At 63.0% G+C, this 112,663-nt stretch carries 98 protein-coding genes and 1 pseudogene (2 of these 99 cut by a window edge); 37 read left to right on the top strand and 62 right to left on the bottom strand.

Features of this window, described 5'->3' with window-relative positions; genetic code table 11:
- The 5 genes from AC3Z8Y_RS09690 to AC3Z8Y_RS09710 form a co-directional block, all read right to left on the bottom strand.
- A protein-coding gene (locus tag AC3Z8Y_RS09690) for a calcium-binding protein (protein WP_490089482.1) crosses the window boundary here: on the bottom strand, positions 1-698 show its 5' end (the start). It extends 1,381 nt beyond the left edge of the window; the window shows 698 of its 2,079 coding nt (coding positions 1-698); its start codon is at positions 696-698; the stop codon falls past the left edge of the window.
- A 115-nt stretch (positions 699-813) separates the two neighbouring features.
- Positions 814-1,584: a 5'/3'-nucleotidase SurE gene (gene surE, locus AC3Z8Y_RS09695; RefSeq protein ID WP_490089483.1), complete on the bottom strand. Its 771-nt coding sequence runs from the start codon at positions 1,582-1,584 to the stop codon at positions 814-816.
- Positions 1,577-2,674 carry an FUSC family protein gene (locus AC3Z8Y_RS09700; RefSeq protein ID WP_490089484.1) on the bottom strand — a complete coding sequence of 366 codons (1,098 nt, stop codon included), beginning with the start codon at positions 2,672-2,674 and terminating at the stop codon, positions 1,577-1,579. The genes surE and AC3Z8Y_RS09700 overlap by 8 nt, the downstream gene beginning before the upstream one ends.
- Positions 2,675-2,918: 244 nt before the next feature.
- Positions 2,919-3,668, bottom strand: a complete 750-nt coding sequence (locus tag AC3Z8Y_RS09705) for a response regulator transcription factor (RefSeq protein WP_490089485.1) — start codon at positions 3,666-3,668, stop codon at positions 2,919-2,921.
- Positions 3,665-4,912, bottom strand: coding sequence for a GAF domain-containing sensor histidine kinase (locus tag AC3Z8Y_RS09710; RefSeq protein ID WP_490089486.1), 1,248 nt, complete (start codon positions 4,910-4,912; stop codon positions 3,665-3,667). The genes AC3Z8Y_RS09705 and AC3Z8Y_RS09710 overlap by 4 nt, the downstream gene beginning before the upstream one ends.
- Positions 4,913-5,196: 284 nt before the next feature.
- Between AC3Z8Y_RS09710 and AC3Z8Y_RS09715 the strand changes: the two genes are divergently transcribed.
- Genes AC3Z8Y_RS09715 through AC3Z8Y_RS09735 form a run of 5 tightly spaced genes read left to right on the top strand, consistent with a single transcriptional unit; the run spans position 5,197 to position 10,583 of the window.
- Complete coding sequence (locus AC3Z8Y_RS09715; RefSeq protein ID WP_490089487.1) at positions 5,197-6,234, top strand: ABC transporter substrate-binding protein; 1,038 nt, start codon at positions 5,197-5,199, stop codon at positions 6,232-6,234.
- 25 nt (positions 6,235-6,259) lie between these two features.
- On the top strand, positions 6,260-7,714 hold the full coding sequence (locus AC3Z8Y_RS09720) for a sugar ABC transporter ATP-binding protein (RefSeq protein WP_490089488.1): 1,455 nt from the start codon (positions 6,260-6,262) through the stop codon (positions 7,712-7,714).
- A complete protein-coding gene (locus AC3Z8Y_RS09725; protein ID WP_490089489.1) occupies positions 7,711-8,694 on the top strand; it encodes an ABC transporter permease in 984 nt (327 codons plus the stop codon). Before AC3Z8Y_RS09720 ends, AC3Z8Y_RS09725 begins: the two co-directional genes overlap by 4 nt.
- On the top strand, positions 8,691-9,656 hold the full coding sequence (locus AC3Z8Y_RS09730; protein WP_490089490.1) for an ABC transporter permease: 966 nt from the start codon (positions 8,691-8,693) through the stop codon (positions 9,654-9,656). The genes AC3Z8Y_RS09725 and AC3Z8Y_RS09730 overlap by 4 nt, the downstream gene beginning before the upstream one ends.
- 9 nt (positions 9,657-9,665) lie before the next feature.
- Entirely contained in the window at positions 9,666-10,583 is a 918-nt protein-coding gene (locus AC3Z8Y_RS09735; protein ID WP_490089491.1) for an SMP-30/gluconolactonase/LRE family protein, read from the top strand.
- A 274-nt stretch (positions 10,584-10,857) separates the two neighbouring features.
- Here AC3Z8Y_RS09735 and AC3Z8Y_RS09740 read toward each other — a convergent pair whose 3' ends face one another.
- Genes AC3Z8Y_RS09740 through AC3Z8Y_RS09760 form a run of 5 tightly spaced genes read right to left on the bottom strand, consistent with a single transcriptional unit; the run spans position 10,858 to position 16,910 of the window.
- Positions 10,858-12,411 carry a UxaA family hydrolase gene (locus tag AC3Z8Y_RS09740; protein WP_490089492.1) on the bottom strand — a complete coding sequence of 518 codons (1,554 nt, stop codon included), beginning with the start codon at positions 12,409-12,411 and terminating at the stop codon, positions 10,858-10,860.
- Complete coding sequence (locus tag AC3Z8Y_RS09745) at positions 12,399-13,373, bottom strand: NAD(P)-dependent oxidoreductase (RefSeq protein ID WP_490089493.1); 975 nt, start codon at positions 13,371-13,373, stop codon at positions 12,399-12,401. Before AC3Z8Y_RS09745 ends, AC3Z8Y_RS09740 begins: the two co-directional genes overlap by 13 nt.
- The gene (locus AC3Z8Y_RS09750; RefSeq protein ID WP_490089494.1) at positions 13,370-14,617 is read right to left on the bottom strand and encodes an alpha-hydroxy acid oxidase; all 1,248 of its coding nucleotides are present in this window, start codon (positions 14,615-14,617) and stop codon (positions 13,370-13,372) included. Before AC3Z8Y_RS09750 ends, AC3Z8Y_RS09745 begins: the two co-directional genes overlap by 4 nt.
- A 10-nt stretch (positions 14,618-14,627) precedes the next feature.
- Positions 14,628-15,923 (bottom strand): MFS transporter, encoded by a 1,296-nt coding sequence (locus AC3Z8Y_RS09755; protein WP_490089495.1) that lies wholly within the window; start codon positions 15,921-15,923, stop codon positions 14,628-14,630.
- 57 nt (positions 15,924-15,980) lie between these two features.
- A complete protein-coding gene (locus AC3Z8Y_RS09760) occupies positions 15,981-16,910 on the bottom strand; it encodes a dihydrodipicolinate synthase family protein (protein ID WP_490089496.1) in 930 nt (309 codons plus the stop codon).
- 158 nt (positions 16,911-17,068) lie between these two features.
- Here AC3Z8Y_RS09760 and AC3Z8Y_RS09765 point away from each other — a divergent pair, with 158 nt between their 5' ends.
- Positions 17,069-17,995, top strand: a complete 927-nt coding sequence (locus tag AC3Z8Y_RS09765) for a LysR family transcriptional regulator (protein WP_490089497.1) — start codon at positions 17,069-17,071, stop codon at positions 17,993-17,995.
- On the opposite strand, the gene AC3Z8Y_RS09770 is transcribed toward AC3Z8Y_RS09765, so the two are convergent.
- From AC3Z8Y_RS09770 to AC3Z8Y_RS09790, 5 genes are all read right to left on the bottom strand, one after another.
- Positions 17,996-19,237, bottom strand: coding sequence for a sugar MFS transporter (locus AC3Z8Y_RS09770; protein ID WP_490089498.1), 1,242 nt, complete (start codon positions 19,235-19,237; stop codon positions 17,996-17,998).
- Positions 19,238-19,318: 81 nt separating this feature from the next.
- Positions 19,319-20,095, bottom strand: a complete 777-nt coding sequence (locus AC3Z8Y_RS09775; protein ID WP_490089499.1) for an L-fucose dehydrogenase — start codon at positions 20,093-20,095, stop codon at positions 19,319-19,321.
- Entirely contained in the window at positions 20,092-21,378 is a 1,287-nt protein-coding gene (locus AC3Z8Y_RS09780; RefSeq protein ID WP_490089500.1) for an L-fuconate dehydratase, read from the bottom strand. The genes AC3Z8Y_RS09775 and AC3Z8Y_RS09780 overlap by 4 nt, the downstream gene beginning before the upstream one ends.
- 67 nt (positions 21,379-21,445) lie before the next feature.
- On the bottom strand, positions 21,446-22,291 hold the full coding sequence (locus AC3Z8Y_RS09785) for a fumarylacetoacetate hydrolase family protein (RefSeq protein ID WP_490089501.1): 846 nt from the start codon (positions 22,289-22,291) through the stop codon (positions 21,446-21,448).
- Positions 22,292-22,365: 74 nt separating this feature from the next.
- Positions 22,366-23,106 (bottom strand): SDR family oxidoreductase, encoded by a 741-nt coding sequence (locus tag AC3Z8Y_RS09790; protein ID WP_490089502.1) that lies wholly within the window; start codon positions 23,104-23,106, stop codon positions 22,366-22,368.
- Between the two features lie 214 nt (positions 23,107-23,320).
- Between AC3Z8Y_RS09790 and AC3Z8Y_RS09795 the strand changes: the two genes are divergently transcribed.
- From AC3Z8Y_RS09795 to AC3Z8Y_RS09810, 4 genes are all read left to right on the top strand, one after another.
- The gene (locus AC3Z8Y_RS09795) at positions 23,321-24,082 is read left to right on the top strand and encodes a FadR/GntR family transcriptional regulator (protein WP_490089503.1); all 762 of its coding nucleotides are present in this window, start codon (positions 23,321-23,323) and stop codon (positions 24,080-24,082) included.
- Positions 24,083-24,305: 223 nt separating this feature from the next.
- Positions 24,306-25,316: a zinc-binding alcohol dehydrogenase family protein gene (locus tag AC3Z8Y_RS09800; RefSeq protein ID WP_490089504.1), complete on the top strand. Its 1,011-nt coding sequence runs from the start codon at positions 24,306-24,308 to the stop codon at positions 25,314-25,316.
- Between the two features lie 9 nt (positions 25,317-25,325).
- Positions 25,326-26,474, top strand: a complete 1,149-nt coding sequence (locus AC3Z8Y_RS09805) for a mannitol dehydrogenase family protein (protein ID WP_490089505.1) — start codon at positions 25,326-25,328, stop codon at positions 26,472-26,474.
- Positions 26,475-26,552: 78 nt separating this feature from the next.
- Complete coding sequence (locus tag AC3Z8Y_RS09810; protein WP_490089506.1) at positions 26,553-27,272, top strand: FadR/GntR family transcriptional regulator; 720 nt, start codon at positions 26,553-26,555, stop codon at positions 27,270-27,272.
- Positions 27,273-27,285: 13 nt separating this feature from the next.
- Here the strand turns inward: AC3Z8Y_RS09810 and uxuA are convergent, their stop codons facing one another.
- A complete protein-coding gene (gene uxuA, locus AC3Z8Y_RS09815) occupies positions 27,286-28,332 on the bottom strand; it encodes a mannonate dehydratase (RefSeq protein WP_490089507.1) in 1,047 nt (348 codons plus the stop codon).
- A gap of 250 nt (positions 28,333-28,582) precedes the next feature.
- Between uxuA and AC3Z8Y_RS09820 the strand changes: the two genes are divergently transcribed.
- Positions 28,583-29,872, top strand: coding sequence for an MFS transporter (locus tag AC3Z8Y_RS09820; protein WP_490089508.1), 1,290 nt, complete (start codon positions 28,583-28,585; stop codon positions 29,870-29,872).
- A gap of 61 nt (positions 29,873-29,933) precedes the next feature.
- On the opposite strand, the gene AC3Z8Y_RS09825 is transcribed toward AC3Z8Y_RS09820, so the two are convergent.
- Positions 29,934-30,191, bottom strand: coding sequence for a DUF1652 domain-containing protein (locus AC3Z8Y_RS09825; RefSeq protein ID WP_490089509.1), 258 nt, complete (start codon positions 30,189-30,191; stop codon positions 29,934-29,936).
- A gap of 252 nt (positions 30,192-30,443) precedes the next feature.
- Between AC3Z8Y_RS09825 and proP the strand changes: the two genes are divergently transcribed.
- Positions 30,444-31,946, top strand: coding sequence for a glycine betaine/L-proline transporter ProP (proP, locus tag AC3Z8Y_RS09830; protein ID WP_490089510.1), 1,503 nt, complete (start codon positions 30,444-30,446; stop codon positions 31,944-31,946).
- A 14-nt stretch (positions 31,947-31,960) separates the two neighbouring features.
- On the opposite strand, the gene AC3Z8Y_RS09835 is transcribed toward proP, so the two are convergent.
- Positions 31,961-33,166, bottom strand: coding sequence for an amino acid deaminase (locus tag AC3Z8Y_RS09835; protein WP_490089511.1), 1,206 nt, complete (start codon positions 33,164-33,166; stop codon positions 31,961-31,963).
- 57 nt (positions 33,167-33,223) lie between these two features.
- Positions 33,224-33,622, bottom strand: coding sequence for a RidA family protein (locus tag AC3Z8Y_RS09840; protein WP_490089512.1), 399 nt, complete (start codon positions 33,620-33,622; stop codon positions 33,224-33,226).
- 178 nt (positions 33,623-33,800) lie between these two features.
- On the opposite strand from AC3Z8Y_RS09840, the gene AC3Z8Y_RS09845 reads away from it, so the two are divergent.
- The 3 genes from AC3Z8Y_RS09845 (at position 33,801) to AC3Z8Y_RS09855 (ending at position 37,291) form a co-directional block, all read left to right on the top strand.
- A complete protein-coding gene (locus AC3Z8Y_RS09845) occupies positions 33,801-34,181 on the top strand; it encodes a RidA family protein (protein WP_490089513.1) in 381 nt (126 codons plus the stop codon).
- 161 nt (positions 34,182-34,342) lie between these two features.
- The gene (locus tag AC3Z8Y_RS09850) at positions 34,343-34,804 is read left to right on the top strand and encodes a PA2169 family four-helix-bundle protein (RefSeq protein WP_490089514.1); all 462 of its coding nucleotides are present in this window, start codon (positions 34,343-34,345) and stop codon (positions 34,802-34,804) included.
- Positions 34,805-35,059: 255 nt separating this feature from the next.
- Entirely contained in the window at positions 35,060-37,291 is a 2,232-nt protein-coding gene (locus tag AC3Z8Y_RS09855; RefSeq protein WP_490089515.1) for a TonB-dependent siderophore receptor, read from the top strand.
- A gap of 120 nt (positions 37,292-37,411) precedes the next feature.
- Here the strand turns inward: AC3Z8Y_RS09855 and AC3Z8Y_RS09860 are convergent, their stop codons facing one another.
- The 5 genes from AC3Z8Y_RS09860 to AC3Z8Y_RS09880 all read right to left on the bottom strand — a co-directional run bounded on the left by AC3Z8Y_RS09860 (position 37,412) and on the right by AC3Z8Y_RS09880 (position 44,230).
- Positions 37,412-39,964 (bottom strand): M10 family metallopeptidase C-terminal domain-containing protein, encoded by a 2,553-nt coding sequence (locus AC3Z8Y_RS09860; RefSeq protein WP_490089516.1) that lies wholly within the window; start codon positions 39,962-39,964, stop codon positions 37,412-37,414.
- Between the two features lie 127 nt (positions 39,965-40,091).
- On the bottom strand, positions 40,092-41,480 hold the full coding sequence (locus AC3Z8Y_RS09865; protein WP_490089517.1) for a tripartite tricarboxylate transporter permease: 1,389 nt from the start codon (positions 41,478-41,480) through the stop codon (positions 40,092-40,094).
- Positions 41,477-41,959, bottom strand: a complete 483-nt coding sequence (locus AC3Z8Y_RS09870; RefSeq protein ID WP_490089518.1) for a hypothetical protein — start codon at positions 41,957-41,959, stop codon at positions 41,477-41,479. The genes AC3Z8Y_RS09865 and AC3Z8Y_RS09870 overlap by 4 nt, the downstream gene beginning before the upstream one ends.
- Positions 41,960-42,017: 58 nt before the next feature.
- Complete coding sequence (locus AC3Z8Y_RS09875) at positions 42,018-42,944, bottom strand: hydroxymethylglutaryl-CoA lyase (protein WP_490089519.1); 927 nt, start codon at positions 42,942-42,944, stop codon at positions 42,018-42,020.
- Positions 42,941-44,230 carry a hydroxymethylglutaryl-CoA reductase, degradative gene (locus AC3Z8Y_RS09880; RefSeq protein ID WP_490089520.1) on the bottom strand — a complete coding sequence of 430 codons (1,290 nt, stop codon included), beginning with the start codon at positions 44,228-44,230 and terminating at the stop codon, positions 42,941-42,943. The genes AC3Z8Y_RS09875 and AC3Z8Y_RS09880 overlap by 4 nt, the downstream gene beginning before the upstream one ends.
- A 131-nt stretch (positions 44,231-44,361) precedes the next feature.
- Between AC3Z8Y_RS09880 and AC3Z8Y_RS09885 the strand changes: the two genes are divergently transcribed.
- Positions 44,362-45,714, top strand: a complete 1,353-nt coding sequence (locus tag AC3Z8Y_RS09885; RefSeq protein ID WP_490089521.1) for an aminotransferase-like domain-containing protein — start codon at positions 44,362-44,364, stop codon at positions 45,712-45,714.
- A gap of 16 nt (positions 45,715-45,730) precedes the next feature.
- Here the strand turns inward: AC3Z8Y_RS09885 and fahA are convergent, their stop codons facing one another.
- Both fahA and hmgA read right to left on the bottom strand, forming a co-directional pair.
- Positions 45,731-47,011: a fumarylacetoacetase gene (gene fahA / locus AC3Z8Y_RS09890; RefSeq protein ID WP_490089522.1), complete on the bottom strand. Its 1,281-nt coding sequence runs from the start codon at positions 47,009-47,011 to the stop codon at positions 45,731-45,733.
- Positions 47,008-48,309, bottom strand: a complete 1,302-nt coding sequence (gene hmgA / locus AC3Z8Y_RS09895; RefSeq protein WP_490089523.1) for a homogentisate 1,2-dioxygenase — start codon at positions 48,307-48,309, stop codon at positions 47,008-47,010. Before hmgA ends, fahA begins: the two co-directional genes overlap by 4 nt.
- A 107-nt stretch (positions 48,310-48,416) precedes the next feature.
- On the opposite strand from hmgA, the gene AC3Z8Y_RS09900 reads away from it, so the two are divergent.
- Positions 48,417-49,226, top strand: a complete 810-nt coding sequence (locus AC3Z8Y_RS09900; RefSeq protein WP_490089524.1) for an IclR family transcriptional regulator — start codon at positions 48,417-48,419, stop codon at positions 49,224-49,226.
- 6 nt (positions 49,227-49,232) lie between these two features.
- Here the strand turns inward: AC3Z8Y_RS09900 and maiA are convergent, their stop codons facing one another.
- Positions 49,233-49,859, bottom strand: coding sequence for a maleylacetoacetate isomerase (maiA, locus tag AC3Z8Y_RS09905; RefSeq protein WP_490089525.1), 627 nt, complete (start codon positions 49,857-49,859; stop codon positions 49,233-49,235).
- A gap of 250 nt (positions 49,860-50,109) precedes the next feature.
- Between maiA and hppD the strand changes: the two genes are divergently transcribed.
- From hppD to AC3Z8Y_RS09925, 4 genes are all read left to right on the top strand, one after another.
- On the top strand, positions 50,110-51,186 hold the full coding sequence (gene hppD, locus AC3Z8Y_RS09910; RefSeq protein ID WP_490089526.1) for a 4-hydroxyphenylpyruvate dioxygenase: 1,077 nt from the start codon (positions 50,110-50,112) through the stop codon (positions 51,184-51,186).
- Positions 51,187-51,503: 317 nt separating this feature from the next.
- Positions 51,504-52,673 carry an AAA family ATPase gene (locus AC3Z8Y_RS09915; protein ID WP_490089527.1) on the top strand — a complete coding sequence of 390 codons (1,170 nt, stop codon included), beginning with the start codon at positions 51,504-51,506 and terminating at the stop codon, positions 52,671-52,673.
- Positions 52,670-53,164 carry a hypothetical protein gene (locus AC3Z8Y_RS09920; protein WP_490089528.1) on the top strand — a complete coding sequence of 165 codons (495 nt, stop codon included), beginning with the start codon at positions 52,670-52,672 and terminating at the stop codon, positions 53,162-53,164. The genes AC3Z8Y_RS09915 and AC3Z8Y_RS09920 overlap by 4 nt, the downstream gene beginning before the upstream one ends.
- Positions 53,165-54,145: 981 nt before the next feature.
- A complete protein-coding gene (locus AC3Z8Y_RS09925; RefSeq protein WP_490089529.1) occupies positions 54,146-56,281 on the top strand; it encodes a right-handed parallel beta-helix repeat-containing protein in 2,136 nt (711 codons plus the stop codon).
- A gap of 12 nt (positions 56,282-56,293) precedes the next feature.
- Here AC3Z8Y_RS09925 and AC3Z8Y_RS09930 read toward each other — a convergent pair whose 3' ends face one another.
- The 3 genes from AC3Z8Y_RS09930 to AC3Z8Y_RS09940 are packed head-to-tail and all read right to left on the bottom strand — an operon-like array spanning position 56,294 to position 58,843.
- Positions 56,294-57,007, bottom strand: coding sequence for an ABC transporter ATP-binding protein (locus AC3Z8Y_RS09930; protein ID WP_490089530.1), 714 nt, complete (start codon positions 57,005-57,007; stop codon positions 56,294-56,296).
- Positions 57,004-57,837: an ABC transporter permease gene (locus AC3Z8Y_RS09935; RefSeq protein ID WP_490089531.1), complete on the bottom strand. Its 834-nt coding sequence runs from the start codon at positions 57,835-57,837 to the stop codon at positions 57,004-57,006. The genes AC3Z8Y_RS09930 and AC3Z8Y_RS09935 overlap by 4 nt, the downstream gene beginning before the upstream one ends.
- 4 nt (positions 57,838-57,841) lie before the next feature.
- Positions 57,842-58,843 (bottom strand): aliphatic sulfonate ABC transporter substrate-binding protein, encoded by a 1,002-nt coding sequence (locus tag AC3Z8Y_RS09940; protein ID WP_490089532.1) that lies wholly within the window; start codon positions 58,841-58,843, stop codon positions 57,842-57,844.
- A gap of 246 nt (positions 58,844-59,089) precedes the next feature.
- Here AC3Z8Y_RS09940 and AC3Z8Y_RS09945 point away from each other — a divergent pair, with 246 nt between their 5' ends.
- Positions 59,090-59,728, top strand: coding sequence for a helix-turn-helix transcriptional regulator (locus tag AC3Z8Y_RS09945; RefSeq protein WP_490089533.1), 639 nt, complete (start codon positions 59,090-59,092; stop codon positions 59,726-59,728).
- Positions 59,729-59,740: 12 nt separating this feature from the next.
- Here AC3Z8Y_RS09945 and AC3Z8Y_RS09950 read toward each other — a convergent pair whose 3' ends face one another.
- Together AC3Z8Y_RS09950 and AC3Z8Y_RS09955 are read right to left on the bottom strand one after the other, a co-directional pair.
- Complete coding sequence (locus AC3Z8Y_RS09950) at positions 59,741-60,691, bottom strand: ornithine cyclodeaminase family protein (protein ID WP_490089534.1); 951 nt, start codon at positions 60,689-60,691, stop codon at positions 59,741-59,743.
- Positions 60,688-61,662, bottom strand: a complete 975-nt coding sequence (locus tag AC3Z8Y_RS09955) for a threonine/serine dehydratase (RefSeq protein ID WP_490089535.1) — start codon at positions 61,660-61,662, stop codon at positions 60,688-60,690. The genes AC3Z8Y_RS09950 and AC3Z8Y_RS09955 overlap by 4 nt, the downstream gene beginning before the upstream one ends.
- A gap of 454 nt (positions 61,663-62,116) precedes the next feature.
- Here AC3Z8Y_RS09955 and AC3Z8Y_RS09960 point away from each other — a divergent pair, with 454 nt between their 5' ends.
- The 5 genes and pseudogenes from AC3Z8Y_RS09960 to AC3Z8Y_RS09980 all read left to right on the top strand — a co-directional run bounded on the left by AC3Z8Y_RS09960 (position 62,117) and on the right by AC3Z8Y_RS09980 (position 67,865).
- Positions 62,117-63,292: a carbohydrate porin gene (locus AC3Z8Y_RS09960; protein ID WP_490089536.1), complete on the top strand. Its 1,176-nt coding sequence runs from the start codon at positions 62,117-62,119 to the stop codon at positions 63,290-63,292.
- A gap of 93 nt (positions 63,293-63,385) precedes the next feature.
- Complete coding sequence (locus AC3Z8Y_RS09965) at positions 63,386-65,809, top strand: glucose/quinate/shikimate family membrane-bound PQQ-dependent dehydrogenase (RefSeq protein WP_490089537.1); 2,424 nt, start codon at positions 63,386-63,388, stop codon at positions 65,807-65,809.
- A 103-nt stretch (positions 65,810-65,912) separates the two neighbouring features.
- Positions 65,913-66,095, top strand: coding sequence for a hypothetical protein (locus AC3Z8Y_RS09970; protein WP_490089538.1), 183 nt, complete (start codon positions 65,913-65,915; stop codon positions 66,093-66,095).
- 150 nt (positions 66,096-66,245) lie between these two features.
- Positions 66,246-66,782: pseudogene (locus AC3Z8Y_RS09975) on the top strand (MCP four helix bundle domain-containing protein); the annotation flags it as partial.
- A gap of 27 nt (positions 66,783-66,809) precedes the next feature.
- Positions 66,810-67,865: a methyl-accepting chemotaxis protein gene (locus AC3Z8Y_RS09980; RefSeq protein ID WP_490089969.1), complete on the top strand. Its 1,056-nt coding sequence runs from the start codon at positions 66,810-66,812 to the stop codon at positions 67,863-67,865.
- On the opposite strand, the gene AC3Z8Y_RS09985 is transcribed toward AC3Z8Y_RS09980, so the two are convergent.
- Both AC3Z8Y_RS09985 and AC3Z8Y_RS09990 read right to left on the bottom strand, forming a co-directional pair.
- Positions 67,862-68,377, bottom strand: a complete 516-nt coding sequence (locus AC3Z8Y_RS09985) for a hypothetical protein (protein ID WP_490089539.1) — start codon at positions 68,375-68,377, stop codon at positions 67,862-67,864. The two genes, AC3Z8Y_RS09980 and AC3Z8Y_RS09985, sit on opposite strands and share 4 nt — an antisense overlap.
- A 66-nt stretch (positions 68,378-68,443) precedes the next feature.
- Positions 68,444-68,872 carry a helix-turn-helix domain-containing protein gene (locus tag AC3Z8Y_RS09990; protein ID WP_490089540.1) on the bottom strand — a complete coding sequence of 143 codons (429 nt, stop codon included), beginning with the start codon at positions 68,870-68,872 and terminating at the stop codon, positions 68,444-68,446.
- Between the two features lie 164 nt (positions 68,873-69,036).
- On the opposite strand from AC3Z8Y_RS09990, the gene AC3Z8Y_RS09995 reads away from it, so the two are divergent.
- Positions 69,037-69,570: a GNAT family N-acetyltransferase gene (locus AC3Z8Y_RS09995; protein ID WP_490089541.1), complete on the top strand. Its 534-nt coding sequence runs from the start codon at positions 69,037-69,039 to the stop codon at positions 69,568-69,570.
- A 277-nt stretch (positions 69,571-69,847) separates the two neighbouring features.
- On the opposite strand, the gene AC3Z8Y_RS10000 is transcribed toward AC3Z8Y_RS09995, so the two are convergent.
- Entirely contained in the window at positions 69,848-70,771 is a 924-nt protein-coding gene (locus AC3Z8Y_RS10000) for a carbohydrate kinase family protein (RefSeq protein WP_490089542.1), read from the bottom strand.
- 12 nt (positions 70,772-70,783) lie between these two features.
- The gene (locus AC3Z8Y_RS10005) at positions 70,784-71,704 is read right to left on the bottom strand and encodes a helix-turn-helix domain-containing protein (protein WP_490089543.1); all 921 of its coding nucleotides are present in this window, start codon (positions 71,702-71,704) and stop codon (positions 70,784-70,786) included.
- 295 nt (positions 71,705-71,999) lie between these two features.
- Between AC3Z8Y_RS10005 and AC3Z8Y_RS10010 the strand changes: the two genes are divergently transcribed.
- From AC3Z8Y_RS10010 to AC3Z8Y_RS10025, 4 genes are all read left to right on the top strand, one after another.
- Complete coding sequence (locus AC3Z8Y_RS10010) at positions 72,000-73,298, top strand: ABC transporter substrate-binding protein (RefSeq protein ID WP_490089970.1); 1,299 nt, start codon at positions 72,000-72,002, stop codon at positions 73,296-73,298.
- Between the two features lie 46 nt (positions 73,299-73,344).
- Positions 73,345-74,118, top strand: a complete 774-nt coding sequence (locus AC3Z8Y_RS10015) for an L-iditol 2-dehydrogenase (RefSeq protein WP_490089544.1) — start codon at positions 73,345-73,347, stop codon at positions 74,116-74,118.
- Between the two features lie 121 nt (positions 74,119-74,239).
- Positions 74,240-75,070, top strand: a complete 831-nt coding sequence (locus AC3Z8Y_RS10020; protein ID WP_490089545.1) for an oxidoreductase — start codon at positions 74,240-74,242, stop codon at positions 75,068-75,070.
- 24 nt (positions 75,071-75,094) lie between these two features.
- Positions 75,095-76,033: an AraC family transcriptional regulator gene (locus AC3Z8Y_RS10025; RefSeq protein ID WP_490089546.1), complete on the top strand. Its 939-nt coding sequence runs from the start codon at positions 75,095-75,097 to the stop codon at positions 76,031-76,033.
- Between the two features lie 15 nt (positions 76,034-76,048).
- On the opposite strand, the gene prpF is transcribed toward AC3Z8Y_RS10025, so the two are convergent.
- The 5 genes from prpF to AC3Z8Y_RS10050 form a co-directional block, all read right to left on the bottom strand.
- The gene (gene prpF, locus AC3Z8Y_RS10030; protein ID WP_490089547.1) at positions 76,049-77,230 is read right to left on the bottom strand and encodes a 2-methylaconitate cis-trans isomerase PrpF; all 1,182 of its coding nucleotides are present in this window, start codon (positions 77,228-77,230) and stop codon (positions 76,049-76,051) included.
- Between the two features lie 24 nt (positions 77,231-77,254).
- Entirely contained in the window at positions 77,255-79,849 is a 2,595-nt protein-coding gene (gene acnD, locus AC3Z8Y_RS10035) for a Fe/S-dependent 2-methylisocitrate dehydratase AcnD (RefSeq protein ID WP_490089548.1), read from the bottom strand.
- A 65-nt stretch (positions 79,850-79,914) separates the two neighbouring features.
- Positions 79,915-81,042, bottom strand: coding sequence for a bifunctional 2-methylcitrate synthase/citrate synthase (prpC, locus tag AC3Z8Y_RS10040; RefSeq protein ID WP_181114118.1), 1,128 nt, complete (start codon positions 81,040-81,042; stop codon positions 79,915-79,917).
- Positions 81,043-81,100: 58 nt separating this feature from the next.
- On the bottom strand, positions 81,101-81,991 hold the full coding sequence (gene prpB, locus AC3Z8Y_RS10045) for a methylisocitrate lyase (RefSeq protein WP_490089549.1): 891 nt from the start codon (positions 81,989-81,991) through the stop codon (positions 81,101-81,103).
- A 21-nt stretch (positions 81,992-82,012) separates the two neighbouring features.
- Positions 82,013-82,708: a GntR family transcriptional regulator gene (locus AC3Z8Y_RS10050; RefSeq protein ID WP_225774339.1), complete on the bottom strand. Its 696-nt coding sequence runs from the start codon at positions 82,706-82,708 to the stop codon at positions 82,013-82,015.
- A 177-nt stretch (positions 82,709-82,885) separates the two neighbouring features.
- Between AC3Z8Y_RS10050 and AC3Z8Y_RS10055 the strand changes: the two genes are divergently transcribed.
- On the top strand, positions 82,886-83,395 hold the full coding sequence (locus AC3Z8Y_RS10055) for a GNAT family N-acetyltransferase (RefSeq protein ID WP_490089550.1): 510 nt from the start codon (positions 82,886-82,888) through the stop codon (positions 83,393-83,395).
- On the opposite strand, the gene AC3Z8Y_RS10060 is transcribed toward AC3Z8Y_RS10055, so the two are convergent.
- Positions 83,392-84,306, bottom strand: coding sequence for a helix-turn-helix domain-containing protein (locus tag AC3Z8Y_RS10060; protein WP_490089551.1), 915 nt, complete (start codon positions 84,304-84,306; stop codon positions 83,392-83,394). The genes AC3Z8Y_RS10055 and AC3Z8Y_RS10060 overlap by 4 nt on opposite strands.
- A 165-nt stretch (positions 84,307-84,471) precedes the next feature.
- On the opposite strand from AC3Z8Y_RS10060, the gene AC3Z8Y_RS10065 reads away from it, so the two are divergent.
- The 3 genes from AC3Z8Y_RS10065 to AC3Z8Y_RS10075 all read left to right on the top strand — a co-directional run bounded on the left by AC3Z8Y_RS10065 (position 84,472) and on the right by AC3Z8Y_RS10075 (position 87,777).
- Entirely contained in the window at positions 84,472-85,224 is a 753-nt protein-coding gene (locus AC3Z8Y_RS10065; protein WP_490089552.1) for a TorF family putative porin, read from the top strand.
- Between the two features lie 83 nt (positions 85,225-85,307).
- Positions 85,308-87,113, top strand: a complete 1,806-nt coding sequence (locus AC3Z8Y_RS10070) for a CocE/NonD family hydrolase (RefSeq protein WP_490089553.1) — start codon at positions 85,308-85,310, stop codon at positions 87,111-87,113.
- 49 nt (positions 87,114-87,162) lie between these two features.
- Entirely contained in the window at positions 87,163-87,777 is a 615-nt protein-coding gene (locus AC3Z8Y_RS10075; RefSeq protein WP_490089554.1) for a DUF3237 domain-containing protein, read from the top strand.
- A 43-nt stretch (positions 87,778-87,820) separates the two neighbouring features.
- Here the strand turns inward: AC3Z8Y_RS10075 and AC3Z8Y_RS10080 are convergent, their stop codons facing one another.
- The 8 genes from AC3Z8Y_RS10080 to AC3Z8Y_RS10115 form a co-directional block, all read right to left on the bottom strand.
- Positions 87,821-88,771, bottom strand: coding sequence for a 2-hydroxyacid dehydrogenase (locus tag AC3Z8Y_RS10080; protein ID WP_490089555.1), 951 nt, complete (start codon positions 88,769-88,771; stop codon positions 87,821-87,823).
- 142 nt (positions 88,772-88,913) lie between these two features.
- Complete coding sequence (locus AC3Z8Y_RS10085; RefSeq protein WP_490089556.1) at positions 88,914-91,061, bottom strand: ATP-binding protein; 2,148 nt, start codon at positions 91,059-91,061, stop codon at positions 88,914-88,916.
- Between the two features lie 139 nt (positions 91,062-91,200).
- Complete coding sequence (locus tag AC3Z8Y_RS10090; protein WP_490089557.1) at positions 91,201-92,841, bottom strand: dipeptide ABC transporter ATP-binding protein; 1,641 nt, start codon at positions 92,839-92,841, stop codon at positions 91,201-91,203.
- Positions 92,838-93,734 carry an ABC transporter permease gene (locus AC3Z8Y_RS10095; protein WP_490089558.1) on the bottom strand — a complete coding sequence of 299 codons (897 nt, stop codon included), beginning with the start codon at positions 93,732-93,734 and terminating at the stop codon, positions 92,838-92,840. The genes AC3Z8Y_RS10090 and AC3Z8Y_RS10095 overlap by 4 nt, the downstream gene beginning before the upstream one ends.
- A 1-nt stretch (position 93,735) precedes the next feature.
- Positions 93,736-94,686, bottom strand: a complete 951-nt coding sequence (locus AC3Z8Y_RS10100) for an ABC transporter permease (RefSeq protein WP_490089559.1) — start codon at positions 94,684-94,686, stop codon at positions 93,736-93,738.
- The gene (locus AC3Z8Y_RS10105; RefSeq protein ID WP_490089560.1) at positions 94,683-96,311 is read right to left on the bottom strand and encodes an ABC transporter substrate-binding protein; all 1,629 of its coding nucleotides are present in this window, start codon (positions 96,309-96,311) and stop codon (positions 94,683-94,685) included. Before AC3Z8Y_RS10105 ends, AC3Z8Y_RS10100 begins: the two co-directional genes overlap by 4 nt.
- 54 nt (positions 96,312-96,365) lie before the next feature.
- The gene (locus AC3Z8Y_RS10110) at positions 96,366-98,786 is read right to left on the bottom strand and encodes a TonB-dependent receptor plug domain-containing protein (protein WP_490089561.1); all 2,421 of its coding nucleotides are present in this window, start codon (positions 98,784-98,786) and stop codon (positions 96,366-96,368) included.
- A 76-nt stretch (positions 98,787-98,862) separates the two neighbouring features.
- The gene (locus AC3Z8Y_RS10115) at positions 98,863-99,660 is read right to left on the bottom strand and encodes a class II aldolase/adducin family protein (RefSeq protein ID WP_490089562.1); all 798 of its coding nucleotides are present in this window, start codon (positions 99,658-99,660) and stop codon (positions 98,863-98,865) included.
- A gap of 222 nt (positions 99,661-99,882) precedes the next feature.
- On the opposite strand from AC3Z8Y_RS10115, the gene AC3Z8Y_RS10120 reads away from it, so the two are divergent.
- Entirely contained in the window at positions 99,883-100,848 is a 966-nt protein-coding gene (locus AC3Z8Y_RS10120; protein WP_490089563.1) for an ABC transporter substrate-binding protein, read from the top strand.
- A gap of 10 nt (positions 100,849-100,858) precedes the next feature.
- Here AC3Z8Y_RS10120 and AC3Z8Y_RS10125 read toward each other — a convergent pair whose 3' ends face one another.
- The 12 genes from AC3Z8Y_RS10125 to AC3Z8Y_RS10180 all read right to left on the bottom strand — a co-directional run.
- Positions 100,859-102,076 carry an acyl-CoA dehydrogenase family protein gene (locus AC3Z8Y_RS10125; RefSeq protein WP_490089564.1) on the bottom strand — a complete coding sequence of 406 codons (1,218 nt, stop codon included), beginning with the start codon at positions 102,074-102,076 and terminating at the stop codon, positions 100,859-100,861.
- Positions 102,073-103,425, bottom strand: a complete 1,353-nt coding sequence (locus AC3Z8Y_RS10130; protein ID WP_490089565.1) for an LLM class flavin-dependent oxidoreductase — start codon at positions 103,423-103,425, stop codon at positions 102,073-102,075. The genes AC3Z8Y_RS10125 and AC3Z8Y_RS10130 overlap by 4 nt, the downstream gene beginning before the upstream one ends.
- A 91-nt stretch (positions 103,426-103,516) precedes the next feature.
- On the bottom strand, positions 103,517-105,100 hold the full coding sequence (locus AC3Z8Y_RS10135) for a rhodanese homology domain-containing protein (protein ID WP_490089566.1): 1,584 nt from the start codon (positions 105,098-105,100) through the stop codon (positions 103,517-103,519).
- The gene (locus tag AC3Z8Y_RS10140; RefSeq protein ID WP_490089567.1) at positions 105,097-105,705 is read right to left on the bottom strand and encodes a cysteine dioxygenase family protein; all 609 of its coding nucleotides are present in this window, start codon (positions 105,703-105,705) and stop codon (positions 105,097-105,099) included. Before AC3Z8Y_RS10140 ends, AC3Z8Y_RS10135 begins: the two co-directional genes overlap by 4 nt.
- A gap of 126 nt (positions 105,706-105,831) precedes the next feature.
- Positions 105,832-106,302 carry an Lrp/AsnC family transcriptional regulator gene (locus AC3Z8Y_RS10145; protein WP_490089568.1) on the bottom strand — a complete coding sequence of 157 codons (471 nt, stop codon included), beginning with the start codon at positions 106,300-106,302 and terminating at the stop codon, positions 105,832-105,834.
- 39 nt (positions 106,303-106,341) lie between these two features.
- The gene (locus tag AC3Z8Y_RS10150) at positions 106,342-107,634 is read right to left on the bottom strand and encodes an NAD(P)/FAD-dependent oxidoreductase (protein ID WP_490089569.1); all 1,293 of its coding nucleotides are present in this window, start codon (positions 107,632-107,634) and stop codon (positions 106,342-106,344) included.
- A gap of 27 nt (positions 107,635-107,661) precedes the next feature.
- On the bottom strand, positions 107,662-108,501 hold the full coding sequence (locus AC3Z8Y_RS10155) for a transporter substrate-binding domain-containing protein (RefSeq protein WP_490089570.1): 840 nt from the start codon (positions 108,499-108,501) through the stop codon (positions 107,662-107,664).
- Between the two features lie 76 nt (positions 108,502-108,577).
- Positions 108,578-109,348 (bottom strand): amino acid ABC transporter ATP-binding protein, encoded by a 771-nt coding sequence (locus tag AC3Z8Y_RS10160; protein WP_490089571.1) that lies wholly within the window; start codon positions 109,346-109,348, stop codon positions 108,578-108,580.
- 9 nt (positions 109,349-109,357) lie between these two features.
- Entirely contained in the window at positions 109,358-110,323 is a 966-nt protein-coding gene (locus AC3Z8Y_RS10165; protein WP_490089572.1) for an amino acid ABC transporter permease, read from the bottom strand.
- 281 nt (positions 110,324-110,604) lie between these two features.
- Positions 110,605-111,420: a phosphate/phosphite/phosphonate ABC transporter substrate-binding protein gene (locus tag AC3Z8Y_RS10170; protein WP_490089573.1), complete on the bottom strand. Its 816-nt coding sequence runs from the start codon at positions 111,418-111,420 to the stop codon at positions 110,605-110,607.
- A complete protein-coding gene (locus tag AC3Z8Y_RS10175; protein ID WP_490089574.1) occupies positions 111,420-112,367 on the bottom strand; it encodes a fatty acid desaturase in 948 nt (315 codons plus the stop codon). Before AC3Z8Y_RS10175 ends, AC3Z8Y_RS10170 begins: the two co-directional genes overlap by 1 nt.
- A gap of 196 nt (positions 112,368-112,563) precedes the next feature.
- Positions 112,564-112,663: the final stretch of an efflux transporter outer membrane subunit gene (locus AC3Z8Y_RS10180; protein WP_490089575.1), read on the bottom strand. 1,343 nt of this gene lie beyond the right edge of the window; the window shows 100 of its 1,443 coding nt (coding positions 1,344-1,443); the start codon falls outside the window, past its right edge; the stop codon is at positions 112,564-112,566.

A 112,663-nucleotide genomic window follows, 5' to 3' on the forward strand; every position in this document is an offset into this window, starting at 1 on the left:
TCACCGCCCACGTACAGCCAGCTACCCAGTACTACGCTGCCGTCGGGCTGCACAAAGGTGGCGATATTGCCGTTCGAATAGTTCCCGGTCGGGTTGAGGACAAGCGTGCCGTTATCACCGAAATCCTGGGCCGCGGTACCGGTGCTGTCCAGTTTGAACACTATCGCTTGCGAGGTGCCGCGCAGGCTGGCATACACCGAGCCATCCGCCGTGGCGTAAATAGCCATACCGTCATAGCCAAAGGGTACGTCCAGGGTGGCGGTGCCGCCGTTGGCGAAGCTGGTATCCACGGTGCCGTCCACATTGAAGCGTTCTACCTTCAAACCGCTCAGGCTCGACTGCGCCGAAAGCACCTTGCCGTCGGCCTGCACCGCCATTACATAGTAGGCGTCATCTTCCGGGTCCAGGCTGGCGGGCACGAGGGCAATTCCATCCTGGCTGAAGCTCTTGTCCAGGCTGCCGTCCGTGTTCAGGCGCACCGCTGTGAAGCTGCCGCGTGTGCCATAGCTTTCATCGCCCGGCGAGCCCGGGTAGCCAATAGCGGTCTGGAAGCTTTCGCCCCCTACAATGATCTTGCCGTCGGGCTGAAGGATAATGCTCCAGTTTGAATCGGCACCTGTGGAAGGGTCGACCTGCACGGTACCCGGGCCGGTTCGCACGGTGTAATGGATGGTGGCCCTGCTATCGGTTGAAGCCATGACATTGTCCTTTAGACATGGAGCTCGAAGGGGCGGGCGAGGGGTACGGCACTGTCCCTCTGGATCCGACCTTGGCAGCGCGCATAAATGCGAACAGAACCACGCCGACCTTTCCCTAACCCCTCAAGCGATCTACCAAGGCTCTGCGCGCCTTCTCTTCCGTGCGCTCGAAGTGCAGCGGCGTCACCGCGATCCCGCCCCGGGCAATCACCGCGGTTTCGCTGTCTTCGGCATCGGGCGTGTCATCCCGCTTGATGTTCAGCCAGTAGTACGCCTGTTCACGCAAATCGGTACGCCCCGTTACCTCCAATCCCCGCATACGCCCACGGTCCTGTCGGGTCACTTGCAGAGGGCCGGCCTGGTCGGCGGGTACGTCGGGGAAGTTCACGTTCAGGCAAGCGCCGGGCGCCCAGCCGGCGGCCCATAGCTGCCGGATAACCCCCGGGGCCAGTTGGCGCGCGGTGTCCCAGCGTACGCCGTCGCGGCGGGTGAACGCTTGGCTCAGGGCAATGGCAGGTAATTCCAGCAGCAGGGCTGCCATGGCTGCGCCCACCGTGCCGGAGAACACCGTTTCGCGCCCGAGGTTCGCGCCTTTGTTTATGCCGCTGAGCACCAGCTGTGGTGGGGTGGGCATCAGCTGGCACACGGCCATGGCCACGCAATCCCCGGGCGTGCCGGAGACGGAGAAACGCCGCTCGCCGCGACTGGTCACCCGAAGCGGCTGATGCAGGCTGAGCGCATGGGAAACGCCACTCTGGTCGTGGTCTGGCGCTACTACCCAAACCTCGACGCCCAACTCGGCGGCCACCGCTTCAAGCGCGGCCAAACCCGGCGCGTCGATGCCGTCATCGTTGGTGAGCAGCACACGTTCAAGGGGTTCAGTCATCGGTATCAGGCTCCTGAGGGGAATGGGCGAAGTTCCAGCGCGGGGCAGTCTTGGCCAGGCGGTGGCGCATATCGTCGATGTTGGCGGCCAGCTCCCGGGTCATGGCCCGGTAGCCGTCCAGCGCGGGGTAGGGCAGTTCTTCTGCGGGTTGACCGGCAGGGCGTTCAGCCCCTCGCAGCAGCTGCTCGCTGTGGCCGTCACGGAGGGCGCGCGCCATCCCCACCAGTTGCCGGCGAATGAAGCGGTGCTCGGCTTCAAGCGATGAGCGCAACGCCGCCATGGCGGCGGCATCCTCTGCAGGCGGGCGGGTATCGGCCAGGATCTCGAGGAAGGAAATGCACAGGCGCAGGTTACGCTGCAGGGCGTCCAGTTCGGTTTGCGAGATCTGTACTTCCTTGGAAACGGACGCCATCAGGCCCCGCAGCTGCACCAGGGAGGCACTGAGGTTGCGCATGCGTTTGAGGTGCGCATCGCTGGTCACGGCTTCGCCGGCAACGATGCGGCCATGCACCGCGGCACACTCGCGCAGGGTGCTGGCCAGGTTGTAGCGCCATGAGTACACCGCGTACAGCGGCAGCGCGAAGGAAAACGCCAGCGCCAGCACGTTGCCGATCAGGATATCGACGGTGCGCCACAGGCCATCGGACATGGGATTGTCCCCGTGGCCCGCGACGATGAAGATCGTGATGGCGGACAGCAGCGCGGTGTAGCCCCCTTTGCCGATGGCGTGGTACGCGAAGAACCCGCAGGCCGAGGACATCAGTACATAGGTGAGCAGCGACCAGCCCAGGTAGCTTTGTTGGGCAACGATGGCCAGGCCGATGGCGGCGCCGATCAATGTGCCATACGCCCGCTCGGTGGCCTTGCGGCGGATGTTGCCATGGTGCTGCAGCCCGCCGATCACGATCAGCATGGTGACCGAGGCCCATTCGCCGTGAGGCAAATGGATGCCCGTAGTCAACAGGATGGTCGCCACCAGCCCGATGGCCACCCGCACGGCATGGATCAAGCGGGCGTGACGAAAGCGGCGGTAAGGGTCGAGCAAGGGGCGGAGCAGTCGACGAAGGAACAAAGGCAGCGAGGCGGTCATCAATGGGCTTCAGGGTCGAGGGTAGGGTGAAGGAGGGCGCGCATGCAGGATAGAGCAGGCGCAGCGGCCTGGTGATGCAGGAAAGGGTAGTAGCTGAGGTGGGGGCGGGCAAGGGCAATGCGCGCCTGGTGCTGATAGGTGGGCGTCTTGACCTGTTGGAGCTGGCGAAGCCTGCGAACCGGCCGCACTTAGTTCTCCAAGGTGCATGTTCCCGAGCTTGGCCGGATGGTCGCCATGCGCTACCTCACGGCAAACTACGCACATAATCACTCATGGGGTTCTTGAGCCACGCCTGAAGTTCGGCTTCAGCCTGTTCCAGCGCATTGGGGTTGAGCAACTTGCGCAGTAGGGCGATGTTTACGGCACGGGCCCGCAAGTTGAAGGCGGTCGCGCGTTCACCGGACTCCCCTGGCTGGTAGATCCCAAGTTTCTCATACAGCTGCTGCAGCCGGTTCTGCACGGTGCGCAGTGAGAGGTTGCGACGGCTGGCGATAGCGCGGTCTGTGAGGCCCAGGGCGATGTCTTGCAATACTTCGTATTCGTTGTCGGTGAGGCCGTTGCGCAGGTCTTGGGTTTTCTGCTGCACACCGCGCACTTCCCGGTCGATCACGCACTGCTGCTCGATGAACAGGCTTCGCAACGCCAAACGCAGGCGTTCTTCGGAAGCGGTCTTGAGGATGTAGCCATAGGCCGCACCCGGCGGCACGATGCGGGCGATGCCACGCACGTAGGCTTCATCGGCGTAGTTGGACCAGAACAGGATGGAGGTGTCGGGGCGGTCCTTCCAGATGGTCTTGGCCGCTTCCACGCCGGTGCGCTGGGGCATTTGCAGGTCCATCACTACGGCGTTTATCTGGTGGGCGTGGGCCAGGTGTACGCCCTCCAGGCCGTTCTGGCCTTCAAGCAGTTGGTCGCACTCGGGCAATGCCGCTTCGATCACTTCCTTCAGGAATGCCCGGTGAACCGGGTCGTCTTCCACCAACAGAATGTTCATGGCTGCTCCAGCGGCGCGCTGCCCAGTGGCATGCGGATTTTCACCCGCGTGCCCTTATTCTCGGGGCCGCGGTCAATGTGCACGTTTGCACCGAGCAAGCGCGCGCGGATCTGCATGTTCCGGATGCCCCCGGTCTTGAGCAGGTCCTTCACGTCCAGCCCAAGGCCGTCGTCGAGGATCGTGAGTTCCAGGTGCTGTTGGCTACCGTGAATCATCACGGCGATGGTGGACGGCGAGGCGTGGGTAATCGCGTTGTTCACCGCTTCCTGAATGATCCGGAACAGGGCTACTTTCTGCGGTTCGGCGAGGCGATTGGCCTGGCCATCGGTGTGGTCGTACAGGTGCGTTTCAATAGCCAGGCCGCTGTTGCGCACGCTACGCAGCAGCAGGTCTTCGAGCCCTTCCTCGAAGCCGAACAGCTGCAATACCGTGGGTTTCACCGCATCGATGATCAGCCGAAGTTCGCGCATGCTGTCGTGCAGCGCCTCGGTGATCAGCGCCAGCTCACCGGCCACGGCGGCGTCGGTGGTTTGCAGCCGCGCCAGGCGCCGGTGCAGGCGGGTCATGTCTGCCAGGGTTTGGTCGTGCAGGTCCATGCCGATGCGCTGCCGCTCGTTTTCCAGTTCTTCAGTGAGCCGAAGCGCGCCCAGGCGAAGGCCTTCCTCGCGGGCGACGATACGTTCCTTGGCGATGGCCAGCTTCTTGGCCTGGTCGGTCTGGCGCAGGGCATAGAGGTAGGACGCCAACAGGTCCGCCACGTGCTGGGTGTATTGCACGTCGCCCAAGGTATAGAAGTTCGCGCTGTGCTTGGAGCAACTGAGCGCGCCGATGATCTCGCCGCAGGCGCGTAGCGGTACATGCAGCCGGCTGCGCAGTTGCGCGTCGAAGATGGGCTGGTTGAACGCACCAGGGAACTGGAAGCGCTCATCGGTCATGGCGTTATCCGTGAGGATGAACGGCTCACTGCCTTGCAGCACGGTGCGGATGGGGCTCAACGCAATCGGTAGCGGGTGGTCGACGAATTCGCTCCAGGCCGTGAGCACGCCGGTTTCATACGCGTGCAGATGGTTTTCCCCATCGAGCAGCAACAGGCTCACGTCGATGTGGTCGTGAGGCAGGATGTAGCGCACCTCATGGGACACGGCGTTGATCATGGATTGGAAATCCAGCAGCCCGGCGAGGGCACGGGATACGCCGAGGAAGTGCTGCAGCACTTTTTCAGGAGGAATGTGTGGACGCTGCACGGTGCCTGGCCTTTATTGTTCTGGGGCATGCCGGTATGGCGATCGCACTATGGCGCATTGGATCGCTACCTGCACAGCCTAGCGCGCCGCGGCGCCATGCGCTTGCGCGGGTGCGCTCGCCGGGTGCGGGATCCCGCAAGCGGTGTGCGTGATCCTGCGTAACGTGTGCGCCGATCGCCGAAGACGCCGCTGGATCCCAGGCGCAGACTCGCCTCGGAACGTCATGAAACCGACCGGCCCTGGCCGGCCGTCACTACCCCACAACAATAACAAGGGTCATGCTGATGAAACGTCCTCCATTGCGGCACGTGCTGTTGTCGAGTGTATTGCTGTTGTCGCCTTTCGCTGTTGCCCACGCCGACACCTCGGATAAAACCATCGCCTTGTCCAATAACTACGCCGGAAACTCGTGGCGGCAGAACATGCTTGCCAGTTGGAAAGAAACCACCGACAAGGCCGTCAAGGATGGCGTGGTCTCCTCCACTGACGCGCTTACCACCGGCGAGAACCAGGCCACCGAGCAGGCGGCGCAAATCCAGAACCTCATCCTCCAGGGCTACAACGCGATTGTGATCAACGCGGCCTCGCCCACGGCGCTCAATGGCACGGTGAAGCAGGCTTGCGACGCCGGGATCATTGTGGTGTCGTTCGACGGCGTGGTGACCGAGCCGTGCGCCTACCGCATTTCCATGGACTTCAAGCAGAGTGGCCTGGACCAGATGGATTACCTGGCCAAGCGCTTCCCCAACGGCGCCAACGTACTGGAAATCCGCGGCCTGGCGGGTGTGTCGGTGGACGAGCAGATCCACAGCGGCATCGTTGCCGGCGCGCAGAAATACCCCAACCTGAAAATCGTAGGCTCGGTGAACGGCAACTGGACCCAGACCGTGGCACAGAAAGCCGTGGCGGGCATCCTGCCCAGCCTGCCCAAGGTGGATGCCGTGGTCACCCAAGGTGACGATGGCTACGGTGCCGCCCAGGCCTTTGCCAACGCCGGCCGGCCGACGCCCACCATCATCTTCGGCAACCGCGAAGAAGAACTGTCATGGTGGAAAAAACAGCGCGATGCCAACGGCTACCAGTCGTTCTCCATCTCCAGCGCGCCGAGCATTTCCAGCCTGGCGTTCTGGGTGGCGCAGCAATTGCTCGATGGCAAGCAGTTGCCCCATGACCTGCTGTCGCCAGCACTCAGCGTAACCCAGGAGAACCTGGACACCGCCCTCAAAGGGGTGGAGAGGGGCGGCATCGTGACCCAGGTGTATACCGTGGATGACGTTGCCAAGCTGCAGGCCAAACCCGCCGCGGCGCTGAGCGCCAACTGACCGACCCTGCCGCCTGGGAGCACACATGAGCACGATCCAGCGAGCGCTGGTGACCTTCAAGGGCACCAGCAAATCGTTCGGCGCGGTGCGCGCGTTGAACAACGTGGACCTGAGTTTCCACGCCGGGGAATGCCTGGGCCTGATCGGCCACAACGGCGCGGGCAAATCGACGTTGATGCAGGTGCTGGCCGGCACCCTGGCGGCCGATACCGGCACCATGCAGGTCGAAGGCCGCGACCTGCGCGCCAGCTATAACGTGCAACTGGCGCGCCAGCACGGCATTCGTTGCGTGTTTCAGGAGCTGTCCCTGTGCCCGAACCTGAGCATTGCCGAGAACACCCGGCTGATGTCGCCCGCCATCCGCGGCTTCGGTTGGCGCCGCGAGGCGAGGGCACGGGTACTGGCCTGCCTGGACGAGATCTTTCCCGGCCATGGCATCGACCCGGACGACACCGTGGCCGACCTGTCCATCGGCAAACGGCAGATGGTGGAAATCGCCCGGGCCTTCGTGCACGTGGACGAGCCGCTGAAACTGGTGATTCTCGACGAACCCACGTCTTCACTGGACGCCCGGGTAGCCGAACAGCTGCTGCGTTTTGTGCGGCGCTTCGTGGCCAAGGGCGGCAGCATCGTGTTGATCAGCCATATCCTGGCCGAGATGCTGGGCACCTGCGATCGCATCGCAGTGATGCGCGACGGCAGTGTGGTAGACATTCGCCCCGCGAAAAACTTCGACCACGCCTCGCTGGTGGAATGCATGGGCAGCGCCGCCAGGGCCACGGCCGAACGCCAGGCGTTTGCCTCCAAGCGCCTGCAAGGTACGCCGGTGATTTCCCAGCAACCTTCACGGCAACGCGATGGCCGCACCGTCGACGCCCACGCCGGGGAAATCGTCGGCCTGGCGGGCCTGGCCGGGCATGGGCAAAGCCAGTGGCTGACCCAGGTGCTGCGCCGGTGCATCGCCAGCGGCCAGGGCGCCGCGCTGGTGGCCGGTGATCGGCAAACCGACGGGGTATTTCCGCTTTGGTCCATCGCCGAGAACATCACCGTGAGCTCCTTGGCGCAACTGCGCCGTGGCGCCCTGATCGACCCTGACGCCGAACGTGCCATGGCCGAGCAATGGCGCGAGCGCATGAACATTCGCACCCCCAACATGGCCAACCCGATCCTGTCGCTGTCTGGCGGCAATCAGCAAAAGGCGCTGTTCGCCCGCGCCTTGGCGTCCAGCAGCAAGGTGATCCTGATGGACGACCCTATGCGCGGCGTGGACGTGAACACCAAGCGGGAGGTGTATTCGATCATTGCCGAGGAAGCCGCCAAGGGCCGCACGTTCATCTGGTACACCACCGAACTGGAAGAGCTGGACCACTGCGACCATGTGTATGTGTTCCGCGACGGCCAGGCGGTGCTGGACCTTCCACGCAACCAGCTCAGCGAGGAGCAGATCCTGCGGTGCTCCTTCGAGGAACAGCTCGTATGAATGCGTCTACACCCCTTCCCTTGAAGGCTCTGGTGGCCAGGCCAGCGCGGCTGAATGTGGCCCGTTTGCTGCGCGGCGCGCTACCGGGCGTGTCGCTGGCGGTGCTGCTGGTGGTGATCTTCGTGATGCAACCCCGGGCCATGAGCTACATGGGCATGAACCTGATGTTCAATCTGGCGGTGCCGATCGCGTTGGCGACCATTGCCCAGATGCTGATCATCACGGTGAACGACCTGGACCTGTCCCTGGGCAGCTTCATCAGTTTCGTGGCGTGCGTGTGCGCGACGGTGCTCAACCAGCACCCGCTGCTCGGCTGCCTGGCGCTGGTGGGTTGCGTGGCCGCGTATGCACTGCTCGGCGCCTTGATACACCTGCGCAAACTGCCTTCTATCGTGGTCACCCTGGGCATGTCGTTCATCTGGATGGGCGGCGCCATTCTGCTGCTGCCGGCCCCGGGCGGTACTGCGCCGCAGTGGTTGCAGGCCGTCGTGCGCTACAAAACGCCGCTGTTACCGTTCGCGATCTTCGTGTGCATCGCGCTGGCACTCGTGGTGCACCTGTTTCTGATGCGTTCCACCTTGGGTGTAGTGCTACGTGGCGCCGGTGGCAACCCCATCGCCGTGGCCAAGGCGGGATGGTCGTTGCTGCGGATCAAGGTCAGCCTGTACGCACTGGCCGGCACCTTCGGCGTACTTGCCGGGCTGTTCCTTGTCGGCCTTACCACCTCTGCGGACGCCAGCATCGCCTTGCGCTACACACTGCTGTCCATTGCCGGGGTAATCCTGGGCGGTGGCGAGTTCGTTGGAGGGCGCGTATCGCCCATCGGCGCGGTGCTGGGGGCGCTCACCCTGGTGCTGGCCGGGTCATTGCTGTCCTTCCTGCACATCTCCCCGGACTGGCAGATCGGCGCCCAGGGCGCGATCCTGATCCTGGTGCTGGCATTGCGCGCGTTCGTGAACCGCCTGGAGGCACACTCATGATGTCCGCCCGTTCCGCGTTTTCGCGCCTCAATAGCAAACCCTGGCTGTGGTCGTTCCTCGCCGCGTTACTCATATGGCTGGCGACCATCCTGTTCACTGGCGGTATGGGCGGCGGTTCGCTGCTGTCCAGTGCGCTGAGTTTTTCGGCGTTCTTCGTGATCGTGGGTATCGGGCAGATGTTCGTGATCACCACGGGCCCCGGCAACATCGACTTGTCCATCCCGGCCAACATCGCCCTTAGCGGCGCGGTGGGCATGAAGCTGATGAACGAACAGGCGGATTTGATCTGGCTCGGGGTAGGGGCGGTGCTGTGCCTGGGCGTGCTGCTGGGCTGCGCCAACTACGCCTTGATCCGCGTGCTGCGGATACCGCCGATCATCGCTACGTTGTCTGCCAGCTTCCTGCTGCAGTCCACGGCGATCGCCTACGGGCGCAGCGTTCGCATTCAACCACCAGAGCTGTTCTACAGCTTCTGCACCGGCAACGTGCTGGGCGTGCCCTACCTGGCGATCAGCGTGGCAGTACTCGCCGTGGTGATGGGCTATGTGTTGGCCCGTACCCGCTATGGCCGCTGGACCGTGGCCATCGGGCAGAACGCCCGCGCCGCCGAACTGGCAGGCGGGCGAGTGGGCCGGGTGCGCTTTGCCACCTACGTGTTGAGTGCTGTGTTCGCCAGCCTGTGCGGGGTGTTGCTGGCGGGCTTTTCCGGTGGCGCCTCGCTGAGCATGGGCGAGGAATACCTGCTGGCTTCCATCGCGGTCGTGGTGATCGGCGGCACTTCGGTAGGCGGTGGATTTTCCAACGTACCTGGCATCTGGGGCGCCGCGTTGTTCCTGTACCTGCTGGTGAGCATGCTCAATACCTTCGGCGCCAGCGCCGGGGTGCGGCTGATCCTCACCGGCTTGATCATTATTGCGGTGATTACCGCTGTGAGCGGGCGCTCGTCCGCCCGCGCTGCTTGAGTGCCAGCCATGTCGATATCCGAACCCGTCTATGAAGTGCTGGACCCGCGCTTTCGGGCGCTGATCCTGCCCAACACCCAGTTGGAATGCCTGTATGACCAATGCCGTTGGGCCGAGGGGCCGGTGTGGTTCAACGACGGCGGTTACCTGCTGTGGAGCGACATCCCCAATGAACGCATCCTGCGCTGGACGCCTGAGCAGGGTGTGTCGGTGTTTCGGCCCCGGTCCAACTTTGCCAATGGGAATACCCGGGACCTGCAGGGGCGCCTGGTCACCTGTGAGCATGGCACCCGACGTGTGACCCGCACCGAGCCCGACGGCTCCATCACCGTGATTGCCGATCGCTTCGAGGGTAAACGCCTGAATTCACCCAACGACGTGGTGGTGCATCGCGATGGCGCCGTGTGGTTCACCGACCCTACCTACGGCATCCTCAGTGACTATGAAGGTTTCAAGGCCGAGCCTGAGCAGGCGGGGCGTAACGTGTATCGGGTAGACCCTGGCACCGGCGAGGTCCGCTGCATGGTAGGGGATTTCGCTCAGCCCAACGGGCTCGCGTTCTCGCCGGATGGCGCCACCCTGTATGTTGCCGATTCAGCGCGTTCCCACCATCCCGATGCGCCCCACCATATTCGCGCCTTCGAGGTGAAGGAGGGGAGTTGGCTGGGCGGTTCGCGCGTGTTCGCGCAGATCGAGCCTGGCATCCCGGATGGCCTGCGGGTGGACGTGGAAGGTAACGTGTGGACCAGCGCCGGCGATGGCATTCAGTGCTTCGCCGCCGATGGCACGCTGCTGGGCAAGATCCTGCTGCCTGAAAAAGTCGCCAACCTCACCTTCGGCGGGCCGCGCCGCAATCGGCTGTTTATCACCGCCAACACCTCGCTGTACATGATCCATGTGGCGGTGGCCGGCGCGCAGCTGCCTTGAAAGAAAGGACCGCAGGCTGGGGGGTGACCCGGTCGCAGGCAAGCCTGGCTGCTACACAATATTCGTCGGGACTGTAGCAGCAGAGCTTGCTCGCGACTCGCCGTGAAACGGCGGTGTGGTCGGCGCGCAGCTGCCTTGAAAGAAAGGACCGCAGGCTTGGGGTGACCCGGTCGCAGGCAAGCCTGGCTGCTACACAATATTCGTCAAGCCTGTAGCAGCAGAGCTTGCTCGCGACCCGCCGTGAAACGGCGGTGTGGCCGGCGCGCCAACGCGATCAGGTAATCGCGCCGATCTGCCAGGGCACGAACTCGTTCTGGCCGTAGCCGTGTTGCTCGCTCTTGCTGCGCTCCCCGGAAGCAATGCGCAGCATCATCCGGAAGATGTGCTCGCCGCGCTCCTCGATGGTCATGCTGCCATCGGCAATGCCGCCACAGTTCACGTCCATGTCGTCTTCCTGGGTTTCCCATAGCCGCGTATTGGTTGCCAGCTTGATCGACGGCGAGGGCGCGCAGCCGTAGGCCGAGCCCCGCCCCGTGGTGAAGGCGATCAGGTTGGCGCCGCCAGCCACCTGGCCCGTGGCCGAGACGGGGTCATACCCGGGCGTATCCATGAACACCAGGCCGTGGGCCCTCACAGGCTGCGCGTACTCGTACACGTCCACCAGGTCGGTGGAGCCGGCCTTGGCCACGGCACCGAGGGATTTTTCCAGGATGGTGGTCAGGCCGCCGGCCTTGTTGCCCGCCGAGGGGTTGTTGTTCAACTCGGCGTTCATGCGCGCGCAGTAGCTTTCCCACCAGTGAATGCGCTCGATCAGCTTTTCTCCTACCGCTTGAGTCACCGCGCGGCGGGTGAGCAGGTGCTCGGCGCCGTACACCTCGGGGGTTTCGGAGAGTATCGCGGTGCCGCCCGCCGCGACCAGGCGGTCCACCGCATTGCCCAGCGCCGGGTTGGCGGTAATGCCGGAGTAGCCATCGGAGCCACCACATTGCAGGCCTACCACCAAGTGGCGAGCGCTTACCGGTTGCCGCTCCACCTGGTTGGCTTCGGCCAGCAATTCTTTCACCTGAGCAATCCCGCTGGCGATGGTTTTGGTGGTGCCGCCTGTGCCTTGGATGGTGAAGGTGCGCAGCGAATGGCTGCTCTCCAGGCCTTGGGCCGCGAGCAGGTCGGGAATCTGGTTGGTTTCGCAGCCCAGGCCGATCATCAGCACCGAGGCGAAATTAGGGTGCACCGCGTAGCCGCCCAAGGTGCGGCGCAACATGGCCAATGCTTCGCCGCCGGAATCCACCGCGCAGCCAACGCCGTGGGTGAGGGCGACCACGCCGTCCACGTTGGGGTACGGCGCCAGCGCCTCGGGGTGGATGTCCCGACGGAAATAGTCCGCAATCGCCCGGGCCACTGTGGCCGAGCAGTTCACCGAGGTCAGAATGCCGATGAAGTTGCGGGTGGCCACCCGGCCATCGGGGCGTACGATGCCCATGAAGGTTTCGTCGGTTGGTGCGGGCGCACCCTTGGCATCCACACCAAAGGCATAGTCCCGTGAAAAATCACCCATGGCCACGTTGTGGGTGTGCACGTGCTGGCCGGCTTCGATGGGCTGGCTGGCGAAGCCGATGATCTGCCCATAGCGGCGCACCGGTTGCCCGGCAGCGATGGCCCTGGCCGCAACCTTGTGGCCTGAAGGGACGGCGTCGAGCACCTCGATGCCTTCAGGGAGGGCCAGGCCTTTTACCAGTGGCTGGCGCGCGATCAGCACGTCGTCCAGCGGGTTGAGGCGTATCACGGCATTGGCGGCGGTTTCGCTGCCTGTTGTTGTTATGAGTTGCATGGTGGTACCTCGGTGTGGTCTTCCTGCTGGGCCAGGGGTAAGCCATTGAGCGCTTTCAGCACGTCGAAGAGGTGAGGGACGTACAGCTCGCCATGACCCAGATTAGTCGCCAGCACGTACACCTGCCGAACCGCTTCAGCGATTGACGCCGACGAAGATTGCTCGGCGGCCAATCGGGAATAGGCGCGCATGTCCTTGGCGGCGTTGCGGATGGCGAATTGTTGGCCGCTATCGTCGCCTTCAAGCAGGTACGGGATGATGCGGTCGAAGGTTTTGCTGTGGGCGCCGCTAAGCCGGCACACCCCGGCGAACTCGCGCAGGTCGAGCCCGGCCTTGGCGGCAGTGCCAAAGGCTTCGGCGAGGATCGCGCCATTGGCCTGGGCGATGAAGTTGTGAATCAGCTTGGCCCGATAGCCCGCGCCGTGGCCACCGAGGTGATGCACGGTTTCAGCATACGCGGCCATCAGCGGGCGCACCCGCTCCAGCACCTGCGCCTCACCGCCCACCAACACATTCAGCCGGCCTTCGCGCGCTTCCCTGGGGGTGCGGTTCACCGGCGCGTCGAGGAACGCCGCGCCCTTGCTCGCCAATGCCGCGGTCAGCTCCTCGGCCAGTTCGGGGTCGGCCGTGCTGCTGTCGATCACGATAAGGCCAGGGTGCGCGCCTTCGAGCAGGCCGCCCGGGCCGAACACAACCTCGCGTACCTGCGGCGTACCGGTCACGCAGAGGATGACTACGTCGGCATGGCGGGCCAGTTCGGCCCCACTGGAAGCCTCTGCGGCGCCCTGTTCAAGCAAGGCATCGATGGCCGTGCGGCCGCGGTGCGCCAGCGCCTGCAATTGAAAGCCTTTTTCAAGCACCCGCGCAGCGATGGCGCTGCCCATCAAGCCCAGGCCCACCATGCCGATGCGCTGGACGCGCTGCCCTGTGGGCTCACTCAGTTCGTTGCCTGTCTGGTTCATTGCGGCGCCTCCGCGCACAGCGTTCGAGGATTGGTAACTGCGGGCGCTTCGCGCCTTGGCGCCAGCTCACGGTCTGGCCATTGCACATGCTGATGGCCTAGGGCGGTGATGTTGTCGCAGCCCAGCAGGCCGATCACGCGGTCCACTTCGTTCATCAGGATCTCGATGGCGCGGTCGGCGCCCGCACGGCCACCGGCGGCCAGGCCCCAGGTGGTGGCACGGCCCACCAGCACCGCATCCGCGCCCAGGGCCATGGCCTTGACGATGTCGCTGCCACGCCTGAAGCCGCCATCCAGCATGACCGCCAGCCGGCCTTTCACGGCTTCCACTACCTCGGGCAGCACGTCCATCGCCGACACCGCGCCATCGAGCTGACGGCCGCCGTGGTTCGACAGCACGATGCCGTCCGCGCCGATGGCCACGGCCTGTGCCGCGTCGTCCGGGTGCAGCAGCCCTTTGATAATCAGCCGGCGCGGCCAGCGATCCCTTAGCCAGCGCAGGTCCTCCCAGGACAACGAAGGGTCCAGTTCCTTGGCCAGTGCCGTGGCCGCGCCGCTCACGCTGTCCTTGCCGGGCGGCAACAGGTCGCCCAGGTTGGCGAAGCGCGGCATGCCATGGGGCCACAGCACCTCGGTCATCCAGCGGGGGTGCGTGATCACATCCAGGGTATTGCGCAGGTTCAGCTTCAGCGGCCGGGCATAGTTGCGCAGGTCCCATTCGCGCTTGCCATAGATCGCGCTGTCGGTGGTCACCACCAGCGCCTCTACACCCGCGCGTTCGGCGCGCTCGGCCAGCTTGGCGACGAAATCGCGGGTGCGGTACATGTACACCTGCATCCACACGCGGCCACCGGCGGCTTCGACCACCCGCTCCAGCGGCACGGTGGACGCATTACTCAGGATGAACGGGATACCCGCCGCGGCGGCCGCGCTTGCCAGCGCAATGTCGCCTTCGTGGGCGAGCAACCCGCTGAAGCCGGTGGGCCCGATCATGAACGGCGCCGCGCTGCGCCGGCCGAACAGGTCGATGCCGATGTCGCGCTTGGACACGTCGATCAACGCCCGGGGCTTGAAGGCGATTTCCGAGAACACCTCCCGGTTGCGGCGCAAGGTGGTTTCTTCCTCGGCGCCGCCCTCGATGTATTCGAAACAGAAGTTCGGCACGCGCCGGGCCGCCATTGCGCGAAGGTCTTCGATGCTGTGCGCGCGGCGGGGGTTGCGGCCTGTATAGAGACGACGTAGCACGGAAGGCCTCCTAAACCGGCAGCTTGCGTTGATAGTCGATGGACAGCACGGCGAGCATCTGCACCACCGCTACGCCCACGAAGAACATCAGGGCCAGGAAGTACGAGCCGGTGTTCTGCACGATGTAGCCGATAAAGATAGGCACGAAAATCCCGGCGATGTTGCCCACGAAGTTCATGATGCCGTTCAGCGCACCGGTACGGGCCCGGGTGGCGAGCATCGCCGGCGTGGCCCAGTTGCAGCCGCCGCACCAGCGCAGGAAGAACAGCGCCACGCACAACAGCCCTACTACCGCGAACGGTGCCCGTACATAGGCCACCCCTAGCATGGACAACCCCACGGCGCCCGCGCCGATCATCATCATGGTGCGGTACACCCGGTTGGCGCTCGCCCCGGCCGATTTCCAGCGGTCCGCCAATTGCCCGGCCACCACTTCGCCGACGAAGCCGAAAAAGAAGATCAGGAAAGTGGCGCCGCCCAGGGACTTGAGGTCGAAGCCGTGGACGTTGAACAGGTAGGTCGGCAGCCAGGTCATCAGGCCAAAGAACACCAGGTTGGTGCAGGTGTGGCTGGCGCACATGCCCCATACCGAACGGAAAGTGAAGAACCTCAGCAGCGAACCGCCTGCGGCCACCTTCGGCTCACGTGCATCTTCTTCGGCATGGGCGTGTTCGATGTAGGCGATTTCAGCATCGTTGATCGACGGATGCTCGCGTGGCGTATTGCGGATGTACCACCAGGCCCAGATACCGCACAGGATGGTGCCCACCCCGGCGACCACGAAGGCCGCGCGCCATGAACCAAGCCAGGCCATCAAGGAGGCGACTACCACGGCGCCTACGCCGGAACCCAGCGCGGAGCCGGCATCCACAAGGGAAGCCCCACGGGTTTTTTCGTTCTGGGTGAGCCACAGCGCGTTGAGTTTGCCGCCCACCGGATAGATCGGCGCTTCGGCGATGCCCAGGCCCATGCGGGTCAGCATCAGGGCGAACCACCCGGTACATGCGGCGCCCAGGGCCTGGAATGCGCCCCAGCTGATGGTGGCGACTGCGATCAAGGTACGAGGTTTCAGGCGGTCGGCGAGCATGCCCGAGGGCACCTGCATGAACAGGTAGGTCCAGAAGAACGAGCTGAGGATCAGCCCCTGGCGCTCCGGGGTGAGGGAAAATTCCTGGGAAATCGCCGGCATGGCCACGGACAACGCCGCACGGTCGATGTAGTTGATGGACACGAGCAGCAGCAATAGAAGAAAGATCTTCCACCGCACAGTCGTCTTCTTGGTGCCTTGCAGGCGGGACATATCCATGCCGAGTCTCCTGTTATTTTTATAAGATCGGGCGGGTGGTAGAAGCTTGTGTGAGGGCTAGCGGCCCCAGCGCAATACGAGCGGATCGAGGCGGCGCGCGACCTCCAGCAGCCCTTCGCGAATCTGCGGATGCACCGGGGCGAGTGGGTGGCGCACGGCATCGGAGTGGATAACGCCGCCTTCTTTCATCAGGATTTTGCAGGCGGCAAGCCCGCATTGGCGGTTCTCGTAGTTGATCAGCGGCAACCACTGCTGGTACAGCGCCGCCGCGCGCTCACGATCCCCGTTCACATGGGCCTCGATGATTTTGCGAATCCCGTCCGGGTAGGCGCCGCCGGTCATTGCGCCGGTGGCGCCGGCGTCCAGGTCCGGCATCAGCGTGATCGCTTCTTCGCCATCCCAGGGTCCTATCACACTGTCGCCACCCAGCGCGATCAGCTCGCGTAGCTTGGCGGCAGCCTGCGCGGTTTCGATCTTGAAGTACGAGACGTTCTCGATCTCCCGCGCCATGCGGGCGAGAAAGGCCGCCGACAAGGGTGTACCGGCCACGGGCGCGTCCTGGATCATGATCGGAATGTTGACCGCGTTCGACACCTGCTCGAAGAACTCATAAATGCCGTGCTCGGTCACCCGGATCGTTGCGCCGTGGTAGGGCGGCATCACCATCACCATGGCGGCCCCGGCGGCTTGCGCGGCCTGGCTGCGGCGTGCGCACACCTGGCTGCTGAAGTGCGTGGTGGTCACGATCACAGGTACCCGGCCGGCCACATGGTCCAGCACCACATTCATCACGGTGTCGCGCTCATCGTCGGCGAGGGCGAACTGCTCCGAGAAATTGGCGAGTATGCACAGGCCATCGGAGCCGGCATCGATCATGAAGTCGATACAGCGCTTCTGGCCGTCGAGGTCGAGCTGCCCGTGTTCATCGAAAATCGTGGGGGCGACAGGGAACACTCCGCTATAGCGGTTTTTGTTGTGGGTATTCATATCGTGCTGTGCTCGTGACTGCGGGGTAGGGGACAACCGCTGCGCTCAGGCGCGTATTCACAGGGTGCGGTGACTGCTGATGGCCCGACTATACCCACGCGTTTTCCGGCCTGTATATTGAGTCCTTTCCATCCCCTGATGAGTTTTTCGACTCACCCATGAATACCCTCAACCTGCTGCTCTCCAGGCTGCGCCTCAAACAGCTGCAACTGGTGACCGCGCTGGACCAGCACAAGTCGCTGCACAAGGCCGCCGCCGTGCTGTCGATCACACAGTCGGCCGCCAGCAAGGCCTTGCATGAGCTTGAGGTAATGTTCGAGGCGCCGCTGTTCGAGCGCTCGGCGAGCGGGATGATCCCCAACGCGTGCGGCCAACGCGTGATCGAATATGCCCGTTTGCTGACCACAGACCTTGCGCTGCTGTGTGATGACATGGCCGATATCAGGGCGGGGCGCACAGGCCGGCTGGCCATTGGCGCGATCATGGGGGCTATCCCGACCTATGTGATCCCTGCGCTGGATGCCCTTCATGCGCAGATGCCGGCCGTAACCGTCGAGATTGTGGAGGACACCAGCGCGCGCATGCTCGCGCAGCTGGACGACGGCCGCCTGGACCTGGTCATCGGCCGGTCTGCCGTGAGCGCGCACCCCAATCGCTACCGTTACCTCAAGCTCGCCGACGAGCCGCTGTCAGTAGTGGCCGGGTATGACCATTCGACCAAAACCCAGGGCGAGCTGTGCATGCGTGACCTTGCGCAGTATCGATGGGTGACCTACCCCAGCAAGATGCCGCTGCGTGACCTGCTCGAACGCGAGCTGGACCTGGCCGGTATCGACAAGCCCGTGGACACCGTGTCCACGGCTTCTACCTTCGTCACCGTCGCGCTGCTCAACCAGGGCCGGGACCTTGTTTCGCTGTTGCCCACCGACATCGCCCAGCTGTTCGAGCGGCACAAGATGCTGCGCATCCTGCCCGTGGCCCTGCGCTCGCCCTCGCAGCCCTTCGGCATCGTCACCCGGCGCAGCAGCGTGCTGTCACCTGCGGCGGAGCGCTTGATCGAACTGCTGCGTCAATCGGCGCGGTGATCACACTGTGGGACCAGGCATAGCTTGGGAACCTGCACGCCCATACACCGCCACCACCACAAAGCACCCCAGCGGCAGCAGATACGCCAAAGCGGTAGAGGCATGATCCGCTACCAGCCCCATGAAGTAGGGCATCAGGGCGCCGCCGACGATGGCCATGATCAGGAACGAGCTGCCGCGCTTGGTGTGCGCGCCCAGGTCCTTCACACCCATGGCGAAGATGGTGGGGAACATGATCGACATGAAGAAAAAGATCGCGACCAGCGCAATCACCGAGAGGCTTTGCACCCCGCTCACCACTACGGCGCACAGGGCGACGTTGATGCAGGCGTACACCGTGAGCAGGCGTTGCGGCGCAATCCGCCCCATCAGCCAGGTGCTGAAAAACCGCCCGCACATGAAGCAGATCATCGCCACCGACAGCAGGTAGGCCGCGGTCTGGCTGCTCATGTTGGCCCAGTGTTCGGTCACGTAGTTGATGAAAAATGCCCCCACGCCCACCTGCGCCGCTACATAAAAGAACTGCGCGATTACCCCACCAACGAAGCCGCGGTGTTGCCAGAGGCCTTTGTCGGTGATGCCTTGTGCGTGACTGGTGCGCTCGCGTGCATCGGGCATGGGGGTACGGGCGAACATGGCCGCGACCACCAGCACAACCGCCGCGATCACCACATAGGTGGTTTGCAGGGAGGTACTGTCACCGTCATTGCTGGCCCCGCCGAAGAACAGCATGCCGCCCAGCAACGGCCCCACGAATTGCCCCAGCCCATTGAAGGACTGCGCCAGGTTGAGCCTGCGCTCCGCGCCGCCGGGCTCGCCGAGCACCGTGGCATAGGGGTTGGCGGCGGTTTCCAGGCAGCCCAGCCCCAGCGCGATCACGAACAGGGCGAACAGGAAGAACGGGAAGCTGGCCGCATTGGCCGCCGGCATGAACAACAGCGCGCCAGCGGCGTACAGGCAAAGCCCCAGCAGGATGCCCGCCTTGTAGCCGAAGCGGTCCATCAGAAAGCCTGCCGGCAAGGCGATGATGAAATAGGCGCCAAAATAGGCCGCTTGCAGCAGGCCGGACTGCGCCTTGCTCACATGCAAGGTTTCCTGAAAATGCTTGTTGAGCACGTCCAGCAGGCCATACGACAGGCCCCACAGAAAGAACAGGCTGGTCACCAGCATCAGCGCCAGCCGCACCGACGGTTCGGCGCGGGTGTACACAGGGGTTTCGATCTTGCCCAGTTTGGCCGACATAACGCTCTCCTCTTGTTGTTGTAGGTGTGAAGCGTGTGTACGAACAGCGGTGCGCGGTGAACCTCCGGCGGGGTTACAACGCTAAGTGAGCGCCCGATCCAGGTGGGTGTAGCCACCGTCGACCACCACCCATTGCCCCGTGGTGTGTGAGGCGCGAGGGGACAGCAGGAACAGCACGCTGTCGGCAATTTCCTCCGGGGTGGTCATGCGCTGGCCTAGCGGGATTTTCCCGACGATCTTCGCCAGGCGGGCTTGAGGGTCGTCGAAGCTGGCGATCCAGCGCTCGTACAAGGGCGTCATCACCTCTGCGGGAATTACCGCGTTCACCCGTACACCATCGTGCAGCAGCGAGGCGGCCCACTCCCTTGTGAGTGACAGCTGCGCGCCCTTGGACGCGGTGTAGCCGCTGGTGCCACCCTGGCCGGTGAGCGCGGTCTTTGAACCGATATTCACGATCGCCCCCTGGCTGGCCTTGAGTGCGTCCACGCACAGGTGGGCCATCAGGTAGTAATGGATGAGGTTTTTCTCCAGCGACTCCATGAACGCCGCGCGGCCGGCCTCCAGCCCCACGCTGTCGTTCACCCCTGCGTTGTTCACCAACCCATCGATACGGCCCAAGCGCGCTAGCACCTGTGCCACCGCTGCGGCGCACTGGGCCTCGTCGCGCAGCTCCACCTGGAAGAACAGCGTTTGCGGTTGGCGCCGGTCCAGCTCGGCGCTGAACGCGGCAGGAAGCGGCTGGTTGGCGAAGATCACCGGGATGGCGCCTTCCTCGGCCAGCCCGAGGGAAATCGCGGCACCGATGCCCGAGCCGCCGCCGGTGACGACGACCACTTTGTCCATGAGATGCAGGTTCATGAGCGGTAGCCCTTGAACGCGAATTGCTGCCTGGACGCTGCCTTCATCTGGATGGAGAACCCGGGGGCAGAAGGGGGCATGTAGGCGGCGCCCTTGACCACGCAAGGGTCTTCAAAGTGCTCATGAAGGTGATCGACGTACTCCACCACCCGGCCTTCATGGGTGCCGGCGATGCACAGGTAGTCGATCATCGACAGGTGTTGCACGTATTCGCACAGGCCTACGCCGCCAGCATGGGGGCATACCGGCAATTGGTATTTGGCCGCCATCAGCATCACTGCCAGCACTTCGTTCACACCGCCCAGGCGGCACGCGTCTATCTGCACCACGTCGATGGCTTCACGCATGATCAGCTGCTTGAACACGATTCGGTTCTGGCACATTTCGCCCGTGGCCACTTTCACGGGCGACACGCCCAGGCGAATGCGCCGATGACCTTCCACGTCGTCCGGGCTGGTGGGCTCTTCGATAAACCAAGGGCGGGCAAACGCCAGTTCCCGCACCCAGTCGATGGCGGCATCCACCTCCCATACCTGATTGGCGTCGATCATCAGTTGCCGATCGGGGCCCAGCACTTCGCGGGCGATGCGCACGCGGCGGATGTCGTCCTGCAGGTCGCGGCCCACCTTGAGCTTGATATGGGAAAAGCCACCGTCGATCGCGGCCTGGCACAGGCGGCGCAGTTTGTCGTCCGGGTAGCCCAGCCAGCCCGCGGACGTGGTGTAGCAGGGGTAGCCATCGGCCTGGAGTGCCGCCAGCCGCTCGGCTTTACCGGTGGCGCGTTCGCTGAGCAACGCCAGGGCTTCGGCCGGGGTGATGCAATCAGTGATGTAGCGGAAGTCGATGCACCGCACCAGTTGTTCGGGCGTCATCTCGGCCACCAGTTTCCACACCGGTTTGCCTTCGGCCTTGGCCCACAGGTCCCAGGCGGCATTCACCACCGCGCCGGTGGCCAGGTGTATCGCGCCCTTGTCGGGGCCGATCCAGCGCAATTGGCTGTCACTGGTGATGTGGCGCCAGAAGCGCCCCATGTCCTCGGCGATCCACTCCAGCTTCAGGCCGATTACCAACCCGGCCAGCGCGTTGATCGCCGCGCAGCAGATTTCATTGCCCCGGCCGATGGTGAACGTCAGGCCATGGCCTTGCAGGGTAGGGTGGTCCGTTTCGAGGATTACATAGGCCGCCGAGTAATCGGGGTCGGGGTTCATGGCGTCGGAGCCATCGAGGGACTGGGACGTAGGAAAGCGGATGTCTTCCACGCGCACGGCGGTGATGGTGGTCATGGCGGTTCCCATTGGCGTTATTGTTGGAACGAACCGACCTGCCGCGTACGGCAGGTCATGCGCAATGTCAGGCGTCGACGGTGAGTTGCTCCTGTTCGCCCAGGCCCTCGATACCCAGGCGCATGCGCTGCCCCGCGCGCAGGAACACAGGTTCGGGCTTGCAACCCAGGCCCACCCCCGGCGGCGTGCCGGTGGAAATCACATCGCCGGGTTGCAGGCTCATGAACTGGCTGAGGTAGCTCACCAACTTGGGGATCTGGAAGATCATCGTGCGGGTGTTGCCGTTCTGGTAGCGCTTGCCATCCACTTCCAGCCACAGGTTGAGCTGGTGCGGGTCGGGTATTTCGTCACGCGTTACCAGCCAGGGGCCCATGGGGCCGAAGGTGTCGCAGCCCTTGCCCTTGTCCCAGGTGCCGCCGCGCTCGATCTGGAATTCCCGTTCCGACACGTCGTTGATCACGCAGTAGCCGGCCACGTGGTCCAGCGCGCTGGCCTCGTCGATGTAGCGCCCACCCTTGCCGATCACCACGCCCAGCTCCACTTCCCAGTCGGTCTTTTTCGAGTTGCGAGGGATTTCCACGTTGTCGTTCGGGCCAACGATGGCGCTTGTCCACTTGTTGAAGATGATGGGCTCGGCGGGAATGTCAGCGCCGGTTTCCGCAGCATGGTCGGCGTAGTTCAGGCCGATGCAGATGAACTTGCCCACATTGCCCACGCAAGGGCCGATACGCGGGTTCCCGTGCACCAGGGGCAGGGTCGAGTGGTCCAGCGCTTGAAGCCTGGCGATGCTCTCGGGGCTCAGGGCCTGGCCTGACACGTCGTCAATGAAGTCGCGAAGGTCGCGCAGCTTGCCATCGTTGTCCAGCAGGGCGGGGTGTTCGTGGCCTGGTTCACCGTAACGCAGCAGTTTCATGGGGTTTCCTTGTTCGAGGTAAAGGGTGTGGCGCACTTGGCGCTGTATCGAGAAGGGGGTAGTCGCTCAGGGCTTCAGTTGCTCCAGCCGCCGTCGATCACCTGCGCGGTGCCGGTGGTGAAGCCGCTGCGGGGCGAGCCCAGGTACAGCGCCAGCTGGGCGATTTCCTGGGGCGTGCCGAGGCGGCCCATGGGCTGGCGGGCCTCGAACGCGGCGTACACCTCTTCCTCGCTGCGCTGTTCCCGCGCCGCTTGCTCGGCCACGCGCTGGCGCAGGGAGGGAGATTCCACGGTGCCCGGGCAGATGCAATTGCAACGGATGTTCTGGCCTACGAAGTCGGCGGCCACGGAGCGGGTGATGCCGATGACCGCAGCCTTGCTCGCGCAGTAAGCGAAGCGATTGGGTACACCTTTGATAGCCGATGCCACCGACGACATATTGATGATCGAGCCCCCACCGTTGGCCAACATGCCCGGCAGAAACGCCTGGATCATCTTGTACATGGCGGTAACGTTGAGGTCGAAAGCGAAGCGCCAGTCTTCGTCGGAGCATTCGAGGATGGTGCCGCTGTGCACCACGCCCGCGCAGTTGAACAGCACGTCCAGCGGGCCGGTGTGCGCGGCCAGGCGCTGGATCGCGGCGGTGTCGGTGACGTCCAGCACATGTTTGTGCACGCCTTCGAGGGGGTCCAGCGCGGCACCGTTAATGTCGATGGCGAAGACTTCAGCGCCTGCTTCCAGGAACGCCTCTACGCTGGCGCGGCCGATACCCTGGGCTGCCGCGGTGATGAGCACGCGCTTGCCGATGAGGTCCATGTTCGATCCCTTGTTTTTATGTGATGGGCCTGTGATCCGAGATTCGGTGGCCGCCCTCATAAACGAGCACGTTGCGCTGGAACCCTTGCTATGATCCAGCCAACCGTAGCTGCTCCAATGGTCAGGCCACTGGACCTATGTGTAGCACCAGGTTGCCGATGCAACAAGGTGATGCCGCTGTTAAATCGCATAGCACAGGCTGAGTCGACGTCAGATGCCCATTCAAGTCATTGATAACCCCCGGCTTTATCGCCAGATCGCCGATCAGTTGCGTGCACTGATCAGCAGCGGCGAATACCCGCCCGGCAGTCGCCTGCCCGCCGAGCGGGAGCTGGCCAAGCTTTTAGGCGTTAGCCGCGCTTCGGTACGCGAGGCGATGATCGCGCTCGAAGTGGTGGGGCTGGTTGAAGTGCGTGTGGGCAATGGCGTGCTGGTGTGTGAGCCGCCGGCGCGACAGCTCTCGGACGAGCCGGTGATGACCCAAGCCACGCGGGATCAATGGAACGACATCGACCCGGAGCTGGGCATCGAGGTGGATTTCAGCGCCGAAATCCCGCCGTTTGCACTATTGCAAGCGCGGCGCCTGATCGAGCCCGAAGCCGCGGCGCTTGCGGCAGCTAACGCCAGTGAGCAGGAGCTGCACGGGATTCGCCTGGCGTTCGAACGCAATACCTCGGATAACCGGGAGAGCTCCCACACCCATCCGGGCGACCGGCTGTTCCACATCCGCATTGCCCAGGCGTCGGGCAACCCGGCCTACGCGCTGATGATCCAGCACCTGCTCGGGCATCGCTACGGCAGTATGTTCCAGCGTTTGCAGGCCCACTATACGAGCGAGGACATGCCGTTCAGGTCCGAGCACGAGCATCGGCAAGTGCTCGAAGCACTCGAGTGCCGCGACGGGGCGGCCGCGCGCGACGCCATGGCAGCGCACCTTGACGAGGTGATCCGTATTTTCAGCCGTGGCACGGCCTGAAGCGGCTTTCAGTAGGGATCGGGAGCTGCATTTTGGTAAGGCCAGTTAATTTATAAATCGAATTGGTCTTGCCAGTTACAGGGTCCGTGTGTAGTTTTCTCCCAGAGAGCGATTCGTCCCCTATGGCGGGTCTGCCTTCCCCTCGACAACAATAAAAGCGCCCGCACGGGCCGCTGGCGGGCATTGCCCGCAGCGTGTCGGCGTGCTCGGCCTGGAGAACGCCATGCTCACCGTCGTTTGCGACAAGCCCGGAACACTTCTCGCCCAGGATCGACCCAGGCCGCTGCGGGCGCCGGGCGAAACCCTCGTCCGGATCAAGCGTGTGGGTGTGTGCGGCACCGACCTGCACATCTTCAACGGCAACCAACCTTTCCTCGACTACCCGCGTGTGATGGGGCATGAGTTTTCCGGCCTGGTGGAACAAAGCGAGGAGGGCAGCGGCCTTGAGCCGGGCGACCTGGTGTATGTAATGCCCTACCTCTCCTGTGGCGAGTGCATCGCCTGCCGACAGGGCAAAACCAACTGTTGCGTGCGTATTCAGGTGTTGGGCGTGCACCGGGACGGCGCGTTTACCGAATACCTGAGCCTGCCCCATGCGTTCGTGCTCAAGGCCGAGGGGGTGACGCTGGACCAGGCTGCCATGATCGAATTCCTGTCCATCGGCGCCCATGCGGTACGCCGCTCGGACATCCAGCCCGGGCAGCGCGCTCTGGTGGTGGGCACCGGCCCGATCGGCATGGCGGTGGCGATCTTTGCTCGCCTGCGTGGGGCAAAAGTCACTGTGCTGGACACCCGCCAGGATCGCCTGGCGTTCTGTACCCAGCACCTGCACGTGGACAGCGCCGTGTTGATCGGCGACGCCGACAAGGCACAGTTGGAGGCGATCACAGGGGGCGAGTTTTTCGACGTGGTGTTCGACGCCACCGGTAACCCCGGCGCCATGGAGCGCGGCTTCGAATTCATCGCCCACGGTGGCAAATACGTATTGGTGTCCATCGTGCGCGGCAACATCAGTTTTTCCGACCCCGAGTTCCACAAGCGCGAGGCGACCCTCATGGGCAGCCGCAACGCGACGGTCGAGGACTTCCGCTACGTGGAGCAATGCCTGCGTGATGGCTTGATTCCGGACGCGGCGCTCAATACCCATCGCATGGCCTTGAGTGAGGTCAGTGCCCGCTTTACCGAGCTGCTGGACCCGAGCCAAGGCGTGGTCAAAGCCATCGTTGAATGCTGAGGGTGAGCCATGAGCACAACAACCGATACATCAGCGGGAACGCCCATTCTGCAATTCGGCACCAGCCGGTTCTTGCAGGCACATGCCGACCTGTTCATTTCCGAGGCACTGGCGCAAGGCAAGGCAGTGGGAAGGGTTACTGTGGTGCAGACCACCGATAACCCCGGCAGCAGCGTGCGGGTGAAGGCATTGGCTACCGGCGCGGCCTATCCGGTACACATCCAGGGTATCGATAACGGGCAGGTGGTCGACGAAGTGCGTTGGTCGTCCTCTGTCAGCGGCGCTCTGCGCGCCACCGAAGACTGGCCGCTGATCAGGCAGCGCTTCGTGTGGGACGCGCAGGTGGTGATCTCCAACACTGCGGACACCGGCTATGTGGTAAGCCACCTGGATACGCCCCAGGCATTGAAAGCGAGCGCGGCGGCGCCAGCGAGTTTTCCCGCCAAGCTGCTGGTGCTGCTGCATGACCGCTGGCAGGCCAACCCCGCCGCGCCGCTGTCGTTGTTCCCCTGCGAGTTGGTGTCACGAAATGGCGAGGTGCTACGCGAGCTAGTTGTGGGTATCGCTGAGCAGTGGGCGCTTTCCCCGTCGTTCATCGCTTACCTTCGAACCACCTGCCGCTGGGCCAATTCACTGGTGGACCGGATCGTCCCTCAGCCCCTGGAGCCCGTGGGCGCGGTGGCCGAGCCCTACGCCCTTTGGGCCATCGAGCGGCAGGAGGGGCTGGTGCTGCCCTGCGAACATCCCGCCATCGTGGTAACCGACACGCTGGACCATTACGAACACTTCAAGCTGTTCATGCTCAACCTGGGGCATACCTGGCTGGCCGAGCGCTGGAAAGTGGATGGGCGCGATCCCGAGGAAACCGTTCATCACGCCATGAACGACCCCGCCCTGCGCCAAAGCCTTGAGCACCTGTGGGAAGAGGAAGTACTGCCAGTGTTCGCCGCACAAGGTTGCCTGGCGGAGGCCCGCGACTACCTGGCCTCGGTACGCGACCGGTTTCTCAATCCCTATTTGCAGCATCACTTGGCGGACATCGCGCGCAACCATGAGGAAAAGAAACGTCGGCGCTTCTTGCCCATTGTAGAGATGGCGCGGCAAGCGCTACCGGGCCTTGCGCAGCCGCATTTGACTGCGGCACTGGCTGTGCAATAAAAATCTGAGGAACGGGCGCCAGGCGGCGCCCTTGAGCTGCTGTGATATGCTCCGCCGCAGCCAGACGGAAGCTGATCGATGACCCCGCTAAACCCGCCCGCCGAACGCCGCCTCTACCAAGTTATCGCCGACCGGCTGCGTGAGCACATCCGCAAGCACGGCATTGCCGCCGGTACCCGGCTGGCCCCCGAACGGGACCTGGCGCAGATGCTCGGTGTGTCCCGGCCCTCCCTGCGTGAAGCCTTGATCGCGCTGGAAATCGAAGGCAGCGTCGAAATTCGCATGGGCTCCGGCATCTATGTGTGCGAGCACCTGCTCGGCATCAAGGGGCGCACCAAAACCCTGGGCGAGAGCCCTTCGGAGTTGATGCAGGCGCGGGCACTGATCGAAGGCGAGTGCGTGATGCAGGCCTGCCTCAATGGCACCAAAGCCGATTACCGATACCTGCAAACCTGCATCGACAAGATGCGCGAAGGCGTGGAGAAGGGCATTCCGGCCCTGGATGACGACCGCCGTTTCCACCAGCGCCTGGCGAAGATGAGCGGCAACTCGACCCTGGTGCGGATCATCACTTCGCTGTTCGAAGAGCGTTACAGCCCGCTTTCCGCGCACATCAGCGAACACTCCGAGAATCGCGACACCTGGGCCACGGCGGTGGCAGAGCACGAGACCATCCTGCAAGCGGTGGTAACCCGTGACCTGATCGGTGCGCAAACCGCCATGCGCCAGCACCTGCGGTGTTCCGAGGCGCGCTGGCTGAAGGGCATGGACACCGAGGTCAACGGCAGCAGCGAGTAGCCTGATGGCAGGTTCAGGCCGTGATGGTTTTGCGAATGCCTTCCCATAGCCCATTCAGGTAAACGGCGCCCAGTGCCCGATCATACAGGCCGTACCCGGGGCGGCCGGTTTCGCCCCAGATCATGCGGCCGTGATCCGGCCGGTAATAGCCTTCGAACCCTGTCTCCACATAAGCCCTGACAATCTCGGCCATGTCCAGCGAGCCGTCTTCGGAGCGGTGCGCGGTTTCGAAGAAGTCACCCGCTTCGTTGACTTTCACATTACGCAAATGCGCAAAATGGATGCGCCCCTGGCCACCGAATTCGCGCACCAACGCCGGGATATCATTACCCAGGTCCGCGCCCAGCGAGCCTGAACACAGCGTAAGGCCGTTGGCCGGGTTGTCGACCATGGCCAATATGCAGGCAAGGTCCTCGCGGTTCTTCACCACCCGCGGCAGGCCGAAGATGGAGCGGGGCGGGTCGTCCGGGTGCAAGGCCATCTTGATGCCGGCCTCGCTGGCCGCCGGGATCACCCGCTCGAGGAAATACGCCAGCCGCTGGCGCAGGGTGGCTTCATCGACTTCGGCGTATTCGGCCAGTAGTGCCTTCAGTGCGGCAGGCTCGTAACTCACGTCCCAGCCGGGCAGCGTAAGGCCCTTCTCCAGGCTTGCCTGCTCGATCACCGCCGTTTCGAATGCCAGGGTAGTGGAGCCATCGGGCAGTAGCATCTCGAGGGTGGAGCGGGTCCAGTCGAACACCGGCATGAAGTTGTAGCACACCACCTTGATCCCACACGCGGCGAGGTTGCGCAGGGTCTGGCAGTAATTGTCGATCAAGCGATCGCGGCTGGGCAGGCCGCGCTTGATGTCCTCATGTACGGGCACGCTTTCGATCACCTCCAGCGCCAGCCCATGGGCGTTGACGGCGGCCTTCAGGGCCTGAATCCGCTCCAGCGGCCATACCTCGCCCACGGGAATGTCGTAGATGGCACTGACCACGCCGGTCATGCCGGGGATCTGCCGGATATAGGGCAGCGTGACCGGGTCGGTGTCGCCGTACCAACGGAATGTCATCTTCATGGGGCATGTCCTTTCTTGTTCTGCTGCCACTGGGGTGGGAGGAGTATAGATTGGTCAGGCCAAAATGCTGAAGGGCGGATTGCGAGTACTCCAATTCCGCCAGGATTCCGCGATTTTCTCCTCGCCGTTTTCAATTGACGTCTAGTATCTCTGGTTGTCGGCTGATTTGGTCAGGCCAATCAAGGCGTGGCCACCTCCGGCTGAAGCACGCAGCAGTCTTGCTCATAACAATAATTACGGAGGACTCGCCATGCAGAAAGGGCGCTGGTTAGTGATATTCCTGTGCTTCCTCGCGGTTGCGATCAACTACATAGACAGGGCCAACCTCGCGGTGGCCGCCCCCTATATCCAGAAAGAGCTGGGCCTGGGCTCCGGGCAGATGGGCTTGTTGCTCAGCGGTTTTTTCTGGACATACGCCCTGATGCAGATGCCTTTCGGCTGGTTCGTGGACAAGGTCGGTGCGAAGATCGCGCTGCCGCTGGCCGTGGCCTGGTGGTCGCTGTTCACCGCAGCCACGGCCGCCGCCGGTAGCCTGGCAGCGATGTTCGGTTGCCGCTTGTTGCTGGGGGTAGGTGAAGCGGGCGCGTACCCATCCTGTGCAAAAATCGTCAGCCAGTGGTTCGAGGTGAAGGAGCGCGGCTTTGCCACCAGCATCTTCGACAGCGGCTCGCGGGTGGGCTCGGCGCTGTCCATCCCCGTGGTAGCGCTGATCATCGAGCTGTGGGGCTGGCGCGCTTCGTTCGTAATCACCGGCGCGGTGGGGTTCGTGTGGGTAGTGGGCTGGTTCCTGATCTACCGGGAGCCCGCAGCCGTTGCCGCCATTGAGCGCAATGACGCGACCAAGGCGGCCACTCTGGCCGCGCAGCCTAAGGTTCGCTGGGCTTCGTTGTTCCGCCACCGCACCCTGTGGGGGATGATGCTGGGCTTTTTCTGCCTGAACTTCGTGATCTACTTCTTTATTACCTGGTTCCCCACCTACCTGATTCAGGACCGCGGCTTTTCGCTCAAATCCCTGGGCACCCTCGGCACCATCCCGGCGGTGGCCTCCATCGTTGGCGGCTGGATAGGCGGGCTTACTTCGGACGCGCTGTATCGCCGCGGCTGGAGCCTCACGGCCGCGCGCAAAACCTGCATCGTGGGTGGGATGTTGATGTCCTCGAGCATTTCGCTGTCGGTGTTTACCGAAAATACCTACGCGATGCTTGCCTTCTTCAGCCTGGCCTATGCCAGCCTGGCGTTTGCGGGTGCCAGCATCTGGTGCCTGCCAGCGGACGTGGCGCCCACGCCATCCCATGTGGCATCCATCGGCGGCATTCAGAACTTCGCTTCCAATACAGCCGGTATTTTCATTACCACCTTCACAGGTTTCATGCTGGTGATTGGCAATGGCTCGTTTACCGCGCCCCTGATGACCGCAGGAGGGTTCGCCATACTGGGCGCGTTCAGTTACCTGTTCATCGTGGGCAGGATCGAACCGCTGCCGGCTTTGCCAGGGGACAGGAAAGGCGGAGAGGGCGCTCCGCTCGCGCAACGGGGGTAAGCCTCGGTCAGGCCCCGCGGTAACCAGGGCGGGGCTGCCTTGATGGCCCTTGGAGGCGGCGTCAGCGCCGATGACGTCGCCGTTCCGGGTTCACAACCTCGATCGTCGCCAGCTTCGCCTTGAGCTGCGCCACGAACGCTGCGATATCCCGGGCCGAGGACAGGTCCGATGTCTTGATCTCTCGCTCTTCCAGAATCACTTCGTTAGTGCGGGCATTGATCAACTTGAGGGTCATTATCCCGGTGTCGATTTCACACTTGCAGACAGTAGGCAGGAACGCGTTTTCCAGGATATGTCGAAGCTCTAGAGGAGATAGCATGGCTCACCCTTGTTTTCTTATATAAAGCTAAGTCCCTTTGAGCATAGCCCACAGGGTGTGTTTTTTCGCACACTCACCGACTGGGGGTATCGCGTTAGAGCCCGCCGCTGCGATTGCCGCGCTGTGCCAAGCACCCCTCAAAACCTCCCACCACTGAATTATTCGGCCTGCTTTGCCTCTGACGTTCATTCACGGCGCGCGCCCGCAAGGGCCCTGCCGTGTGAACATGACTGTCAGGTTCAGGTAACCCGTATGAAATCACTAAAAAAAGCCATTAAACCGTTTGGCTTGAAAGACATCACCATTGTTGACGACGCCAAGATGCGCAAGGCGATCACCGCCGCGGCGCTGGGCAATGCCATGGAGTGGTTCGACTTTGGCGTATACGGTTTCGTCGCCTATGTGTTGGGCAAAGTGTTTTTCCCTAGCGCCGACCCCAGTGTGCAGATGATCGCCGCCCTGGCGACCTTCTCCGTGCCCTTCCTTATTCGCCCCCTCGGCGGGTTGTTCTTCGGTGCCATAGGCGACCGCTACGGCCGGCAGAAGGTATTGGCTGCCACCATCGTGATCATGTCGCTAAGCACGTTCGCCATCGGTTTGATCCCGTCCTACGCCGCTATCGGCATCTGGGCGCCGATCCTGCTGCTGCTGGCAAAAATGGCCCAAGGCTTTTCGGTGGGCGGTGAATACACCGGCGCTTCGATCTTCGTGGCCGAGTATGCGCCCGACCGCAAGCGCGGCTTCCTGGGAAGCTGGCTGGACTTCGGTTCTATTGCCGGCTTTGTGCTCGGCGCCGGGCTGGTAGTGGCCATTTCATCGGTGGTAGGCGAGGACAGCTTCCAGGCGTGGGGTTGGCGCTTGCCGTTCTTCCTCGCGCTGCCGCTCGGGTTGCTGGGCCTGTACTTGCGCCATGCGCTGGAAGAAACGCCGGCGTTCCAGCAGCACGTCGAAAAGCTGGAGCAGGGCGACCGGGAAGGCCTGGCCACCGGCCCGCAGGTGTCGTTCAAGGAAGTGGCCACCAAATACTGGCGCAGCCTGATTACCTGCGTGGGCGTGGTGGTGGCGACCAACGTCACCTATTACATGCTGCTTACGTACATGCCCAGCTACCTCTCCCACAACCTGCATTACAGCGAAAGCCGCGGCGTGCTCATCATCATCGCCATCATGGTAGGCATGCTGTTCGTGCAGCCCTTCATCGGGCGCCTGAGCGACCGCTTCGGCCGCAGGCCGTTTATCATCTGCGGCAGCGTGGGGCTGTTCTTCCTGGCCATTCCAGCGTTCATGCTGATCACCAGCGGTACGGTGGGTCTGATCTTCTGCGGCCTGCTCATCCTCGCGGTGCTGCTCAACTTCTTCATTGGCGTAATGGCCTCCACGCTGCCCGCCATGTTCCCTACGCATATCCGCTACAGCGCCCTGGCCAGTGCGTTCAATATCTCGGTATTGATCGCCGGGCTTACCCCCACCCTCGCGGCCTGGCTGGTGGAAAGCACCCAGGACCTTTACATGCCGGCCTACTACCTGATGATCATCGCCGTTATTGGCCTGGCCACCGGCCTGACCATGAAGGAAACCGCCAACAAGCCCCTGCGCGGCGCGGCGCCCACGGCATCGGACCTGGAAGAAGCCAAGGAGCTGCTGCAGGAACACCACGACACCATCGAACAGAAGGTCGAAGACATCGACGCCGAGATCGCCCGCTTGCAGGCCAAACGCGAGGAGTTGGCGCAGCAGCATCCGCGGATTGATTGATCCGGGGTGCCATTTCAGAAACAGGTGTACATCGCCTCCACCACCCTAAGCTGCGCGTCCACCAGGCAGCCGCTTCGCCATTTATCGAAGGTAAGGCAGGGGTGGGAGGTACCAAACGCGATGATGTCGCCCACGCGCAGTGCGCAGCCCGGCGCTATTTGCATGAAGGCATGCTGGTCCATGATCGCCGTCACGGTGCAGGCGCTGACATCGTCGGCGTTATCGGCGGTGCCGCCGGCCGCATAGCGCCGCAAAGGGTTGGGCAGGCCTGCGTCATGGGCGACATCCCGCTTGCCCAGCGCGATGATCGCCAAGCCTGGTTCGGGTAACGATTGTACGTGCGCGAACACCTCCAGCGCTGGCTGCAGGCCTTCGTGCAGATCGTGCCGGCGGCGCAGCACGCCGCACTGGGCGTCCTTGTAGATGCCATGGTCGTGGGCCACGTAGCTTCCGGGGCGCAGCACTGAGAGGAAGCTGTCGCGCACGGCTTGCCGGTCGAACTCTTCCGCGATGAGATCATACCAGGCCGAACCCGATGCCGTGACGATCGGCCGGGCAAGGGCGAAGCGCTGGTTGTTCTGCAAGGTGATCGCCAGCCCTACCAGCGAGGCGGCGAAGGCACGGATATCCGTAACGGCTTCGGTGCCGTGGATAACGCCTTCGTATCCTTCGATACCGGTAAGCGCCAGCGCGGGCTGGTTGGCGATGGTATCGGCAAGGTCTAGCACTTGCTGCTCGGTGCGGCAGCCGCAGCGGCCGCCCATCACGCCGTACTCAATCATCACATTCAGCCGCAGCCCGCGGGCCGCGAAGAACGCCCCCAACGTCTGAACATTGTCAGGGTGGTCCACAAGGCAGTGAAATTCAAAGGCCGGGTCTGTGAGCAGCTCGGCAATCAAGGCCATGTTGGCCGAGCCCACCAACTGGTTGGCCAGCAACACCCGGCGCACACCATGGGCGTAAGCCGCGCGGGTTTGCGAGGCGGTCGCCAGTGTGATGCCCCACGCGCCATGGGCCAACTGGCGGCGGAACAGGGCAGGGGTCATGCTGGTTTTCCCGTGTGGGGCCAACTCGGCGCCAGCCTGGCGGACGAAGGCCTGCATCCAGCGCAGGTTATGCTCCACCGCTTCTTCGTGGAGCACCAGAGCGGGTAGGGGAACATCGTGCAGCAGACGGTAACCGGGTTGCGCACTGCCTTTTTCTACGGGGGTAAGGTCCATGGTCGCTCCGTGATCGGATTTTGATTCATTGGAAGGGCGTTCGCATAAGCGGCACAGTCATGCCGCCGGGGCTTTGCGGCGATAGGCGATGCAGTCGATCTCGACCTTGCAGTCCACCATCATGCTGGTCTGTACACAGGCGCGGGCCGGGGCGTGCTCCGGGCTGAAATACTGCGCGAACACTTTGTTGAAACTGGTGAAGTCCCGAGGGTCATCCAGCCATACGCCTACCCGCACCACGTCCTCCAGCCCGTAACCGGCCTCGGCCAGAATGGCGACCAGGTTTTTCATCGCCTGGTGGGTTTGCTCGACGATGCCGCCGGGCACGATTTCTCCTTCCAGTGCCGGCACCTGGCCGGACACATGCAGCCAGCCATCGGCCTCCACGGCGCGCGCAAACGGCCGCGGCGTGCCCCCGGCGGCCGTGCTGCCGCTGCCATAGCGGGTAATCGTCATGTCATGCTCCCTGAGCTAAAAGTGATGTTCTTGAGGAACCACGCAAGCGCGGACTCCAGCGGTTCGTGCAGGGCGTCGCGCACTGCCCGGACAGGATAGCGGTATCATCGCACCCGGATCGAAACGCTTCGCCTGCCGTACCGGGCATGGCGGTAACCACTACAAGGCCTGATAGCTTATGACCGAGCACACTATTGAATTCCTTCCCGATGCCGACCCGGAGTCCATTTCCTCCGACGTAGCTGCGTTCAACGGGATGCTGGTGACGACACAGATCCCCGCGCGACCCGACGGCAGCCTCGAACTGGGTGACATCGAAGCGCAGAGCGTCTGCACCCTGGAGGCCCTGAAGGCGGCATTGGAGCGCGCCGGCAGCGGCCTGGATCGGGTGATGCACCTCACCATCTACCTCACCGATATCAGCGAACGGCCTCGATTCAACGAGGTGTACCAGCGCTACTTCAGCCGCCCATGGCCGGTTCGTGCCGCCGTGGGCGTCGCCTCGCTGGCGGTGGAAGGCATGCGCGTGGAAGTGACAGCGATCGCTGCTCGCGGCTAGCCCTTCGCGCCTGGCGCCCGTGTATCTCCTATCCGGCCCTGGTTGGCAAAAAAACTGAACCATAAGCCCAACGGCACGCCCTAACTCAGTGAACGCAGTACAAGCGCTTACACATGGCTGCCTCTAGGGCCCATCAGGGCCGTCCACTTGGGAGATCTGAAATGACCGACGTCAATAAAGAAAACATCAGCGTACTGAACGACCTGATCGAAACTTCGAAAGACGGCGAAGCGGGCTTCAAGGACCTCGCCGAAAACACCAAAAACCCTGAGCTGAAGGCGATCTTCGCTAGCGCCGCCGTCGATACCGCCAGCGCTGCCGTCGAGCTGCAAGGCCTGGTCCGCCAGCTGGGCGGCGACCCCGAAACCTCCACCAGCGTGGCCGGCGACCTGCACCGCCGCTGGGTCGACCTGAAGTCCGCCGTTACCGGCAAGGACGACGTTGCGCTGCTGAACGAAGCCGAGCGCGGCGAAGACGTGGCCAAGAAGAGCTACAAGAAGGCGTTGGAAAACACCGATGTCACCGCTGACGTTCGCGCTGTGATCCAGAAGCAGTTCGACGGCGTAATGCGCAATCACGACAAGATCAAGGCGCTGCGCGACCAAGCTCGCGCCCAGAAGTAAGTACGCCTTCGGAGCGGCGCCCATGCGCCGCTCCACCCCTATTCGCAAGCTTCGCTGTATAGCCGCCCCCGCCCCCTGTATTTAAACCCCCGTACGCCATCGCTCCTATTATTTCCCCCATCGTGCATACCCCTTGGGTAAACGCTGCGCGAATGGATCACACCTAGATAGTAATGAGAATGCTTCCCTGTTACATTTCCGTACTTTCTGACACATTTCGTCAGACTCCGGGGTAGTAGCCCCGTAACGGCAAGGATGGGGGAAGCTGGGATGGCGCGCGGTAATTATTCGTTTCAACGAACAGCGGTAGCGGCATTGGTAGCTAGCGCCGCGTGGTCGGGTATGGCGCCGGCAGAGGAGGGAGCGCCCGCGGCAGGTCAAGCCTCTGCGGTGCAGCTTCAGAACATCCAGGTATCGGCGCAGGCCCCGGAGGAAGACCCCCAGGCCCAGGCCTACCGGGCCAGAAGCAGCACGGCCGGAACCAAAACCAGTACCCCGCTGGCGGAAACGCCGCGCTCCGTTTCGGTAGTCACTCAGCAGCGCATTCGCGACCAGGGTGCGCAAACCCTCACCGATGTGCTGGGTTATGTGCCGGGGATCTTCGCGCCGCCGTTTGCCGTGGGCGACGGCCTGGCTGGGGACTTGTTTTCGATCCGCGGTTACAACGCCACAGACTACGGCTATGGCCTGTTGAAGGATGGCCTGCGCTTGCAGGGCAACCGCTACGACACCACCACCGAGCCTTACGGCCTGGAGCGTACGGAAGTGTTCCGGGGGCCAAGCTCCATCTTGTATGGCGAAAACGCCCCGGGTGGCCTGGTGAACCTGGTGAGCAAGAAACCGACCGAGAACGCACAGGGCGAAGCCCGGCTTACGTATGGCAGCAACAACCGTCGCCAACTGGCGCTGGATGTGAGCGGGCCGCTGAGCGAGGGCGACAGCGTGCTGGGGCGTATCGTAATGCTGGGGCGCAACGCCGACACCCAGGTGGATACGGTGCCAGATGACCGGATCTATCTGGCCCCCTCGATGACCTTTAATTTCAGCGAAGACACCGCCCTCACGTTGCTGTCCAGCTACCAGCGCGACCGTACCAAGCTGCTGCTGGGCTATCCGGCGGCTGGCACGCTGTTGGACAACCCCAACGGCAAGGTCGGCAAGGATCAGTTCAATGGCAACCCGAACTGGGATGACTTTGAACGCGAAACCTGGACCTTGGGGTATGAGTTCAGCCATCAGCTCAACGACACCTGGCAGTTCCGGCAAAATTCGCGCTACCTGCAATCACGGGTCAACCGGCACGAGACCTGGCCGAACAACCTGGGCAATGGCGGCTTCGGCGCCACCTTGAGCAGCACCGCGTACGACCGTGACAACAAGTCCCTGACGTATTCGGTGGACAACCAGTTCGAGGGGCACTTCAACACCGGTGCGCTGGAACACACCGTGTTGCTGGGCGCCAGCTACGACCGCACCTCGTACAACCAGGATTGGGACGCCGGGTTAGGTGGCACCTACAACGTGTTCAACCCTGTGTTCTCCCCCGTGCAGCCCAACACCACCCAGTACGTGCAGAACTCCCAGCTCGACCAGCACATGTACGGCGCCTACGGCCAGCTGCAGAGCAAGTATGACCACTGGATATTCCTGCTGGGCGGCCGGCAGGACTGGGTGCACAGCGAGTACCGCAATCGCGCCAGCGCCGCCCGGCCCGGCAGCGCGGCGGTGGCCGGTACCGACCTGGACGGTTGGGACCATCGCTTCAGCTGGCAGACCGGCGTGATGTACCAGTTCGAAAATGGACTGTCGCCATACCTGAGCTACTCCACGGCGTTTACGCCCGTGCAGCAATCGTCCCAGCCGGGCGGCGGTTTGTTCGACCCGATCCTCAGCGAGCAATACGAAATCGGGCTCAAGTACGAGCCGGTGGGCTGGCACACCACGTTCAGCGCGGCGGTGTTCGACCTCACCAAGACCGACGACGTGGTGTCGGGCTCGAACGGCTTCAGCCGCCAGGTGGGCAAGAGCGAATCCCAGGGCGTAGAGCTTGAGGTGAACAGCGACCTGACCCGTAACCTCAGCCTGACCGCGGCCTACACCTATACCGATGCCCGGGTGAAGAAGGATGGGCCCGGCTCGTTGGTAGAGGATCACCAGCTTACTGGCATCCCGCGCAACCAGGCTTCGACCTGGGCGACCTACCGCTTCCTCGATGGCCCGCTGCGCGGCCTGCGGCTAGGCGGTGGCGTGCGCTACTTCGATAACACCTTCGCTTACACGTCCCCGGCCTTGTACGGAAAACTCAAGACTGGCGACGTTACCTTGGTGGACGCGTTGGTGGGCTACGACATCGACGAACACTGGTCGGTGGACGTGAACGCCAAGAACCTGTTCGACAAGGAATACGTAAGCGGCTGCAACAACGCTGGCCGTTGCTACTGGGGCGAGGAGCGCACCGTGCTCGGCACCGTGGCGCTGCGCTGGTAAACATCGTGCATTGAGGAGGGTGGCCAGGATAACCTCCCGCTCAAACAACCCAACGGCGTATCGCGCAGCTGACAGCGCTCGCGATACGCGGTGGGTGAGCGTTGTAATCCAGACGCCCCGTCAGGCGGCAGTAGCACCTGCATCACTATGGCCCAGTAGCTCTACCGTTACCTCGCTATGAGGATAGGCAAAGATAAAGCGCGATTCATCAAGGGCTGCGACCTGATTACCGCTGAGGGTGACCTGGAATGAGCGCCCTTGGTCGTCAGTGGTGAGATCGCGCACGTAAGTGCGGTCAACGCTGGCGTTATAACTCACCTTCAGCGTACCGCCGGTACCATCACCGAGCGCGGTGTACCCCAGGTCCCTTACATCCAGCGTGTCCCACCCTTGGCTGAAGTCTGTGATCAGGTCCGAATGGCTGGCGGTGGCGGTGCGATAACTGTCTTCGAGGCTATGGAACACGAACACATCCCCGCTGCTACCTCCGGTCAGCGTGTCAGCGCCGGCGCCCCCTGTCAGCCAGTCTTCGTTGACGCCACCATTGATACGGTCGTTACCGGCGCCGCCATCGATAATATCCGCATTATTACCGCCGGTTAGCACGTCATTGCCCTCGGTGCCGGTTATGAAATTGCGATAAGGAGGCAAGCTGGTGACCACCTTGTCGCCCTCGCTCAAGGTGAAGTCGATACCCCCCAATTGCAGGCCGGCTACTTGGTCACCCCGCAGGGCCACTTCGAAATGCCCGCCCTGGCTGTCGAGTGCTTTGGAGTACAGGCGCGTGAGGTCGCTGGCACTGTCATATACCAGAGCCAGGGAGGTTCCAGTGCCGTCGCCAAGGTTGGTGAAGCCCAGCGCGCTGACGTCGATGCGATCAAAGGCGTTAATGTCAAAGTCTGTGATCAGGTCCCGGCCCTGGGTGCTGCCGGCAGCGGTGACGGTACTGTCTGCCAGTGCGCTGAAAAGGAAGGTGTCCGCGCCTGTTCCGCCGCTCAGGCGATCACCGCCGGCGCCACCGTCGAGGCGGTCATCGCTGCCCAGGCCCGAGAGGGTGTCCCGCCCGGTACCGCCCACCAGGGTTTCTTCACCGTGGGTAGTGCCTTTGAGGCTATCCGCCCCCTCTGTACCGGAAATCAACGTCTGGAAGTTGGCAGCGGTAAGGAGGTCGCGGTAGTCACCCTTCAGGCCCACTTCAAAACGGTTGCCCTGGTCATCGGCATCGTAGCTCTTGAGGTAAGTGACGTCCTTGGCGGCGTTGTACACCAGCGCCAGGGTGCCGTCGTGGCCATTACCCAGCCCGCTGAAGCCGAGGCTGGCGACATCAAGCTTGTCCGTGGCCGCGTTGAAGCCACGGATCTGATCGGCATGGCTGCTGGTGGCATCACGGTAGCTGTCTTCCACCGAGTCGTAACGGAAGGTTGCACTGGAGCGCTGGAAGTATGTCGCGGTACCTACCAGCACATCCACGCCGCTACCGCCTACCAGTATCGCATTGCCGGCCCCGGCCGCTATCACGTCGTTGCCGGCTCCTCCTTGGATCACGCGATCATCGAAGCTGAAGTTATTGTTATAGCTAATGTCGTCGTTGCCAGCGGTGCCGGCGGTGTAGATCGTCGACGTATTAGCCAGCAGGGTGCTGTCGGGGCCTACCAGCAGTGGCGCGGTAAGGCTTGCGCCGATGTAGTTCGCCTCGATCTTGTTGGCATCGCTCTGGCCGGTTTCCAGGATGGTCGGTGCCAATGTGGTGAAATCGTTGCTGCGCTGATCCTGGAAAATGTTGCCGCGCACCAGTGAGCCGGTGCTGTCTTGCAAGGCAACCTCGGACAGCTCTCCCTCACGGCCATTGGACAGGAAGGTGTTGTCGATGATCTGTGTACCCGTGGCATCCACTGCCTGTACCGCAGCGCCACCTATATGGGTACTGAACAGCAGTTGCTCCACGCGCGCATCGGTGGTGCCTTCCAGGCGGATGGCATTCAGGCCATTGCTATCTACCTGGCCCGAGATCAATGTGGCGGCGGTGCCGTCGGCATCGCCCACAACCAGCACGCCGTGGCCCTGGTTAGCGGTGCTGAGGGTGTCCAGCACCGTCAACGGGCCGGTCACCGTCAGGCCGTTTCCGCCGTTATCCCGGGTATAGGTGTCGCTGAGCTGACTGTTCACCAGGCCCGAGGCGATGATTCCATCCAGGCCATTGGCGTCGGTGGTGGCAGCGCGTACCTGCACCTGGCTGTTATCGCCGCGCAGGTCCAGGCCGTAGCCGGACGCCTGGGTGACCCGCACGTGGTCCAGTGTCACGTCGGTACTGTCACCATTGACCCAACCGCTGGTTTCTCCAGTGGTATGGGTACGGTTGCCATCGAGTGTAAGGAACCGCGCGCCGGTGTGGTCGCCCACGCTTTCTATCAGCGCGTCAGTGGAAGACGCGCCATTGGCGAGTTTCAAGGTGGCGGGCGTTTCATACCCCCCTGGGCCCTCGAGAACAACCCCGGCCTTGAGCAACAGCGCCGCCCCTCCTTGCTCGGCGCTGATCACGTAGGTGCCGCCTGAAAGACGTACGGTGCCTCCCCCCGCCGCCGCTGCGGCATCAATTGCCGCCTGCAGTGCCTGGGTGTCATTGCTGCGGCCATCGCCTAGCGCGCCGAAGTCACTTGCGTTGAAATCAGTCATTGAGAAATCTTCCAGAAGGTCAGAGCACGGGCGTGCCTGCTATAGAGCCTTGAGGTGCCCAAAGGATCCACATTTGTGCGCCGCTTATCATTCCGTGACCCTTGCGTTGTTGTTATGGATGGGGCGTTCAGGCGGCCAGCAATGCCGCCAGCGCCGGCACCGTGAGCACTGCCGTGTAATAACCCATGAACTGCACGCCGATGTTGAAGCCCACGAAGCGCGACAACAGCCCGCCGAGCAGGCCGACGGTAACAATGACCAGCAGGCCCAGCGCGCCGCCTTCCCAGATGCCGATTACCAGAATCAATCCCACAAAGGTGGAAATCACCGCTTCATGGCTGATCTTGCGCGACACGAACGAGGCAGCCCGGTGGGCGTAGTTCATGGTGAAGGGGTAGGCGACCAGCACCGCGATGATCACCGCCGCCATGCCGTAACCGAGAAATTCCCAGGTGCTGAGCAGGTTGTGCAGGTTGTTCACCTGGCCGCTGGCGGCGTCCACCGTAAAGCGCGGCGGAGCATTGAACAGTGGCGCGGCGGGCCCCGCAGCCACGGGGCTCAGGGGCAAGCCGAAGGCAATCAGCGGGATCAGCGCCTCGGCGATGTAGGTGGCCTCGGTCACGCCGTTACGGGCGGCGATCACCGTGGTGAGGCGGTGATATACGTGCTTCACCCGGGCGCCCACTACCTCGCCCATGATCACGGTCATGGCCACCGGGCTGAACACGAACGTGGCGCTGGAAACCACCGCCGTGGCACCCGTCCACAAGGCCTGCTTGCGGTCCAGTACACGCAAGGGATTGGGGAAATAACCGCCCCAGCCTTTGACGTCCGGGGAAAGTGAAAACGTACGCGCGTGCGCTCGGCTCATGGCTTGGCGTTCGTTGGGGGCCAGCAGTGAGAACAGCGCCGCGATCAACGGCCCGATGGCGATCCCCAGGAAGTAACTCACACTGAGCTTCACCCCGTATTGCGCGGTCACCGCCTGCAGCCCCACGATCACCAGCACAAAGGGAATCAACGCCAACACCGCGGCCAGCCGACCCTTGGAGAACCACGCGATGGCGACGGCGGCTGCCAGGAACACCCATGGCGCTGCCCGTTTGATGGGGTCGCCGAACGGCCCGAGCATGACCGCGAACAGCACGGCCAGGGGCACGGCAATCAGTGCGGCGATTACCGCGCCGGAGATCATCTTGCGCAGGGCAATGTGCGGCACGCCGAGGTTGCGCAGCAGGTTGGCTTCGCGCATCAGTGGTGTGGCCATGGTGTCGCCGGGAATACCCAGCAGCGCCGTGGGTACCGCGTGGGTCATGTGCTTGGCGACCGCGCCGGCCAGGAAGAAAGTAAGCACGCCAGGCGCGGGCACGCCCAGCAGCACCACCAGCAAGGTGAGCGGCGCGAGGGTGGTAGTTTCGTCGCTGCCGGAAATCAGGCCGATGCCGGCGAAAATCACCGCGCCCAGCACACCCATCCCCAGAGCTATCAACAGTTGGTCGAGAACCAGGCCAGTCATGGGCGGCCTCCTTTTACAGCGAGCGCGGCGGGCGGCACTGCCACGGTATTCGCACGCGGTGCCTCGGCCCGCACCGAAGACGCAGCACGCTCCTCGGCCGCGAACAGTTCATACAGGTCCATTTCCTTCAGTTCCGCCACCGTGGACGCAGGAAGGTCGGCCAGCCGACCCAGGTCACCGAATTCTTCCTTCAGCTCTTGCAGAAGCTGGGCGCGCTGGGCGGGATCGGCCTGATGTTCGACCACGATGCGTTTGGGCTTGAACAGGCAGGCGCTGATGGCACCGGCGCTCAGGCAACCGAGAATGCCCACCAGCATGGCGTAGGCGCGGGCCATTTGCGCCGAAGCTACCCAAGCGAGAAGGAAATGCTGCGCGATGAAAAACGCGCCGAGGCTGACCACCGCCCCAATCAGAATCGAATATCCCAGGTGACGGCTGTCTACCGTGTCACCCCACACTTCGTAGAGTTGCTGCTTCACAGGTTTCTCCCAGTGCCCTTCGGGCTTTTATTGTTATGGACAGGGTAGGGCAGGCGGCTCAGCCCGGCACCGCCCGTTGGCGCTTGGCGCGCACTGCCCGGGCCACCCGCGAGGCTGACTCGCGGCCCAGCGCGGCATCGATGAAGGTGCCTGCGTCCACCACGGCGTTCAGGTTCACACCATGGCGCAGGCCAAGGCCATCGAGCAGGTAGAGCAGGTCTTCGGTGGCCACGTTGCCCGTGGCGCCGGGCGAGTAAGGGCAGCCACCCAGCCCGGATACGGCGCTGTCGAACACCCGCACGCCCAGCTCCAGCGCGGTATGGATATTGGCGATAGCCATGCCGTAGGTGTCGTGGAAGTGCCCGGCGAGGGCAGTGACGGGCACATCCTCGGCGCAGGCCTGAATCAACGCACGGGTACTGGCAGGGGTGCCAGCGCCGATGGTGTCGCCCAGGCTGACTTCGTAACAGCCCATGCGGTAAAGCGCCGTGCTCACCGCCGCCACCTCGCCTGGCGCCACGGCCCCGGTGAAGGGGCAGCCCATTGCGCAGGACACATAGCCGCGCACGCGAATCCCGCTGGCCTTGGCCCGGGCCAGCACTGGCTCGAAACGCGCCAGGCTGTCTTCGATAGAGCAATTGATGTTCTTGCGGGAAAAGGCCTCGGAAGCGGCGGCGAACACGGCCACTTCAACGCAGCCCGCGGCCAGCGCCGCATCCAAGCCCTGTTCATTGGGTACCAATGCTGTCCATGTCACGCCCGGGCGTTGGGGTAAGGCCTTGAACACCTCATCGGTACCGGCCATTTGCGGTACCCATCGCGGCGATACGAAAGCGCCCGCTTCAAGGGTAGTGAGGCCGGCGTCGGCAAGCCGCGTCAGCAGCTCCACCCGAACGGCCGCAGGCAGGGTGCGTGCCTCGTTCTGCAGCCCGTCGCGGGCGCCGACCTCCACTACCCGCACGGCATCATTGCTGGCCAGGCTCATGGCTGTGCCCGTTTTTCTTGCAACAGTGCCGCGGCGCGGTCGGCGCGCACATCGTGGGTTGCCACCATCTGCTTCACCAGCCAATCCACTTCCTCACCGCGGGCGCCGGCAGACAACGCGACGTTTCGCGCATGCAATGCCATGTGCCCCCGCTGGATACCCTCGGTGGCCAAGGCACGCAGCGCACCGAGGTTTTGCGCCAGCCCCACCGCAACAGCGATTTCGGCCAGCTCCTGAGCGCTTTTCACGCCCAGAATGCGCAACGACAGCTGGGCCAGCGGGTGCGTCTTCGTGGCACCGCCCACCAGGCCCACCGGCATGGGCATTTCCAGCGTGCCTACCAAGTAGCCCTGGGCATCTTTTTCCCAGGTGGTCAGGGAGCCGTAATGACCTTCGCGGCATGCATAGGCATGGGCGCCGGCTTCCACCGCGCGCCAGTCGTTGCCGGTGGCGACGATCACCGGGTCGATGCCGTTCATGATGCCTTTGTTATGGGTCGCGGCCCGGTAGGGGTCCACGGCGGCGAAGTTGTAGGCGTCAAGGATGCCCTCGATCACGTCTTCGCCACTGAACGCTGTGGTGGTCAGGGTTTCCGCGGATAGCCGGACCTGGGCGCGGGCCAGGCGCAGGTCTGCCAGGTTGGAGAGGATGCGCAACCGCACTTTGCCGCCGGTGATTTCTTCGATCAGCGGTGCCACGGCTTCGGCCATGGTGTTCACCGTGTTGGCGCCCATGGCATCGCGCACATCCACGATCAGATGGGCCACCAACAGCGGGCCGCGCGGAGTGCTGGGGAAGGTGTGCACTTCCAGGTCCCGGCAGCCGCCACCCAGTTGGTTGAGCAGCTGATCCTTGCGGTTGGCCAGCTCGATGATGTCCTGTTTGCGCGCCAGCAGGCTCAAGCGGGCGTTGTAGGGGTCGGCGATGCCTACCACCTGTACCTGGGCGCGCATCAGCGGCAGGGTACTGGAGGTTTTGAAACCCCCGGCCTCCCGGGCCAGCTTGGCCATGAAGGAGGCGGCGGCGATCACCGAAGGTTCTTCCACCACCAGCGGCACCAGCACATCCCGGCCGTTGATGGTGAAATTGCTGGCGATCCCGTAAGGCAGCTCGAAGGTGCCCACTACGTTCTCGATCATGCCGTCGGCGATGGCCAAGGGGAGCGCACCCGCCTCGCTGAGCAAGGCCACGTCGGCGTCGGAAAGCGAAAGCCGCTCGCGCAGCTGGCCGAGACGGTCAGCCGGGGCCATGGCGCGGAAGTCAGGGAGGCGGGAGTCGAGGCTCATGGAAGGGTCCTGTACGGTTCTTATGGTCATTGGCCCTTACCCTAGCCCGGCACGTTGGCACAACAAAGGTACAGTTTGGACAAACAGTACCCAGGCTGTACCCTCGGCCGAGGCGAGCAAAGGGCACGGCCATGGTTCATCAAACACTGGCGCAACAGCTGGCAGCGACATTCACCGAACAGATCGGCAACGGTACGTACCAGGCAGGGGACCGATTGCCGTCCCTGCGCGAATGCGTGCGGGTGTTCGGGCACTCCAAGAACACCGTGATCACGGCGTATGAGCAGCTTGCTTCCCAAGGCTTGGTGGAAGCGCGGCACGGCCAGGGGTTTTTCGTCAGGCCGGGAGCAAGCCATAGCCAGGAAGCGGAGGAGCCCGCACCTTACGCCCGGGCCATGGACACCATCTGGCTGATGCGCCAGCAGTTCGTGCGCGAACCTGGGCAGGCCCCGCTCGGCGAAGGGTTCCCGCCCACGGACTGGCTGATGGACATGCGCCTGGACCGGTTCACCCGGCAGATCATGCGCACCGGCGTGACCACGTTGTTCCGCTATGGCAACCGCCTCGGTAACCCGGCACTGCGCCATCACCTGGTTCGCAAGCTCGGGAGCTATGCCATCAGCGCCACGCCCCGGCAAATCGTCACCACCCACGGCGCCAATCACGCGCTGGACCTGATCATTCGCCGCTTCCTCGCCCCGGGCGATCACGTACTGGTAGAAGACCCGGGCTACTACCCGCTGTTCGGCAAGCTCAAGCTTCACGGTGCCAATATGCTCGCGGTGCCGCGGCTACCTGACGGGCCCGACATCGACGCGTTGCGCCAACACTTGCGCAGCCACAAGCCCAAGCTGTTTTTCATTCAGTCGGCAGGCCACAACCCCACAGGCTCGGACATTTCACCCAGCAAGGCCCATCAATTGGTGCAACTGGCCGAACAGCATGATTTTTACCTGGTGGACGACGACGCCCTCGCAGACTTCAAGCCTGCCACCACGATCAAGGTGTCCGCCCTGGACCAACTGAAGCGGTCGCTCTATGTGGGCAGTTTCTCCAAATCGGTATCCGCCGCGCTGCGGGTGGGCTTTATTGCTGGCAGCAGGGAGGTGATCGACGAACTCGGCGACCTGAAAATGCTGTTGCACACCAGTTCGTCCGAGTTCTGTGAGCGCACGGTGGATGTGATCCTGGACGAAGGGCATTTCGTGCGCCACTGCCTGCGCCTGCAAGACAGGGTCAGGGAAGCGACCGCGCAAGGGCTGGAGACCTTGGCCGAGCTGGGCGCTCAGGTGTTCTGCGCACCCCAGGCCAGCCTTTACCTGTGGGCGCGCTTTCCTGATGTGAGCGACGCCAAAGACCTTACTCGCATATGGCAGCCCAGGGGTTGCATGGTAGCGCCTGGGCATATCTTTTCGCCCGACCAGCATCGCACCGTGCCCTGGACGCGCTTGAACGTGGCCTATATCGACCGTTTGCGAGGCTGAGCGCGCCCGCGGGTGTTCAACAGATCCTCGCGCGGCATTCGCCAAAGCCGATTGGCGCCACGCCGTCGCGGTGGCAGCGCGCCCTCAGGATGATTTCATCCCCGTCGAGCAGAAAGCGGCGTTCCTCTCCGTTAGCCAGGATAAGGGACTGTGTGCCGCCCTCGGTGATTTCCAGAAGGCTGCCGTGCTGCCCGGGCTCAGGGCCAGAGAGGGTGCCGGTGCCCATCAGGTCGCCCGGCCGCAGCTGGCAGCCATTGACGGCGTGATGGGTGACCATCTGCGCCATGGTCCAGTACATATGCTGCGTGTTGCTCAGCCCGATACGCTGCGGGGCCAGGCCAGCGTCGCGCATGAGGGGAGTGAGCAGCAGCACCTGCAGTTCGATGTCCAGCGCGCCCTGCTGTTGGTCGTTGGCATCGAGCAGGTAGGCCAGCGGTTGTGGGTCACCTTCGGGGCGGGGCGCCTGGGCGCAGCGGAACGGCGCCAGCGCTTCGGCGGTGATCACCCAGGGCGACAAGGTAGTGGCGAAGCTTTTGGAGAGGAACGGCCCCAGTGGCTGGTATTCCCAGGCCTGAATATCCCGGGCGGACCAGTCGTTGAGCAGGCACAGGCCGGCGATGTGTTCGGGTGCATCGGCGATGGCAATAGGCTCGCCCTGGGCATTGCCGGGGCCGATCCATACGCCCATTTCAAGTTCGTAGTCCAGCCGCTGGCAAGGCCCGAACACGGGCACGCTTGCTCCGGCTGGCAGGGTTTGGCCGTGAGGGCGTTTCACGTCGGTGCCGCTGACGTTCAGGGTAGAGGCCCGGCCGTGATAGCCGATGGGCACGTATTTGTAGTTGGGCAGTAGCGGGTTGTCGGGGCGGAACAACTTGCCCACGTTGGTGGCGTGGTGAATGCCCACGTAAAAGTCGGTGTAGTCGCCCACCTCGGCGGGCAGGTGCATCTGGCAATCCGCCTGCGGGTACAGCGCAGGCGCCAGCCGGGCTTGATGGCTGCTGTGCTCGCCCAACAGGTCCAGCAACGCCGAGCGTAGCGCGCGGCGAGGGCCACCACCCAATCCGAAGAAGCCATTGAGCGTGCTGGCGCTGGCGCACTCTGCCGCGGCCAATGCGCTGCCGGTGAACACTCCGGCGGCCACAGCTGCGCGAAGGTCCAGCACCTGATCGCCGATGGCAACGCCGCCGCGTGGCGTTCCCCCAAACCGGCTGAAGATGCCCACTGGCAGGTTGTGCAAGGGGAAGTCGGCGTGGCCGTTGGCGCTGGTGACCCAGCTGCGCAAAGCGGAGGTGCTCATGAATGGCCTCGGGAAAAGTGGCTGGAAAGGCCCGCCCAGCAGGCGTCGTAATCGCTTTGAAGGTGTTCGCTGTCCAGTGCCGCCTGGCTGGGCCTGAGCACCTGCGAGGTCTCGAACATGAACGCCATGGTGTTATCCACCTTCTGCGGCTGCAGGTCTGCCGCCATTGCCTTGCGCGCCGTGGCGTCGTCCGGCCCATGGGCGCTCATGCAGCTGTGCAGGGAAGCCCCGCCCGGGCTGAAGCCTTCGGCCTTGGCATCGTAGGCCCCGGTGATCAGGCCCATGAATTCATTCATCACGTTGCGGTGGAACCATGGCGGGCGGAAGGTGTTTTCCGCCACCAGCCAGCGGGGCGGGAAGATCACGAAGTCTACATTGGCGACACCGTCGGCCGTGCCGGGCGAGGTGAGCACGGTAAAGATCGAAGGGTCCGGATGATCGAAGCTGATCGAGCCCAGGGTATTGAACCGCCGCAGGTCGTACTTGCAGGGCACGTTGTTGCCGTGCCACGCCACCACGTCGAAAGGCGAGTGATCGAGCTCAGTGGAAAACAGCTCGCCAAGAAATTTCTGCACCAGGGTGCAGGGCGTGGCGCTTTCTTCGAACGCTGCAACCGGAGCAAGGAAGTCCCGCGGGTTGGCCAGGCCGTTACTGCCGATGGGGCCCAGGTCTGGCAGGCGCAGCGGGCGACCATGGTTTTCACAGATGTAGCCCCTGGCCAAGGCATCGAGCAGTTCCACCCGGAACTTCAGCCCGCGCGGCAGCAGGGCGATTTCCTGCGGTTCAACCTCCAGCACACCCAACTCAGTGACAATTCGCAGCCGCCCGGCCTGGGGCACCAGCAACCACTCGCCGTCGGCCGTGAAGAAGGCGCGTTGCATGGAAGCATTGGCGCTGTACAGGTACACGCTCACGCCGCTCGCCTGCTCGCTGCCGTGCGTGGCCGCCAGGTTCAACAGCCCATCGATCAAGTCGGTGGGCGTGGAAGGGTAGGCCATGGGGTTCCAGCGCAACCGATTGGGCGTGATCGGGCCGGCATGCCTTCCAGGGATCTGCCTTTCGAGCCGCTCGAAGCGCGGGTGGGCTGCGGAGGGTTTGATTCGGTACAGCCACGTACGGCGCGCCTCGCTGCGGGGCACGGTGAACGCAGTACCTGAAAATTGTTCGGCATAAAGGCCGTACTCTGGCCGTTGCGGCGAGTTCTGGCCTTGGGGCAGGGCGCCGGGCAGCGCCTCGCTGCTGAACTGGTTGCCAAAGCCGCTGATGTAAGTAAGTGGGTGCCCAGCTGAGGAGTGCATGGCGACCTCTTGTTGTTTTTTGTAATTGAATTACGATTAACGTAATTTGAGTTCGCTGGCGGGTCAAGCTATAAACCCGCACTTCTTTGCAAAGGCACTTACCCCTTATGGCCAGCGACATCCCCCAGCCGGAAGCCAGCCCCGCCACCCCTGGACGGCAGCAAAAGGTACAGGCTGCCGAAGTGGGTACGGGCATCCTCAAAGGGCTGGCGCAGCTGGCGCCCAGCACGTCGTTGTCCCGGCTGGCCGAACATGTGGGCATGCCCGCCGCCAAGGTCCATCGCTACCTGCAAGCATTGATCGCCAGCGGGTTCGCCGAGCAGGACCCGGCCACCAACCATTACGGCCTGGGCCGCGAGGCGCTGCTGGTCGGCTTGGCGGCGCTGGGCAGGCTGGATGTGCTGAAAATCGCCAGCCCTCACTTGCAGGGCCTGCGCGATGAGCTCAACGAAACCTGCTTCCTGGCCGTATGGGGCAACAAAGGCCCGACCGTGGTGCATGTGGAACAGTCCATCGGCGCGGTCACGCTGGTGACCCGTGTGGGGTCGGTGCTGCCGTTGCTCAGCTCGTCCACGGGCATGGTGTTCAACAGTTACTTGCCAGCCGCCGAAACCGCCGCACTCCTGCACGAAGAAAGCGCAGGCCAGGGCACGGCCTTTGTGAAGGACATCGAGCAGCGTGTGGCGCACATCCGGGCCACCGGCCTGAACCAGGTGCACGGGTTGTTGATGCCAGGGGTGAATGCCGTGTCCGCGCCGTTGTTCGCCACGGGCCACGTCCTGGCTGGGGTTATCACCGTAGTGGGCGCCGCTTCGGTGTTCACGCCGCCCAACCAGGCAACCGCCGCCGAGCGGCTGCAGCAGGCCGCTCAGGCTATTACCGACCGCATGGGCGGGGCCCGGCCGCTGGACGTTTAACGCAGGTCAGGCCGGGGTGTCTGGCTGCCGGTCAGGGTGCGCGCCGAGGAACGCCGGGTGCGCCTTTGCCAGGGCTTCCACCCGGGCAATACGTGGCCAGCCCTCAAGGCCCACGGCAAAGCGCCGGGCGGCATACACCTGTGGCAGCAGGTAAACATCCGCCATCCCCGGCTCGCCGAAGCACCAGCCCTGCTCACCGATCAGCGCCTCCACCGCGCCGAGGCCTTCGCGAACCCAGTGGTCGATCCAGGCGCTTACCTGAGGTTCCTCGATACCCAGCTCGCGCAGGCGCTGGAGCACCGCCACATTGTGCAGTGGATGAATATCGCAGCCGATGATCGCCGCCACGCTGCGATGGCGTGCCCGGGCCAGCGCATCTACCGGCAACAGGGGCGGGGCAGGGTAGCGCTCCTCCAGGTACTCGAGGATGGCGGGTGACTGGACGAGTATGTCCCCACCATCGGAGCGCAGCGCAGGCACGCGACATTGGGGATTCACCGCTTGATAGGCGGGCTGCAGATGCTCGCGCTCGAGCAGGTTCACCGGCAGGGCGCTGTAACTCAAGCCCTTGAAGGCCAGCGCGATGCGAACCCGATAAGAGGACGTGGAACGGTAATAGGTATAAAGGTCCACGGCTTGCTCCTGTGCCTTGTTGTTATGGGCGCGCGCCTGCAATTGACAGCTCCGGCGAATTGGCGGAGATTACGTTTTGCGTAACCATATTACGAATAACAAAGGAGCGCACCGTGTGAGGGTTCTTGGGTTGCAGTTGCTTCTCGGCGATTTTCTCGCCCGCAGCGTACGAGGAATATCCTGCGCGCCGCCGGCCCGGTAGTGGAAACAGCACATTTGCCTGCTCCCTACTGACCAACCGGATACCGCCATGACTGACCTCTACGACAACCCCATGGGCCTGATGGGCTTCGAATTCATCGAGTTTGCCTCGCCCACGCCGGGCATTCTCGAGCCTGTGTTCGAAATGATGGGCTTCACCAAGGTTGCCCATCACCGCTCCAAGCAAGTAGTGCTGTACCGCCAAGGTGGCATCAACCTGGTGCTCAACAACGAGCCGGGCAGCCTTGCGGCTTACTTTGCGGCGGAGCATGGGCCTTCCGTGTGCGGCATGGCTTTCAGGGTGAGGAACTCCCACCAGGCCTACAAGCGGGCCCTGGAACTCGGCGCGCAGCCGGTTGAAATTCCCACCGGGCCCATGGAATTGCGCCTGCCCGCCATCAAGGGTATCGGGGGCGCGCCGTTGTACCTGATCGACCGCTTTGGCGATGGCACCTCTATCTACGACATCGACTTCGAGTTCATCGAAGGGGTCGACCGCCACCCGGAAGGCGCCGGCCTGAAGCTGATCGACCACCTTACCCACAACGTGTACCGGGGCCGCATGGCCTATTGGGCGAACTTCTACGAAACCCTGTTCAATTTCCGCGAGCTTCGTTATTTCGATATCAAGGGCGAGTACACCGGCCTGACCTCCAAGGCCATGTCGGCACCCGATGGCATGATCCGCATTCCCTTGAACGAAGAGTCCTCCAAGGGCGCGGGGCAGATCGAAGAATTCCTGATGCAGTTCAACGGCGAGGGCATCCAGCACGTGGCCTTTATCACCGACGACCTGATCCAGACCTGGGACAAGCTCAAGGCCCTGGGCATGAACTTCATGACCGCACCGCCGGCCACTTACTACGAAATGCTGCAGGGCCGCTTGCCTGACCACGGCGAGCCGGAAGACGCCCTGCAAGCCAGGGGCATTCTGCTCGACGGCACGTCCGAGGGCGGCAACCGGCGGCTGCTGTTGCAGATATTCTCGGCAACCTTGCTGGGCCCGGTGTTCTTCGAGTTCATCCAGCGCAAGGGTGACGACGGGTTCGGCGAGGGCAACTTCAAGGCGCTGTTCGAATCCATCGAGCGCGACCAGGTGCGCCGAGGGGTGCTGTCCACGTCTTGAGTGGCGGTGCCTCCGCCAGCCACATGGAGTTCATTGTCTTCCCTGAGTCGGCCTAAAGACTGACCACCAAGTCGCCCGCAGCCAACTGGGATCACCGATCAGAGCAGCGGTTTCAAAAGTAAGCACGTTACGCAGGCTCTAAGCGGTCAGGCCCCTCCTATGCCCTGCCAACGGCCCTCGCGAGGAGGTTAGGCTTGGGTTGGGAAGTATTTGCGTAGCGATCTGCAGTGCGCGGCATGAAAGCGAATATAGCTTTCCATGTCCCCATGCCTTATGCTGACTTCATGTCATATTTGACGCGAAGAAGGTCTAAGGTCATGATTTATTCGTTTGGTGCTCGTAATTATTTTTCATTTAAAGACGGTTTCACGGTTTCTTTTGAGCTCAATTCAAAAGTACCCAAATCTGTAACTTTCTCACGAAAGGTAACGACAGTCTTGGGTATAAAAGGTGGAAATGCTTCTGGCAAGTCAAATATATTAAAAGCATTAAGATTTATTTCTGGCTTTGTAACGGATTCTTTTACTGAAGATGAGGGTGATGAGATCCGTATTAAAAGTTTCTTTAAAAGTCCGGAGTCGTCTGAGTTTTATATAGATTTCTCAAGCGCGGGTATCCGATATATGTACGAGCTTACTGCCTCTGAACAAGGAGTGGTAAGAGAGGCTATATATAAAAAAGTAGCTAGAAAAACACTAATTCTGGAAAGAAGGGGGAATTCTATAAAATATAGGACCGCTGAGCTTTCCCCACTTGATCTGATTATATTAAAGAATAATTCGTCGATTGTGGATACAGCAAGGCATTATCAAATAAAGGATCTGGGCGATGACTTAAAGAATGTATGGAATTTTCTGTGTAAGGTTAGAGGTAATACCGGCGCGCTCGGTATGATCGATGATAAGGAGATATATGATCATGCGGCTGCGGCGAAATTCTATTTTAATAACCCAGATGCGTTGGAATTCACAAAAAATATCATAAAAAATGCCGATTTGGGTATCAATGACATTGTTATACATGAGTCCATTGTTGAGTCGGGGGAAAAAAGATATTTTCCGATATTTCACCATGAGCACAATGTGGGCGACGGTGTAGAGTCTAATTGGCTAACCTATTGGCACGAGTCTGACGGCACCACGGCCCTATTTCGCAGGCTTTATCAATACTATATAGCGCTAAAGGTGGGTGGTACCCTGGTGCTGGATGAACTTGATACAAACTATCACCCAGCTCTTCTTCCCTACTTGCTGAATATTTTTATAGAGCAATCTACAAATCCATTAGATGCACAGATAATTTTCACCTCTCATAACCTCGAGATTATGGACTATTTGGGGAAATATAGAACCTATTTAGTCGCCAAGGAAAACGGTGAAAGCTTTTGCTATCGACTCGACGAAATTCCAGGTGATATTATAAGGAATGATCGACCTATTTCAGGGCTTTATAGAGAAGGTAAGTTGGGGGGCGTGCCTAGGATATGAAAAAGTTTGAGAAGAATTCTAAGAAAGCAAAATTTCTTGATAGCTTCCCTGTTAACAGTATTGAGAATTCTGATATAGAAAAAAGATTTAAATTTAACTTTTCATTTTTTGATGATACGCAGGAATACGGCAGTTCTTTTTCTTCGCTACATCCGGGAGCTCTAGCAGAAATGCTGGAGAAAATGAAAGATTTTACGAGGCAGGACTTGGGGTACTGGCGTAACCGCCGCTGTGGTGCTGGCGGTCTTAAGGTGCTGGCAGATTACGGCGCCTTCCCATTAAGAAGTAACTTTATCCATCCGAAGTTTGTCCCGCATGACGTGAACTGGTGTAGATTCAGATTAGATAATTCTGCCAGGTTTATAGGGTTTACGATTCCTGGAGGTCACCCAGAGAAGCAATTGCTAGGGTCTGTTCCCTATGATCGAAACGCGTTTTATCTTGTATTTATTGACCTAAATCACAATTTTTACCTGCTCGAAGAAAGGTAGAGCACTGCAAATTGCGGAGCGCCGTGCTTTGCGCCATTAATCGTCGGCAAAGCATAGATTCCGTTGCGGTGAAATAAGACGTAGGGGCTAAGTCTGGAAAATAGCGCCTCTCAGCATGTGGTGAGGTTATATCACGGAACGGCAGCGGAGACGGTTTGGAACGGCTAATAGCAGAGCTGGCCGTTCGGTGTAGGCTCGCTCCAGGCACAGCCGTTATTGCTGCGGCTATATACCATCGATTTAGTGCTTAAATCTAGTCTGGATCGCGGACCTAAAAGCTTAGGTCGAATGCTTGGAAGGGTAAGCCGACTGATCGATACCACTCACTATCATTTATCTTTGGTAATCGGAGGCTGGGTAAGCGCATGCCAGCGCCGTAGCGGGATTACTTCGAAAGTATAGCTCAGGGTAGCGGCATCGCTAGCTTAAAGCAGGTAAGTCTAAGTCATGGCTTTCCATTGAATCATCGGATATTAATACTATCTCCAACCTGCCTCTGGTATCGCTGAGTGTCGCGGCCACAAAGATGTTCTGTGTGGCTGCCGATATAAGTGGTACTTCGGCTATCGGGTCCTACGCAGGAGTTACTGTCGACTGTTGGGGCATCCGCTCTAGCTGGGAATGGATGCGAGTGATATCTTTCAGGTCCTCGGGATGGGTCAGGTCATATGCATTGTGCAAGTAACAGCTTTTGAATGAATTATTAGGCTACACGGCGGCAGCCATTGGGGCCCTCGTGCGCGGACTTGATCAGAACTGAAGGACAGTACCGGTACCGGGTAGTTTGGGTCTTTGTTTTACCTCGCAGTGCTCCATAATGAGCGGTGTTTGTGGTGTACGCTGTAGTCGCCATAACACTTGGGCCCGGTCTCTGTGCAGTTGCCACGGCAAGAATCTGGTCTAAAGTTTCAGGGCCCGTGTTGCGTTCTTCACTGCCTTTTCCATTCACCTTGAGCGCGCCGCGGCAGGGAGAACAGGACAATGGCCAGCGAATTCAACGTGAAGGATTACGGCGCCAAGGGCGACGGTGTAACAGACGACACTCAGGCAATCCAAGCCGCCATCGACGCAGCAGCGGCGGCGGGCGGCGGGCAGGTGACCATAGGCGCCGGCACCTTTCGGCTCAGCCCTGGCGAGGACGCAGATGGCGGGTGCCTGTTGGTCAAGGCCGGTGTGTCCCTTCAAGGCCTCAGCACTGAGGCCACTATCCTCAAGCTGGCCAGCGGTGTCACGTCAGCCGCCGGCATTCTGCGGGCCGAAGGCACCGGGGTACAACTCAAGCACTTGAGTATCGACGGCACCAGTACCGTGGCGGATATCGGGCCTGTGGACGGTGTAGCCGTCAGTCAGGCAAGCGGGCTGGTGATCGACGATGTGGACGTGCACAACGTCAGCGGCAACGGTTTCGACCTTCGCAGCCTTGGCAGTACGGTGACCCTGCGAAACAGCACCGCCCACGACAATGGCAAGGACGGTGTGATCGCCGACGGCTTGCGCAACAGCGTGTTCGAACACAACACGTCCTACGCCAACGTGGGCGATGGCTATCAACTGGGCGGTACCCTGCGCATGCTCGACAGCGATGGCTACGGCAATGCAGGTGATGGGGTGCGCCTGGTGGAAGGCACCGCATCGAACACCACGAGGGATGACCAGGTGGGCAACATTGTGGTGAGTGGCGGGCATTTCACCGAGAACCGTGAAACGGGCATTCATATCGAGAATGTCGCGGGCTACCGAGTAACCGGTGTAGAAGCCACGCTGAATTTATCGTACGGCATACACAGTGATGCCAGCCGGCTGGGCGAGATCACGTTCAACAACATCCATGAGAATAACCAGCGGATCGAAGGCGCGGAAATACTGCTGACCGGCGTCGTTTATGTGCCCTCACTGAGCGCCCAGTTCATCGACGTCCACGGCAACGTCGTCAGCGGGGGCTATTGGCCCAATTCCACGTACGGCATCGCTGAAGCGAGTGGGCTGGGCGGAAACAATCGAATCACCGACAACGTGATCAGCCAGGTCGACTACGCCACACGGCAAGGTACCCTCAGCAGTGTCATCCGCGACAACCAGATGTTCATTCACCAGTTCGGCACGGCAGCGGCCGACACCCTGTCCGGCTCCCTGGCGCGAGAGCTGTTAGTGGGCGGCGCGGGCGACGACCGCATCGATGGCGGTGAGAATAACGATATTCTCGTGGGCGGGGCCGGCCGTGACCGCTTGCATGGCGGTTGGGACGACTGGACCGGCGGGGATACGTTCCTCTACACCGCCATGACGGACAGCTACCGCGCCGGTGATGTCTCCCATGCCGACGTGATTGACGACTTCGATTCCGAAGACCAGCTCGACCTCACCCAGCTCGGCTTCACTGGCCTGGGGGATGGCCACGGCAGCACCCTAAAGCTCGTCGAACACAGGGGCAGCGGCCTGATCTACCTCCAAAGCTTCGATGCTGACGCCAACGGCAACCGTTTCGAACTGATATTGAAAGGCGAATGGACGCCCAACCTGCAACCGAGCAACTTCCGCGCCCTGGTGCAAGGCGACACTGCGGCGAATACCTTGAACGGCGGCACCTCGGGCGAAACCTTGATCGGGGCCAATGGGGCGGATGTGATCTCGGGTGGAAGGGGGGAAGACCGCTTGATCGGAGGCGAGGGGGCCGATCGGCTGAGCGGGGGCGCTGACAGCGACACCTTCGTATACACCTCGCTCAAGGACAGCTGGCGTGCAGACGACGACGTATTGTTGCACCGGGACACCGTGATGGATTTCGACCTGGAGGGCAACGACAGCATCGACGTGAGTGCGCTGGGGTTCACCGGCCTGGGTAATGGTTACAACCACACGCTGCTGCTGGAGTGGGTTGCCGCCCGGGGTGAAGGGGTGCTGAAGTCACTGGAAACCGATGCCTTGGGTCGGCATTTCGAAGTGGCGTTCTTCCCTATCAACATGACCGCGCTGCAATCGGACACCGCGATCATCTTCGCCCACCCCGAGGGCTACAACAGCCAGCCCTTGCCAGCAGGGGCCTGGGGCGTGCCTGAAACCGAGACACCGTTGACACTGCTGGGCGAGGCTGCCCCGCAGGTAGAGGCAGCGGCTTGACCTCGCGGGCATTCAGATGACGTGTGCCGAATGCAATTCCGTCAAGGCTTGCGCCTTGAGTTCGGCGAGCAGGGGGTGGCGCCGGTCGCGCGGCTGCGGCAAGGGCACCTCGAGGGATTGCCGGACAGTACTGGGGCGGTTGCCCATGATCAACACGCGGTCGCTGAGGTACAGCGCTTCGTCGATGTCATGGGTAACCAGCAGCAACGCGATGTTGTGCCGTTGCGCCAACTGCAACAGCAGATCCTGAAGTTTCATCCGGGTGAAGGCATCGACCGCGCTGAAGGGTTCGTCCAGCAGCAACACCCCCGGCCGGGAGTACAGCCCACGCGCGATGGCGACGCGCTGGGCCATCCCTCCAGACAATGCCTTGGGCAATGCCGTGCCGAAGCCCTCAAGGCCGACTTCCTTAAGCAACTGGTTAACCCAGGCCCGATCGAAATGCGCATCGTCGTGGAAGCCGATGTTGCGTTCCACGCTCAGCCACGGCATCAGGCGAGGTTCCTGGAACACAAAGGCGGTGTGTTCGGTGCTTTGCCGAAGCTCGCCCGTGTAATCGCGCTCCAGCCCCGCGATGATCCGCAACAGTGTGCTTTTGCCGCACCCGCTGGGGCCCAGCAGGCTGACGATTTCGCCGCGGTGCAACGTCACCCTTGTGTTGTTCAGTACCAGCGCCTGGCCGAAGGCTTTTCGGCGCACGTGAACATTCAGCAGTACCTCACTCATGGGGTGCCTCCCTGCCCGGTGTAGGTGTCCCGCCAACGCAACCAGCGGCGCTCGACGCTGGCGAATACGCCGTCGCTGATCTTGCCGAGCACGGCAAGGGTAATGATCGCCGCCAGCACGATGTCTGGCCGTGACGTTTCGCGACCATCGCTGAGCAGGTAACCCAGCCCTTTGGTAGCCGCGATCAGCTCGGCGGCGACCACGAACATCCACGCCATGCTGAGCCCGCTTCGCAGGCCGGTGAACAAACCCGGCATGGCGGCTGGCAACAGGATCCGCCACACCAGCCGGCGCCGGCCGAACCCATACATCTGGCCGACTTCCACCAACCGCCGATCAATGTTGCGTATGGCTGCCACGCCATTTACGTACACCGGGAAGAACGCCCCGATGGCGATCAGAATGATCTTGGAGCTTTCGTCGATACCCAGCCATAACAGCAGCAATGGTACCCAGGCCAGGCTAGGTATGGCGCGCAAGCCAGCGAACGTGGGCTCAAGGTAAGCCTCGGCCTCGCGGCTCAGGCCCACCCAGGCCGCGAACACCAACGCCAGTGATGCGCCGATGAAGAAGCCGATCAGGACCCGCAAAAGGCTGGCGCCGATGTGCTTGCCCAGCGGGCCCTGGGCAAGGTCCAGCAGCGTAACGGCGACGTCGCTGGGCGCGGGCATCTGGTAGGCCGGTACCCAGCCCAGCCTTACCACCGCTTCCAGCACCGCAATGATCGCCACCGGCAGCACACAGCCCTTGAGCGGCGTGCGCCAACGCGAGCGGCCCGGCCCCTGGGATCGCGCCTGTGCGTTGCCCAGGCTTTTACTCGGCACAGCCATGGGCTTAGTTTTTCCCGATGACGGTGGCACTGAAGTGAGGATCGAACAGCTGATCCACCACCGCGTTCACGTCGGTACCCTTACGCACCAGCCCCTCGGCCAGCAGGATCGGCGCGGCGGCTTTCAAGGCGGCGATATGCTCAGGCCCGGGTTGGGCGTTGCTGAAGTCGGTGCGAGAAATCTGCAGCTTGGCCACCTCCAGCGGCAAGCCGGATTCCTGCGCCAAGAGTGCCGCCAGCTCATCGGGGTGCTGGCTGGCCCAGGCGCGGGCTTTCTCGTAGGCCTGCAGCACGGTCTCGATGGTGTGGGGCTGGGCATTGGCATAGGCTTCGGTCACGCTGATCACCCCATAGCTGTTGAAATCCACGTTGCGATACAGCAAGCGCGAGCCGGCCTGAAGCTGGCTTGCGGCAAGCAGAGGGTCCAACCCCGCCCAGGCGTCCACTTCACCTTTTTCCAGGGCCACGCGGCCATCGGGATGTTGCAGGTGCACCAGTTCCACGTCGTCTTTGCTCAGGCCGGCTTGCTGCAGGGCACGGAGGGTGAACAGGTAGGGGTCGGTGCCTTTGGTGGCGGCGATTTTCTTCCCTTTCAGGTCGGCCACTGTCTTGATGGGGGAATCCTTGCGCACGGCGAGGGCGGTCCACTCCGGCCGGCTGGCGATATAAACGGTTTTCAAGGGGCTACCGTTGGCGCGGCTCAACACCGCGGCAAGGCCTGCGGTGGAGGCGAAGTCGATGCTGCCGCTGTTGATGTATTCCAGCGAACGGTTACTGCCCTGGCTCAACACCCAGCTCACTTTAGTGCCAGGCAGCGCTTGTTCCAGCCAACCGAAATGCTTGAGCACCAGGCTGGTAGGCGAGTAATAGGCATAGTCCAGGTGTACCTCGGCCGGTGGCGTATCGGCCGCCTGGGCGATGCCGGCCCAACTTGCCGATAGGGCAGCGGCCGCGAGCAGGGGCAGGGCCCACCGAAACAAGGGGTGTCTCAACAAGGGTGTAAGCATCGGGGGCGTCCTGGCAGGGCTGGCTTGAGAGCTGAAGGCAGAGCGCGTTAGGTGGCGCATATGCCTGGATGGTGCTAACCCTAAATGATCTAAGTGGTGCCAAATAAATAACATTTCGGTATTTGGCTAGATCATTTTCACTTGTTGAATCCCCGGTATTTGCTGGCCTGCAATCTCCCTCAGCGCCTCTGTCTGAGGCCTGCTGATCGTTTATCATCAGCACGCCCTTTATTCCCTGGAATCCACATGAGCGCTGCGCCCGGCACCTCCACCACCAGCCGCCTTACCAACTACAAAACCTTGGCCGACAGCATGGCCCAGTTGCTGTTTCCCCACGCCGAAGTGGTGCTGCATGACCTGGCCACGCAAACGGTGGTGCACATCGCCAACAACCTGTCCCGGCGCAAGTTGGGGGACGATTCGGCGCTTGAAGAGCTCTCAGGCGATGTGAACACCCAGCGCAGCTTCGGCCCCTACGAAAAACTCAACTGGGATGGGCGGCGTATCCGTTCGATCACCAGCGTGCTGCATAACGAGGGGGGAAGGCCGGAGTTCGCGCTGTGTATCAACCTGGACTATTCCGTGCTCGAACAGGCGCGCGACGCCTTGAACCTGTTCTTCCAGGCCAGCCGGATGGTGGCGCAGCCCCAGGCCTTGTTCCGGGATGACTGGCAAGAGCGCATCAATACCTTCCTGCACGGCTGGCTGCAGGAACGGCACCTGGCGATCAGTGGGTTGAGCCGCGATCAGAAGCGCGAGCTGGTCGAAGCGTTGTATCGGGAAGGCGCGTTCGACGGCCGCAGCGCCCATGACTACGTGGCCAACGTGCTGAACATGGGACGGGCTACCGTTTATAAATACGTGAAGGCGTGCCGGGCCGTTTGAGGGCCCGCCCGGTTACAGCCCAGCGCAGGCCTGGAACGCACAGCGTGCTATTACTGCGTCCTGAACCGCCACGCCCGTCAAGTCCGCCAGGGTAATCTGCCCATTATCGCGGCGCCCCTCAGCGTTGCCGGCCAGCAGATGGCCCAGCTCCACAAGCCGCGCTGCCGGCAGTAGCCCAGCCTTGATCGCATGGGACAGTTCGCCGAATGCACTGCACTGCACAATCGAGTCAGCCACCACCACATCAGCAGCGGCCACCAGCTCAGGTTCCAGTTCCTGTTTGCCGTTGGCATCCGCGCCCACTGCGGTGATGTGCGTACCGGGGCGTACCCATTCGCGCCTGAGCAACGCCTCCCGTGAAGGCGTGGTAGTCACGATCAGGTTGGCGGCACGGGCAACCTGCTCGGCGCTCAGCGTGGTGGTGACGGTGAAGCCCAGCCCTTGCGCGAATTGCCGATAGTCCGCCAGCGCTTGGGCCGTGCGCCCCCATACCGTGACCTGGCGGCAGGGTGTGACAGGCATCAGGTGCTCCAATTGCAGGCGGGCCTGGCTACCAGTGCCGAGGATGCCGATCCCTTGCACCAAAGACGGTGCCAACGCGCGGGCGGCGAGCTGGCCGGCAAGGGCGGTACGCAATGAAGTGAGCCAGCCTTCATCCTGCAGCAGGGCCAACGGCTGGCCGGTGTTGGCGCACAACACCATCATCAGCCCGCTGTTGCTGGGCAAGCCCTTGGCCGGGTTGGAATAGAAGCCGGTAGAGACTTTCACCGTAAACGTATCGCAGCCTTCGACCCAAGCGGACTTCACACAGCAATCGCCGTTGGCCTGTTCAAACGCGAAATGCTGGACCGGGGGCACTTTCACGTTGCCTTGGGAGTACGCGATAAACCCTTCACGCAAGGCCTGCGCAGAAAGCTCGACAGTGATCGAAGCGGCTATCTGCTGCTGGGAAAACACTTTCATTGGATGGCCTCCATGAATTTCTCCAGCAGTATGTTGCGGCCGCAAATCACTACCGCCACGTGCTTGCCCTGATAGTCGGCTGCCAGCTTCAGGGCGCCCGCCAGCGCCACGCCGGCCGCGCCTTCGATCATCCAGCGCTCGAACCGCGCAACGGCTTTCATCGCTGCGCGGATTTCGTCTTCGCTCACTAATACCGTGCGGTCGATCACGCGCTGACACAGGGGGAACGTGATGCTGCCCGGCTCGATACCGCCGGCCGTGCCGTCGGAGAGGGTGTCCGCTTCTTCCATTTCTATGATGTGCCCCGCCGCCAGCGAGCGCTCCAGCGTCGGCGCATTGGCCGGCCAGCAGCCGATGACGTGCGCGTTTGGCTTGAGCTGCTTGATGGCCGTACCAATCCCGGAGACCATTCCACCGCCACCTACCGCTACGAACACAGCATCCACCTGCGGCAACTGCTCGGCGATTTCCATACCGATGGTGCCTTGGCCAGCGATAACCTGGGCATCGTTGTACGGCGAAACGAACAGCTTGCCCTGCCGGCGTGCCTCGGCGGCCGCCTCCAGCTCAACGGCCAGCGGATCGGTGTCTAGGGTAATAACCTCGGCACCCAGGGCGCGGATGGCATCGAGCTTCAGCGCCGAGGCTGTGGTGGTGGCGTACACCGTGACCGGAACGCCCGCTTCATGGCCGGCCAGCGCCACCCCAAGCCCGTGATTGCCCGAGGAAGCAGTGATGACGCCGCTGTGACGTTGGGCCTCGGTGAGCAAACGGACCTTGTTGCTCGCGCCACGAAACTTGAACGAGCCCGTGCGCTGCAGGTGCTCACACTTGAGGTGCACCTGGCAGCCAGTGAGCGCGGACAGCTGTGAGCTGTAGGTGAGAGGCGTTTCAAGCACTGTAGGGCGAAGGGCTTGGTGCGCTTTTTGGATAGCATCGAAAAGGGCGGGTTGGGGCTGATTGTCGGGCATTGGGGGCCTGGTTCGAGAGGTTTGGCGAAAGGGTTCGCCGGCTGCGCCGGCTCCCACACTATGGTTGTGGAATATAAGTCCACACAAGATAAAAAGTCTACACATAAGCAAATTGCTATCCAATTCGATGATTCAGCCAATCCACACAATCGATACCGTTCATCGGCCTTCGCTGTGATAACGTGCGCCCGCTTCGTAACAGGGCGTGACTCCGCTCTGCATCGAGCCTTCTATAAGCAGCGATGGCCCGCTGCCGCCTGCACTGAATAACCTGTCTTGACCGTCCGATGGAATGTCGGATGCCGTCGCAGTTGATGGAATCCTCGTTTTGCTTACCTCGATTATTGCTTTCAGACGGCCCCTGCGCCGCCTCGCCTGTATTGCGCTTGGCTGCGCGGGGGCGATAGCGCCCTGGGCTGCCCCCCACGCCGAGGGCTGGCAAAGCCGGGCCACCATGACCGGCGACTGGGGCGGTGAACGTTCCAGGCTGGTGGATGAAGGCATCCGGTTTACCGGCGACTACAGTGGAGAAACGGTCTACAACGCCCACGGTGGCAAGCAGCGGGGCACGCGGTATTCGCAGAACGTGAAGCTCGGTGTTCGCTTTGAGCTGGACAAGCTGCTGGGCCTGGAGCACGGCGGGAAGGTCCAGGTAACCATTAATGACCGGCGTGGCAACAGCGGCTCAGACGACCTGATCGGCAACCGGCTGCCCGTGCAGGAGAACTACGGTGGCTTGTACACGCGCCTCACTGAGCTGAGCTACGAAAACACGCTGTTTACGCCGGACCTGGACGTGAAGCTTGGCTTCATGGCGATGGGCAACGATATCGGCGGGCTGAGCACTGGCATTCTCTGCAACTTCATGAACGCGGGCTTCTGCGGCCATGCGCTGTCCATGTCGGGCGGCAGTGGCTGGAGCAACTACCCCAACGGCCATCTCGGCGCTATCGCCCGTTACCGGTTCAACCCCGAATTCGCGCTTCAGGTCGCGGCGTTCAAGGTTGATGCCGCAAGCAATGGCGATTCGAGCCGCGCCTGGCATGTGACCCCCAAGGACAGCACCGGCAATGTGTTGCCCGTGGAGTTGATCTATACGCCGCACGGAGCACTGCCGGGCGAGTACCGGCTGGGTTACTACTACGACACTTCCGACGCCCCCCGCATCGGCAGCGACAACACCATCGCCGGCCGCGATGGCGCCTATTTCCTCATGGACCAGGCCGTGTGGGCTTCGGCTGCCGACCCGGCCCGCAACCTTCATATCTTTGGCCAGATTGCCGATGCCAGCGCCGCCGCATCGCCGTTCCGACGCTGGTACTCCGCTGGTTTGGCGCTGAAGAAGCCGTTTGACAGCCGCCCGAACGATACCTTCGCCGTGGGCTATGGCCGTGCCGTGTTCAATTCCCGCAGCCGCGACGTGCAAGAACAGGCCGCGATTGCCAATGGGCAGGATTTTCCCGACCTGAGCAGCGGGGAAGGGCTGGTCGAGATGACCTATGGCGCTCAACTCTCGCCTTGGCTGCTGGTGCGCCCTTCGCTTCAATACATCATCGAGCCGGGGGCCTTCTATGGCACCGAAACGGCCAATGCGCTGGTGTTCGGCGTACAGGTAAAAGCAGCTTTATGAGTTCTGAACGCAGTGAACACTGCGTATGTCCACAATCTACCTACCTTCATTGGTATTTGCCTCCACAGGCTCAAGCGTTAGAAGGAGCACACAATGTCTAACCCCCAACACACGGCGGCCGGCGGTCGCTGGCTTGTCTGGATAGCCGCCCTCGGCACACTCGTGTTCGGCCTGTTGTTTACGGCGGGGGGCGGTTACCTCGCCTCGCTGGGCGGCAGCTGGTACTTCCTGCTCGCGGGCATCGGCATGATTGTGTCCGCCATTCTGCTGTTCAAGCGTCGCCTGTGGGGCGCCTGGCTGTTTGCGGTCGTGATGGTGCTGTCTATCGTGTGGGCAGTGGTGGACGCGGGGCTGAACTTCTGGCCCCTGGTTTCGCGGCTGTTCGCGCTGGGCGTGCTCAGCCTGGTGGTAGCGCTGGTTTACCCTTCGCTGCGCAAATCCAATGGGTTGGTTGGCGGGCGCCTGGGTTATGGCCTCAGCGCCGTGCTGGCCATCGCACTGGCGGCGGGCTTCTGGGGCATGTTCCTGCCGCACAACCCGGTATCGCCCAGCGGTGACGGCCCGGGCCTGACCAAGGTTGACCCGGCCAAGGCGCAGAAAAACTGGGACAACTACGGTAACGATGCAGGCGGTAGCCGCTTCGCTGCGCTGGACCAGATCAACCGCGATAACGTATCCAAGCTGATCCCGGCCTGGACCTACCACACCGGTGACGTGGCCATCAGCGACGGCAACGGCGCGGAAGATCAGCTCACCCCTCTGCAGGTGGGCGACAAGGTGTTTATCTGCACCCCGCACAACAACGTGATTGCGCTGGATGCCGATACCGGCAAGGAACTGTGGAAGCGGCAGATCAATGCCAAATCCGCCGTGTGGCAGCGTTGCCGCGGGCTGGCCTATTTCGATGCCACCGCCGCCGTGGCCAAGCCTGCCGATTCCAGCACGCCAGCTACCCCGGTCTCGATCCCGGCGGGCGCCAACTGCCAGCGCCGCCTGTTCACCAACACCATCGATGCGCGGCTGATCGCTGTGGATGCCGACACCGGTGAGTTCTGCCAGGGCTTTGGTGACAACGGGCAGGTAGACCTCAAGGCCGGCCTGGGTAGCGTACCGGACTCCTACTACCAACTGTCTTCGCCGCCACTGATGGCCGGCACCACCGTAGTGGTGGGTGGCCGCGTGGCTGACAACGTACAGGCTGATATGCCTGGCGGTGTGATCCGTGGTTTTGACGTGGTCACCGGCGCCATGCGCTGGGCCTTCGACCCGGGCAACCCGCAAGACAAACAAGCGCCGGCCAACGACAGCACCTACGTGCGCAGTACGCCCAACAGCTGGGCGCCGATGTCGTACGACCCGGCCACCAACACCGTGTTCCTGCCGATGGGCAGCCCGTCCACCGACATCTATGGTGTGAAGCGGACCGAGCTCAACCACAAGTACGGTGCGTCGGTGCTGGCGCTGAACGCTACGACCGGCGACGAGAAGTGGGTGTTCCAGACCGTGCATAACGACCTCTGGGACTTCGACCTGCCGATGCAGCCGACCCTGACCGACTTCCCTCAGGCCGACGGCAGCACGGTGCCCGCTGTGGTGATCGGTACCAAGGCAGGGCAGATCTATGTGCTGGACCGCGCCACTGGCAAGCCGCTGACCGACGTGCAGGAAGTGCCGGTCAAGGCTGCGGACATTCCGAACGAACCTTATTCGCTTACCCAGCCGCGTTCGGTTGGCATGCCGCAGATCGGTGCGCAGCACTTGACCGAGTCGGACATGTGGGGCGCCACCCCGTTCGACCAGATGTTGTGCCGTATCTCGTTCAAGAAAATGCGTTATGACGGCCTGTACACGGCACCGGGCACTGATGTGTCCCTGAGCTTCCCGGGTTCGCTGGGCGGCATGAACTGGGGCGGCGTTTCTACCGACCCGGTGCACGGCTTCATCTTTGTCAACGACATGCGCCTGGGCCTGTGGATTCAGATGGTGCCCGCCGAGCGTGAGGCCCGGGCCTCGTCCGGTGGCGAAGCGATCAACACCGGCATGGGCGCGGTACCACTCAAAGGCACGCCTTACGCCGTGAACAAGAACCGCTTCCTGTCCCTGGCCGGCATTCCATGCCAGGCGCCGCCGTTTGGCACGCTCAGCGCGGTGGACCTGAAAACTCGCAAGATCGCCTGGCAGGTGCCGGTAGGTACCGTTCAGGACACCGGCCCGCTGGGCATCAAGATGGGGCTGCCGTTGCCCATCGGCATGCCTACCCTGGGCGGTACCTTGTCCACCCAGGGTGGCCTGGTGTTTATCGCCGGTACCCAGGATTACTACCTGCGTGCGTTCAACTCGGCTACCGGGGAAGAAGCCTGGAAAGCCCGCCTGCCCGTAGGTAGCCAGGGCGGCCCGATGACCTTTGTGTCGCCGAAGACCGGCAAGCAGTACGTGGTGATCACCGCAGGCGGGGCGCGGCAATCGCCTGACCGTGGCGATTATGTGATTGCCTACGCGCTGCCGGAGAAGAACTGACCACAGCGGATGTGCCGCTGGTCCAGCGGGAGGCACTAGTGGCCTCCCGCTGCGCTCTCAATCTTGAGCGCGGATCTTCTGCGCTGTGCACAGGAGAGTGATCATGGTTAATGACGACAATGGCACAGCAAGCCCGTATCCGGGGCCCGCAGGTGCAGACAGCGACGACGAGCTGCTCGATGAAGAGGGCGGGTCGTCGGATGTCGAGCAGAGCGATGGCAACGAAGCGCCGGTGGCTCCACCGGTGGACGATGATGAAGAGCCATCGCCGGGCAATGCCGTCTGAGTACGCTTGATAGCCTCGGCCTCGCTTGTTGCGGGGCCGAGCCGCTTTACCTTCCATCCATCCGCGCCTTCCCCGTCTCAACTTTCCCCTGCCTCTGCCGCTAACCGTGCATACCCGGCGTGCTTCGCCGCTTGAGCCACGGAACCTCTCATGAACCTGCGATCCCTGAAAATCGCCAAGCGCAGCGTTGTCTGCTTTGGCCTCATTGCCTTCGTATTGGCCGCCCTCGGCCTGTTCGGCCTGTATCAGATGGCGGGCATTCGCGCACAAGCCAAACTGGTTTCGGAGGAGAACGTTCCTGGCATCATTACCAGCGACGCCATCGCGCTGCAGTTGGCGCGAGTGCGTATTCAGGTGCTGCGCATCGTTGCCGTTCCTGCCACGGCGGGCGAAACCCTGCAAGGGCTGCACAAGATCGGCAGCACCCTCGATGAGCTGTTCAAGGCCTACCGGCCAATGATCGGCAGCCAGATCGAGCAGTCCAGCTACGACCAATTGCTCACGCTATACACCGCCTACATGCAGCAGGCTGACCATGTGGCTGCCTTGGTGAGTGCCGGTGATGTCGACGCTGCGCGTGACTATTTCACTCACACCATGACAGACGCCGGCACCCGGATGAACGACCTGTCTGCGGCGCTTCAACAGGAAAACATCGACGAGTCCCGCGAGCACAACCACACCGGCGACGCCTTGTACGGTGAGTCCCGCTCGGTGACCCTGGCGGCTATCGTACTGGCGCTGGCGTTGACGGTTCTGCTGTCGTGGCGCCTCACCCGCAGCCTGATCCGGCCGATCGAAAGCGCTGTTGCAGCCGCGCAGACCATCGCCGCCGGCGACCTGACCGCGCGGCTCGACACCCGTGGCACCGACGAAGCGGCATTGCTGCTTCAGGCCATGGCGTCGATGCAGGGTACGCTGAGGGACACGTTGGAGCGGATCATGTTGTCGGCCCAGCAACTGGCCTCGTCCACGGAGGAGATGAGCGCAGTGATGAGCGAAAGCGCGACCGGGCTGGCCCAGCAGAACGATGAAATCGAGATGGCCGCCACCGCCGTGACCGAGATGAGCCAGGCGGTGGACGAAGTTGCCTCCAACGCTACCTCTGCCTCGTCGCAAACCCGAACGGCGAGCGAAACGGCGCGCCGCGGCCAGGGCCAGTTGGGCGATACCCTCTCGGCCATTGGTTCGCTTACCGACAACGTACTGGGCGCGTCCGAACACGCCCGTAACCTGGCCGAGCAGGCCCACGGCATCACCAAGGTGCTGGACGTGATCCGCGCCGTGGCCGAGCAAACCAACCTGCTGGCGCTCAACGCCGCCATTGAGGCTGCCCGCGCGGGCGAAGCGGGGCGTGGGTTTGCGGTGGTGGCCGATGAAGTGCGCTCGTTGGCCAGCCGTACGGGCGAGTCCACCCGGGAAATCGAGTCGATGATCTCCAGCATCCGTGCCGGCACCACCCAGACGGTCGATGCCTTGTTGACCAGTGCCGACCAGGCCCGGGTTACCCAGGAGCAGGCCCATGCGGCCAAGGATGCCTTGAGCAGTATTTCTGTTGCCGTGTCGGCGATCGACGAACGCAACGTGGTGATCGCCAGTGCCGCCGAGGAACAGGCTCAAGTGGCCAGAGAGGTTGACCGTAACCTGGTGCGTATCCGTGACCTGTCGATCAGAACCTCGGCGGGCGCCGAGCAAACCCATGCGGCCAGCCAGGAGCTGTCCCGGTTGGCCTCCGACCTCAGTGGGTTGGCACAGCGGTTCAAGGTTTAAAACACATTCACTTCAAAGGGCGCCATCTGCGCCCGGAAGCGCTCACCGGCGAAGGTTTTTGTGATGGTTTGTTGCTGCGCTTGTTGCCATAGCTCAAGCGCCGCCTGCCTCGCCAGCTCCGAACGTTCCATGGTCGGCTGCACGGTGCGCATGGCGGCATAGGTGGCGCACAGCATCACGGTGAGGTGTGCGGGGTCCTTGGTGTCCGCCGCGAACCGGGCATTGGCCAGCTTTCCCGATTTGGCGATATCGAACGTCATGTCGATTTCGGCGCCGTCACGCTCCAGTTTCTGCTTGATCACCGCACCGTTCTTGAAGGTTCGCGGCTTCTGGAAGGTGACGGTTCGGCAGTCCTGCTCTTCGGGCAGGTGCTGCTTGATCCCGGCCAACAGTGCCGGGGCCGTGAGCTCAAGGCCCTCACCGGGCGCAGTTTTCGCCGGGGCTTTGGTGGCTGCTTGGGTAGAAAGCACGGCTAGCGAAACGAGACAGGTCAGTAGCAGGCGGGCGAGCATTCGGTAATTCCTTCAGATAAGAAAAACCCGCCGAAGCGGGTTCCAATAGCCTTGGCTGGAGCTTTATCAGGCGGCGATGGCCTCGATCCATTCTTCACCCTGCAGGGTAAAGGTTGCCGTTTCGCGGGGGATCGTCGTTTTGGGGGCCTGATACGGCCCGTATTGAATATGGCAGTACGCTGAATAGAGGCCCCGCATCGCAATGTCCGCCGGCCCGGGGACCTCTTGAGACCCTCGTTTTTCCCAATTGGCTACGGTTTGGACGTCCACGCGCAGGATTGCTGCGAGTTCTGCCTGTACCAGGTCCTGCTCCTTGCGCAAAAACCGGAACTGATGCCCAGTCATTGGGGACCCTTGCGTGACAATTTCTGCGGCAATGGCGCGGTGCAAGCCTTGGACATTCTCGATCCGAACGCCTTGGCCATAACGCGTCTGGAGAATTTCATAGCCATTCTTCAGGTAGATCCCTTCGAGGCCGCTACCTTTGTATTCCAATTGCTGTCTCGTCCATAGCGACGTTTTCAATATCGACTGCCTATGATTTTTATAGGTTCAGCCATGGTAAGCCGCTTACCCGGGAAGTCAATCAGTCACCAGGCCGACGGGCTAAAGACGGTTCGTCCTCTATTTACTTCCTGTTTACAGCCAGGCCCAGCACCATGCCCAAATCCCATACCCGCCTGACCTACCGCCAGCCAACCACCGCTGACCTTCCGCGCCTGTTCGCGATCTACAGCGACCCGCGTACCCAGGTCTTCAACCCTGCGGGCGCGTTCACTGATCCCGGCCAGGCCGAGCAGCTGCTGAGTACCTGGCTGGCGCATTGGGCCGCCAATGGCTTTGGCTGGTGGGCGGTGGCGGAGCAGGGCGCGCCGGAGGAGATTATTGGCTTTGGCGGCGTGGCCTGGCACAGCTACCTGGGCGAGCAACGGCTGAACCTGGGTTACCGCTTTGCCGTGGAGGCGTGGGGCCGGGGTTATGCCACGGAGCTGGCGCAAGCGGCGCTGCGCCATGCCCTCGGCCCTTTGGGCTTCCCGCAGGTATGGGCATTTGTGCGGCCGGATAACGCGGCCTCGATCAAGGTGCTCGAGAAGATCGGCATGCAACCGTGCGGCGTTCTCGACGACGTGCCAAGGCAGCCACCGAGCCGGCTGTTCCGCGCGCCTGCCCGGGATGAGTCAGGGACGCCGTGAGGTTGGCCGTTCAGTATCAAAAGTCGGGTATACGTTAGATCGACCAGGATTTGTCACGTATACCAAACATGGACCATGCCCTGACATCCCATTCGCGAGCTCCGCCTGCGGCTCCGCCCGTCTCCCACAAGGTCCGGCGCCCGGCGGATGTACGTACTTGAGCTGGTGGGAAGCGGCGGGGCCGACCATCCGGCGCCAGCTCGCGCATAGTGGAGGGCCCAGGCTTATGCATCGCCATGCGCCGATTCTCTTAATCACCACCATCCGCAGTTGCGCTTTATCGCCCCCCGGGCAATCCATCTGCATGCGACGCAATCAACGCCTCTACCTCGGCAACCGTGGGCGAGTAGGCGCCGGCGTGGCTGCAGGACACCGACGCACAGGCGGCGGCGAATACCAGCCGTTGCTGCAGGTCGGTGATGCCCAGCAGCCCCGAGCCCAGCCAGCCAGCCATGCTGGCATCGCCCGCGCCCACGGTATCGGCTACGGTTACCTTCAACGCGGGTTGCTCGTAGGTGCCTTCGGCAGTGTATAGCGTCAGCCCGCGTTCGCCCCGGGTAAACAGTACCTGCGCCTCGGGGTTGAGTTCGCGCAGGGCCTGCAGCGCCTGGGCTTCTTCGTAGTCGGGGTACAGGTTTTTCAGGTCTTCATCCGACAGTTTGACGGTACTCGCCAGCCTCGCCAGGGTAGGGAAGGTCTCTTCGCGGTACCGCGCCGTCATCAGGTTGCGCCAGTTCGGGTCGTAGCTGATGACTTTGCCAGCGGCTTTCGCCTGTTCGGCGGTGCGTATCAGCAAGCTGGCGAGGGGCTCACGGGCCAGGCTGATACAGCTGAAATGGCAGATTTCCACTTCATCCAACCAACCCTCGGGCAGCGCGTCGAGGCTGAAGCGCAGGTCGGCTTCACCGGCGAAGAAGTACGTGGGTGGGGCGCTGGAAGGCACGACGGCAACCAGTGGATCTGCCTTTACCCGCTGGATGAAGCGCATGTCCAGCCCGGCGGCTACCGACTGCTCGGCGATCTCTTCGCCCAATGAATCCTCACTGATGGCCCCGCCGAACCCGGTAGCGATGCCTAGCTTGCTGAGGGTACGGGCTACGTTCCAGGGCGCGCCGCCTGGGTAGCCGCGCCAGTGGCCAGGGGTGGTTTGCACGATGTCGGTAAGCGCTTCGCCGAATACCACGACACGGGGGAGGGACATGCGAGGAGTTCCTTATTGTAGGGAATGCAATGGCGAACCGGCGCTGGCCTGGCGCCGGTATTCGCTGGGGGTTTGCGCCATTTCATGGCGGAAGTGACGATTGAAATTGGACAGGTTGGCATAGCCCACGTCGAAACAGATATCGGCTACCGAACGGTCGGTTTGCATCAACAACCTGCACGCCCGTTGCACCCGTAATTTACGCATGAGGTCTACGAAGCCGTGGCCGGTCACCCGCTTGAAAAAGCGCGAGAATCCCGCTTCGCTCATGCCGACGCGCTCGGCCGCCACACTCAAGCGGATGTCCCCGGTCAACTCGGCCAGCAGGTACTCGAACGCCTGGGTGATCCGTTCGGCGCTGCGGTCATCCAGCACGGGCGAGTAGCAGGGGCTTGCCAGCGGGCGACGGTCCGCCAGTGGTGCCTTGGCCAGGGTGTCGCATAGCTGGAGAAAGCGGGTCAGGCGCTCCAGCCCTCGGGCCAGGCCTACCGCCTCGATCATCATCGCGGCCCGCACGGCGGTTTGCCCGGTAAATTCCAGGCCCCGGTGCGCACTGCTGAACAGGCCCTTCAGCTCGGCCAGTTCCGGTAAGGCGCTGGCCAGCCCCAGCAAGGCCTCGCCGTCAAACTGAAGCACTACGTCACGGCCTGGAAGGTGCTCGCCCGGTGTGAGATCACCGATCCAGTCGTGGGGCAGGTGGGGGCCAATCAGCGCCACATGGCCCGGGCTGAAAGGGCCGATGTAGTCGCCCGCCAGCAACTTGCCGTGACCGTGACGTATCAGATGGAGCTCGAACTCAGGGTGGTGGTGCCAGCGGGCGAGGGGGTAAGGGTAGTCATGCTCGAACCAGCGAAAGCCGTTCCCGGGCTCAGGGAGGATCACTTCCAGCTCGGCGGGCGGATGATCCAGCAGGTTGGCGTGAGTGGCCCGCATACCGGGTACCTGTGTTTTATTGTCGATGTGGCTCGAGCATACCCATGGCCACCTTCACTGACCAGCACGCCAGCTACGTGCGGTTGATACTTTCTTGCCTTTTTCAGCCCAAGCCCTGGTGGGCAAAAAAAGTATCAGTGCAGCGTTCGTGGATCGTTTGTGGGCGGCTGGAGTGAGTGCTGTAATCGAGCCGCGCCCGCCATCGGATGTGCCCTCGCTGTGGCGGATACAAAAACAAGAACGCTCGTGCCGGCCAGGCATAGAGTGGGAGAACGCCATGAACGCCATCAAACCCATGCAAGCGCTTGCACTGTGTGCCGGGCTGTCGGTCACGCTCATCAGCCATGCGGCGGATACCGTCACCATTGCCACGGTGAACAACAGCGACATGATCCGTATGCAGCGGTTGAGCAAAGTATTTGAAGAACAGCACCCTGACATCACGCTCAATTGGGTGGTGCTTGAAGAGAACGTGCTGCGCCAGCGGCTCACCACCGACATTGCTACTCAGGGCGGGCAGTTCGACGTGCTCACCATTGGCACTTATGAAACGCCCTTGTGGGGCGCAAAGAAGTGGCTCGAACCGTTGCAGGGCCTGCCAGCCAGCTACGACGTCGAGGATATTTTCCCCGCCGTGCGCCAGGGGCTTTCAGTCAATGACGTGATGTACGCACTTCCGTTCTACGGCGAAAGCACGCTCACCTATTACCGCACAGACCTGTTCAAGCAAGCCGGCCTCACCATGCCGGAACACCCCACCTGGACCCAGTTGGGGGAATTTGCCAGCAAACTGCATGACCCTGCCAAGGGCCAGTACGGCATGTGCCTGCGCGGCAAGGCTGGGTGGGGCGAGAACATGGCCCTGCTGAGCACCATGGCCAACGCCTTTGGCGCGCGCTGGTTCGATGAGCAGTGGAAGCCGCAACTCACCAGCCCCGAATGGACCGCCGCAGCCAACTTCTATGTCGATACCTTGAAAAAGTACGGCCCGCCTGGCGTGTCCAGCAACGGCTTCAACGAAACCCTGGCCCTGTTCAACAGTGGCAAATGCGCCTTGTGGGTGGACGCCAGCGTAGCGGGGTCCTTCACCACGGACAAAACCCAGAGCAAGGTGGTCGATCAGGTAGGGTTCGTGGCCGCGCCCGTGGAAGTGACGGACAAGGGGTCGTCCTGGCTGTACGCCTGGTCGCTCGCCATTCCTGCAAGCTCCAAACACAAGGACGCGGCGAAGGCGTTCATCACCTGGGCCACCTCGAAGGAGTACGTGAAGCTTGTCGCCGACAAGGACGGCATCGCTAACGTGCCGCCGGGCACCCGCCAGTCCACGTACAACGACGCTTACCTGCACGCCGCACCGTTCGCCAAGGTGACCCTGGCGATGATGCAGCATGCAGACCCCTCACACCCCTCGGCCCAGCCAGTGCCGTACCAGGGCATCCAGTACGTGGTGATCCCTGAGTTTCAATCCATTGGCACTTCGGTCGGCAAGCTGTTTTCCGCTGCGTTGACCGGGCAGACGAGCGTTGATCAGGCCCTGGCCGCAGCGCAGGCCAGCACGGAACGGGAAATGAAGCGCGCGGGTTATCCCAAGTGACCGTGCCTGCTCGCTGGCAACTTAACTCTTTCGCAGGAACGCAGGTATGAAACGACTGAACGGTAAAAGTGCATTGATCACGGGCTCGGCGCGGGGTATCGGCCGCACCTTCGCACAGGCTTATATAAGGGAAGGTGCAATGGTGGCCATTGCCGACATCAACCTTGAACGCGCCGAAGCAACCGCCCGTGAGCTCGGCCCGGGCGCCTACGCCGTGCGCATGGACGTGACTGACCAAGGCTCCATAGACGCGGCAATCGCGGCGGTGGTGGCCAAGGTGGGCAAGCTGGATATTCTGGTAAACAACGCGGCGCTGTTTGACCTGGCGCCGATTGTGGAGATCAGCCGCGAAAGTTATGACCGGCTGTTTTCGATCAATGTGGCGGGCACCCTGTTCACCCTTCAAGCGGCCGCCCGGCAGATGATCGCCCAGGGCCATGGCGGCAAAATCATCAACATGGCCAGCCAAGCCGGGCGGCGAGGGGAGCCACTGGTGGCGGTCTATTGCGCTACCAAGGCCGCCGTAATCAGCCTCACGCAATCGGCGGGGCTGAACCTGATCAAGCAGGGCATCAACGTGAACGCCATCGCACCGGGGGTGGTGGACGGGGAGCACTGGGACGGCGTGGACGCCTTGTTCGCCCAGTATGAAAACCGCCCCCTTGGCGAGAAAAAACGCCTGGTAAGCCAGGAGGTACCCTTCGGCCGCATGGCCACCGCCGAGGACCTTGTAGGCATGGCAGTGTTTCTCGCGTCGGCCGAGAGCGATTACGTGGTGGCGCAAACCTTTAACGTGGATGGCGGGAACTGGATGAGCTGAGGGCTGCTTCGCGGTCGTCCCTCGTGTGGTCCATAGGAATAGGCAATACCTGTGTAAGCATGGGCAATGGCGCTTCGGTTGGGGCTGGTTACGCTAACGGTCCCCTTACTGAGACACGGCCATGGCGACTTCAAAAACCCTTCTCATCACCGGTATCAGCAGCGGCTTTGGCCAGGCGCTGGCCAACGAAGCCCTCGCGGCCGGCCATCGAGTGATTGGTACGGTGCGCAACCAGGCCGCGCTCGAAGCTTTCGAAGCCAATGGGCCGAACGCCCACGCAGTGCTCCTGGACGTTACAAACTTCGAACAGGTGGCCGCTGTGGTGGCCGATGCCCAGCAGCGCTTTGGCCCGGTAGATGTGCTGGTCAACAATGCCGGCTACGGGCATGAAGGCTTGTTCGAAGAGTCTTCGCTGGAGGAGTTGCGTCAGCAATTCGATGTGAACGTGTTCGGCGCGGTGGCGGTCACCAAGGCATTCGTACCAACCATGCGTGGGCGGCGCTGTGGGCACATCATCAACATCACCTCCATGGGCGGCAGCATCACGATGCCCGGCATCGCCTGGTATTGCGGCAGCAAGTTTGCGCTGGAGGGTATCTCCGATGCGCTAGGCAAGGAGCTCGCGCCCTTCAATGTGTACGTGACGGCGGTAGCGCCGGGCTCGTTCCGCACCGACTGGGCGGGCAGGTCCATGCAGCGCACGCCCAGGCGTATCGCTGATTACGATGCCAGCTTCAACCCAGTGCGCCAGGCGCGCCATGAGAAAAGCGGCAAGCAGCTGGGCGACCCGCACAAGGCCGCGCGGGCTATTCTGCAGCTTATCGACAACCCACGGCCGCCGGCGCACCTTTTGCTGGGCAGCGATGCTTTGGCGCTGGTGCGCGATCACCATGCGGCCAGGTTGCAGGAAATCGAGCAATGGGCAACGCTCACGCGCTCGACCGACGGTTAAAGCTGCCAGGAAAGGGCCACTTCGATGGAACATCGCTGGGCACGCACCGCGCGCATGGTGCAGTTGATGGAGGTGCTCGCCCCGGTAGAGGGTTACAACCTCAGCGCCCTGGACGACGTGCGCTTTTTGCGCTCCAACCAACCGCTGCGGCGTACCCCGGTGCTGTACGACCCCGGCATTGTGATCCTCTGCCAGGGCCGCAAGCGGGGGTACCTGGGCGAGGACGTGTATGTCTACGACGCCCAGCATTATCTCGTGGTGTCCGTGCCTGTGCCCTTCACCATGGAAACCGACGCCAGCCCAGGCGAGCCCATGCTGGCGGTGTACATGCGGCTGGACTTTCGGCTGGCCAGCGAGCTGCTGATGGAGGTCGATAGCGCAATCGGGCCCACCCGATTGCCCCCCAAGGGCATGTACTCATCGCCGATGGACGATCGCTTGGCAGACTCTACGTTACGGTTTCTCGAAGCCATGAACGATCCGGATGACGCGGTGATCCTTGGCCCGTCGCTGGTAAGGGAGCTCTACTACCGGATTCTCGCTGGGGAGCAGGGGGGCTCGTTGCGGGCGGCGCTCAATCAACAGGGCCACTTCGCCAGGGTTACCCGTGCCATCCGCAAGATCCATAGCCATTACCAGGAGGGTTTGAGCGTAGAAGCGCTGGCACGGGAAGCGACCATGAGCGTGCCCAGCTTCCACCTTCATTTTCGCCGGGTGACCGATTCCACGCCCATGCAATACCTGAAATCCACGCGGTTGCATCAGGCCAGGCTGCTGATGTTGCGCAGCGACATGTCCGCCGCTGCGGCGGCCTTCGCGGTGGGCTACGAAAGCCCGTCGCAGTTCAGCCGGGAGTTCAAGCGGTTCTTCGGCCGGACGCCGTTGGCCGAGGTGCAGTGGATGAAGGCCACCTATGCCTTGCCCGCGCCCGCCAGCCCGTCGGTGTTTGTGTCGTCCCATTGATGGCAGGCTGCCTTGCTACCCCGGCACCCGGACCCAGCCTTCCATAAGCACCCGCGCGCTGCGGCTCATGATCGCTTTGGTGACCTGCCACTGGCCATCTACCTGCTTCGCCTCGGCGCCTACCCGCAGGGTGCCGGAGGGATGGCCGAAGCGGACGGACGTGCGCTCGCCGCTACCTGCCGCCAGGTTCACCAAGGTGCCCGGGATCGCCGCCGCTGTGCCGATGGCGACGGCGGCGGTACCCATCATGGCGTGGTGCAGCTTGCCCATGGACAGCGCGCGCACCAGCAGGTCGACGTCATCCGCCGCGACGACCTTGCCGCTGGAGGCGGTGTAGCCGGCTGGCGGTGCCACAAAGGCCACTTTTGGCGTGTGCTGCCGCGTGAGCGCTTCATCCAGTTGAGTGATCAAACCCATGCGCAGGGCGCCGTACGCCCGGATGGTTTCGAACCGTGTGAGGGCCTCGACGTCGCCATTGATCGCGCCTTGCAGCTCCGTACCTGTGTAGCCCAGCGCCTCGGCGTTCAAAAAGATGGTGGGGATGCCGGCGTTGATCAGCGTGGCGCGGAAGGTGCCCACGCCAGGCACCTCAAGTTCATCCACCAGGTTCCCGGTGGGGAACATCGCGCCGCCGCCCTCTGCGTCATCGGCAGCGGGATCGAGGAATTCCAGTTGCACTTGCGCAGCGGGGAAGGTCACGCCGTCCAGCTCGAAATCACCGGTCTCCTGTACCTGGCCATCGGTGATGGGTACGTGAGCGATGATCGTCTTGGCAATGTTCACCTGCCAGATGCGCACCGTGGCAATGCCATTGCGCGGTACCCGCGACGGATCGACCAGGCCTTGGCTGATCGCGAACGGCCCCACGGCGGCGGAAAGGTTGCCGCAATTGCCGCTCCAGTCCACGAACGCGGCGTCGATGGACACCTGGCCGAACTGGTAGTCCACATCATGATCAGCCCGTTGGCTGCGCGAAATGATGACCGTTTTGCTGGTGCTGGACGTGGCGCCGCCCATGCCGTCGATCTGCTTGCCGTACGGATCGGGGCTGCCGATCACGCGCAGCAATAAAGCATCCCTGGCCACACCGGGCGCTTGCGCAGCCGGGGGGAGGTCATCGAGCGCAAAGAAAACGCCTTTGCTGGTACCGCCACGCATGTAGGTGGCGGGGATTTTTATTTGTGGGGCATGGGGCATCACAGGCCGCTCCAGGTAAGGTATTCAGGCTGCCGACGAGGATTCGAGGAAGTCTTGGGCAAAGCGCTGCAGCACGCCGCCGGCCTCATAGATCGACACCTCTTCGGCGGTGTCCAGGCGGCAGGTCACCGGCACCTCCAGGCGCTCGCCGTCGCGTCGGTGGATCACCAGGGTAAGCAGCGCGCGTGGCGTACGCTGGCCGACCACGTCGTAGGTTTCCGTGCCGTCGATCGCCAGTGTGTGGCGGTTGGTGCCCGGCAGGAACTCCAGCGGCAACACGCCCATGCCCACCAGGTTGGTGCGGTGGATGCGTTCGAAGCCTTCGGCTGCGATGGCCTCCACGCCCGCCAGGCGAACCCCCTTGGCGGCCCAGTCCCGCGATGAGCCTTGGCCGTAGTCGGCACCGGCAATGATGATCAGCGGCTGCTTGCGTTCCATGTAGGTTTCAATGGCCTCCCACATGCGCATCACCTCGCCTTCGGGCTCCACCCGCGCCAGCGAGCCCTGCTTCACCTTTCCATCCTCCAGCACCATTTCATTGAACAGCTTGGGGTTGGCGAAGGTCGCGCGCTGGGCGGTGAGGTGGTCGCCGCGGTGAGTGGCATAGGAGTTGAAGTCTTCTTCCGGCACGCCCATCTTCGCCAGGTATTCACCGGCGGCGCTGTCCAGCAGGATGGCATTGGACGGGGAGAGGTGGTCGGTGGTGATGTTGTCGCCCAGCACCGCCAGCGGGCGCATGCCCTTCAGCGGCCGCGCGCCGGCCAGCGCGCCCTCCCAGTAGGGTGGGCGGCGAATGTAAGTGCTCATCGGGCGCCAGTCGTAGAGCGGCGCCACCTTCGGCCCGGTGTCTTCGTGCACCGCGAACATGGGGATGTACACCTGGCGGAACTGCTCGGGCTTGACCGAGGATTTCACCACCGCGTCCACTTCTTCATCGCTCGGCCAGAGGTCCTTCAGGCGGATCTCCTCGCCATTGGCACCAATGCCCAGTACGTCCTTTTCGATGTCGAAGCGGATGGTGCCGGCGATGGCGTAGGCCACCACCAAAGGCGGCGAGGCGAGGAAGGCCTGCTTGGCATAGGGGTGAATGCGCCCGTCGAAGTTGCGGTTACCCGACAACACGGCCGTGGCGTACAAATCACGGTCGATGATTTCCTGCTGGATAGCCGGGTCCAGTGCCCCGGACATGCCATTGCAGGTGGTGCAGGCAAAGGCCACCACGCCGAAACCCAATTGCTCAAGCTCGTGGGTAAGGCCGGCCTCGTCCAGGTACAGCGCCACGGTTTTCGAGCCCGGCGCCAGGGAGGATTTCACCCACGGCTTGCGGGCCAGGCCCAGGCGGTTGGCGTTGCGCGCCAGCAGGCCGGCGGCAATCACGTTGCGCGGGTTGCTGGTGTTGGTGCAGCTGGTGATCGCGGCAATAATCACCGCGCCGTCAGGCATCTGGCCAGGGATGTCTTCCCACGGGCCGGCAATGCCTTTGGCCGCCAGGTCGGCGGTGGCGAGGCGGGCGTGCGGGTTGCTCGGCCCGGCCATGTTGCGCACCACCGAAGACAAGTCAAAGGCCAGGTTGCGTTCATACACCGCTTCGCTGAGGTCGCTCGCCCACAGCCCGATCACTTTGGCGTAGTCCTCCACCAGCCGCACTTGCTGATCTTCGCGGCCGGTGAGGCGCAGGTAGTCGATGGTTTGCGCGTCGATGGGGAACATCGCCGCCGTAGCGCCGTATTCAGGCGCCATGTTGGAAATGGTTGCGCGGTCGCCTAGGGTCAGCGCCGCGGCGCCTTCGCCGAAGAACTCCAGCCAGGCGCCCACCACCTTCTGTTGGCGCAGGAACTGGGTAAGCGCCAGCACCATGTCGGTGGCGGTGATGCCGGGCTGCAGCTTGCCGGTCAGCTCTACACCGACAATTTCCGGCAGGCGCATCCACGACGCGCGGCCGAGCATCACGCTTTCCGCTTCAAGGCCGCCCACGCCGATGGCGATCACCCCCAGCGCATCCACGTGTGGCGTGTGGCTGTCGGTGCCCACACAGGTGTCGGGGAAGGCCACGCCTTCGCGCACCTGGATCACCGGGGACATCTTCTCCAGGTTGATCTGGTGCATGATGCCGTTGCCCGGCGGGATCACGTCCACGTTGCGGAAGGCTTTCTTGGTCCAGTCGATAAAGTGAAAACGGTCTTCGTTGCGGCGGTCTTCGATGGCGCGGTTTTTCTCGAACGCTTGCGGATCGAAGCCGCCGCATTCCACCGCCAACGAATGGTCGACAATCAGTTGAGTAGGCACCACCGGGTTCACCTGAGCCGGGTCGCCGCCCTGGCGCGCAATGGCATCGCGCAGGCCAGCCAGGTCCACCAGGGCGGTTTGCCCGAGAATGTCGTGACACACCACGCGGGCCGGGAACCAGGGGAAGTCCAGGTCGCGCTTGCGCTCGATCAGCTGCAACAGCGAAGCGTCCAGCGTGGCCGGGTCGCAGCGGCGTACCAGGTTCTCCGCCAGCACGCGGGAAGTGTACGGCAGCGTCGCGTAGGCCCCGGGCTGCAGGGCGTCAACCGCTGCGCGGGCGTCGTAGTAGTCCAGCGGGCTACCGGGCAGGGTGTTGCGGTACTTGGTATTCATGGCTAGCGGCTCGGTCACGGGGCACGGTAAAGGGCAGGGCGCGCGTGGCGACGCGCCCGGCCGGGTCAGCGTTGTTCGATTGGCACGAACTTGCGCTGGTCGACGCCGGTGTATTCGGCGCTGGGGCGGATGATGCGATTGTTGGCGCGCTGCTCGAACACGTGGGCAGCCCAACCGGTGACGCGGGAACACACGAATATGGGGGTGAACAGCGGCGTGGGAATGCCCATGAAGTGGTAAGCCGAGGCGTGGTAGAAGTCGGCATTGGGGAACAGCTTTTTCTGTTCCCACATGGTCTTGTCGATGGCCTCGGACACCGGGTACAGCACGGTGTCGCCCACTTCGTCGGCGAGCTTTTTCGACCAGCCCTTGATCACCTCGTTGCGCGGGTCGCTGTCCTTGTACACGGCATGGCCGAAGCCCATGATCTTGTCCTTGCGCGCCAGCATCGCCAAGGTACCTTGCACCGCTTCCTCGGCCGAGCCGAACTTCTCGATCATCGCCATGGCCGCCTCGTTGGCGCCGCCATGCAGCGGCCCGCGCAGGGTGCCGATGGCGCCGGTGATGCAGGAATGCAGGTCCGAGAGGGTAGAAGCGCACACCCGGGCGGCGAAGGTGGAGGCGTTGAATTCGTGCTCGGCGTACAGGATCAGCGACACGTCCATTACCTTGCGGTGCAGCTCGACCGGGGTTTTACCGTGCAGCAGGTGCAAGAAGTGGCCGCCCAGAGAGCGTTCGTCGCTGGTGCATTCGATGCGTTTGCCGTGGTGGCTGAACTGGTACCAGTAGCACATCACCGCCGGGAACACTGCGAGCAGGCGGTCGGTGGCGTCACGTTGCTGCTCGAAGGAGGTTTCCGGCTCCAGGTTGCCCAGGAACGAGGCGCCGGTGCGCATCACGTCCATCGGGTGAGCGCTGGCCGGGATGCGTTCCAGCACCTCTTTCAGGGCCTGCGGCAGGTCACGCAAACCTTGCAGTTTGTCCAGGTACGCATCGAGCTGAGCCTGGGTGGGCAGGTCGCCGTACAGCAGCAGGTAGGCCACTTCTTCGAAGCGGGCATGTTCGGCCAGCTCTTTCACGTCATAGCCACGATACGTCAGCCCGGCACCCGCCTGGCCTACCGTGGACAGCGCGGTTTGCCCTGCCACCTGGCCACGCAGGCCAGCCCCACTCAATACTTTTGCTTCGGCCATTTGCAGTCTCCACGCTTGGATTTTTTATAAGAATTGGCAATGCATCACGGCGCCAGGCTTAGCGCTTGTTCTGGGCAAACAGGGCGTCGAGCTTCTGCTCGAAAACGTGATAGTCGATGGCGTCGTACAGCTCCATGCGGGTTTGCATGGTGTCGACCACGTTCTTCTGCGTGCCGTCGCGGCGGATGGCCCCATACACGTTTTCTGCGGCCTTGTTCATGGCGCGAAAGGCCGACAGTGGGTACAGCACCAGCGACACCTCGGCGCTGCGCAGCTCGTCGGTGGTGAATAGCGGCGTGGCGCCGAACTCGGTGATGTTCGCCAGGATCGGCGCCTTCACCCGCTGGGCGAACAGCTTGTACATCTCAAGCTCGGTGATCGCTTCCGGGAACACCATGTCGGCGCCGGCTTCGATACAGGCCGCGGCACGGTCCAGGGCAGCGTCCAAACCCTCGACGGCCAGGGCGTCGGTGCGCGCCATGATCACGAAAGCGTCGTCGGTGCGCGCGTCCACGGCGGCCTTGATGCGGTCGACCATTTCCTGCTGGGAAACGATCTCTTTATTAGGCCGGTGGCCGCAGCGCTTGGCGCCCACCTGGTCCTCGATGTGGATGGACGCGGCACCGAACTTGATCATCGAGCGCACGGTGCGTGCCACGTTGAACGCCGAGGAGCCAAAACCTGTGTCCACGTCAACCAGCAAGGGCAGGTCGCACACATCCGTGATACGCCGTACATCGATCAGCACGTCGTCCAGGCCGGTAATGCCCAGGTCCGGCAAGCCCAGCGAGCCGGCCGCTACGCCCCCGCCAGACAGGTAGATCGCCTTGAACCCGGCCCGCTTGGCGAGCAGGGCATGGTTGGCGTTGATGGCGCCAACCACTTGCAACGGTTGCTCACTGGCGACCGCGTCGCGAAAACGCTGGCCGGGGCTGCTTGGCTGACTCATGAATCACCTCAGAGGCTGTTGTTATTGGGCGGCGTCCTGATAATGACGCTCGACATTGCGCTTGGACCCCGCGATATGCCGACGCATCAGCAGTTCGGCCAGCTCGCCATCGCGGTCGGCAATGGCATCGAGAATGCGATGGTGCTCGGCAAAGGCCTGGCGGGGCCGGTTGGGCGTGGCGGAAAAGTGGATGCGGTACATGCGCACCAGCTGATACAGCTCGCCACAGAGCATTTGGGTAAGGGTGCGGTTGCCGCTGCCCTGGATGATCCGGTAGTGGAAGTCGAAGTCGCCTTCCTGCTGGTAGTAGCCCACGCCCGCCTGAAACGCGGCGTCCTGTTCATGGGTGTGAAGCACTGCGCGCAACTCGTCGATCTGTGCGTCGGTCATGCGTTCGGCCGCCAGGCGGCAGGCCATGCCTTCGAGGGATTCGCGAATTTCGTACAGCTCGATCAGTTCGGCGCGATTGAGCGACACCACCCGCGCGCCCACATGCGGCACCCGCACTAGCAAGCGCTGGCCTTCCAACCGATGGATCGCCTCACGCAGCGGCCCACGGCTGATGCCGTATACCCGCGCCAGTTCCGGCTCGGAGATCTTGCTGCCCGGGGCGATTTCGCCGCCCACGATAGCCGCCTGGATTCGCCGGAACACGTTCTCCGAGAGGGTGGCGGAATCGGGCGCGAGCGCTTCCGGAGCGTCTTGGGGGGTGGGCATTGTCGACACATCCAAGATTGGTGAGCGGAATCTACTCCCGCGAATAGCGATAAGTCAATGCGGTGTCGACAATCCTCTGGGTTCCCTACCCGCACGATACCCCCTGCCGCGAAGGCCCGCTGGACCCGTTTCCCCGTGCGCGGCACACTGGCCGCCGGATATGCGGAGTAGAAAGCAATGGCTGACGGCACGTGGGTGATCGAAAGGGCGACTGTCGACAGTATCCCGAAGGTACTGCCGTTCGTACTCGCCGCTCGCGCACAAATGTTCCCCAAGCTCGAAGGCACCGCAATGCCGGCCGATCTGGCGGCTTTCGAAGCTACCTACATCAACGGCCCCGGCCGCTTTTTGCTGGCGCTGGATGAGGGCGAGGTAGTGGGCGTGATCGGTTACGTGCCTTACGACCGGCGCTTTCTGGCGTTGCCTTACCCTGGCCTGAACGTGGTGGAGGTGGTGCGCTTGTTCGTGCTGCCCGCCTATCGGGGCGCCGGATTGGCAAGTGCGTTGTATCAGGCGCTGCAACAGCAGGCAGAAGAAGAAGGGGTTGAGGTGATGTATCTGCACACCCACCCGTTCCTGCCTGGCGCGCAGGCATTCTGGGAACGGCAGGGCTTTGAGCTGATCGCTCAGGACCCGGACCCGCTATGGCGTACGCTTCATATGCAACGGCCATTGCAGCGCGGCTAGCCAGAGGGGTTACGGGCCACTGTCTGGCTGGGCAATTCCTGGAACAGTTGTCGATATTCCCGCGAAAACCGTCCCAAGTGCCAGAAGCCCCAGCGCATGGCTACTTCAGCCACAGTGATGCCGGGATGGGCGCTTGCCAGGTCTCGGCGGGCAGCGTTCAACCGGCGCAGTTTCAGCCAGGCACTGGGCGTAACGCCGGTGAAGTCTAGAAAAGCCTTTTGTAATTGCCGCACCGAGACGCTGGCAGCCGTCGCCAGTTGAAGCGAGTTGAACACTTCCTCCGGATGGGCATTTACCAACTCGACAGCGCAGCGAACGATGCGGCGGCCAATGGGTGCGCGTTTTCGAGGGGTGCCTTCGAGACGGGCCGCAGCGCTCTCGGCGACGAAAAGGCAGTCTTCGAGCAACTGGTTGGCGAGGTTGTCGTGGGGTCCATCGCCCTGGGTGCTTAACAGGCTCGACAGCAACCCTCCCAGCCAACGCTCGAACAGCGGGCAATGGGATGAGCGCAGCGGTGTCATGAACAGGCCGTCCAGTGCCTGGATATTCATGGCACCGGCCCGGGCCAGGAACCCACCGGAGAATACCAGCCCGGTTTCAGCGTAATCCCGGGGCGTGATCCACGTGTTTTCGCTTTCTCCGTTAAGTACGTACAACGCCTGTTCGCAATGATCGAAGCAGAAGCTAAGTGCGTCGGCAGGGGCATGAAAATACTGCTCCACCCGCGTATTGATACGTTCCTGGAACACTTGCACGCCGTCGAGTTCGAGCTGGACGACCCGGTTGTGGAATACACCGCACGACATTTGCTGGTAATGCTCGCGCCAACCGCCGAAGGCTTTTTCCTGCTGCTCGATGTGCAAGATGTCATACGCCCGAATCCCCATTTCCCGCCCCCTCGCAACGTTCATGTCGCATCAGGATAACCGTTATTTTTATTAATGGTTATGCACCATAACGGTGCCTTACATGTGTGCGCAAGATGGATAGATGGCGCGGGCTGCGCTCCCTAACATCGCTCACGCCATCGAGGCAACACAACGCTGCCGTTCAACAACAAGCACAAAAGGCGGACGATGAAAGCGAACATGCACTATCAGGCAATGGCGGTTGTGACGGCCATTACAACGGCTGCAGCCGCAGGCATCGCGATGCCGGCGTGGGGCATGCCCTTGACCGAAGACATGGAGGCGAGCCTGGTGATCGGCGCCTTGAGCGACTACCGCACAGGCGGGATCTCGCAAACCCTGGGCGACCCGGCCTTGCAGTTCGATGCAAGCCTGACCCACAGCAGCGGCTTCTATGCGGGGGTGTTTACCTCCAATGTGGACTTCGGCACCGCTACCCACCGTGAATACGACTACTACGTAGGTTATTCGACCCGCTTCAACGAAATGGCCGGGATGTCCCTGACCTATTTCGAGTACGACTACCCCAAAAACAGCGAATACAACTATGGCGAATGGGTCGGGACCGTCGACGCCTACGGGGTGGAGCTGGGCATGAAGTACACGTCCGAGGTGAAGCCTTTCGACGATGACCATGCAGTGTATTGGGCCAAATACACCTTCGAACTGCCCCAAGGCTTCAGCCTCGATGCTCGCTACGGCTACAGCGACGCCAAGGATGACATCTGGGTGTCCGGCAGTGGCGCCACCCGCAGCGCCTACCGCGATTGGGAAGTGGGCATCAACCGTGAAGCCCTCGGCGTTGAGTGGCGCCTGGGCTATATCGACACCGATTTGTCCCGCGCCGAATGCGCTTCGGTGAACACATACAAGGACGTGTGCTCGGCCACTTTGGTTGCCAGCGCCACCAAAACCTTTTGACCCGCATAGGTACCCACGTGATCAGCCATTCCATATTTTGCTACGCAAGCAGGAAAGTGGCCTTCTGGGGCAGCTGCGCACTGGTGGCACTGTTGCCTGTCTGCACCAATGCCCAGGACGTGCCCGATCAGGCAGCCTCCAATACCCCAGCGCGAAGCTGGGAGCCATTCTGGGGAAAACGCATCACGGGCTACCTGAAAGCGGCCGACGGCACCTCGTTAAGGTATTCAGTACTGTTGCCGAAGGGGCAGGGCAAGCACCCGGTCATTCTCAAATACAGCGGATACGATTCAGGCAGTATCGGCGGCTCGGCCTATCTGGCCGACGACGAAACGTTTTCCGTAGGCTTGGACAAAGCCCTGCTCGAACATGGCTATGCCGTGATGGGCGTAAGCGCCCGGGGCACGGGCTGTTCCCAGGGGCAGTTTGATTTTCTGGGCAAGGCCTATGGCACTGACGGCCGAGATGCAGTCGAGTTCGCGGCTGCGCAGCCGTGGTCCACCGGTGCAATCGGCATGGCCAACTGGTCATGGGCCGGGATGTCCCAACTCAAGACTGCCGCCGAGCGGCCACCGCACCTCAAGGCCATTGCGCCCGGCATGGCGCTGGGCGAGCCGCGTGGCGACAGCTGGGCGCCGGGGGCGGTCCCCGCACCTGAGTTCGTGACAGGCTGGCACTGGTACCTGGACCAACGCTGGAAGGCGGTACGGGCAAGCGCCGAGACTGAAAAAGACGCCCGCTGCCTGGCGCAGTTGGACCGCAACGACGTAAACGTTCGCAAGGTTTCGCTGATGGTGCAACTGGCGACCCACCCGTTGCGTGACGCGTGGATAGAATCGCGCAGCATTCGCGCCCATACCGATCAGATCCAGGTGCCCATTCTTTCCATGGAAGCGTGGCAGGACGAAGCGGTGATGGCCAGGGAAGGCTATTACCACGAAACAGTGGACCCCAAGCGGTTGTACATCGTGCAAACCAACGGCCAGCACGACCTCTACGAATCCCTTCACTTTCGCGACAAGCTCATTCGTTTCTTCGATCGTTTCGTAAAGGGCGAGCAGAACGGTTTCGATAAACAACCGCGGGTGGAGATCTGGCAGGAAACCACCGCCGCCAGCCACGACGAGCACGCGATCAATGAACAGGCGACACCGGGCTGGACTATCCAGCGGGGCAGCTTTCCGGTGGCGGTTACCCCGGCGGCGTTTGTGCTGGGTGAAGGCCATCGGCTGGTCCGCGATGGCGCGCCCGGCGGCGAGCCGGATGAATACCGCTACCCTGTTGCGGGGCCGGATGTGAACACCTACGAGGTCGACAATGCCTGGGGCGATCAGAAGCCCGGCTGGAAAGAAGGCAGCGTCGCCTACACCAGCCCACCGCTGGCGGACGACATGGTCGTTTATGGCCCCGCCAGCGCGGACCTATGGCTGTCCACCAGCCTGGGGCCGGATGCCGATGTGCAGGTGACCGTAACTCAGGTGCTCGCAGACGGGCAGGAGGTGTATGTGCAGCGCGGCTGGTTGCGGCTATCCGCGCGCCAACTCGATGCCTCGCGGTCGACCGCGTTGCGCCCCTGGCTGCTGGACACGCCGGAAAGCATCCAGCCGCTATACCCGGACGAACCCGTACTTGGGCGGGTAGAGCTCTCGCCGTTTTCCCATGTGTTCCGCAAAGGCAGCCAGGTGCGGATCTGGATCGATGCGCCGGGGCGTACCGGCGGTTATGGTTTTGACAGCTTCTCGCTGCCGGCGGTGAACAAAGTGCTCCATGACGGGCAGCATCCGTCGCGGCTGATGCTGGGGGTGCTCGGCGGGGTCACAGTGCCCACCACGCAGCCTTCCTGTGGCTCGCTCCTTAAACAACCCTGCCGGCCCGACCCGTTGAAATGAACCCCTTACCACCCGTGCTCGCCGCCAATGGGCGGCTCAGGAGAACACCATGAGCGAATATGACGCCACGGGCTTCAATCGCAGGCACCTATTGCGCACCGCGCCCATTGCCTTGGGTGCGCTGTCACTCGCAGCGGCGGGGCAACTCAGAGCTGCCACTACGCCCGGGGACAAGCGCTCGGGCGTTAACGACACGGCCGGTCGCATCAGCACTGAATGCGTGCTGCAGATCAATGTAAAGCTGGGCCCGGAAGAGGACATGGGCAAAGGCGCCGACGGGCACCGAATCAACTACCCCATCGTAGGTGGCCATTTCGCCGGGCAGGGGCTTGCCGGCACGGTAATCCCGGGCGGCGCGGACATGTCGGTAGAGCGCGACGACGGCGTGACCCTGATCGAGGCCTTGTACCGGCTGAAAACCGACGACGGCCAGGTGCTGATCATTCACAACCCTGGCATCTGGCGGCCCAACGAAGCGGGGAAGGCGAAACTTGCCAAGGGGCAGACGCCCGCCGCAGCCGATTACTACTGCCGTACCACCCCTTCGTTCAAGACGCCCCCCGGCCGCTACGCGTGGCTGAGCGACTTCGTGTTCGTAGGCACCATCGACGATGTGGCGGACGACGAAGTGTTGATCGGCTGCTATCGGGTAGACGGCGTTTAAACAAGGCAAGGTCGCGGCCCGGATAATCAGGCCGCGCAAGGGCTTATTCCACTGGCGTGATCAGGGTGCCGTCGGCCATGAACTGCTGAAGGTTGGCGAACACCAGGTCGGCCATGGCCTGGCGGGTTTCGTGGGTGCCGCTGCCAATGTGCGGGGCCAGCACCACGTTGTCCATGCTCATCAGCTCGCTGGGCACGTGGGGCTCGTTTTCAAACACGTCCAGGGCCGCGCCGGCAATCTCCTTGGCCTGAAGCGCGGCAATCAGCGCCTGCTCGTCCACCACCGAGCCACGGGCCACGTTGATCAGGAAGCCGTCCAGGCCGAGGGCCTGGAGCACTTCCCGGTTGATCAAGTGCTGGGTACCTGCACCGCCGGGCACGATCACGATCAAGTAATCGGCTGCCCGGGCCAGCTCGGCCAGGTCGTTGTAATGGGTGTAGTCGATCCCGGCATACGGCTCGCCCCGGCGGTAGTAGGCGATGTTCATCTCGAACGCGGCGGCGCGCAAAGCGATGGTTTTACCGATCTTGCCCAGCCCGACGATGCCGCAGGTTTTGCCGGTGAGCTGGCGGCCCAGAGGGAACTTGCCGGTAGGCCAGGCCCCCGCCCGCACGAAACGCTCGGCCTCGCTGATGCGCCGGGTGAGGCACAGGGTGAGCGCCATGGCGGTTTCGGCCACGGCGTTGTTGAGTACATCCGGGGTATTGCTTACTGGAACGCCGCGGTCAGCCAGGTAGGCGATGTCGATGGCGTCGTAGCCCACGCCAAAGCTGCACACCACCTTGAGGTTGGGCAGGCGCTCCAGCACGTCGATCTCGGTACCGAACACACCACTGGTGATTACCGCAGTGATCTTCGCGCCATGGGTGTCGCCCCAGGCCTGGAGGTCAGTGATCTCGGCGCGGTTATGCACCTGGTAATGCTGTTGCAGGTTGGCCATCAGGCTCGGGTTCAACGCGCCCCATACCAGTACGTCCACAGTGTTGTCAGTCATGCAGTGCTCCGCAGGAACGGCCCGCTACCGGGCCGTGGTCATGGAATCAGGCTCAGCGGGTGGAACGGCTGAGGGTTGGATCATCAGGTTCGCGCTTGGGTTTTCCTGGCATTGCAGGGCCTGTCGCCGCTGCGTCAGGTGATCAGCGTAGCGGAATCTTCACGGTGAACGTAACTTCGCCGTCAGCCTGCTCGGCAGCAATGGCCCCGCCATGGGCCCGCGCAATGGCGTCGGAAATGTAAAGCCCCAACCCCAGGCCATCGCGGTTGGCCTGGGGGTTGGTGGTGCCTTTGAGCGGCGTAAACAAGTGGTTGAGCCGCTCTTCGCTCATGGGGGCCGCCGGGTTGCTCACGGTTACACGCAAGGCTTCAGTGTCGGCGCTCAGGCCCAGGCGCGCGCGGTTGCTCTCCCCGTGCTGGCTGGCATTGCCTACCAGGTTGATCACCACCTGTGCGAGGCGGTCCGGGTCCAGGTTGGCGTGCAAACCGGCCTGAATCTCGCGCTCCAGGTGAAGCCCCGGATAAGCCAGTTCTGCCTCGTCGGCGAGTGCTTCGAGCAGCGCGGAAACGTCGGTGGGCACGCGAGTGAGCGCCATGCCCAGGCCTGCCTGCAACCGGCTCAGCTCCATCACATGGCTTACCAGGCGGCTCATCCGCCCCGAGGAGGTGGCGATACTCTGGCGCAGGCGCGCGGTGCGCTGTTCGTTATCGTTGAGCATCGACGCCGCCATGGTGATCGACTGCAGCGGCGTACGCAGGTCGTGGCCCAAGGCTGCAATCAGCATCTGGCGCATGACGTTGGTGTGGCTCAAGCGGGTGAACACCACGTTGGCGAGGGCCTGGCGCAGCTGTTCGGCCACCGTACGGTCGATACGCGACCAGGGCACCGATTGCCCGCGCACCACTTCTTCCCAGGCCTCGAACGATCCGCGTGGCGTAAGCCTGGGGCCCAGCGGGCCGATATCGATGATTTTTTCCGGCTTGCCACCCCAGCGCACGTTTTCCACCTGCTCAGGGCGGAACCACATGATCCAGCCGTTTTCCCGGCGGTCAAAGCGCACCGCCAGCACTCCGCACAGGCCGTTGATCGGCCCCGGCCCCGGCCAGCGCTCGAGTGCATACAGGTTGGCGTCGCTCAAGGCGGCCAGGTAGCCGTTCATTTGCCGTGCGGCTTCGTCGGCCACGCCGTGAAGGGTTTGTACCCGGCCCTTCAGGCACACGGCTACGTCCATGCAGTCCATCAGGCTGTCCAGGCCGGGGTTGGCCTGGCAAAGGGCCGCGATCAGATCGCCAGCGTCGTGCAGGCCTTCTTCCATCGCATGGATACGGGTTTGCGCCAGGTTGATCGCTTCCCCCTCGCGGATCTGCTCCAGCCGCTCCACCAGCGCCGCGCAGATTTGCGACACCATCTGAAAGGACAGCCGCACGGAATACGCCAACGTCTTGGCCGCGTGGTGATGGCAGGAGAAAAGCCCCCACAGCTTGCCCGCTACCACGATCGACACGCTCATGGAGGCGTGCACACCCATGTTGCCCAGGTACTCGCAGTGAATCGGCGACACACTGCGAAGCTCGCAATGGCTCAGGTCGAAAGGCTGGCCCGTCGAGGGATGCCGCTGGGGCGCCAGCAGGGAAGGGCTGTAGGTTACGTCGGCGATGAGCCGGGTGGGGTTCTGGATATACAGCCGGCGGGCTTGTCTTGGAATATCCGACGCCGGGTAGCGCTGGCCCAGATAGGACACCAGGCCCGGGCGATGAGCCTCGGCCACGACTTCGCCGGAATCGTCCGGGCGAAAGCGGTAGGCCATTACCCGGTCGTAGCCGGTGAGGTCGCGGATATCCAGGGTAACCCGGCGCAGAAGCACGTCGGCGTCCCGGGCATGGCGAATGCGCGCAATGATCCGTTGAGCATGGGCGGCGAGGTGATAAAAGGCGTTCTGGGCCAGCGGTTGTGCCTCGAACTCCAGGTAGATCACGTTCTGATAGCGGTGCGCGATCACATCGAAACCGCTATCGCCCGCCGTATAACGGCTGCTGTCGGTCCAGCCTTCCTCGGCCATCAGCCCAGCCTCCACGAGTTCGGCGAGCTGGCTGAGCAGTACCTCAGGTAGCGGCTGGCCAGGCGACGCATCGGTGCCCAGGTGGCCAGCGAAATTCAGGCTGCGCGTCAGCACCAGGCCATCCGGCGCCAGCGCCACCAGTGCCCCATGCGGCTGGATCGAGCCCGGGGTGTGGATGGGCTCGTTCTCGCAGTTGTCCAAGGTGATCTGGGCGGGTGACACAACAGACATGGCAGGCCTATATCGCGCGAACGTTCAGGGTAAGGCTGGGGGTGGTTCAGCTATGACAACGCGCCGGGGCAGAGTGCCCACCATGATAGCAAAAAGGTGCAAGGCGCCCGAAGGGAAGGCAAGGGCGGCGCCCCTGGTCCTAAAAAATCTGGGCTTCCCGCGAGGGCACGGGGCTGTATAGGCCGCGCCCTGGCACTGCGGCCAGCAATTCCCGGGTATAGGCCTGGCTCGGCCGTTCCAGCACCTGCTGGGCCGGGCCTTGTTCAATCACTTCGCCATGGCGCAGCACCAGCACCTGGTGGGCGAGGCTCTTGACCACAGCGAGGTCGTGGCTCACCAGCACATAGCCGACGCCCAGTTCGGCCTGAAGGGTACGCAGTAGGTCCAGGATCTGGGCCTGCACTGACACGTCCAGCGCCGATACCGGTTCGTCCAGCAACAGCAGCTCCGGCCCCAGGCTCAGCGCCCGGGCAATGGCTACGCGCTGGCGCTGGCCGCCGGAGAGTTCCCGCGGCAGGCGGTCAAGAAAGCTGACGGGCAGCCCCACCTGGTCCATCAACGTGCGGGCCGCCTGTTCGAGGGCCTTGCCCTTAAGCCGGCCGAAAGATACCAGCGGCTCGACCACGCTCTGGAACACGCTGAAGCGCGGGTCCAGCGCGGCGAAGGGGTTTTGCTGCACCAGCTGCATGCGCTGGCGCACCGGCCGAAAGGCTTTCCAGCCAAGCCCGGTGAGGTCCTGGCCGGCGAACAGCACGCGGCCTTCGCTGGCCGCTTCCAAGCCCAGGGCGATACGCAGGGTGGTGCTTTTGCCCGAGCCGGATTCGCCCACGATGGCCAGTGTCTGGCCGGCATACACTTCGCAGCTCAGCTGATCGAGTGCCTGCAGCGGCGCGCCATGCCCTGGCAGCGGATAACGTTTCCCTACGCCTTCAAACTTGAGCAGCGGCCGGGTACCCGGGGCCGGCGCTGGCAACGGAACAGGGCCCGGGCCATCGCTGAAGCCGGGCGCGGCGGCCAGCAACGCACGGGTATAGGGGTGTGCTGGGGCACCGAGCACCTGCCGCGCGGGGCCATCTTCCACGCGCTCGCCTTTGGTCATCACCAGCACCCGGTCGGCCCGGTCTGCCGCCACGCCCAGGTCATGGGTGATGATCAGCAGGGCGATACCGCGGGCCTTCACCAGTTGCTCCAGGTGATCGAGGATGCGCCGCTGCACAGTCACATCCAGCGCGCTGGTGGGCTCGTCGGCGATGATCACCCGTGGCTCGCCCGCCAGAGCGATGGCGATCAGCACCCGTTGGCGCATGCCACCGGACAGCTCATGCGGGTATTGGCGGGCGCGCAGCTCGGGGTTGTCGAGCCCTACCTGCGCCAGTAACGCAATCACGTCCACATCGAGCGCGGGGTAGCGGCCGCCGTGGCGCAGCACCAGGCTTTCGCCGATCTGGCGGCCAATGCTCAGCGTGGGGTTGAGGCTTACCATCGGGTCTTGCGGCACCAGCCCGATGATTCCACCGCGCAGTTGGCGCTTCACTCGCTCGCTGGCGTGGGTCACGTCTTCGCCGTTCACCTTCAGCACACCCTGGGTGATCCGTGCGCTGGCAGGCAGCAGACCGAGCAGGGCGCTCGCTACCGTGGTTTTTCCAGAGCCCGACTCGCCTACGATAGCCAGCGTTTCCCCCTCACGCAGCTCGAAACTCAAACCCCGCACGGCCTCTGTCACACCTGCGCTGCCATGGTAGTTCACGCGCAGGTCGCGTACCTCGATCAGTGCGCTCATGGATGCAGCTCCTCGAAGGTGCGGGCCATGTGGTTGAGGCTGAACACCACCAGCACCACGAACAGCCCCGGCAGTAAGGACACCCAAGGCGCGGTGATCAGAAAGTGCCGGCCGTTGGCGATCAGCGTGCCCCATTCTGCTGCCGGTGGCTCTGCACCAAAGCCAAGAAAACTCAGCCCGGCCGTGGCCAGGATGGCCGCGCCCACGTCCAGCGTGGCCAGTACCGCCACCGGCCCCCAGGCGTTGGGCAGCACATGCCGCAGCAGGGTGCGCGCCCAGCTGGCGCCGCCCAGCCGCGCGGCCTCCACATAGGGCAGGGTTTTGATCCGCAGCACTTCGGCGCGGGTGGTGCGGGCAAAGCCGGGGATGATGCCCACGCCAACCGCCACGGCCACGGGCAAGGTGCCGAAACCGATAGCGGTGACGATGGCCAAGGCCAACAGCAGGCCCGGCAAGGCCAGCAGCACATCCACCACGCGCATGATCAGCGCGTCGATACGGCCACCGATAAAGCCCGCCAGAATGCCCAGCCCAAGGCCGCAGCCAAGCGCCAGGCCTACCGCCAGCAGCGCAGCTTCCAATGACAGGCGCGCGCCGTACAGCATGCGTGTGTACAGGTCGCGGCCCAGCTCATCGGTGCCGAACCAATGCTCCTGGCCAGGCGGCAGCAGTTTGGCTGCGGGTGCAGTGGCATACGGGTCCAGGCCGCTGAACAGCCAGGGCGCTGCTGCGGCGATCAATGTGAACACCACCAGCGCCGTGGCCAGTAAAAACCCCGGCCGGCGCGCCAACGGCTCGGCCACCGCCAGCCAGCGTTCAAGCCGGCGACGGGGCCGCCAGGCCAGCGGTTCGGCAGTGAAGGAAGGGGCAATCAAGCGGTTGGTACCAGTCATGTCAGGCCACCTTTGGCGAATGGGTGATACGGGGATCGAGCACGGGGTAGAGCAGGTCCACCAGCAGGTTCACCAGCACAAAAGCCGCAGCCGACACGCTGACGATCGCCAGCACCAGCGGAATGTCCTGGCGCAGTACCGCTTCCTGCACCAAGCGGCCCACGCCGTTGCGGGCGAAGATGGTTTCCACCAGTACCGCGCCGGAAACGGTGTTGCCCACTTGCAGGCCGATCAACGTGAGCAAGGGCAGGGCGGCGTTGCGCAGGCTGTGGCGTGCCTGCACCTGGCCACGGCTCAGGCCCTTGGCATAGGCCGTGACGATATAGGGTTCGCGGGCTACGTCCCGGAAGCCCCGTTGCAACACCTGCGCATACACCGCCGCGCTGGGGATCGACAGCGTGATCGCCGGCAGCACCAGGCTGGCCAGGCCATTACTGCCGGTGGCGGGAAACCAGCCCAGGCTGAACGCGAACACCTGGATCAACAGCAGGCCCATCCAGAACACCGGCACCGAAAAGCCCAGCGCCGGCACCCTCGACAGGGCAGTTTTGAGCGGTGCCCAGCGCACATAAGCCGCCAGGTAGGCCAGGCCCACACCGCCCACCAGGGACAGCACGATCGCGCTGCCGGCCAGCGCCAGGGTTTGCGGCAGCCGCTCGGCCAATACCGCGGTCACTGGCCGGTTGAGGGTCAGGGATTGGCCAAAATCGCCATGCAGCACGCCCCACAGCAGGTGCACGTAGCGCTCCAGTACGCCTTGGTCCAGCCCGTAATAGGTACGCGCCTTGGCCAGTTGCTCGGGCGACAGCGCGTCGATTTCCATGCCCGAAGCGCTGAGCATGATGGACAGTGGGTCCCCCGGAAGCAGGTACAAGATGAAGTAGGTAATGCTGTAGGCACCCCACAACACCAGCAGCGCCTGGGCCATCCGCCCGAGCAGATAGCGGCTCATGGCTTCACCTCGATGTCGTTGAGGAAGGCAAAGCCTTCGGCGCTCCAGCGGAAGTTCTGCACGCGCGGCGCGGTCGCTGCCTGCCATACCCGCTCATACACCGGGATCGCCGAGCCTTGGTCGATCAGCAGCGCTTGCAGGTCGCCATAGGCCTGGGCGCGCTGATCCGCGCTGGTAGCGGTAAGGCCGCTGTCGAACAGGGCTTGCGCCTGGTTGAGCGTCGCCGGGGGGTACACGTTGGTGGCCAGTGTGGAGCTGTTGGCACTGCGTGGGTCGAGGATGGTCTGCAACACGATGGGGTCGGCGCGGGTCATGTAGGTGTAAGTGAGGTCGTAGTTGCCCGCGGCGTTGGCGGCGGCCCACTCGGCCTTGGTCTGCACCCGCAGCTTGAGGTCGATGCCTACTTTTTTCAGCTGGTCCTGGATCAGCACATCCCCGGCGGTTTCCTTGCCGGCCAGGTTGTAAACGAGGGTCAGGCGCTTGCTGTCCTTGTAGCGGTAGCCGTCGGGGCCTGGTTGCCAGCCGGCCTGCGCCAGCAAGTGGCTGGCACCTTGCGGGTCGAACGCCAGCTTGGCGCCTTGACTGCGGAAGTACGGCGTGGTCACGTCGAACACGCCGTCCACCACCGGGAACTTCGGGTTGTACACCGTGGCCGCGTAGGTCTTGCGGTCGATGGCCTTTTGCACGGCCAGGCGTACGTTCTGATCCGCCAGGATGCGGTCGCCGCGGGTATTGGGGTAGAGGTTCCACGCCGGGCCCGGCAGCGAGCGGCTCTGGATCGTCGCCTTCCTGCTTTGCAGCAGCTGCAGGTCTACGTCGGAAAACGGATCGCGCGGCCACAGGATGTCCACCTGGCCCTGGAGAAATTGCCCGTTGCGCACGCTGTCTTCCGGCACATAGCTTACGTCGACGGCCGCCAGGTGCGACTCACCCTTGTTCTGCACATTCGCCGAGGGCCACGCGTAGCCTTGGCGCTTTACCAGGCGCAGGCCGCTTTCCGGCGTGTAATGCTCCAGCACGAACGGGCCGGTGCCGATGATGGCGCCTTTCGAGCGCTCCTGCGCCGTTTTGCGGTACGACTCCGGCGCGAGAATCGCCAGGTTGGTGGTCGAGGTCGCCTGCAAGAAGCCCGCGTTGGGCCGCGACAACACCAGCTTCACCGTATGGGCATCGACCACCTCGGCATGATCGTAACCAGCCAGGTACGTGGCGCCGAAGGTGCTGGGCAATTGCGCCGCGAAGGCCTTGTCGGTGTCGAAGGCAGTTTTCACGGCTTGGGCATCGAAGGGCTCGCCATTGCTGAACGTCACGCCCTTGCGCAAGTAGAAGGTGTAGGCGCGGGCGTCGGGGCTCACTTCCCACCGTTCGGCCAGCCAAGGGATGATTTCGCCGGTTTTCGGGTCCTGGTCGGTGAGGGATTCGGCCACGTTGCGCAGCACCACGCGATGCTCCAGCCAGTACACCTGGAAAGGGTCCAGGCTCACCAGCTGGGTGTTGTCGCTGAAGAAGGCAATCTTCAGCGTGGTCGCGGCCTGTGCGTCGGCAGGGGACGGTGAACAACCTGGCAAGGCCAGGGCGATGGCGGCCAGCAGGGCTGCGCTGGCCAGGGAACGATCAAGTGTCATAAGCGCATCCTCGGTCAAGGCCGCGCCGCCCTCCGGCAGCGGGCCGGATAGGTTTCAGAAGTCGTAAGCGAGCTTGGTGTACCAGTAACCGCCGCCCGGGTAGAACGGCGGGTTGCCATAGGGCGCCAGGCCCAGGCTGCTGTACACCGCATTGCGGCTGGGGCGTACGTCGAAGATGTTGGTGCCGCCCACGCTCACGGTGAGCTGGTCGAAGAAGGTGTAACTCACGTCCAGGTCGGTGATCCACCGCGCATTGAAGCTGCGATCACCGCTGGGGTTCACCGCCAGGGTTTTCACCGCGCCATAGCGGGTGGTTTGCAGGTTTACCGCCAGGTCGTCCAGCTTCCAGTTGGCGCCCAGTATCCATTTGGTCTTGGGCGTTGCTTCGGTCAGGTCGCCTTCACGGTCCCGGCCCACCAGGGTCACACCCGAGTTGGCCAGCGAAGCGGGGGTGTCGCGCAGGTCCTCGATGGTGGTCTTGTTCCAGTTGAACGCCAGGCTCCAGCGCACCTCGCCCCAACCGGCCAATGGCGTGGTGTGGTCACCCACGATGTCCAGTCCGCGGGTGCGGGTGTCGAACGCATTGGTGTAGTAGTTCACCCAGGTGCCAGTGGCCACGCCTTGAGCGGCGAGGATGCTGTTGACCACACCGTTGCCCTGGTCGTAGATGTTGCTGGTCAGGGTGATGCGGTCGTCGATGTCGATCAGGTAGGCGTCGGCGGTCACGCTGGTACGCGGCGCCGGTTGCCAGGTCAGGCCCAGGCCTAGGTTGCGGGACTTCTCCGGCTTGAGGTCATCGCCACCCAGCGCCTTGGCCAGGTTGCTGTCCGAGGGCGTGAGCCGGGTGACTGCCGGTACCACGTTGCCGTTCACGTCGGTGGCCACGCGGTTATCGGCCACGGTGTAGCCGATCTGGGTCAACGAGGGCGCGCGAAAGCCCGTGCCCACAGTGCCACGCACCGCCACGGTGTCGGTGAGCTCGTAGCGGGAATTCACCTTCAGCCCGAAGGTATTGCCCGAGTCATCGTCGTAATGTTCCACCCGCCCGGCCACGTCTACGAACCAGCGGTCGGTGAGGTCGAAGCCCAAGTCCAGGTACCCGGCGTAGTTGTTGCGGATCAGGCTCACTTCGTCTTCGGGGCGGATGGTCACCGCCGCCTGGGCGCCGGAGGCTGCCGGATAGGTGCCGGTGATATAGGCCTCCGGGTCTCCGGCGAAGGTGCTGAAGCGCTCCCAGCGGTGTTCCAGCCCGGCCGACACCTGCACCGGCGGCGTGAGCTGGAACAGGCTGTCGTAGTGGCGGGTGACGTCCAGGTTGTTCACCCACTGCTCGAAGCGGAAAGTGGCCAGGTTGTCGAATTTCGTGGGCGAGGCGGTACCCAGCGATGGGTTGATGTTGAAGTCGCTGGAGTGGTGCACGTTGTTGCGCCCGTAGCTGGTGCTCAGGTCCCAGTTCCATGCGGCCAGCTCGCCCTTGCCGCCGAACAGGAACTGGTAGTCCCGGTCCTTGATGTTGTTGAGCGGGTAGTAGCCGTCGGGGAACAGCTCGGGCACGGCGGCGGTGCCGGTGGGTAACCGGTAATAGTTGTACGCCTCGGCGTCGCGCTCACCGTAGGTGGAAAAGGAATAGAGCGTGACCTGGTCCAGCGGCAACTCGGCGTTGTAGGCAAGGTTGAAGGCCTTGAGGTCCGGGTCGCCATTGCGAATGGCTACGCGATCCCAGGCGGCTTCTTTCACAGGGTCTGTGTAGGCGTGCACGCTGCTGTCGGCCTTGCCGTTCCAGGAAGCGTCGCCGCGTTTATGGGCGTCTGCCGAGAGGTGAAAAAAACCGCCATTGCCCAGTTCGAAGCCTTCGTCACCGGCGAACTTGAGGGTTTCCCCTTCGCCGGAGTACAGCTTGCCGTAGCTGGTTTCCACGTGGCCGCCGGTATTGCCGCGCTTGAGGATGATATTGATCACCCCGGCCACCGCATCCGAGCCGTACTGCGCGGCGGCGCTGTCCTTGAGCACTTCGATATGGTCCACGGCGCTGACCGGGATCACGTCGATGTCAACGGCATTGGCGCCGCTGTTATCAATGGAACCGCGCTGGCCCACCGCACCGTTGTGCCGGCGTTTGCCGTTCACCAGCACCAGGGTGTAGGCCGGGCCCAGGCTACGGTTGCTCAGTGGCCGGGTGACCGAGTTGTAGCCGGCGATATTGGTGCCGAAGTTGAACGAGGGCAGCAGTTTGGAAATGGCTTCGGACAGCTCCGCCCGCCCGGTTTTCAGCAACTGATCGCTGTTGATCACATCGATAGGGGCAGGGCTGTCGGCCACGGTGCGTTGTTGCCCGCGCACCCCGGTGGAGATCACTGTGACGGTACTGAGGGTGGGGTCACTGTCGGCCGCCTCTGCCATGGGCGCGGTGGCCATGAACAAGCCAGGCAGAACAGAAGCGGTAACGGCTGACAGGCGCAAATACGGGTAGGGCATCGAGGGCGTCTTCCTTGAATCGAGTGTCACTGGCCCTTGGTGCGGGTGCAGCTGTGGCGGCTGGGTAAAAGCAGGGTTATTCCTTGTAATCCTGGCCTTCGCGGTCCAGCTGGCGGATAAGCGCATCCCAGTGGCGCTGCAGGCCCGGGCTGCTGCCGTCGAGCAGGCCAGCCGTTTGCTGACGTACCTTCTCGATGGCCGCGTCGGGCGCGAACAGCAGGTCTACGTTGCCGCCTGCCTGCGCGGCGATCTGGATATTGCAGGCGCGCTCCAGCCCGTGCAGTTCACGGAAGGCATGCTCGATGCTCACCCCACCCGTGAGCAGGCCGTGGTTGCGCAGGATGAAGATATTGCTGTCGCCCAGGTTGGCCACCAGCCGTTCCTGTTCGTCCAGGTCAAGCGCCACGCCTTCGTAGGTGTGGTATTTCACCCGGCTGTAATACGCCAGCGCGTGCTGGGACAGCGGCAGCAGGCCATTACGCTGGGCCGATACCGCCGCGCCGTCGCGGGTGTGAGTGTGCAGCACCGCCTTGAGGTCGGGTCGGGCGCGGTGGATGGCGCTGTGAATCACATAGCCGGCCTGGTTGATGCCGAGGCCCAGTGGGTCGTCGATCAGCGTGCCGTCTACGTCTACTTTTACCAGGTTGGAGGCGGTGATCTCGTCGAACAGCAGGCCGAAGGCGTTGATCAGAAAGTGCTCTTCCGGGCCCGGCACGCGGGCGGAAAAGTGCGTGTAGATGTGGTCCGTCCAGCGGAACAGCGCAGCCAGCCGGTAGGCTGCGGCCAACTTTACCCGCACCTCCCATTCTTCCGGGGTTACCCGCTGGCGAACGGTGAGGGCAGGGGTGTCAGGCAGTACGGACAAAGCGGTCATCAAGGGGCGCTCCTGTGTCAGGGCTTATGACGGTAGGGCGCAATATTTCCGCTGTAAAATTCTTTTTTGGTCTAAGCACAGACAGGAAATGTTTTTGGAAATGCATATTAAGTTATTCTAAAAATGCATTTCAGGAATATAAAAGGTGCGGGTAGAGTTCGTCCGGTCTTCTCTCTCAAGCCGCGTGCGGTAAGCACCACGGCACGCTCAAGGAACCTGCCCATGCCTCCCTTTGCTCGAATCCTGGCCTTCGGTGCCGCCCTGCTGCTTGCTGGCCATGCGGTGGCCGCTGACCGTATCGAACTGCGCATCGGCGACCAGAAAGGCAACATGCGCGCCCAGCTGGAGGCCGCTGACGCCCTGCGGGACCTGCCTTACGACCTGCGCTGGTCCGAATTCCCGGCGGCGGCGCCTTTGGCCGAAGCATTGAACGCCGACGCGGTGGATGCCGGCATCATCGGCGACGCGCCGCTGCTGTTCGCACTCGCCTCGGGCGCTCAGGTGAAGGCCATTGCCGTGGACAAATCCGACGCCTACGGCACGGCCGTGCTGGTCAACCCTGATGCACCCCTGCATTCGGCGGCCGACCTCAAGGGCAAGCGCATCGCCACCGGGCGCGGTTCGATCGGGCACTACATTGCGCTTCGGGCACTGGCCAGCGTGGGGCTGACCGAGAAAGACGTGGAGTTTCGCTTCCTGGGCCCGGTGGATGCCAAGATGGCGCTGGCCAACGGTTCGGTAGACGCCTGGGCCACATGGGAACCCTACACGGCGCTGTCCGAACTGAGCGGTCAGGCCCGGGTGCTGGTCAATGGCCGCGGGCTGTCCAGCGGCAACAGCTTCCTGGCCGCCACCGACAAGGCGCTGGCTGACCCCGCCCACCGCGCCGCCTTGCAGGATTACCTCGCGCGCCTGGCCAAGGCGCAGGTGTGGGCCTACCAGAACCTGGACAGCTACTCCCGCACGCTGGCGGCGATTATCGGCTTCCCTGAAAACGCCGCGCGCTTGCAGTTCGAACGGCGGCAACTGCGCTGGCAGGCGGTAGATGCCAATACCATCGTGCAACAGCAGGAAACGGCCGATTTTTACCAGGCCCATGGGCTGATCAATGGCCACCTGGACGTGGCCCCTACTTTTGCCAAGGGTTTTGATGTGCCCGTGAATGAGCAGGTGGCGAAGCAGCCGTGAGGGCCTCAGATCAATCTGTGGGACCAGGGGGCCGGCCATCCGGCGCCAGACTGGGGATTGCCGCAAACGCAGCCTTTCCCACCCCAGCCAACACCGCGTCGTTCTGCGGCGTATGCACCCGCCCGCAGACCACGTTGCGGTAGTGCCGTTGCAACGGGTTTGTGCGGGAGAGGCCAGGATTGCCGGCGGCTTCGATGGCCAGTTCCACTGCGCGGATGGCGTTGCCGGTGACCAGGTATTTGATCTGCCCCGCGTGCGCTGGGGCGGTCAGGCCCTGGGCGGCTGCGTCAAGCAGGGAGCGGTTGGCGAACAGCAAGGTATCGATCTGCCCGACCACTTCCTGGAACCGCGGCAGTGTGGACAGCGGCGCGCCCAGGTTGCTCGGCGCGCGGTCTTGCAGAAACGCCACCAGCCAGTCCCGCGCTGCCTGCGCGATGGCGTCGTAGACGGAGGACAACAGCACCGCCATCCATAGTAGGCCAGTGGCATCCAGCTCCGATTGCGGCGCGCTCCATGGGCTTACACTCACCGCATGGTCCAGGGGCACCAGCACGTCTTCCAATACGATTTCGTGGCTGCAGGTGGCGCGCATGCCGTGGTGGTCCCAGGCGTCGACAATGGTTACGCCCGGGCTGGCCTTGGGCACCAGCCAGGCGCCGACGAGGGGATCGTCGTCATCGCTGCGTGCCCATACGCTCAGCCAGGTCAGCCCGTGGCTGCCGGTGGAGTACAGCTTGCGGCCGCTGATACGCCAGCCTTCGGGCGTACGCCGGGCAACGGTTGCCGGCAGGCCACCCCGGGCGGGCGTGCCCAGGTCAGGCTCTACCCGCAGCGCATTGATCAGCGCCCCTTGCTGCACGGCCTCGGTTGCCACCCGCGTACGCAAATGCGCCGGCCAGCTGGTGCTGTCTTGCAGGCGCGTGTGTTGCAAGTACTGCATCACCAGAATCAGCGCCGTGGAAGGCTCGCCCCTGGCCACGGCAGTGATTACCTGACGCGCCTGGCTCAGGCTTGCGCCCCCACCGCCCAGTGCGGCGGGCACGGTCAGGCCGAGCAGGCCATGGCGGTGCAGCAGCGCGAAATTGGCGTGAGGGAAGTTGCCGCTTTCGTCGTAGGCCGCAGCCGTGGCGGCGAGCGCCGTGGTAAGGCGTTCAAGGCGGGAGGCGAACGCCTCGGGGGTTTCTGTTTCGGGTGCCTCAGCGACCCGAAGGGCGACGGGCTGGCTCAAGCGTCGGCCTCCTCGAGCACTGGCGCAACAGTGTGTTCGGCCACCGCGTAACGGTTCACCGGCACCTGCAGGCCGAAATGTTCGCGCAGGGTGCTGCCACTGTATTCGCTGCGATGCAGCCCACGTTGCTGGAGCACGGGCACCACCAGTTCGGTGAAGTATTGGAGGCCGTCCGGCAGCAGCGAGTTGATGATGAACCCGTCGCTGGCACCTTGCTCGAACCATTGCTGGATCTGGTCGGCGACCTGTTCGGGCGTGCCGACGAAGTCCCGGCGCGGGCGGGAGAAATGCAGTGCCACTTCACGCAGCGTGAGCTTCTGCTCCCGGGCCAGTTGCTTGATCCGGTCCGAGCCGCCTTTCTGGCTGTTGGAGCCCAGGTCGCCGAGCTCGGGGAAGGGCGCATCCAGTGGGTACTGGCTGAAGTCATGGTCATTGAAGGGGCGGCCCAAAGCGACAATGGCATCCTCGATGCTCACCAGGTCCACGGCCTGCTGATAGCGCGATTGCACCTCCGCTTCGGTGCGGCCAACGATCGGGCGAATGCCCGCCAGGATGGACAGGTCGTCCGGGTTGCGGCCAAAGCCACGGGCGCGTTTTTTGAGGTCGGCGTAATAGGCCTGCGCGTCTTCCAGGGATTCGGCATGCACGAAGATCGCGTCGGAATATTCCGCGGCGAAGTTGCGCCCGTCCTCGGAGGTGCCGGCCTGGAACAGCACCGGCTGGCCCTGACGGGAGCGGGAGATGTTCAGCGGGCCTTTTACTTGGAAGAACTCGCCCTTGTGGTCGAGGGCGTGCAGTTTGCGCCGGTCGAAGAACTCGCCGGTGGCCTTGTTGCGCACAAGCGCATCATCCTCCCAGGAATCCCACAGGCCCTTCACCACCGACACATGCTCCTTGGCGATGCGGTAGCGCACGGCATGGGGCGGGTGCTCGGCCTTGCTGAAGTTTTCGGCGGTGCCGCTCAGCCACGAGGTGACTACGTTCCAGCCGGCGCGGCCGCCGCTGATGTGGTCCAGCGAGGCGAACTGCCGTGCCACCTGGAAGGGCTCGGTGTAACTCACGGTCACGGTGGCGACCAGGCCGATGTGTGAGGTGGTGGCGGCCAGCGCGGACAGAATGGTCAGCGGCTCGAAACGGTTGAGGTAGTGGGGGCTGGATTTTTCATGGATGTGCAGGCTATCGGCGATGAACACGAAGTCGAATTTCGCCGCTTCCGCCAGCGCCGCCTGGCCTTTGTACCAGTTGAAATTGACGCTGGCGTCGGCCTGGGCATTCGGGTGGCGCCATTCGCCCCAGCCGTGGCCAACGCCGTGGACCATGGCGCCGAGTTTGAGTTGGCGTGTGCTCATAGGTGTTCTCCCGGCAGCCTGCGGGGGTAGGTAAGCGGGCTGCCTGTATCGTAAGGTGTCCTCCGCCTGGAAAGGGGTCGGCTGGTGGTGTTCAGATCACATGAAAGCCATGGGTGCCGTCGCGGGCCAGTTGCTCGACCAGGCCGAATTCCCAATCCAGGTACGCCTGCATGGCTTCGCGAGGCGCCTCGGTACCTTCATAGGGGCGGCGGTAGCGGTCGATACGCAGGGAGGCCAGGCGGGTTTCGCCGTGCTCCAGTTCAAGGCCGGCCTTCGCCCAGGCCGCATTGCCGCCGTCCAGCACGAACACCGGCTTGCCGGTCAGGGCTTCCACTTCGCTTACGGCCAGCCGCGCCAACCGGCTGCTGCCGCAGGTAAGTACGTAGCGCTCGGCGGCGGGGATCCTCTTCAGCGCTGCAGCAAGGTCGGCGCGCAGCACCCACCAGGCGCCGGGAATGTGCTGCTTCACGTAGTTGGCGCTGGTGGTGAAGTCCAGTACCTGCAGGTCAGTGTGGCTTTGCCATTCGGCCAACGTGGTGGGGCTGATGGCTTCCGCCTGGGGCGGTACGGGGCCAGGCGCGTGCCAGTCGCCGGTTTCGCTGAAGTCGATGGCGGCAAGGCCATCGACCACGTACACCTCCCAGCCCAGTTGCGCGAGCCACGAGGCGGACATGTTCGCGCGCACGCCGTCGTCGTCCACCAAGGCGATTCGCGCGCCACGTACGCTGGCGTAGTGGTCGGTTTCCTGCACCAGTTGCCCGCCCGGTGTAGAACGGGCACCCGGCACATGGCCGGCGGCGAATTCTTCGGGGGTGCGTACATCGAACAGGTAACTGGTACGTGCCGCGTCCGCCTGCCACCGAGCGAGATCTTCCCGATTGGCGCGCTTCACGCCCGCCTTGTCAGCTACGTGACGGGCATCCGACGCCGCCTGGAACCGCGTGCCGTCGGTGACGTCGGTGAACCGCTTGCTCTGGCCATGCTCCAGCTGCTGGCCAGCCAGCAACCAGCCGATGGTGCCATTGCGCAAGGCCGCTACCGGGTTGGGAATGCCCGCGTTTACCAGCGACTGGGTACCGATGATGCTGCGGGTGCGGCCGGCGCAGTTGACGATGATCCGGGTGTTCGGGCTGGGTGCGAGTTCACGGGCACGCAACACCAGTTCGGCGCCGGGCACACTCACGCCGGTGGGAATGCTCATGGTCTGGTATTCGTCGAAGCAGCGGGCGTCCAGCACCACCACGTCGGCCTTGGCCTCAAGCAGCGCGCGCACTTCTTCGGCGGGAAGTGAGGGCGTATGCCGGTGATGTTCCACCAGCTCGCCGAAGGCCTTGCTGGGCACGTTCACGTCGATGAACAGCTCTCCGCCAGCATCGCGCCAGCCTTGCAGGCCATTCTCCAACAGCTTTACATCGGTGTACCCCAGCGCTTCCAGCCGCTCGGCTGCCAGCGCCGCCAGCCCCTCGCCGTTATCGTAGAGGGTAACCGCCGCGGTTTTTCGCGGGATGCGCGACAGCACTTCCAGTTCAAGCTTGGACAATGGAATGTTGGCGGCGAACAGCGGATGGCCTTCGGCGAAAGGGGCTTCTTCGCGCACGTCCACCAGGGCCACTTCCTCGTGGGCGAGGAGGGCGCGGCGGATGTCGTCGTAGGTGCGGGTGGCAGCACTGGTCATTGGGTGGGGTTCTCTTTGGACAGGTCCCAGATGTTGGGGAGGTAGGCGTTGCTGTAGCCGGAGATGAACAACTTCTCGCTGCCGTCGGGTTGGTACACCGCGCGGCGCACTGCGCCAATGTTGGCGCCATACACGTGGATGCTCACCGATACCTGATCGCTGAAGGCATTGCTCACCTGATGGATATCATTGCGGCGTGGCGACAGGGCTTCCACGTCACCGGGGTTCAAACGCACCGGGGCACCTTCCGGTTGCAGGCGACCATCGGGGCCACGGGCAAAGCTCTGGGAGTCTTCGGCACCGCGGAGCATGCCGATCAGGCCCCACACGCGATGGTCGTGGATCGGCGTGCGCTGGCCCGGGCCCCACACAAAGCTCACCACCGAGAACCGCTGGCGCGCGTCGGCGTGCAACAGAAATTGCTGGTAGCGCTCGGGGTTGGGCTGGGCGAACTCATCGGGTAGCCAGTCGTCATGCTGCACCAGCTGGCCCAGCAGCTTGCCGCCACGGGGCAGCAGATCGCCTTCGCGCGGGTCACTTTCAAGGGTTTCGGCCAGGGCGCCGATAAACTCGCGCAGGCGTTCAGGGTGGGTGATCTGGCTCATGAGCGGGGGTCCGGTAGGGCGCTGACATGGGCCAATCTAAGCATATTGAGGCCGTTTAATATGCTATTTTTTAATGATTAGGTTATAACCGAATGTGCAGGCGGGCCGTCAGGCAATGGCGAGCAATCAAACCGTCAGCTTACGGCTGAATTTCGTCTCCATCACGATATGGGATGCGGTGTGCGCCACGCCCTTGATCATATTGATGCGGATGAGCTCGGCGTTGAGTTCGCTCAAGGTGGTGGTGGCCAGGTGGATGATGAAATCCGATTCCCCGGACACCGCGTACACGGCCTGCACCGCCTCGATCTTGCGCAGGGTGATCATCACATCGGTGTAGCTCTTGTTCGTGCAGGAGGTCATGGTGAAGCAGTTGATGGTGGGCTGTACCCGGTCCTGGTCGATGCGAACGCTGTAGCCGGTGATCACCCCGGCCCTTTCCAGGCGCTGGATGCGTTCCTGAACCGCCGACCTGGACACGCCCAACTTGCGTGCCAGGGAGGCAGTGGGCTCGCGGGCATTGGCTTGCAGCAGCGCGAGCAATTGCCGGTCCTTGTCGGTGAGGTTGAACAGTGTGCCAGCCGTAGGTGCATCCATGAACGCTTCCTTGAGCGAATTGGATCGGGGTCTAGCGGGTCACGCGCGGCGCGAGCGCGTTTCCTGGAAGCTGTCCATCAGCTTCAGGCCCGTATACACCAGCTGCGCCGCCGCCGGGCCCAGGGGGCCGCCATTCCACTGCAGGCCGTAGGCCTCGAACAGCCGATAGCGGTCTGTTTCGCCACAGATGGCCTCGGCCACTACTCGCCCGCCAACGGGTGCGGTGTTCATACCATGGCCTCCGAAGGAGGTACAAGCCCACAGGCCGTTCCCCATCGGGCCGATGTGCGGCATCTTGTGGCGTGCATAGCCCATCAGGCCGGACCAGGCTTTGGCGATTCTCAGGCCCTGCAACTGCGGGTACACGTCGAGAATGTCGGCGGTCAGCAGCGCGCCCAGGCGCTGTTCATCCTGCAGGTTGTGGGTGGTGATGTGCCCGCCCCAGAGCAAGCGGTCTCCCTCGACAATGCGGTAGTAGTCCGCTGCGCGGCGATAGTCGCCTACCGCGTCAGTAGTCCTTACGGCTTTATGCAAGCGGTCGCCCAGCGGCTCGGTAAGTACCACATAGGTGGCGATCGGCAGGAAGGCGCGGCGCAGCTTGCCGAATTCAGGGCCGCCATAACCCCCGCAGCAGTACACCACGTGCTCGCACTCCACTGCGCCTTGGCCAGTGACCACCCGGTGCCCCGCGCCATGGCGGTCTACCCGGATCATGGGCGATTGTTCATGAATCCGCCCACCCTGGCGCTCGATCAGCTCGGCCAGGCCCAGGCAGTAATTGAGCGGATGAAAATGAAACCCGTGGGTATCGCGCGCACCCTGGAAGTAGCGCTCGGTATTCAGCCGCTCACGCACCGCCTGGCGGTCCAGGTACTCCAGGGGGAAGTCGAACTCGGTGGTCATCCGCTCGCACAGGCGCTTGAGGTTATCGCCATCGTCGTAGCGCATCACCCCCAGCTTGCCCGTGGTGGGCGCGCAGCCCGGCAACCCGTGGCTGGCGATCATCTGGCGTACGGTATCGACCCCCTCGAGTGAAAGCCTGAACAACGCTGCCGCCTTCGCTGTGCCACAGCGGCGTTCGATGGCCGGGAGCGCCTCGGAATACCCCTGCAGCACGAAGCCCCCGTTGCGCCCGGAGGCGCCCCAGGCCACCCGCGCCGCTTCCACGAGCACCACGGATTTGCCACGCCCCAGCAGCTCCCAGGCGGTGCTCAGCCCGGCCAGGCCCCCGCCGACAATGCACACGTCGGCCTGAACCGTGCCTCGCAGCGCAGGCCGCTGGGCGGCAGGGCGCATGGTGCCGGTGTAGTAGTTGTTAATGTACGTGGACATCGAATACCTCATCCCTTTACAGGCGGGCTACTGCACCTTGGTCAGGTCAGCCCCGTACCACTTCTCCGATAGCCGCTTGAGCGTGCCGTCCGTTTTCATCTCGGTGACGATCCCGGCCAGTGCCTTGTCGAAGGCGTCGTCGCCCTTGTCCACGGCGATGGCCAACGGCTCATAGTAGGCGGGCTTGCCTTCGACTCTCGCGATCGGGTAGCCATTCTTGATCGCGGCCAGGATGGTGGGCAGCGCCGAGAGCGTGGCATTCAGGCGCACGCCATTGCCCATGCGCAGGTCGTCCAGCGGCCCCATGCTGTCGCCGTAGGTCTTGACCTCGCCGGGCTCCACGTCATAGCTGAACGCTGGCACGTCGGCCGCGTCGATCTTCAGCCGGCGGTTGATGTAATCCTCGGAGGTAGTGCCTGCCTCTACGCCGATGACCTTGCCGTTGAGGTCCGCAGTGGTCGCTCCCGCCGCGTCCTTGTGCACCGCGAACACGTAGGGGGTGTAGTAATAGATGGCTGGGAAATCCAGCACCCGGGCACGCTCGACTGTGGGGGTCATGGAGCCCACCGAGAGGTCCCAGCGGCTGGACCAGCGCCCGGCGGTGATGATGCCGTATTCGGGGGTGACGAAGGTGACCTGGGTGCCCAGCCGGCGGCCAATCTCATTGGCCACGTCAATGTCGAACCCCTGCAGTTTGTCATCGGGGCCCAGGAACGACTGGGGCGGCCAGTTGGCGGCCGTGGCCACTTTCATCACCTTTTCCTGATGGATGCGGTCCAGGGTCGCGCCGGCCCAGGCCGCGCTGGCGGCAAGGGTACAGGCACTGGCCAGGGCGGCAGCGGTGAACACGCGAGCGAACGAAGTCATGGGTAAGCCTCCAGGGGTTCTCGGGTTTGCGAGTGTTGTTCTTGTTGTGCGGTGGCTATTCAGGGGCCGCTGGCCCTCAGTGGTTGAGGATCTGCGACAGGAATTCCCGCGCCCTTGGATGGCGAGGGTTGTCGAAGAAATCGTCAGGGCTCGCCTGTTCGATGATGCTGCCCCGGTCCATGAAAATGATCCGGTTCGCTACCCGGCGGGCGAACCCCATTTCGTGGGTCACGCAGAGCATGGTGATCCCGTCGTGCGCCAGCTCGCCCATCACATCCAGCACTTCCTTGACCATTTCCGGGTCCAGCGCCGAGGTGGGCTCATCGAACAGCAAGATGCGGGGGCGCATGCACAACGCTCGGGCGATGGCGACCCGCTGCTGCTGACCGCCGGATAATTGCGCCGGAAACTTGTCCGCCTGCTCGCGGATGCGCACGCGCTCCAGGTACTCGTAGGCCAAAGCCTGCGCCTGAGCCTTGCTCAGCTTGCTCACCAGCCGTGGCCCGAGCATGAGGTTGTCCAGCACGGTCATGTGCGGGAACAGGTTGAACTGCTGGAACACCATGCCAACCTGCCGCCTCACTTTGGCCACGCAGGCACCGCTGCGGGTGAGCGGTGTGCCATTGATCACCACGGCGCCTTTCTGAAAATCCTCGAGCAGGTTCAGGCAGCGAATCAAGGTGGACTTGCCCGAACCCGAGGGGCCACAGACCACCACAATTTCGCCGCTCTGGATCTGCAGCTCGATGCCGTCCAGTACATGAAAGTCACCAAACCACTTGTGCAACCCCTGGATAGAAATCGCGGCCGGGGCCACGGGGGCTTGAGAAGCGAACGCCTGGTTCATGCCGTGCCCTCAGCGGTGTGCGCGGTTGAAGTGCTTTTCCAGGCGGGCCTGGACGGTTTCTAGCACGATCGACAGCAGCCAATAGAGCACGGCTGCGGTGATCAGCATTTCGAGGTGGCGAAACTCGGCGCGGCCTTGGGTGCGCGCCAGGAACATCAATTCCCATACCCCGATCACCGACACCAGCGAACTGTCCTTGAGCATGGAAATGAACTGGTTGCCCGTGGGTGGAATGATCAGGCGCATGGACTGCGGCAAGATTACCCGCGTCATGGTCTGGAAAGGCGTGAGGCCAATGGCCCGGGACGCTTCCCACTGGCCCCGGGAGATGCTGCTGATGCCCGCGCGAAAGATCTCGGTCATGTAGGCGCCATAACACAACGATAGTGCGAGTATCCCCGCCGGCACCGCGCTCACCACATAGCCGAGCTGCGGAATACCCAGGTAGATGAGGTAGATCTGGATCAGCAGGGGTACACCGCGAAAGAAGGAGGTATAGAAGCTGGCGATGGCAATGGCGAACCCGTTGGCGGACAACCGCGCCGTGGCGCCGAGCAGCGCCAGTACGAAGGCGATGGCAATGGAAATGGCTGACACGTAGACGGTAGTGAACACCCCTTGGGTGATCATGAAACCCACTTTGGTCGCGATAAAGCTGTAGGACAGGTTGAAGGTATCGAAGAACAGCAGAAACAACACCAGCAACTCGCACCACACGGTAACGATCTGCGCCCTGAGGGGAAAGCGGCCGAGAATGAACAGGTTGAGCACCAGCGTGACGGTAAAGGTGCCGGCGACAGCGATGTCCCGCGCCAGGGGTGCATTGAGGTCCAGCAGTATCGGCCCCATCAGCCTGGCCAGGCTGCTTTCGCCCAGGCCGGCGAACAAGGTCACGGCAAATATCACCACCGCGACCGTTCCCATGAACGCGGCGTTGTCGGTGGCACGTGCTTTAACGATATGGTCCTTGAACATGGCCTTCTCGCTTCGGGGGAACCCCTTTATTGTTATGGGCCCATTATGGGCGGGCGAAACGCCGGGAGGGAGCTTGCGGATTGATGGGCTTTAGGGTAAATGGCGGCAGTTGTAGGGGGAGCGCAGCGTATTTTTTGAGGTGCTACTAGCAGAATTGCATGGGGGCCCACGGTCCGGCCCACAAGCAGTCGTTAAGCGCTGCAATACTTGTCCCATAGCTTGTTCCGGAATCGATGCTCCGGGTCCTGTCACGTGTCCAAGTGCGATTAAACTGGGTTTATTTATGCAACATCCCGCGCCAGGCGGGTGCTGCCGGCCTGGTCCTGCATCTCGAGGATGCGCTGGTAGCTCGCCCAACTGGCGTTGTAAAAACGACGCAGGCGCAAGCGGTCCGCCAGCGCGGGATTCCGGCGTACCGCCGTCGACAACGCGGTTCGGATCAAGGCGACCTGTTCGGTACCCAGTGCCCGGGAGCCGATCAAGGGCAGCCCCGGAGCGGCCGCGGTCCAGCCCAGCGTACGCACCTGGCTCGCCAGTTCCGGCCATGCATCGACGGCGAGGGCCCAGGTTACCGGATCGATTGCCGCCACATCGGCGGTGCCCTCGCGTACATGGTCGATGCTCGCCACATGCCCGCCGCAAACATGTACGTCGGCGAAAAACACGCCGCCCTGGGCCAACGGCGCGATGCAGTGGCGCAAGGCGTTCATGCCGCTGTGGGAGTCTTCGCTGTTGATCACCGCTACTGCCCCGCGCAGGTCGGCCAGCGTACCGAAGCGGCTGTCGGCGCGCACGATCAAGCGGCTGCGGTACTGCGAGCGGCTGAAGCCCTCAACGCGGTAGGAGGGCAGTGCCAGCAAGCGCACCTGACGGTTCAGGCGGGTCATCAGGGGATAGCCGCACGTTTGCGATAGCAGCAGGTGGGGGTCAAGCCAGTGGGCGTCAATATGGGCGAAGTCCGGTTCGACGATGCGCACCGGCTCCCGCCAGCCCAGGTCGTGCAGTGCCTCGGTGAACATGCGCAGAAAGGCGGCGTTGGTGTTACGCAGGTCGGTGGTCACCCCGTACATCGGCAGAGCGACTTTCCAGGTGCCCATCAGGCGTTTTCCTCCACGACAGGGTGGGCAGGTGCGTCGACCGGGCGCCAGGCGTACTGGCGCAACAGTTGAAGATAGCCGCCCGGCAGATGGAAGTTGCCGTTGTGGCTGAGGAAGGTGGCGCGCTGGGCGCGATAGAACGCCGGCAGGGCATACCAGGGCACATCCGGGCGCGCGTGATGCACGGCGTGAAGGTTGTTGTTGAGAAATAACACGCGGGTGAACCAGCCGCCTTCATTGATCACCGTGCGCTCGGCCACCATGGGCTGGGCGCGGTGTTCGTAGAAGGAACGCACCGACGCCAGCGACAGCGCGGGCCAAGTCACGGCCAGCAGGTAATACCAGGCCGGGATGCCGGTGAAGCGCTGGATGCCATACAGCATGCCGACGCACAGCGTGCCGTGGCCCAGCCACATGAGGGCACGGCGCAAGTCGCCACGGGCGATAGCCCTCGACTCGCTCGCCAGCAGCGCCGCCACGCCCCAGGGCGGGCCAAGCAGCAGCCGGCCGAGAAAGGTCTTACGCGCGGTCAACAGGCGGCGCTTGAGTGGCCCGGCGTGATCCCAATGTGCCTGGGAGATGTAGGTGCTCTCCGGGTCGATATCGGGCAGGGTCAGGCTGCTGTCGGTGTGGTGCAGCAGATGCGAATCGCGGTACAGGGCATAGGGGTACCAGACCGACAGCGGCGCATAGCCGAACAGCGCGTTCACCCGCGCCGAGCGAGTGGGGTGGCCATGGATGAGTTCATGCTGCAACGACATGAACCAGGCGGCCCACACCGCCAGCAGCAACGTGGCCAGCGGCAAGTTCAACAGCTCTCGCTGATAGGCGACAAGGATGCCCAGCCAACCGCCATACACCGCGACGATCACGATCCAGGTGGGCCATTCGCCGGGGTACAGGCGGGAAGGGTGGGCTGGGCGTTGTGCTTGATGTTTGTAAGTCATGGTAGTGCTTCGTGGGATAGGCCGTGAGTCGATAGCGGCGTCGTCCCAGCGAGCAGGCCATCCGAGCTATTCGGCAGCGGCTCTGCAAAGAGCCGGAGGAGGGCGTGCTACGTACCGCAGGCTTAGATCATACGAGTCTGATTTTTTTCGTGCCTAGAATGAATGGGTATGGTGTTATTCCCAGGCCATGCCCGCGTTATTTGCGGGCGCTTACTGAAGGGCTCTCGTCGGCTGCCGATAATTTTTCTGCCTCGGCTACCCATCCCCCGCCGGTGGCCTTATACAGGTCGATCATT

The sequence above is a fragment of the Pseudomonas sp. 3MAES_34.3B genome, from assembly GCF_058145875.1.

What these genes read in the sequence shown, in the direction of transcription:
- prpF (WP_490089547.1), bottom strand. Translation starts at nt 77,230, where the DNA reads ATGCCCCATGCCCCACAAATAAAAATCCCCGCCACCTACATGCGTGGC.
- AC3Z8Y_RS09825 (WP_490089509.1), bottom strand. Translation starts at nt 30,191, where the DNA reads ATGCTATCTCCTCTAGAGCTTCGACATATCCTGGAAAACGCGTTCCTG.
- AC3Z8Y_RS09705 (WP_490089485.1), bottom strand. Translation starts at nt 3,668, where the DNA reads ATGAACATTCTGTTGGTGGAAGACGACCCGGTTCACCGGGCATTCCTG.
- AC3Z8Y_RS10135 (WP_490089566.1), bottom strand. Translation starts at nt 105,100, where the DNA reads ATGACCAGTGCTGCCACCCGCACCTACGACGACATCCGCCGCGCCCTC.
- AC3Z8Y_RS10100 (WP_490089559.1), bottom strand. Translation starts at nt 94,686, where the DNA reads ATGAGCCGCTATCTGCTCGGGCGGATGGCCCAGGCGCTGCTGGTGTTG.
- AC3Z8Y_RS09930 (WP_490089530.1), bottom strand. Translation starts at nt 57,007, where the DNA reads ATGAGTGAGGTACTGCTGAATGTTCACGTGCGCCGAAAAGCCTTCGGC.
- AC3Z8Y_RS09725 (WP_490089489.1), top strand. Translation starts at nt 7,711, where the DNA reads ATGAATGCGTCTACACCCCTTCCCTTGAAGGCTCTGGTGGCCAGGCCA.
- AC3Z8Y_RS09790 (WP_490089502.1), bottom strand. Translation starts at nt 23,106, where the DNA reads ATGGACCTCATCGGCAAGCGCGTGCTCATCACCGCGGCAGCCCAGGGT.
- AC3Z8Y_RS10110 (WP_490089561.1), bottom strand. Translation starts at nt 98,786, where the DNA reads ATGCCCTACCCGTATTTGCGCCTGTCAGCCGTTACCGCTTCTGTTCTG.
- AC3Z8Y_RS10130 (WP_490089565.1), bottom strand. Translation starts at nt 103,425, where the DNA reads ATGAGCACACGCCAACTCAAACTCGGCGCCATGGTCCACGGCGTTGGC.
- AC3Z8Y_RS10160 (WP_490089571.1), bottom strand. Translation starts at nt 109,348, where the DNA reads ATGAACCAGGCGTTCGCTTCTCAAGCCCCCGTGGCCCCGGCCGCGATT.
- surE (WP_490089483.1), bottom strand. Translation starts at nt 1,584, where the DNA reads ATGACTGAACCCCTTGAACGTGTGCTGCTCACCAACGATGACGGCATC.
- AC3Z8Y_RS10055 (WP_490089550.1), top strand. Translation starts at nt 82,886, where the DNA reads ATGGCTGACGGCACGTGGGTGATCGAAAGGGCGACTGTCGACAGTATC.
- AC3Z8Y_RS09860 (WP_490089516.1), bottom strand. Translation starts at nt 39,964, where the DNA reads ATGACTGATTTCAACGCAAGTGACTTCGGCGCGCTAGGCGATGGCCGC.
- AC3Z8Y_RS09700 (WP_490089484.1), bottom strand. Translation starts at nt 2,674, where the DNA reads ATGACCGCCTCGCTGCCTTTGTTCCTTCGTCGACTGCTCCGCCCCTTG.
- AC3Z8Y_RS09960 (WP_490089536.1), top strand. Translation starts at nt 62,117, where the DNA reads ATGACCGGCGACTGGGGCGGTGAACGTTCCAGGCTGGTGGATGAAGGC.
- AC3Z8Y_RS10095 (WP_490089558.1), bottom strand. Translation starts at nt 93,734, where the DNA reads ATGACTGGTACCAACCGCTTGATTGCCCCTTCCTTCACTGCCGAACCG.
- AC3Z8Y_RS09955 (WP_490089535.1), bottom strand. Translation starts at nt 61,662, where the DNA reads ATGCCCGACAATCAGCCCCAACCCGCCCTTTTCGATGCTATCCAAAAA.
- AC3Z8Y_RS10085 (WP_490089556.1), bottom strand. Translation starts at nt 91,061, where the DNA reads ATGTCTGTTGTGTCACCCGCCCAGATCACCTTGGACAACTGCGAGAAC.
- AC3Z8Y_RS09920 (WP_490089528.1), top strand. Translation starts at nt 52,670, where the DNA reads ATGAAAAAGTTTGAGAAGAATTCTAAGAAAGCAAAATTTCTTGATAGC.
- AC3Z8Y_RS09900 (WP_490089524.1), top strand. Translation starts at nt 48,417, where the DNA reads ATGGCCAGCGACATCCCCCAGCCGGAAGCCAGCCCCGCCACCCCTGGA.
- AC3Z8Y_RS09720 (WP_490089488.1), top strand. Translation starts at nt 6,260, where the DNA reads ATGAGCACGATCCAGCGAGCGCTGGTGACCTTCAAGGGCACCAGCAAA.
- AC3Z8Y_RS10005 (WP_490089543.1), bottom strand. Translation starts at nt 71,704, where the DNA reads ATGCGGGCCACTCACGCCAACCTGCTGGATCATCCGCCCGCCGAGCTG.
- AC3Z8Y_RS09730 (WP_490089490.1), top strand. Translation starts at nt 8,691, where the DNA reads ATGATGTCCGCCCGTTCCGCGTTTTCGCGCCTCAATAGCAAACCCTGG.
- hppD (WP_490089526.1), top strand. Translation starts at nt 50,110, where the DNA reads ATGACTGACCTCTACGACAACCCCATGGGCCTGATGGGCTTCGAATTC.
- AC3Z8Y_RS09855 (WP_490089515.1), top strand. Translation starts at nt 35,060, where the DNA reads ATGGGGGAAGCTGGGATGGCGCGCGGTAATTATTCGTTTCAACGAACA.
- AC3Z8Y_RS09745 (WP_490089493.1), bottom strand. Translation starts at nt 13,373, where the DNA reads ATGAACCAGACAGGCAACGAACTGAGTGAGCCCACAGGGCAGCGCGTC.
- AC3Z8Y_RS10155 (WP_490089570.1), bottom strand. Translation starts at nt 108,501, where the DNA reads ATGACTTCGTTCGCTCGCGTGTTCACCGCTGCCGCCCTGGCCAGTGCC.
- AC3Z8Y_RS09850 (WP_490089514.1), top strand. Translation starts at nt 34,343, where the DNA reads ATGACCGACGTCAATAAAGAAAACATCAGCGTACTGAACGACCTGATC.
- AC3Z8Y_RS09970 (WP_490089538.1), top strand. Translation starts at nt 65,913, where the DNA reads ATGGTTAATGACGACAATGGCACAGCAAGCCCGTATCCGGGGCCCGCA.
- AC3Z8Y_RS10025 (WP_490089546.1), top strand. Translation starts at nt 75,095, where the DNA reads ATGGAACATCGCTGGGCACGCACCGCGCGCATGGTGCAGTTGATGGAG.
- AC3Z8Y_RS09735 (WP_490089491.1), top strand. Translation starts at nt 9,666, where the DNA reads ATGTCGATATCCGAACCCGTCTATGAAGTGCTGGACCCGCGCTTTCGG.
- prpC (WP_181114118.1), bottom strand. Translation starts at nt 81,042, where the DNA reads ATGGCCGAAGCAAAAGTATTGAGTGGGGCTGGCCTGCGTGGCCAGGTG.
- AC3Z8Y_RS10050 (WP_225774339.1), bottom strand. Translation starts at nt 82,708, where the DNA reads ATGCCCACCCCCCAAGACGCTCCGGAAGCGCTCGCGCCCGATTCCGCC.
- AC3Z8Y_RS09940 (WP_490089532.1), bottom strand. Translation starts at nt 58,843, where the DNA reads ATGCTTACACCCTTGTTGAGACACCCCTTGTTTCGGTGGGCCCTGCCC.
- AC3Z8Y_RS09795 (WP_490089503.1), top strand. Translation starts at nt 23,321, where the DNA reads ATGCCCATTCAAGTCATTGATAACCCCCGGCTTTATCGCCAGATCGCC.
- AC3Z8Y_RS09945 (WP_490089533.1), top strand. Translation starts at nt 59,090, where the DNA reads ATGAGCGCTGCGCCCGGCACCTCCACCACCAGCCGCCTTACCAACTAC.
- AC3Z8Y_RS09810 (WP_490089506.1), top strand. Translation starts at nt 26,553, where the DNA reads ATGACCCCGCTAAACCCGCCCGCCGAACGCCGCCTCTACCAAGTTATC.
- AC3Z8Y_RS09865 (WP_490089517.1), bottom strand. Translation starts at nt 41,480, where the DNA reads ATGACTGGCCTGGTTCTCGACCAACTGTTGATAGCTCTGGGGATGGGT.
- AC3Z8Y_RS09760 (WP_490089496.1), bottom strand. Translation starts at nt 16,910, where the DNA reads ATGAATACCCACAACAAAAACCGCTATAGCGGAGTGTTCCCTGTCGCC.
- AC3Z8Y_RS09965 (WP_490089537.1), top strand. Translation starts at nt 63,386, where the DNA reads ATGTCTAACCCCCAACACACGGCGGCCGGCGGTCGCTGGCTTGTCTGG.
- uxuA (WP_490089507.1), bottom strand. Translation starts at nt 28,332, where the DNA reads ATGAAGATGACATTCCGTTGGTACGGCGACACCGACCCGGTCACGCTG.
- AC3Z8Y_RS09875 (WP_490089519.1), bottom strand. Translation starts at nt 42,944, where the DNA reads ATGAGCCTGGCCAGCAATGATGCCGTGCGGGTAGTGGAGGTCGGCGCC.
- AC3Z8Y_RS09775 (WP_490089499.1), bottom strand. Translation starts at nt 20,095, where the DNA reads ATGAACCTGCATCTCATGGACAAAGTGGTCGTCGTCACCGGCGGCGGC.
- proP (WP_490089510.1), top strand. Translation starts at nt 30,444, where the DNA reads ATGAAATCACTAAAAAAAGCCATTAAACCGTTTGGCTTGAAAGACATC.
- AC3Z8Y_RS09880 (WP_490089520.1), bottom strand. Translation starts at nt 44,230, where the DNA reads ATGAGCCTCGACTCCCGCCTCCCTGACTTCCGCGCCATGGCCCCGGCT.
- AC3Z8Y_RS09950 (WP_490089534.1), bottom strand. Translation starts at nt 60,691, where the DNA reads ATGAAAGTGTTTTCCCAGCAGCAGATAGCCGCTTCGATCACTGTCGAG.
- AC3Z8Y_RS09770 (WP_490089498.1), bottom strand. Translation starts at nt 19,237, where the DNA reads ATGTCGGCCAAACTGGGCAAGATCGAAACCCCTGTGTACACCCGCGCC.
- AC3Z8Y_RS10020 (WP_490089545.1), top strand. Translation starts at nt 74,240, where the DNA reads ATGGCGACTTCAAAAACCCTTCTCATCACCGGTATCAGCAGCGGCTTT.
- AC3Z8Y_RS10105 (WP_490089560.1), bottom strand. Translation starts at nt 96,311, where the DNA reads ATGACACTTGATCGTTCCCTGGCCAGCGCAGCCCTGCTGGCCGCCATC.
- AC3Z8Y_RS10015 (WP_490089544.1), top strand. Translation starts at nt 73,345, where the DNA reads ATGAAACGACTGAACGGTAAAAGTGCATTGATCACGGGCTCGGCGCGG.
- AC3Z8Y_RS10000 (WP_490089542.1), bottom strand. Translation starts at nt 70,771, where the DNA reads ATGTCCCTCCCCCGTGTCGTGGTATTCGGCGAAGCGCTTACCGACATC.
- hmgA (WP_490089523.1), bottom strand. Translation starts at nt 48,309, where the DNA reads ATGCACTCCTCAGCTGGGCACCCACTTACTTACATCAGCGGCTTTGGC.
- AC3Z8Y_RS10010 (WP_490089970.1), top strand. Translation starts at nt 72,000, where the DNA reads ATGCAAGCGCTTGCACTGTGTGCCGGGCTGTCGGTCACGCTCATCAGC.
- AC3Z8Y_RS09715 (WP_490089487.1), top strand. Translation starts at nt 5,197, where the DNA reads ATGAAACGTCCTCCATTGCGGCACGTGCTGTTGTCGAGTGTATTGCTG.
- AC3Z8Y_RS09935 (WP_490089531.1), bottom strand. Translation starts at nt 57,837, where the DNA reads ATGGCTGTGCCGAGTAAAAGCCTGGGCAACGCACAGGCGCGATCCCAG.
- AC3Z8Y_RS09840 (WP_490089512.1), bottom strand. Translation starts at nt 33,622, where the DNA reads ATGACGATTACCCGCTATGGCAGCGGCAGCACGGCCGCCGGGGGCACG.
- AC3Z8Y_RS09995 (WP_490089541.1), top strand. Translation starts at nt 69,037, where the DNA reads ATGCCCAAATCCCATACCCGCCTGACCTACCGCCAGCCAACCACCGCT.
- AC3Z8Y_RS10075 (WP_490089554.1), top strand. Translation starts at nt 87,163, where the DNA reads ATGAGCGAATATGACGCCACGGGCTTCAATCGCAGGCACCTATTGCGC.
- AC3Z8Y_RS09780 (WP_490089500.1), bottom strand. Translation starts at nt 21,378, where the DNA reads ATGACCACCATCACCGCCGTGCGCGTGGAAGACATCCGCTTTCCTACG.
- AC3Z8Y_RS10170 (WP_490089573.1), bottom strand. Translation starts at nt 111,420, where the DNA reads ATGGGCACCTGGAAAGTCGCTCTGCCGATGTACGGGGTGACCACCGAC.
- AC3Z8Y_RS10175 (WP_490089574.1), bottom strand. Translation starts at nt 112,367, where the DNA reads ATGACTTACAAACATCAAGCACAACGCCCAGCCCACCCTTCCCGCCTG.
- AC3Z8Y_RS09805 (WP_490089505.1), top strand. Translation starts at nt 25,326, where the DNA reads ATGAGCACAACAACCGATACATCAGCGGGAACGCCCATTCTGCAATTC.
- AC3Z8Y_RS10120 (WP_490089563.1), top strand. Translation starts at nt 99,883, where the DNA reads ATGCCTCCCTTTGCTCGAATCCTGGCCTTCGGTGCCGCCCTGCTGCTT.
- AC3Z8Y_RS09740 (WP_490089492.1), bottom strand. Translation starts at nt 12,411, where the DNA reads ATGCAACTCATAACAACAACAGGCAGCGAAACCGCCGCCAATGCCGTG.
- AC3Z8Y_RS09925 (WP_490089529.1), top strand. Translation starts at nt 54,146, where the DNA reads ATGGCCAGCGAATTCAACGTGAAGGATTACGGCGCCAAGGGCGACGGT.
- AC3Z8Y_RS10060 (WP_490089551.1), bottom strand. Translation starts at nt 84,306, where the DNA reads ATGAACGTTGCGAGGGGGCGGGAAATGGGGATTCGGGCGTATGACATC.
- AC3Z8Y_RS10080 (WP_490089555.1), bottom strand. Translation starts at nt 88,771, where the DNA reads ATGACTGACAACACTGTGGACGTACTGGTATGGGGCGCGTTGAACCCG.
- AC3Z8Y_RS09820 (WP_490089508.1), top strand. Translation starts at nt 28,583, where the DNA reads ATGCAGAAAGGGCGCTGGTTAGTGATATTCCTGTGCTTCCTCGCGGTT.
- AC3Z8Y_RS09985 (WP_490089539.1), bottom strand. Translation starts at nt 68,377, where the DNA reads ATGCTCGCCCGCCTGCTACTGACCTGTCTCGTTTCGCTAGCCGTGCTT.
- AC3Z8Y_RS09755 (WP_490089495.1), bottom strand. Translation starts at nt 15,923, where the DNA reads ATGGATATGTCCCGCCTGCAAGGCACCAAGAAGACGACTGTGCGGTGG.
- prpB (WP_490089549.1), bottom strand. Translation starts at nt 81,991, where the DNA reads ATGAGTCAGCCAAGCAGCCCCGGCCAGCGTTTTCGCGACGCGGTCGCC.
- AC3Z8Y_RS10145 (WP_490089568.1), bottom strand. Translation starts at nt 106,302, where the DNA reads ATGGATGCACCTACGGCTGGCACACTGTTCAACCTCACCGACAAGGAC.
- AC3Z8Y_RS09885 (WP_490089521.1), top strand. Translation starts at nt 44,362, where the DNA reads ATGGTTCATCAAACACTGGCGCAACAGCTGGCAGCGACATTCACCGAA.
- fahA (WP_490089522.1), bottom strand. Translation starts at nt 47,011, where the DNA reads ATGAGCACCTCCGCTTTGCGCAGCTGGGTCACCAGCGCCAACGGCCAC.
- AC3Z8Y_RS10165 (WP_490089572.1), bottom strand. Translation starts at nt 110,323, where the DNA reads ATGTTCAAGGACCATATCGTTAAAGCACGTGCCACCGACAACGCCGCG.
- AC3Z8Y_RS09915 (WP_490089527.1), top strand. Translation starts at nt 51,504, where the DNA reads ATGATTTATTCGTTTGGTGCTCGTAATTATTTTTCATTTAAAGACGGT.
- acnD (WP_490089548.1), bottom strand. Translation starts at nt 79,849, where the DNA reads ATGAATACCAAGTACCGCAACACCCTGCCCGGTAGCCCGCTGGACTAC.
- AC3Z8Y_RS09800 (WP_490089504.1), top strand. Translation starts at nt 24,306, where the DNA reads ATGCTCACCGTCGTTTGCGACAAGCCCGGAACACTTCTCGCCCAGGAT.
- AC3Z8Y_RS10065 (WP_490089552.1), top strand. Translation starts at nt 84,472, where the DNA reads ATGAAAGCGAACATGCACTATCAGGCAATGGCGGTTGTGACGGCCATT.
- AC3Z8Y_RS10090 (WP_490089557.1), bottom strand. Translation starts at nt 92,841, where the DNA reads ATGAGCGCACTGATCGAGGTACGCGACCTGCGCGTGAACTACCATGGC.
- AC3Z8Y_RS09785 (WP_490089501.1), bottom strand. Translation starts at nt 22,291, where the DNA reads ATGAAACTGCTGCGTTACGGTGAACCAGGCCACGAACACCCCGCCCTG.
- AC3Z8Y_RS10140 (WP_490089567.1), bottom strand. Translation starts at nt 105,705, where the DNA reads ATGAGCCAGATCACCCACCCTGAACGCCTGCGCGAGTTTATCGGCGCC.
- AC3Z8Y_RS10115 (WP_490089562.1), bottom strand. Translation starts at nt 99,660, where the DNA reads ATGACCGCTTTGTCCGTACTGCCTGACACCCCTGCCCTCACCGTTCGC.
- AC3Z8Y_RS10150 (WP_490089569.1), bottom strand. Translation starts at nt 107,634, where the DNA reads ATGTCCACGTACATTAACAACTACTACACCGGCACCATGCGCCCTGCC.
- AC3Z8Y_RS09835 (WP_490089511.1), bottom strand. Translation starts at nt 33,166, where the DNA reads ATGGACCTTACCCCCGTAGAAAAAGGCAGTGCGCAACCCGGTTACCGT.
- AC3Z8Y_RS09765 (WP_490089497.1), top strand. Translation starts at nt 17,069, where the DNA reads ATGAATACCCTCAACCTGCTGCTCTCCAGGCTGCGCCTCAAACAGCTG.
- AC3Z8Y_RS09845 (WP_490089513.1), top strand. Translation starts at nt 33,801, where the DNA reads ATGACCGAGCACACTATTGAATTCCTTCCCGATGCCGACCCGGAGTCC.